Below are 114,711 nucleotides of genomic sequence, written 5' to 3'. Positions count from 1 at the left end.
CGGTCTTCGAGGTCACCAAGCAGGGCTTCGACTACTTCCAGGAGAAGTTCGACTACCCGTACCCGTTCCCGAAGTACGACCAGCTGTTCGTGCCGGAGTTCAACGCCGGCGCGATGGAGAACGCGGGCGCCGTCACCCTGCGCGACCAGTACGTGTTCCGCTCCAAGGTCACCGACGCCGCCTACGAGGCGCGCGCCGCGACGATCCTGCACGAGCTCGCCCACATGTGGTTCGGCGACCTCGTCACCATGGAGTGGTGGAACGACCTCTGGCTCAACGAGTCCTTCGCCACCTTCGCCGAGGCCGTCTGCCAGGCCGAGGCCCCCGGCTCCAAGTGGCCCCACTCCTGGACCACCTTCGCCAACCAGATGAAGACCTGGGCCTACCGGCAGGACCAACTGCCGTCCACCCACCCCATCATGGCCGACATCAACGACCTGGAGGACGTCCAGGTCAACTTCGACGGCATCACCTACGCCAAGGGCGCCTCGGTGCTCAAGCAGCTGGTGGCCTACGTCGGCCAGGACGCCTTCTTCCAGGGCGTGCAGGCCTACTTCAAGCGGCACGCCTGGGGCAACACCCGGCTCAGCGACCTGCTCGGCGCCCTGGAGGAGGCCAGCGGACGCGACCTCAAGGCCTGGTCCAAGTCCTGGCTGGAGACCGCCGGCATCAACGTGCTGCGGCCCGCCATCGTGCTCAACACGGACGGTGAGATCGAGTCCTTCACCGTCCTCCAGGAGGCGCCCGCGCTGCCGGCCGGTGCCAAGGGCGAGGCCGTGCTGCGGCCGCACCGGATCGCCATCGGCCTGTACGAGCTGGTCGACGGCGCGCTGGTGCGCACCGACCGGATCGAGCTCGACGTCGACGGGCCGCGCACCGAGGTGCCCGAGCTGGTCGGGCGGCACCGCCCGGCCGTCGTGCTGCTCAACGACGACGACCTCTCGTACGCCAAGATCCGGCTCGACGAGGACTCGCTGGCCGTCGTCACCGAGAACCTCGGCGGCTTCACCGACTCGCTGCCGCGCGCCCTGTGCTGGGCCTCCGCCTGGGACATGACCCGCGACGGCGAGCTCGCCGCCCGCGACTACCTCGCCCTCGCCCTGTCCGGCATCGGGCGGGAGAGCGACATCGGCGTCGTCCAGTCCGTACACCGCCAGGTCAAGCTCGCCCTCGACGCCTACACCGACCCGGCCTGGCGCGAGCAGGGCCTCGCCCGCTGGGCCGCCGCCGCCGAGGAGCACCTGCGCGCCGCCGAACCCGGCAGCGACCACCAGCTCGCCTGGGCCCGTGCGCTCGCCGCCGTCGCCCGCACCGAGGGGCAGCTCGACCTGCTCGCCGGCCTGCTCGACGGCACCGTGGAGGTCAAGGGCCTCGCCGTGGACACCGAGCTGCGGTGGACCCTGCTCACCCGCCTCGCCGCCACCGGCCGCGCCGACGAGGCCGCCGTCGCGGCCGAGCTGGAGCGCGACAACACCGCCGCCGGGCAGGAGCACGCCGCCACCTGCCGCGCGGCGCGGCCCACCGCCGAGGCCAAGGCCGAGGCCTGGGCGTCGGTGGTGGAGTCGGACACGCTGACCAACTACGTGCAGGAGGCCGTGATCGCGGGCTTCCAGCAGTCCGACCAGCGGGAACTGCTCGCCCCGTACGCGGCGAAGTACTTCGCGGCCGTCAAGGGCGTGTGGGAGAGCCGCAGCCACGAGATCTCGCAGCAGATCATCGTCGGGCTGTACCCGTCGCTGCTCGTCGAGCAGGCGACCCTGGACGCCACCGACGCCTGGCTGGCCTCCGCCGAGCCGGCGCCGGCGCTGCGGCGTCAGGTCGTCGAGGCGCGGGCCGGCGTGGAGCGGGCGCTCAAGGCGCAGGCCGTGGACACGGCGGCCGGGGCCTGAGGCCTGCTGAGCACGGCTGAGAACGACTGAAGGGGCGCTGGACGGATGTCCGGCGCCCCTTCGGGGTCTGTGCGGGTTCGGGCCCCGGGCTGCGGGTTACTTCTTCTTGGCCTTGCCCCACGGCATGCCCGCGAGGGCGGCGATGATGACGAAGGCCGCGATCGGGACCACCACGTACAGGCCGATGACCTGGCCGACGCTCAGGCCGGCACCCGGGTCGTCGCCGTCGTCCCGGGTGAGGGCCATGGCGGGCGACGACAGCAGCATCATCAGCGTGACCGTTGCGGAGACCGCGCCGGCTCGCAAAGCGTTCCTCTTGTCCACGTTTCCAACTTACCCGCCGCTTATGCGCCCCCGCGCGCCGGGGTCGGCCTTCCGGGGCGGGGGCGGGGGCGGAGGTTGGGGTGGTGGACGCGGGGGACGGGTGGGCAGGGGGCGGGACGGGGGCGGCCCCCGCGCGCCGGGGTCGGCCTTCCGGAGACGGGGGTCAGGTGGTGGGGTGAGGGGACGGCGGGGCGAGGAGGTGGGCGAGGAGGCGGGCCGACGGGGTGGTGGCCAGGCGGGAGAGGGTGACCGGCTCGCCGGCGCCGTCGGCGACCGGCAGGCGCCAGTTCGGGTACTGGTCCCAGGTGCCGGGCAGGTTCTGCGGACGCGGGTCGCCGACCAGGTCCGGCAGCCAGACCCCGACCAGCTCCGCCGGGGTCGACCGCAGGAAGCGGTACAGGATCGGCATCGACAGCGGCTCACCCGGTGTCAGCAGCCCCAGCCGGGTCAGCGCCGCCCGCCAGTCCGCCAGCTCCGCGGCCGCCTCGGCCTGCTCCTCCCCCAGCGGACGGGCCAGCAGGCCGAGCCGGTGCCGCAGCTCGACGTGCTCGCCGGAGAGCCGGGCCGCGGTGCTCGGCAGGTCGTGGGTGGTGAGGGTGGCCAGGCAGCCCGGGCGCCAGCGGTCCGGGTCCAGGACCTCCCCCGTCGCCTCCCAGTCCCGTTCGAACCAGAGCACCGACGTCCCGAGGATCCCGCGCGCCGCCAGCTCCTGACGGACGCCGGGCTCCACCGTGCCCAGGTCCTCGCCGATCACCGCCGTCCCGGCCCGGTGCGCCTCCAGCGCCAGCACGCCGAGCATCGCCTCGGCGTCGTAGCGCACGTAGGCGCCCTCGGTCGGCGCGTGCCCGTCCGGCACCCACCAGAGCCGGAACAGGCCCATCACGTGGTCGATCCGGATCGCCCCGGCGTACCGGGCGGCGGCCCGCAGCAGCTCCGCGTACGGGGCGTAGCCGGTGGCGGCGAGGGCGTCCGGGCGCCAGGGCGGCAGGCCCCAGTCCTGGCCGTGGGCGTTGAAGGCGTCCGGCGGCGCGCCGACCGAGATGCCGCCGGCCAGGACGTCCTGGAGGGCCCAGGCGTCGGCGCCGTCCGGGTGGGCGCCGACGGCCAGGTCGTGGATCAGGCCGACCGGCATGCCGGCGTCGCGGGCGGCCCGCTGGACGGCGGCGAGCTGCTCGTCGACCTGCCAGGCCAGCCAGCGGTGGAACTCGACCCGCTCGGCCAGCTCCTGTTCGGCGCGGGCGACCTGGGGACCGTCCGGGTGACGCAGGCCCTTCGGCCAGCCGTGCCAGTCGGCGCCGTGCTCCTCGGCCAGGGCGTTCCACAGGGCGTGTCGCCGCAGCCACTCGCCCTCGCGGCGCTGGAACGCCTCGTACGCGGCCTGGCTGCCGGGGCCGCGCGGCACCTCGTGCAGCAGTTCCAGGGCCTCGCGCTTGAGCGCCCAGACGGCGTCCCGGTCGATCAGGCCGTCGTGCACCAGCACCTCGTCGCGCAGCCGGGCGGCCCGACGGCCCAGTTCCTCGGCCTCGGCGCGCTGGTCGCCCGTCAGGTAGGCGAACTCGGGGACGGCCTCGACGCGCAGGTGCACCGGGTCGGCGAAACGGCGGGAGGACGGGCGGTAGGGGGACGGGTCGGCGGGCGCGGCGGGGGCGGTGGGGAGGGCCTGGTGCAGCGGATTGATCTGGACGAAGCCCGCGCCGAGGTCGGCGCCCGCCCAGCGGGCCAGCTCGGCGAGGTCGCCGAGGTCGCCCATGCCCCAGGAGCGGTCGGACAGGACCGAGTAGAGCTGGGCGAGGAACCCCCAGCTGCGGCCGGGGAGTTCGGGCAGCCGCTCGGGGGCGACGATCAGCGGCGCCTCGCTCTTGCCCCCGTTCGTCTCGGCCCGCAGGACGTGCCGGCCGAGCGGGAGGTCGGCCGGCAGCCAGTGCGAGTGGCCGCGCGGCAGCTCCCACACGCCACCGTCCTCCAGTGCCACGTGCAGGCGCGCGTCGGCCGGCACGTCCAGCGCGGTGCGCCGCCCGGAGCGCACCACGACGCAGGGCGGCAGCAACCGCGCCTGCTGGTCGGCCCGGTGACGGTCCAGCGACTGCTGGATCTCCTCCGGCCCCTCCGCCGCGACCCCCAGCGCGGCCAGCACCGCCACCAGCGTCCGCGCCCCGACGGTCGGGCCGCCCGGCCCCGGGTTGCGGGTGTCGACCCCGTACGCCTGCGCCAGCGCGACCAGTTCGGGCGGCGGGGGCGGCGCGTCCTGCGCCGGCACCTTCAGCCCGTCGGCTCCGTCACGGTCGAGATAAGCGGCCACTCGCGGCTCCTGCGATGTCTCGGCAACGCCTGGTCAGGACGACCACAGTCCTACCCGGGTAACCGCCCGGTGACCCGGCGCGACACGGGAGCGGGTGGGGATCGGCCGTGCGGGCGGCGGGGCATGACGGGTCGGTGAAACCCTTGTGAACCGTGAGACCGGAGTGCTCACCCGGTGGTCGCTTCACCTGCGGACGGACGGCCCCGGGGGTGGGGTGGGTGGATGATCAGACAGGTGATCAATGCGGACAAACCGGTCATAGCCGTCGGCGGCGTTGACACCGGGTTGGCCAGCTGGTGGGGTTGCGGCGATGTGGTCCAGGCCTGGCGAGGAGGCTCCTGTGCAAGCCCGAGTTTCCGTTGTGGCCGGGCGGCGGCTGCGGCAGCAGTTGGAGCAGAGTCCGGCGTTGCAGGGGGTGCTGTACCACCCGGCGGCGCTGGCGGCGCGGCGGGCCACCGCGCGGACCTGCCGTCAGCTGGCGCCCAGGACGGCGGACCGGCTGATCGCGGACCTCAAGGGCACCGAGCCGCTGCTGGCCTCGGTCCGGGCCGAGCGGGCCCGGCGGGTCGCGGGCCACCCGGGGCGGCGCACCATGCAGATCGCGGCCGGGGTCGCGGCGGCCGCCGTGGTCGGCGGGCTGCTGGCCGGGCCGGTGCCCTCCGCGGCGTACGCGGCGACGCCCGGGCCGGACGTGGTGAGCACCGCTCCGCAGACGCCGCTGGGCAGCATGACGAACCCCCAGGTCTTCCCCCGCCCGCAGGAGCAGACCGTGACCGGGAAGCCGGTCGCGGTGCCCGCCGCCGTCACCCTGGTGACCGCGCCGAAGGCCGACCACGGCGCCGTCGACGCCGTGCGCGAGGTGCTGGGTGTCGCCGGGGCCACCACCGTCACCCCGCAGGCCGACGCCGACGCGCCCGCCGCCGGGTCGCTGGTGGTGTACGTCGGCGGACCCGCCGAGGACGCCGACGGCGCGGTGGACCGCACGCTGCGCGACCTGGCCGTCGCGGCCGGCGGCAAGGACGCCGCCGCGCCCTCCACCGCCGGGATGCCGGCCGGCGGGTACGTGCTGTCGGCCGGTCAGCTGCCCGCCCAGGGCGGCGGGACGTACGGCGTGGTGGTGCTCGCCGGCGCCGACGCCACCGGCACCTTCTACGCCGCGCAGAGCCTGCGCCAGCTGCTCGCCGCCGTCCCCGTCGGAGCGGGCCAGGCGCCCGGCGCCGCCGGACTCGGCCTGCCCGGGATCACCCTGCGCGACTGGCCCACCGGCGCGGCCGTGCGCGGCACCGCGGAGGCCTTCTACGGCACCCCGTGGACCTCCCAGCAGCGGCTCGACCAGGTCGACTTCCTCGGCCGCACCAAGCAGAACTTCTACCTCTACGCCCCCGGTGACGACCCGTTCCGGCTCTCCCGCTGGCGCGACGCCTACCCCGCCGCCCAGGCCGAGGAGCTGCGCGCGCTCGGCTCCCGGGCCCGGCAGAACCACGTCACGCTCGGCTACGCGATCGACCCCGGCCAGTCGCTCTGCTTCAGCTCCGCCAAGGACGTGGACGCGCTCGTCGGCAAGCTGGACGGGCTGCGCAAGCTCGGCTTCACCGCCTTCCAGCTCCAGTTCCTGGACGTCAGCTACGACGAGTGGCACTGCGACGAGGACCGCTCGACCTACGGCACCGGGCCGGCCGCGGCCGCCAAGGCGCAGGCCGCGCTGGTCGCCAAGGTGCAGGACCGGCTGATCGCGCGGAACCCGGGGCTGGCGCCGTTGTCCGTCGTGCCCACCGAGTACCACAAGCAGGGCGCCACGCCGTACCGCAAGGCCCTGGCCGCCGCGCTGCCGGACGGCGTGCAGGTGGCCTGGAGCGGGGTTGGGGTGATCCCGGAGAAGATCACCGGCGCCCAGGCCTCCGACACCGGCGCGCTGTACGGGCACCCGCTCGTCACCATGGACAACTACCCGGTCAACGACGCCAACCCGGACCGGCTCTTCCTCGGCGCCTACACCGGGCGCGACCCCGAGCTGGCCACCCGCTCCGCGGTGCTGCTGACCGGCGCCATGCAGCAGCCCGTCGCCTCCCGGATAGCCCTCGCCACGGCCGGCGACTTCGCCTGGAACCCGGCCGGCTACAAGCCCGAGGAGTCCTGGCAGGCCGCGGTGCGCTCGCTGGCCGGCCCCACCGGCGGCGGCTCCACGCCCGCCGGCACCGCCCTGTCCGCCGTCACCGCGCTCGCCGGGAACAGCTCCTCCTCACCGCTGTCCAAGCAGGAGTCCGGCTACCTGACGCCGTTGCTCGACCGGTTCTGGGCCACCGCCGAACCCACCTCCGGCACCGCGCCCGACCTCGCCAAGCTGATAGAGGCCGCGGCACCACTGCGGGAGGCCTTCACCGCGATGGCCGGCGCCCAGCAGACCCTCTCCGGCACCCAGGCCACCGCCCAGCTCGCCGCCGAGGCCGCGCCCTGGCTCGCCCCGCTGCGCGACTACGGGCTGGCCGGACAGGCCGCCCTCGACATGCTGCTCGCCCAGCACGGCGGCGACGGCGCCGCCGCCTGGAAGGCCCGGGTCGAGCTCAACCGGCTGCGCGAACAGCTCGCCCAGAGCCCGGCGACCATCGGCGCGGGCGTGCTCACCCCCTTCCTGGAGCGGGCCGTGCGGGCCGCCGACAACTGGGCGGGCGTGGCCGGCGGCGGACTCACCCCGACCACCACCATGGGCACCGCGCACGACCACCTGCCCGCGCTGATGACCGACGGCGTGGCCGACACCTTCTACTGGAGCTCCGCCCCGCCGCAGCCCGGCGACGCGGTCGGCGTGGACCTCGGCGCCGGCCGCCCGGTCGGCGGCGTCACCGTGCTGATGGGCTCCTGGGGCAGCGGCCCGGACGGCCAGACCGCCCTCGACGACTACATCCGCGACGGCGTGCTGGAGTACACCACCGGCGAGGGCGGCTGGAAGCAGCTCGCGGTCGTGCACAACCAGAAGTCGGTCAGCGCCCAGCTGCCGGCCGGCTCCGTGGTCCGCAGCGTGCGGCTGCGCGCCACCGCCGCGCAGAAGACCGCCGTCGCCGTCCGCGAGTTCACCGTCACCGCACCCGACGACGCGCCCGCCAGCGTCACCGGCGGCCCCGACGCGCTGCCCGGCTCGTCGGCCGCCGCCGTCCTCGACGGCAACCCGGACACCGCCTACCGCGCCGCCAAGCCGCCGACCGCCCAGGACGAGCCGCTCACCGTCGAGCTGGGCGCCGCCCGGCCGCTGGACCGGCTCACCGTCCTCACCGACCCGAACGTGCGGGCCACCGCCACCGTCGCGCTGCGCCGCCCCGACGGGAGCTGGGTCGACATCGGCGTCATCCAGCCCGGCTACAACGAGCTGCCGGCCGGCGGGCAGGCCGCCGACGCGTTCCGGATCACCTGGAAGCCCGGCGGCGACCCGCCGGTCGTCAACCAGGTGATCCCCTGGTACGCGGACGTCCCGGCCGCCCGGCTCAGCCTCTCCGACCCGAGCGTGGACGTGGTGACCGGCGCGGGCTCGCCCGCCCAGACCCGGGCCACCGTCGAGGCCGGCCGCCCCGAGGGCACCACCGGCGAACTGCGCACCGAGGTCCCGGCCGCGGCGAAGGGGCTCACCGTGACCCCGGCCGGCGGCGTGACCGTGCCGCGCGGCGGCCGGGTCGGCGTGCCGCTGCTGGTCGTCGCCGCCCCGGGCACGCCGTCCGGGACGTACCAGGTGCCGGTGCAGTACGTCGCCGGCACGACCACCGTGAAGCAGGTGCTCCAGGTGCACGTGGTGCCGCCCACCAGCGGCTCCGACCTGGCGCTCGGCGCCAAGGCCACCTCCTCCGCCGACGAGACGCCGAGCTTCCCGGCCTCGGCGGTCGCCGACGGCGACCCGAAGAGCCGCTGGTCCTCGCCGGCCAAGGACGACGCCTGGGTGCAGCTGGAGCTGCCGCAGCCGACCCGGCTCGGCGCGGCGGTGCTGCACTGGCAGAGCGCGTACGCCTCCGCGTACAAGATCCAGACCTCGGCGGACGGGGTGACCTGGACCGACGCGGCGACCGTGGACAACGGCAAGGGCGGCGACGAGACCGTGCGGTTCGACGCGGCCGGCGCCAAGTTCGTGCGGATGCAGGGCGTGGCGCGGGCCAGCAAGTACGGGTACTCGCTCTACGGCATCGAGCTGTACGCGGTCACCGCGCCCGCGCAGCCGGCCCAGCCGCCGGTCGCGCCCCCGGCGCAGCAGCCCGGCGGCACCACGCCCACCACCGCGCCCACGGCCCCGCCGACCACGGCCCCGACCAGCCCGCCGGCCACTCCGGCGCCGGGCGGGACGGCGACGGCGAAGCCGTAGGCGGGGGAGGCGGCCGTTTGCGGCCGTCGGACCGGGGCGGGAGTCCCGGGGGCTGAACAACGGCGGGCCGCCGCGCTCCCCGGTGGGGTGCGTGGCGGCCCATGAGGCGTACCGATGGTGTGACGGGCAGGCCCTTGTGGAGCGGGGTCAGGCGGAGAGCGGTTCGGGCTGCTCGCCGCGGCGGACGGGGGCGGAGTGGGCGCCGTGCGCCCGGCCGAGCGGGACGGTGTGACCCGGCTCGGTATGGTCGTGGTGCTCGTACTCGCCCCACTGCGGGGCGCGCAACTGGTCGGATCCGCCGTACGGCTCCAGGTAGGGCCGCCAGCGCGGGTCCTTGATGCCGGTGCCGATGATGCGCCAGGCGAGGCCGCTGGGCGGGGCCGGTTGGCGCTTCATCCGCCAGCCGAGTTCGGTGAGGTGGCGGTCGGCCTTGGTGTGGTTGCAGCGGCGGCAGGCCGCCACCACGTTGTCCCACCGGTGCTGGCCGCCCCGGCTGCGCGGGATGACGTGGTCGACGCTGGTGGCGGCGGCCCCGCAGTAGACGCAACGGCCGTGGTCGCGGGCGAACAGCGCCCGGCGGGTGAGCGGGACGGGCCCGCAGAACGGGACCCGGACGAAGCGGGTCAGACGGACGACGGACGGCGCCGGAAGGGCGCTGGTGGCGCTGTGCAGAGTGACTCCGGAGTCCTCCAGGCTGACCGCCTTGTGGTTGAGGACCAGGATGAGTGCGCGGCGCATCGATACGACCCCGAGTGGCTCGTAGGACGCGTTGAGGACCAGGACATGCGGCACGGATGCCTCCTTGGACGCCTGCGGCGCGTGGCTCGCGCCGGGACGAGCGGTTGGATCACACAACGGGTGCGTGATCTCCCCCAGTGTCGCCTTACGCGTTCGTACGGCGCCACCACTCCTGTGTAACGGACCTGACCGGAACTCCGGGTGTGGCCTCGGTCATACCCGGTATGCCCTGGGGAGGGTCCGGTTGCACCCGGGGCCCGCCGGGCGGGCCCCGGGTGCCCTCCGGAGCGACGGATCGGCCGGTCGGAGCAGCGCCGGCCCTGCGCGTGAGCAGGAGCGCACCGGGGCGTTGACGGGGCGTCCGGGGTGATTCGTACGCCCTCCGGTGGAACCGTCCGCGCCACTGCGGCGTGTCAAGAGGCGGGTTCCGTGCCGGATAGGCTAAGCCGAACGGTCCGCGGGCCGCTTGCGGCGGCGCGGGCCAGGGGTGTCAGACACGCCCTCACACGCCCCCCTGCAAGGAAGGTCCCGCACGTGCTCCGCTCCGGCGCCACCGGTCTCGCCGACGCGTCCGCCTCGACGCCCACCACCCCGACGACGCCGTCGCCCAGCCCCACCGCGCAGGTGCCACAGCTCGACCTGAGGATCCCGACCAGCGCGCAGGAGGTCACCGACACCACCAAGCAGGCCGCGAGCTGGTTCGACACCCACTGGCAGGGCTGGCTGGCCGGCGGGGTGCGGATCGTCTTCATCGTGGTGCTGGCGTTCGTGCTGCGCGCGGTGGTGCGCAAGCTGATCACGCAGCTGATCACGCGGATGGCGCGCTCGCACGAGTCCCAGGAGGAGAGCCGGCTGGGCGGGCTGCTCGCCAACACCGGGGTGGTGAACCCGGAGCGGCGCCAGCAGCGCTCGGAGGCGATCGGCTCGGTGCTGCGCAGCGTGGCGTCGTTCACGATCATGGGCACGGCGGCGCTGATGGTGCTCTCCGCGCTGGGGGTGAACCTGGCGCCGCTGCTGGCGAGTGCCGGTGTCGCCGGTGTGGCGATCGGTTTCGGCGCCCGCAACCTGGTGACGGACTTCCTCTCCGGGGTCTTCATGATCATGGAGGACCAGTACGGCGTCGGCGACGAGATCGACACCGGGGTGGCCACCGGCACGGTGCTGGAGGTCGGCCTGCGGGTGACCAAGCTGCGCGGGACGAACGGCGAGATCTGGTACATCCGCAACGGCGAGGTGAAGCGGATCGCCAACATGAGCCAGGGCTGGTCGACCGCCTCGGTGGACGTCCAGATCGGTTACAAGGAGGACCTGCCGCGGGTCGAGGGGCTGATCCAGGAGGCGGCCGAGGCGCTGTCCAAGGAGGCGCCGTACGACGAGCTGCTGTGGGCGCCGGTGTCGGTGCTGGGCGTGGAGTCGGTCGCGGCGGACTCGGTGATGGTGCGGATCGAGGCCCGGACGGCGCCGGGAAAGTCGTCGGTGGTGGCGCGGGCGCTGCGGCAGCGCCTGAAGGCGGCGTTCGACCTGGCCGGGGTCAAGGTCAAGGAGGAGACCCCGACCGCGGCTGCCGCGGCGGCGGCCGCTGCGGCAGCCTCCGTGACGGCAACGGCGGCCCCCGCCGTCACCGACCAGGCGCCGCCGTCGGCCCTGGCCGACCCGGCCTCGCCCCGCTTCAAGGCCACCGAGCCGATCCCGCTGCCGAGGCCGGAGCAGACCCCGTAACGGAAGCCGCCCTGCGCGGAGGGGGCGTGGGTAGCCCCGCCCCCACCCCGCGGTTCCACCTTCCCTACCGAGGAACCTGCGGGAGGTTCGTGAGCGTGCGCAGAGCCCGATCATGCGCACGAAAGCCGAAGCTGATGAGGGTGACGCGCTCTCCGGCACCGAGCGGCGTCCGGCCGTGAGGCGTGAGCGCGCCGTCGAACACGACACAGTCACCCACGCCGAGATCGCATTCGAGATGGCCGTCGGCGTTGATGAAGACGGTGGTGCTGACCCTGGGCTCACCGGTCGGGCGAGCGTGCTCGAGGCAGAGGATCAGGTTGGCTTCACCGAAGCCGGACTCGTCCACGTGGAAGTCGAGGAACTGCCCTTCCTCGTAGCCGATGTACACGCCGGCGTGCGGCTGCTCGACTTCCAGGCCGGAGGACCGTGCCACGACTGCGGCGAGATCGATCTGTGCGGCGAACCGATTCGCGGCATCGCCGACGGGCGCGTTCCACTTGCCGTTGTGCAGGTATCCACCAGCAGCAAGGGCTCTCTCGGCCTCCAGCGCCATGGCGGCGACCAGCTCAGCGGGAAACGATTGATCACGTAGGTGGCGCGGCTGCACGCGCTGGTGTGCGGTGAGCCCACGTACAGCGTCCTGGACGTTGGGGAAGTCCTCCGCCCACCGGGCCGACGTCCGGACCGTGGTGCGGGACTGGAGCCATGAGGTCCACTGACCGCTCCACCGGCGCGGCACCGTGCTACCCGCCGCCGATGCGTCGGCCTGGCCGATCAGCATCTCCACCCGGGCGAGTGCCGCCTGCGTGGACTCGACCAGCCCGGCGTCCCCCTTGGCGATCCGCAGCCGCAGCGCTTCCTGGAGATGGGCCCGGGCATCCGCGAGGTCGCCGCACTCCATCAGGTGCTTGCCGGTGTGCTGAAGCGCGAAGTCGACAAGTTCCGGGTGCTGGCTTCGCGCGGTGTTCAGGGCACTGCGGTAGAGCGCGTCCGCAGTCCGTACGTCACCGGCATAGCGGTGCGCGTCGCCGAGGTTGAGCCCGGTGGCGACGACGGCCCGGGTGTTGCCGATCGCTGCGGCCAGGTCGAGCGACTGCCGGAGGAACGCGCGGGCCTCCTGGTGGTGGCCCAGGCACATCTGGCCGATGCCGATCCACCTGGTCAGTACCCGAGCCCGCGCGGGGTCGCTCTCTTCGGGCAAGGCCCGCAGTTCCTCGTGGAGTCGGCCGACCGCGGTGGTCAGCTCGTTCTGGTCGGTGGGGACCATACGCAGGCCCTCGTCCTGGTCGATGAGGTGCTGGAGCACTGGACCTTCCCTCGTTCGGTTCAGCGTGGCACTACAGATGGTCGGTCTGGTGGCGCAGGTCGGCCAGTAGCTCCAACCCGTGCGGGGAGAAGTGCTCACGCAGGAGCTCGAGTTCGCACATGAGGTAGCGGACGGCCGGCAGTCCCTCGTCGTAGGCGCTCCGGAAGCTCTCGCGCTCGTTGGGCGTCAGGTCGTCGCGGCGCATTTCGGACTGGCGGTACCGCAGCAGCTGGTTGTACACGCAGGTCGCGTGGAAGGCCCGGTCGATCTCCCAGTACTGGTTGCGGCCCTCTCCTTGCCCGGCCCGCCAATTGATCTCGATCTTGGGAGAGGTCTTGGACGAGTACCCGTCGGCGAAGACCCGGTGCTGGAGGACGTGGAAGCTGATCGACTGGTGCACGCCTTCGTGCAGCAGATTCTCCGCCAAGAAGAGGGGCGATGGCTGCTCGCTGACCGTGTTCGGCGGAATGTGGCGGCACGCCTTGTCGGAGAACGTGATGACGTACGGGAGCGCCGGGTCGCTGGAGCTGGTCAGCGAGGACATGTGAACGCCCGGCTTGAGGCCCACCCACAGCAGCCCCCGGACGAATTCGCGCACGCAGGCGAACCCCTCGGGGTGAACCAGCGACAGGCGGTCCAGGGCCTGGGTCAGCGCCGCGCGGCGCTCGTCTGTGTGCTGGACGATCTCGTAGTCCGTCAGGTTGATCTCGTCGGCGATCTCGCCGTGAAGCTCTGCGTCGAACCAGCCGAAGGTGGCCCCGGCCACGGTCACGGGTTCACTGCGAAGAGCACGCGCGTGCTCCGCGAAGGGGGTGCCCGACTTCACCAGGCGCTCCATCAGGACGAACGGCAAAGCCATCTCGGCACCCTCCTCGCGGAGCCGGGTCAGCACCGGGTCCGTCCGGTCGAGGTCGAAGAAGGAGCCGGCAGGAACGCGGGTGGCGATGGCGGTCTTCAATGCGGACTCTCCTTGGTTGGGGTGTGTGCAACGCGAACGGCGGGTCGGCCCGGATGATCACCCGCACCGACCCGCCCATGCCGTCAACCAACCGGCATCGGTTCGGAAGTGGGGTCAGACCTCGGTACCCGCCGGGACGAAGTCACCGTCGGGGACCGAGTGGTCCAGGCGGCGGGTCAGGAACTCGACGGACGTCTCCGGGGCGAAGTCACCGTCGGGGACCGAGTGGTCCAGGCGGCGGGTCAGGTTGATGACCTCCAGGTCACCGGGCGTGATGGTGGTGGCGCTCACATGCTTCTCCAATCGGGTTGGCTCTGCTCACCCGAGTGCAGGTGAGCAGCCTTGCGGGGTGGTGCGGCCCGGCCTGCCAGCCCTTTCCGACAGACCGGGGGCTTGTGAGGAACCCAGGGGCGCGAGTGTCGGCCAGCAGCGGCCGGAGGCAACGAGCGCCGTTGCCTTCACTCACTCTTCGGGTTGTCTCCGTTGTGGCCGCCGGACCCGTTGTGGTCGCCCGACCCGTTGCCGGTGCCGTTCTTGTCGTCCATTCCGTGCACTCCTTCCGATTCACCCGCTGAGAGGCGCGGGGGTGGTGGGCTGCCGAAGGCCCGCGTGCGCAGCCAGGAAACCCCCAAAGGGGCAGCCGACCCTTTGCGACATCGAGTAGTCGCGTCGTCACTCGGACAGGCAGGGACTAGTTGACCGCCGCCGCGAGATCAACGGCTGGGAACCGGCGGACTTTTCGACGGACTTTTCCGCACGCGGACCTATGCACGGTGAGCGGCCCGGCGGGTTACCGTCTGCGATGTGGAGACCCAATTCACCCGCCTGTGCACAGAGTTCGGCTGGAGTAGCCCAGCCAGGTTCAGACAGGTGTACGCCGCGACGGCGCGCAAGCTCGGAGCGGACGAAGACGTGAGCAGTCGCCAGTACCACCGCTGGCGGCAGCCGTTTCCCCCGTGCCCTCACCCGGCACGCCAACGGGTTCTCGAAGCAATGTTGGGTATCCCGTTGGAGCAGGCGGGTTTCACCGTGCCGCCGCACCGTCGATCAGGACCACCACCCGTTCCCCGAGAAGAGCCAGAAGACGTGAACCGTCGATCCTTCATCGCCCTGGCCGGCGGTGCCGCTGTGTCCGCCAAGTTAGGGCCGCCGCGAATCGGGGCCGAGACCGTCATGGACCTGCGGGCCGGACTCACTTCCCTGTACGGGCTGGACGACCGGTTTGGCGGTGCGACAGTCGGCCCTCTCGCGCAAGCTCACCTCGCTCGGGTCGAACGGCTGATCGCCACCAAGAGTTACCCGGGTACGATCGGCCGCCAACTCCGACTGATCGCGGGGGAGACCGCGGAACACGTGGCGTGGCTGGCCTTCGACGCCGGCGACAACGTCCGGGCCAAGAAGCATTGGAAGCACGCGCTTACCCGAGCCGAGGAGTTACAAGACAACTCGCTCGCCGTAGTGGTGATGGCGTCCATGGCACTGATGAGTCTTCGAGAGCGCGAGCCTGGTACCGCGCTCGATCTCGCCCGCGCCGCACGGTCCAAGGCCGCGTCGTGGGCGCCCCCCTCACTGATGTCCATCCTGATGACCCGGGAGGCCCGCGCTCACGCGATGATGGGCGACCCAGTCACGGCCCGATCGACTTTGGCGCAGGCGACTCGCACCTTCGAGCAAGAGCGCAACGAGCGACCGGTACCCGACTGGGCGGTGTTCCACGGGCCGGCGGAGCTGGCGCTGGCACAGGCATCCCTCTTCACGGAGGCGGGGCACCACAAGGCGGCCGTGGACTGGCTACGGCGCTCGCTCCAACACCAGGAGACGAACTACGCGCGGAACGAAGCACTGGTGCGGTTCAGCCTTGCCGGGGCGCTCGCGCAAGCAGGTGAGGCCGAGGAGTCGGCCCACGAACTCACCTCGGGAGCCGTCCTGCTGACCGAGGTGTCGTCCGGCCGGGCTCGCACATCGATGGAGGAGGCACACTCCCACCTGAAGCTCTTGAATCCCTCCCTGGCCGCTGCCAGCACCGCCCATCTGATCCCCTAAGAGGAGAATCGTGCAGACGCCTGTGTTCGAGACCTTCACCGATCCGGATGCGGCTGCCCGGATGCTGGACGAGATAGCTCCGCTGTACGAGCAGGTGTTCGCGGAGCCACCGTACTTCGAGGGGCCCCGCGACCTGGCCGGATTCCTGGAAGGCTACGAGGCGTTCCGGACCATGCCCGGCTTCCGACTGGTGCTGGCTCGCTCAGGTGCAGCCCTGGTCGGCTTCGCTTTTGGCGTCCTGCTCCAGTCGGACAGCCGTTGGTGGAATGGCCTCGGCCTGGACGAGGGCTTCACCCGCGAAGACGGACACCGGACGTTCGTGATCCGGGAAATCGCCGTGGCCCCGGATCAGCGCCGGCGGGGGCTGGGCCGGGAACTGCACGCGGCCGTACTCGAAGGAACCCGGGCGGAGCGTGTGACGCTAGCGGTCCGGCCCGAAGCACAGGCCGCGATGAAGATGTACGAAGCCCTCGGTTATCGGAACCTGGGCGACAAGCCCCCGGCCTGGGAAGGAGCCCCGGTGTACCGCTACATGGTCCGATAGCTCTCTCGGTACGCGCAGGCGGGCCGCCCAAGAGGAACTACCTTGTCAGGTGGTCGAACTCGCCTCGCTTGATGCCGTGAAGGAGGGCGCGGAGCTTGTCGGGCGTTGTGGTGATGACGACGTCGGGGTCATCGCTCTCGCGGAGCTTGATGCTGCGGTCGGCGGCTGCGGCGAGATAAACGCAGTTGACCGACTCGGAACTGTAGCTGGACTTCTGCCAGTTGAGCGCTGCCACAGCTCTTCCTCTCAGGTTTCCTTCTCGATACGGGCAATGAGATCACGCGACTTCGCGGGGCTGAGGGCGAAGGCTTCCATCAGGTCCAGAACCTTCTGATACTTCACCAGGTGCGCATGGGCGTCAAGGAACTCGGAGCCGTGATACGTGTCCAGCTGCACGGTGTCGAGTTGGGGCACGACTGCAGAGCAGTAGACGATGGACTGCCCTGAGCCGGGGAGCGTACCCGCACCGAAGGGAATCACGAGAACCGAGACGTTCTCGCGCATGCTCGCCTCGATGAGGTGCTTGAGCTGTGCGCGAGCTACAGCAGGACCACCGAACCCCATCCGCAGGGCTGCCTCATGGACAATCGCCGTGAGCGGGATCGCCCGCTCGCCGTAGAGCACGACCTGCCGTTTAATGCGATACGAGACCCGATGTTCCACCTCATGTGGAGCCAGAGGCGGTACAGCGCTGCTGCCGAGCGCACGCACCTGGTCGACAGTCTGGAGCAGGCCGGGGATGTGAATCACCGAGGCGATGCGCATCGCCGTGGCGTGGTGTTCCGTTTCGGCAAGATCGAGCATGTTCGGCGGCAGGATCTCGCGGTACTCCTCCCACCACCCCCGGGTCCGCCTGCCTGTCATGCCGGCCAGAGCATCGATGAGGTTCTCGTCCCCACACGTGTACGCGCGAGCGAACACACGGACCCGCTCTGCGCTCACCGCGTAGCGGCCCGCTTCAATTCGACTCATGTGAGCCTGACTCACTCCCACCCGAGCGGCAGCGGCAGTTGAGCTGAGCCCAGCGTTCTCGCGGAGTTTACGCAGTTCAAACCCGAGGCGCTGCTGCCGCAACGTCGGGGCGCCGCTCGATGACATCGCGATCCTCTCGTTCACTACCCAGAGTGAATTAGCAGGTCTTCAACGGACTGCATGGCAAGTATGCCATGCGGGCGCTACCGTATGACATGGATCAGTTACCGATGGTGCTGGCCGTTGGCTCAACCATGCCTTGAGGCAGGAGACTTCCATGACTGCTGAGCCCTCGCAAAACCCCCGCCCGGCCACGCTCGCGCCGACCGTTCCCGGCCCCTTCGACCGGGAGCTGTGCGAGCTCGTGCTCGACACCGCACCCCGCCTGTTCGCCGTCGTGCAGGTGTGCGGCAACAGCCCCGCGGACGCCGACGGGTGGGTCGTGGCCTGGGGGCTCGTCGACGATGACGGGCCGACGCACGTGATCAGCGTCGACGGGCAGGCGCGAATGACCCTCGCATCTCCCGAACGAGCCTTGCGCCACTTCGCCGGACGGCCGGGGATCACCTCGCGGCTGGTCTGGCTCGCGCAACCGGGTGCCGCCGGGTTGGACCGAGCCGAAGCTGCCTGACCTCCAGCCTGCTCACGCGCCTGTTGGAAGAGAGCAGGCGTGAGGGGATCGCGAAGGATTCGGCGTGCTCAAATCTCGGGCGCAGGCCCGCCGGTCTGCGCTGGTCAGTTGCTTTCTCCTGGTTTCGGGCGGCCCGGCCGTTGTCGGGCGGGCCGCGCACCGATCGCTGTGATTGCAGGTCGGGCCCGATGGGAGCGCTCCCCTGGCAGCGGGGTGGGTGGGGTGCCCAATGTCTGATGTTTCTTTGGCTATCGCTCCTCGGCACCGAGGAGCGATAGCCAGATTTCTACATATCACTTGTTCTTCACTCATAACGTTCACCCCTCCCGATCTGAAGACGATTAAGGCCATTACTTTCTTATGGCCATGATGCGCGGGGCTGTTGCCAACTGGCCTATCTGCTACTTTCTGGCGCCGGCCTCCGCGCTAGAGGAGGCCGGCGCCCTCCTCCTCTTTCTTTCGCCTCCTCTCGCGATCGCCCGCCTCGCCACCTAGGCGAGGCGGGCGATCGAGTTCCCAAGGCCTCCCCCTGTCGGCCTTGGGTTGTTAATCGGGCTTTGCTTGCGATTCCCCCTCGGCCTGCCGAGGGGGAATCGCAAGCACGTCAAGGGCGACCCTCGGCGATCCAGCAAGCACCCAAGACGCGGCTTGGCCTTATTTCTCTGCGCTGATTTCTTCTACTGATGTCGCCCCTCGGCGCACCGAGGGGCGACATCACAATTCCCATCTCTTTAATAATTTCGCCCATAAGTGTGCCGCCCCTCCTCGTTCAAGGAGGGGCGGCACACCTGTTTCATTTTTGAAGGCTGGGCGAGTCCAGCCCTGCTCCCACCGCGTGGAGGCAGGGCTTCGTGCTGCCCGGGGGTGGGGCCGATAACGCTTCGGCATCCTGCCGTGCGCGGGCCATTGACACTCCGTCGACGGGGACCGTACGGTCCTTCCCAAGCGACTGGAAAGTTTCCTAACAGTTCGCAGGGACGGGCCCCCGGTGCGCCCCCGTTGCGCCCACGACCAGCTGGAAGAGGAGGATTCTGCGCGTGACCAAGACCACCACCGCCAAGGTTCCCCTCGCCGGCACCCCCAGTCTGCTGCGCGCCATCAACGACCGCGCCGCGCTCGAACTGCTGTTGGCGAACGGCCCGCTCTCCCGTACCCAGATCGGCACCCTCACCGGGCTCTCCAAGCCGACCGCCTCCCAGCTGCTGGCCCGGCTGGAGGCGGCCGGGCTGGTGCTGCCGGTCGGCACCACCGCGGGCGGTCCCGGCCCCAACGCGCAGCTGTACCAGGTGAATCCGGCTGCCGGGTACGTCGCCGGGCTGGACGTCACCAACAGCGAGATCCGGGTCGCCGTCGCCGACATCACCGGCACCACGCTGGCCGAGCACGTCACCCCGACCAAGGGAGTACCGGCCGCCGAGACCGTCCCCCGGGTCGCCGCCGCGGTCGCCGAGACCGTCCGGGCCGCCGGGCTCGCCGAGGGCAGCCTGCACACCGTCGTGATCGGCGTCGGCGGCGCCCCCGATCCGGTCACCGGCAAGCTGCGCTACGCCTCCCACCTGCCGGGCTGGCACTCGCCGCGGCTGGTCGAGGAGTTGTCCGAGGCGATCGGCGCGCCGGTGTCGATCGAGAACGACGTCAACCTCGCCGCCGTCGCCGAGCAGGCCTCCGGCGCGGCGCGGGGCTTCGAGGACTTCGTGCTGCTCTGGGCGGGGGACGGCACCGGCGCCGCGATCGTGATCGCCGGCCGGCTGCACCGCGGCTTCACCGGCGGCGCCGGGGAGGTCGGGTACATGCCGGTGCCCGGCGCGCCCGTCCAGCGGGATGTGCGCCGCCGCAAGGCCGGCGGGTTCCAGGAACTGGTCGGCGCGCCCGCCGTCCGGGCCCTGGCCCGCGAACACGGGCTCGGCGCGGCCACCGCGGCGGAGGCCGTCGCCAAGGCCCTGGAGACCCCGGGCGCCGGCGACGAGTTCCTCACCGCCCTGGCCGCCCGGCTCGCCGTCGGCCTGGCCGTCATCGTCGCCGTCGTCGACCCCGAACTGGTGGTCGTCTCCGGTGACGTGCCGAGCGCGGGCGGCGAACGGCTGCGCGAGCTCGTCGCGGAGGAACTCGACCGGATCTCGCACGCCCGGCCGGAGGTCCGCAGCAGTGCCCTGCCCGGCTCGCCCGTCCTGCTCGGCGCCCTGCAACGCGCCCTCGCGGACGCCCGCGAGGCGGTCTTCTCCACCCACTGAACCGCCCCGCTGAACCGCTGAACCGCTGAACCGCCGACCGGCTGACCCGCTGAAACCGTCCTGATGGCCACCCACCCGTCGACGCTCCCCCGTCCGCACCCTGCACCCACCTCTCCCCAACCCCCGAACGCGGGACCAGAGGCGATGACGCCTGCCCGCGCACCCCCAGGAGGACCCCGCAGTGCACTCCACCACCGCCCGCAGAGGCCGCCGCACGATCGCCGCCGTCACCGGCAGCGCCGTCCTCGCCCTGCTCGCCACCGCCTGCACCGGCAGCAACGACGCCGGCGGCAACGACGACTCGGCCGCCGGCAAGGACGTCACCATCACCTTCTGGCACGGCTGGAGCCAGGACAGCGAGGTGAAGGCGATCAACGACAACATCGCCGCCTTCGAGAAGGCCCACCCCAACATCCACGTCAAGGCCGTGGGCAACATCGCGGACGACAAGGTCAACCAGGCGCTGCGGGCCGGCGGTGACGACGCCCCCGACGTGGTCTCCTCCTTCACCACCAACAACGTCGGCATGTTCTGCTCCACCAAGGCCTCCGTCGACCTCAAGCCGCTGCTCCAGAAGAGCGGCATCGACGCCGCCAAGACCTTCCCGGCGGCGATGCTCAACTACACGCAGTTCCAGGGCAACCAGTGCTCGCTGCCGCTGCTCGGCGACGCCTTCGGCCTCTACTACAACAAGAAGGCCTTCGCCGCGGCCGGCATCACCGCCCCGCCGAAGACCTTCAGCGAGTTCGCCGACGCCGCCGCCAAGCTCACCGTCGCCGACGGCGACGGCTTCAAGCAGCTCGGCTTCCTGCCGAACTACCACGGCTACGAGACCACCACCGAGCACTTCCTCGGCCAGTACGGCCCCTCCTACTTCGGCACCGACGGCAAGTCCTCCGTCGCCACCGACCCCAAGGTCGGCGCGATGCTCAAGTGGCAGAAGGACCTGATCGACAAGCTCGGCGGCTTCGACAAGCTGGAGAAGTACCGCGCCACCTTCGGCGAGGAGTTCAGCGCCAAGAACCCGTTCCACACCGGCCAGGTCGCGATGGCGCTGGACGGCGAGTGGCGCACCGCCTCGCTCGCCGAGAACAAGCCCGACTTCGACTGGGCCACCGCGCCGTTCCCGGTGCCGGACGACCAGGCCGCCAGCTACGGCCGCGGCTACCAGACCGGCACCATCATCGGCATCGCCCGCAGCAGCAAGAAGCAGGCCGCCGCCTGGGAGCTGGTCAAGTACCTGACCACCGACACCGACGCGGTCGTCAGCTTCGCCAACGCCATCCACAACGTGCCGAGCACCTTCGACGCGCTCAACTCGCCGAAGCTGATCAGCGACCCGAACTTCAAGACCTTCCTCGACATCGCCAAGAACCCCAGCTCGGGCACCACCCCGGCGAGCGTCAACGGCGGCGCGTACATCGTCTCGCTGCAGAACCTCGGCTACGCCTACGAGTCCGGCAAGCAGAGCGACCTCGCGGCCGGCCTGGCCGCCACCGCCAAGGAGATCGACGCCGCCGTCGCCCAGGCGAAGTAGGGCCGGACGGTTCTTCCCAGTACGGCACGGCACGGCATTCGGAGCTCCCATGTCACTCGCGTTCGGCACCCGCAAGGGGACCGGACCCACCCGCCCGGCGGCGCCCCCCACGCAGCACCTGCTGCGCCGGAAGCGCCGCCGGGAGGCGGCCCGCACCCTCGCGTTCCTCTCCCCCTGGTTGATCGGCTTCGGCGTCCTCTTCCTGTACCCGCTGATCTCCACCGTCTACTTCTCCTTCATGAAGTACGACGGGTTCACCGCCCCCACCTTCACCGGGCTGAAGAACTGGGACTACGTCTTCAACGACTACCCGTTCTTCTGGCAGGGCCTGCGCAACACCCTGTGGCTGGTGGTCGTCATGGTGTCGCTGCGGGTGGCCTTCGGCCTCGGCGTCGGGCTGCTCATCACCAAGGTCAAGAGCGGCGTCGGCTTCTTCCGCACCGCCTTCTACCTGCCCTACCTGGCCCCGCCGGTGGCCGCCACCGTCTCCTTCGCGTTCCTGCTCAACCCCGGCACCGGCCCGGTCAACCACTTCCTCGGCGAGCTCGGCCTCCCGCAGCCCGGCTGGTTCGCCGACCCGTCCTGGTCCAAGCCGGCGCTCACCATGCTCGCCATGTGGGGCATCGGCGACCTGATGGTCATCTTCATGGCCGCCCTGCTGGACGTGCCCAAGGAGCAGTACGAGGCCGCCGAACTCGACGGCGCCGGCCCGCTCCAGCGCTTCCGCTACGTCACGCTGCCGAACATCTCGCCGATCATCATGTTCGCCGTGGTCACCGGCGTGATCCAGACCATGCAGTACTACACGCAGGCGATCGTCGCCGGGAAGGTCGCCGGCGGCATCGCGGGCAACTCCGGGCAGCAGTTCGAGCCCGGATTCCCGCAGGGCTCCACCTGGACCCTGCCGCAGATGGTCTACAACCTCGGCTTCCAGCGCTTCGACACCGGCTCGGCCTGCGTCGTCGCCCTGGTCCTGTTCGCCATCGCGATGGCCGTCACCTCGATCCTGCTGCGCCGCCGCTCGGGCTTCATGGCGAGCGAGGACTAGCGGACCAGTGGACCAAGTGAGGACCCCTCGATGACTCTCAGCACCCCCACGCTCGCCAAGTCGGCCCGTACGTCCGGCAGTTCACCGTTCTCCGCGGGCGCCGCCCGGACCGCCCGCCGCCGCGCCGCCCTCAACTGGGTGGCCGTCCACGCGCTGGCCGTCGCGGCCGCGCTGTTCTTCCTGCTGCCGTTCGTCTTCGCCTTCCTGACCTCGGTCATGACGGACAGTCAGGCGCTCACCACCGACTACTGGCCCGGCTCCTGGCAGTGGGGCAACTACCTCAAGGTGTGGGAGACCCCCGGCTTCCTCACCTGGTGGCGCAACACCCTGCTCTACGCCGGCCTCGGCACCCTGCTCACCGTGGTCTCCAGCCTGCCCGTCGCGTACGCGCTCGCCAAGTTCCGCTTCCGCGGCCGGAACCTGGCACTGATGGCGGTCATCTCGATGATGATGCTGCCGCCGCAGGTCACCATCATCCCGATGTACCTGTTCTGGGCCAAGCAGCTGCACCTCACCGGCACCCTGTGGCCGCTGATCATCCCGATGGCCTTCGGCGACGCGTTCTCCATCTTCCTGCTGCGCCAGTTCCTGATGACCATTCCCAAGGAGTACATCGAGGCCGCCCGGGTGGACGGCTGCGGCGACCTGCGCACCCTGCTGCGGATCGTGCTGCCGATGGCCAAACCCGCCATCGCCGCCGTCGCCCTGTTCCAGTTCTTCTACTGCTGGAACGACTACTTCGGCCCGCAGATCTACGCCAGCGAGAACCACGACGCCTGGACCCTCTCCTTCGGACTGGAGTCCTTCAAGGGCGCGCACCACACCAACTGGAACCTCACCATGGCCGCCACCCTGCTGGTGATGGCGCCGGTGATCCTCCTCTTCTTCTTCGCACAGAAGGCCTTCATCGAAGGCGTGACACTGACAGGGGTCAAGGGCTGATGTCCGCACTCAAGTTGGCAATCGTCGGCGGCGGATCGACGTACACCCCGGAGCTCGTCGACGGCTTCGCCCGGCTGCGCGACACCCTGCCGATCGGCGAACTGGTGCTGATCGACCCGGCGGCGGAACGGCTGGAGCTCATCGGCGCGCTCGCCCGGCGGATCTTCGCCAAGCAGGGGCACGGCGCCGTCGTCACCACGTCGGTGGACGTGGCGGCGGGCGTCGCCGACGCCGACGCGGTGCTGCTGCAACTGCGCGTCGGCGGGCAGGCCGCCCGCAACCAGGACGAGACCTGGCCGCTGGAGTGCGGCTGCGTCGGCCAGGAGACCACCGGCGCCGGCGGGCTCGCCAAGGCGCTGCGCACCGTGCCGGTCGTCCTCGACATCGCCGAACAGGTCCGCCGGAGCAACCCGGACGCCTGGATCGTCGACTTCACCAACCCCGTCGGCATCGTCACCCGCGCCCTCCAGCAGGCCGGACACAAGGCCGTCGGCCTGTGCAACGTCGCCATCGGCTTCCAGCGCAAGTTCGCCGCCCACCTCGGCGTCGACCCGGAGCTGATCCGGCTCGACCACGTCGGACTCAACCACCTCACCTGGGAACGCGGCGTCACCCTGCTCGACGCGCCCGGAGCGGCGACCGGGCGGGAGGTGCTGCCGGAGCTGCTGAGCGGCTTCGGGAAGGAGATCGCCGAGGACCTGCACCTGCCGCAGGCCTTCGTCGAACGCCTCGGCGTCGTCCCGTCCTACTACCTGCGCTACTTCTACCAACACGACGTGGTGGTCGAGGAGTTGAAGGCACAGGGCTCGCGGGCCGCCCAGGTCGCCGAGATCGAACGGCAGCTGCTGGAGCTGTACGCCGACCCGGCCCTGGACACCAAGCCCGAACTGCTCGGCAAGCGCGGCGGGGCGTTCTACTCCGAGGCCGCCGTGCAGCTCATCGCCGCCCTGCTCGGGACCGGCGGCGGGACCTCCGTACAGGTCGTCAACACCCGCAACGACGGGGTGCTGCCGTTCCTGCCCGCGGACGCCGTCATCGAGGTCCCGGCCGAGGTCGACGCGGGCGGCGTCCGGCCGCTCCCGCAGCGGGCCGTCGAGCCGCTGTACGCCGGCCTCATCGCCGCCGTCACCTCGTACGAGCACCTGGCGCTGGAGGCCGCCCTGCACGGCGGCCGCGACCGCGTCTTCGACGCGCTGCTCGCCCACCCGCTCGTCGGGCAGCTGGAACTCGCCGACCGGCTCACCGACCGGCTGCTCGCCCACAACCGCGAACACCTGCCCTGGGCGTGAGCCGCCGCCCCCGGGCGTGAGCCGCCGGTTCCGAACCGGCGGCTCCGCACCGCCCGCCGACCGCCCGGCCCGCGATATGAGGGTGTCGCGGGCCGGGCCCGGCGCGGACGACCACCACCGCCCACCCTCCCGGCCGACAACGCGCGCGGTCGGGCACCCCGGCCGACGATGAACCCGGCCGGGCCACGTACGAGCCGCGGGGACCCGATGACCCACCAGCCCGAACCACACCTGCCCGGCGTCCTCGCCATCGACGCCGGCAACTCCAAGACCGACGTCGCCCTGATCGGCGCCGACGGCACCGTCCACGGCACCGCCCGCGGCGGCGGCTTCGCACCCCAGACGATCGGCGGCGCCGCCGCCATCGCCGGCCTCGCCCCGCTCGTCGCCGAGGCCGCCGCCGCGGCCGGACACCCCACCTGGACCGGCAGCCTCACCAGCCACGTCAGCGCCTGCCTCGCCAACGCCGACCTCCCGGTGGAGGTGGACGCGTTGCGCGCCGCCCTGGAATCCCACCCCTGGGGCGCCAGCAACACCGTCGTCAACGACACCTTCGGCCTGCTGCGGGCCGGCACCGACGGCCCGCGCGGCGTCGCCGTCGTCTGCGGTGCCGGCATCAACTGCGTCGGGCTGCTGCCCGACGGCCGCACCGCGCGCTTCCCCGCCCTCGGCGAACTCACCGGCGACTGGGGCGGCGGCTCCGGCCTCGCCGCCACCAGCATGTGGCACGCCGTCCGCGCCGAGGACGGCCGCGGCGGCCCCACCGCCCTCGCCCCCGCCATCGCCGCACACTACGGCCTGCCCAGCGCCGGGGCCGTCGCCGAAGCCGTCCACCTCGGACAGCTGCCCGGCAGCCGGCTGCACGAGATCGTCCGGGTGCTGTTCACCGTCGCCGAGGCCGGCGACGAGGTCGCGCTCGAACTGATCGACCGGCAGGCCGACGAGATCGTCCGGCTCGCCGTCGTCGCCCTGCGCCGGCTCGAACTGATGGACTCCCCCACCCCGGTCGTCCTCGGCGGCGGCGTCCTCGCCTCCCGGCAACCGCTGCTCCTCGACAACCTCACCGCCCGGCTCGCCGCCGCCGCCCCGCTCGCCCAACCCCGGGTCGTCGTCGCACCGCCGGTCCTGGGGGCCGCGCTGCTCGGCCTCGACCACCTCGGGGCGGGGGCGGCGGCCCAGGCGCGGCTGCGGCAGGCGTACGAGGGGCCGCGGTCGGTGGCGGCCTGACGGACCCTCCCTCCCTGAACCTCCGGACCTCCCGTTCCCGCCGGACCCGCACGTCCGGCGGGAACGGGAACGGGTGGGGGAACGCGACCGGGGACGGGAACCGGTGTGGTGGCGGCGGTCGTGGTACGTGGGTATCCAGTTCCGCCGCCGCCCGGGGAGACTTGTGCCATGGCCGCGCCCCGAATCCTGCTCGCCGCCCTGCTGTCCAGCACCGCAGCGGTCGGCCTCGCCGCCTGCACCCCCGCCGACTCCGGCCCCACCGTCGCCGCCGCCTCCTCCGCCGCGATCGCCGACGGCGTGGACCTCGACGACGACCCCGACGACGGCGGCGGCGACGACGCGGCCGACGCCCCGGAGTCCTTCCTCCAGGAGGCCCCCGCCCCCGCCCCGACCTGCACCGCACCCACGCTGCGGCCGGGCCACAGCGTCCTGGTCGTCATCTCCGCCGAGCCCGCCGAACTCACCGCCCGGACCGCCAGGTTCAGCTGCGACGACCACCGCTACGAGCCCGCCGGCACCCCCGTCCACTACGGCTTCGCCGCCGCCGGCGTCAGCGCCACCCTCGTTGACCGCCCCCACGGCAACCCGGCCAAGCCCGTCCCGCTGCCGGAGCTCGTCGCCCACCTCGACGACTGCCTGGCGGAGCGGGAGCCGGCGGAGCCGTACGGGTGCTACGGGAACGCGTACGACGTGGTGCTGGACTCACACGGGCGGATCATGCGGATCGGCGAGGCAGGTGCCGGTTAGTTCGAACATGCGCGCCAGGGAGCGGGTGAGTTCGTCCTCGGGGCCGAGCACCCGGACCGCGTCGGCGGCCAGGTCCCGGAAGGCATCGTGGCCGGCTTCGACTCCCTTGGTGCGCAGCAGGCCGGCGGCCACCGCGAAGCGGGCCTGAAGCCCTTCCCGACTGTCCGGGCCCACGGCGCGGCTCACTTCGTCCGCGAGTGCGACCAGCCTGGCGTGGGTGGCGTCCGACTCGTCCGTACTCAGCAGAAGGGCGGCCATCCGGCGCCGGATGTTCACCGCCATCAGTCGGCCCGGGCCGTTCGTCTCGTCAACGGCGGCGAGGAGTTCCTCGAGAAGGGCCAGTTCACGGGCGGGCTCCGCCACGCTCTCCAGCTGCGCGATCTGGCTCCGGGTGGCAAGGACGACGGGGGCCCTGCGGCCGAAGAGCCGGATCTGCTTCTTCAGGATTCGCCTGCTGACCTCCAGCTCGGCGGTCGCATCGCCGACGGTCTTCGCCAGCATCTGCCTGGTCTGGAGCGTCTCGATGTGCCGTTCTCCCAACAGCCGCCGTTGATCGGCCAGCAGGAGCTCCAGGTCCTGCGCCGCGTGGTCACCCTTGCGGGCGCACTCCCGCCGCACGACCAGCACGAAGGGGTGTTCCGGCCCGAGCCTCGCCACCGCCCGGTTCAGGAGCTCGTGGTAGAACTCCGTGGCGGCGGACGAGTCCTCCGTCATGCTGGTGGCCACTGCCTCGACGAGCGCCAGGCTCCGCCCGGCGTCGTCGCCGAGGAGGTCCGGATGATGGGGCCGCAGTGAGGCGCTGTTGGCCCTCAGGTAGCCGAGGAACCCGAGCCGCGCGCCCATGTCGGTCCAGGCCGACAGCAGCGCACCAACCGCGTGCCGGAGGAGCTTCGTGCGCCCGGCCTCGTCCGACACGGTCTCGAAGGCGGCCCGTTGGGTCAGCACGTGGACCCGGAGCAGCTCGGGGTGCCACTGGTCGGCGGCCGGGATCCGGTCGGCCAGGCTGAGGCGGTGGAGCGCGCGGATCACCGCGGGCGCGTCCGCCTCCCCGTTCTCGCGGAGGTAGCACCGGGCGCCATCGGCCGTGAGGACGTTGACCGGGATGCCGTTGGGGTCCAGGACCGACATCAACCGGAGCATCGGGGTGGCGAGGCCCTCCGTGACCGCGTCGGCGCGGGCCAGGGAGAGGGCGAGGACAGCGGCGAGGGTGGCTTCCTGGTCGTCGGGGAGGGCGGAGGGTGTGGGGGCGAGGGTGGCGAGGGGGCGGCGGTCGGCGAGGAGGGTGCGGTAGTGGGCGGCGGTGAGGCCGGTGTCGGTGAGGTCGATGAGGTAGGCGGCGGCCTGGGCGAGGGCGAGGGGGAGGTGGCCCAGGTCGGTGGCCAGGGCGGCGAGGTGGTCGTCGGGCTCGGTGAGGTCGTGGAGGGCGAGACGGTCGGTGAGGTAGGCCAGCGATTCGGCCGCGCTGAAGAGGTCGACGGGGAGGACCTGCCGGTCGGCGGTGCGCAGGGCGGGGTCGCGGCGGCGGGTGGTGGTGACGGTGCGGCCGATCGCGGTGACGGGGGGCCAGAGGCCGCGCAGGTCGGCCGGGTCCTGGAGGTCGTCGAGGACGACGAGCCAGCGGCGGGTGGTGGTGTTGAGCCAGGCGAGGAGGTCGGGGACGCCGAGTTCGGCGGCGGCCTGGGCGTAGGTCTGCTGGACGGCCTGGCGGCTGCCGGCGGTGACCCAGACGAGGAGGTCGACCTGTCCGCCCCGGAGTTGTTCGTGGGCGTGGTGGGCGGCGAGCTGGGTCTTGCCGATGCCGCCCATGCCGGAGAGGACGACGGCACGGCCGGCGGTGATCAGGTCGACGAGTCCGCGTGGCTGGAAGGCGTCGGCGACGGTGGGGATCACGCCGACCTGGTGGGGCCAGGCCGCCTCCGAGGTGACCAGGTTGACCTGGTTCGCCTGGACGAGCTGGCCGTTGACCGTTCCGCCGGTCATCCCGTTGCGCACTTCGAGCATGGGGGAAAGTGTCACAGTTCGCGGTCCACCAGGCAGACGCTTCTGCCGAATCCCGCGTTCATCTGATGAGCTGCGCCGCATGGGACACGAGCAGGACGAACAGGACGGCCGACGGCGTTGGCTGGTGCTGGCCGTCGGGATGGTCGCGATGATCGCCGGGTGCGCGTTCCAGTTCGGCCTGCCGTACCTCATCCCGGCTCTGCGGGACGAGGGCCTGTCGCTGTCGCAGGCCGGCCTGCTGGCCGCCTGTCCGACGATCGGCCTGGTGCTGACCCTCACCGCCTGGGGCGCGGCGGCGGACCGGTGGGGTGAGCGGTGGGTGCTGGCGTCGGGGCTGGGGCTGGGCGGGCTGGTGCTGCTGGGATCGACGGCGGTGCGCGGGACGGTCGGGCTGGGCGCCTGTTTCCTGCTGGCGGGGGCGGCCGGGGCGTCGGCGCACGCGTCGAGCGGGCGGCTGATCCTCGGCTGGTTCCCGGCCCGGCAGCGGGGTCTGGCGATGGGTCTGCGGCAGACCTCGCTCCCGCTCGGCGTCGCCCTGTCGGCGCTGCTGCTGCCGCCGCTGGCCGGGCGCGGGCGGTCGGCGGCACTGGCGGTGCTGGGGGCGTTGAGCGTGGCCGCGGCGCTGCTGGTGGTGGCGCTGGTCCGCGATCCGGCCCGGCCCGGGGCGGGTGCCGCCGGCCGGTCCGTCAACCCGTACCGGACGCCGGTGCTGTGGCGGCTGCACGGGGCGGCGACGCTGCTGGTGGTGCCGCAGTTCACGGTGTCGGTGTTCGCGCTGGTCTTCCTGGTGGACGAGCGCGGCTGGTCGCCGTCGACGGCGGGGCCGCTGCTGGCCTGCGTCCAGGTGGCGGGCGCGGGCGCCCGGTTGGCGGCGGGGCGCTGGTCGGACGTGGCGGGCAGCCGGACCGGCCCGATGCGGCGGCTGGCCCTGACCGCGTCGGTGGTGCTGGTGGCGCTGGCGGCCGGGGCGTTCGCGCACGCGGTGACGGCGACGGCGGCGCTGATGGCGGCGGGGGTGGTGACGGTGTCGACGAACGGCCTGTCGTTCACCGCCGTCGCCGAGTACGCGGGCGGCGCGTGGGCTGGCCGCGCCCTGGGGGTGCACACCACCGTGCAGAACGCCGTCGCGGCCGGGGTCGCCCCGGCGGCGGGCGCGTTGATCGGCGCGGCGGGCTACGGCTGGGCGTACGCGACGGCCGCGCTGTTCCCGCTGGTGGCGGTGGCGGTGGTGCCGGGGGACGGGAGGCCGACGAACCGTTGAGGTGCCGCTCATTCTGTGGATGCCCTCCCCTCAACAGTTGACACTCGCCTGAACTACGCGCATCAACCAACCGCCACCTGCGGCCTTTTGAAGTTCGCTACGTTCGCGCGGGTTTTCTTTACTCTCGCCCTCGTTGACCCGGTTTCTGCGGCTCTGCTTTGCTGCGGGCGGTCGACGGCACGCCGGCTCCCCAATCCCCACACAGCGACTGACGATCCGTCGGTTCGCGACTCGGTGCTGCCGCCTTCCTCCCTTCGTCCCCCCACGTTGCCGGCGCCCCCCACCAGGTGCGCGTCGGCACTTCGAGAGGAACCCTCACGATGGGCATGTCCCCCACCACCCGCCGGGCGAGAGTCAAGGCCCTGACCGGGCTGACCGCGCTGGTGCTCGCCGCCGCGGGCTTCGCGGCCGCGCCGGCCCAGGCGAACCAGCCGGTCGACGAGTTCGCCGGGCAGACCCACCCCTACCGCCACGGCGTCGCCCCCACCAAGGAGGCCGGCAACAGCGCCACCTCCGCGGCCGGCCGTCGCACGTCGAACCTCAAGTACGGCGGCGGCGTCGACGGCATCGGCGTCACCACGGGCGCGCCGAAGGTGTACCTGATCTTCTGGGGCTCCCAGTGGGGCACCCAGGGCACCGACGCCAACGGCTACACCACGCTCTCCGGCGACCCGATGGGCGAGGCCGTGCGGGCGCAGCAGCTGTTCAAGGGCCTGGGCACCAACGGCGAGACCTGGTCCGGCGTCATGACGCAGTACTGCGAGGGCGTCGCCACCGGCGCGACCACCTGCCCGTCGACGGCCGCGCACGTGGCCTACCCGACCGGCGGCGCGCTGGCGGGCGTCTGGGTCGACGGCTCGGCGGCGGCGCCGGGCCAGGCGACCGGCAACCAGCTGGCCACCGAGGCGGTCAAGGCGGCCGGGCACTTCGGCAACACCACCGCCGCGTCCAACCGCAACGTGCAGTACGTCGTGCTCTCCCCGACCGGCACCCACCCGGACGGCTTCAACACGGCGAGCGGCTCGTTCTGCGCCTGGCACGACTGGAACGGCGACACCACCCTGTCCGGTGGCGCGGCGCCGTCCCCGTACGGCGACGTGGCGTTCACCAACGACCCGTACGTCACCGACATGGGCAGCTCCTGCGGCCAGAACTACGTCAACAGCGGCAGTGCGGGCCTGCTGGACGGCGTGACCATCGTGTACGGCCACGAGTACTCGGAGACCATCACCGACCAGAACCCGGCGGGCGGTTGGACCGACTCGACCGGCTACGAGAACGCCGACAAGTGCGCCTGGAAGGGCACCGGCGGCGTCGGCGGGGCGCAGAACGTGAACTTCGCGACCGGCTCCTTCGCGATGCAGGGCACCTGGTCGAACGACTACAACGGCGGTGCGGGCGGCTGCCAGATCGCGCACCCGATCGTCCCCTGACGGCTCCGGTGAGGAGCCCGGGGGTCCCCGGGCGGTAGCGGGCGCCGGGGTGGGCCGAGTCGGCCCGCCCCGGCGTTCGCGCGTGGGCCGGGGGGTGGGGGTACGCGGGCAGGGGCACTCCCCTGTGTGAGGTGTGCGGCGTGGGTGTTAAGGGACGATCTGGGCGCCGATCAGGCCGTGTCCGGCCTCGGCGGCGGCCCGCCACACCGGGAGGACCCCGTCGAAGAGCTCGCCGAGCCGGTAGGCGTCGTTGAGTAGCACGTACGCCCGGTCCACCGCCGCCTCGTACGCCGTGGCGTCCAGCGCGAACGCCGCCTCGACGGCGGGGAGGGACGCCCGAACCTCGTCCGGGTCCAGCAGGAGGTCACCGAACCAGCCGGGCAGCGCGGCGAAACGTTCCGGTCCGAGGCCGTGCGCCAGCCCGGCCACCGGGTAGCGGTTGCGCGCGCTGACGGCGAGGCCCGCTCCGGCGTCCGCGCAGCCGTCCCACGCCTCGTACAGGACGTCGAGGTGCTCGCCGAGCGGGCCGCAGGCGACGTCCAGCAGGCCGTCCCCGTCCAGCAGCCCCTGCTCCCAGCGCGCCCACAGCTCCCGCGAGGACGGCAGCGCCGCCTCCGCCTCGACCAGCGGACGCAACCGCGGCCCGTACCGCTCCACCACGCCGGCGGGGGCGGGGACCAGAACCCACATGATGCTGTAGCCCATGGCCCGTCAGGGTAGGCGGTGGCACTGACAGACCCGGGGGCTATCGGGCTCGGGGGGCGGCGGGGGGGGACGGCGGGGACTCAGGTGGGGACGACCTGCGCGCCGATCAGGCCGTGTCCGGCCTCGGCGGCGGCCCGCCACATCCAGAGGATGCCGTCGAGCAGGGCGTCGGCGCCCTCGTTGAAGCCCTCCACCAGCACCTCTGAGGCCCGCGCGATGACCGCCGCGCGGGTCTCCCCGTCCAGGGTGAGGGCCGCTTCGACGGCGGGGAGGGTGGCCCGCACCTCGTCCGGGTCCAGCAGGAGGTCACCGAACCAGCCGGGCAGCGCGGCGAAACGTTCCGGTCCGAGGCCGTGCGCCAGCCCGGCCATCGGGTAGCTCTTGCGGCAGGAGGCGTGCAGGTACGGCCCGGTGTGGTGGCCCGCCTCCCATGCCTCGAAGACCACCTCGATGTGGTCGTCCAACGGGCAGGCCGCGGCGAGTTCGAAGAAGGCCTGCTCGTCGGTCAGTCCGGCCTCCCAGCGCCGTCGCAGCTCACGGATCCGCGGCTCGGCGGTGTGCTCCGCCAGCAGCGGTCGGATGCGCGGCGCGAAGCGGTCCACGTCGGCGGCGGTCATCCGCATCAGGGCCCAGTGGGCGGTGAAGCTCATGGCCCGTCAGGGTAGGCAACGGCACTGACAGGCTGGGGTCCGGCAGGAACGGCGGGGCTCAGGCGGGGATGGCCGCCTTGGCCCTGAAGGCGCCGAGGGTCTCGGCGCGGACGCCGCAGGTGGGCAGGAAGGCGGCGGCGCCGCCGTGGCGGGTCCGGACGCGGTCCAGGAAGACCGACATCGCCTCGGCCGGCGCCTGCAACAGCGGGGCGGGGATGGACAGTTCGCGCCCCTGGGAGTCGGTGACCCGGGTGCGGTCGTTCAGGGCGGTGCGGTGGCGCTCGGCGAGGCCGGCGAAGATCTGCGGCAGCGCCTCGGCGGTGCGGGCGTAGTCGGCGACGATCCGGTCGGCCGGGACGTCGAGCAGGTCGAGCAGCAGGGCGGTCAGCAGGCCGGTGCGGTCCTTGCCCGCCGCGCAGTGCAGCAGGACGGCGCCCGGGCGGGCGGCGGCCTCGACGGCGGCGGCGACGGCGGCGGGAGCGGATTCGGCGAGCAGCACGTAGTAGTCGCCGAGGTCGGCGGCGGTGACCATGGTGCGCAGACGTTCGGTGAGGCCGTCGGTGGCGGGGTTCACCGGGGCCGCGATGACGGCTATCCCGGCGGCCTCGGCGGCGGCCCAGTCGGCGGGGTCGGTCTCGCGGGTGTCGCGCAGGTCGACGACGGTGCGGATGTCGCAGGTGCGCAGCTGGGCGACGGTGGCCTCGTCGGCGGCCGGGAAGGGCTGGGCGGAGCGGTACAGCACGCCGGGGCGGATCCGTCGTCCTTCGGGGTCGGAGAGAACAGCGGGGTCGCGGAAGTTGACCAGGGACATGCGCGAGGCCTTTCGGGTGGAGCCGCACGGGGGCCGGGTGGAGCAGCAGGACATCTAGACGTCTAGATGTCTAGCCGGTCCCCGGGGTGCTGAGCAAGCCGGAGCCACCCGCACCACCCCTCCATCCCACCCCCGGACGCCTGCGGTGGCGACCGGAGGGAGGAAAGGGGGAGCAGGGGAGCAGGGACGGATCCGTCCGGGCGCCCGCCGCTCCGTAGGATCGGGCGTGTGGCGACGAACCGAAGCAGCACCCCGCTGTACCGGCGGCTGGCCCGGCAGCTCCAGGAACGGATCGACGCCGGCACCTACCCGGCGGGCTCCCGGCTGCCCAGCGAGCCCGAGCTGAGCGCCGAGTTCGCCGTGAACCGGCTCACCGTCCGGCAGGCGGTGGCCGAGCTGGAGCGGGCCGCCGCGGTGGAGATCCGGCGGGGCGTGGGCACCTTCGTCCGGCCCCCGGCGGTGCGGGTGTCGATCACCGTCGACCCGCGCAGTCAGCGCTTCGACCTCGGCAGCGTGCACAGCGCCCTGCCGGCCGGCCGGGGCGGGGCCACCGGAGCGAGTGTCGCCGAGGACAGCGGTCACCGCGACGGCGAATTCGTGGTGGCCGCCCCGCCGGTGGCCGGCTCCGCCGAGGACGAGGAGGCGGCGCGCCAGCTGGGCCGTACGCCTGGGGAACTGTCCCGGGTGGACACCGTGATCCGGCTCGGCGGGCGCCCCCGGGCCGCGTGCAGCTACTGGGTGCCGTTCGGCCCGCTGCCGGCGGAGCTGGTGCGACCGGGCCGCGCCGGCAACCTGGTGGTGGACCTCGGCCGGGCGGCCGGCACCGAGCTCGAGTACGACTGGCGGGCGTTCGGCGCGATCGGCGCGGACCTGGCCGACGCCGAACTGCTGGGCGTCCCGGCGGGCACCCCGCTGCTGGTCCGCGAGGGCGTCAGCTGCACCCCGGACGGCGCCCCGGCCCTGTACGTCCGGCGCCGGATCGACGGCAGCAGCGCCCGCTTCGTGCTGCACTTCCGCGAGCCGTCGTCCGGTCGGTGACGACACCGGACGCGGAACGGGCGCACCGGGTGGGCGCGGGTGGGCGGCACCGGCCGGGATGGGAAGCGAGCGGGAGCGGGTAGCAGCAGGTCAGGCCCCTCCCCCGCAAGGTTCGGGGGCGTAAGGGTCCTGCTAATGTTCCGCGCCGGATCATCAGGCGTCACGGGGGGCGAAGCACGACGATGTCCGAGGCGAGCGATCCGGAAGAACCGGAGATATCGGCCGCACTGACCGCCGACTGCCTGGCCCTACTGGCCGAGGTCTCCCGCACCGGGCGGCTGCTGCGCCGCGACGAGCTGGAGCGCCTGCGGGAGCTGGGCGCACGCAGCGCCGAGGCCGGATACGCGATGCGCGAGGTGGTGGCGCACTGCCTGTCGACCGCCCGCCGGGCCTGGCAGACGCTGCCCGGGATCACCGCCGCGAGCGGCGTCGGGGAGCTGCGTCGGATGGGCGACGCCGTCCTGGCCGCCACCGATGCCGCGCTGGCCGCGCTCGGCGAGGGCCACGAGCGGGCGCAGCGCATGGCCGTCCGTCAGGAGGAGGCGGCCCGGCGGGAGTTCTTCGACGACCTGCTGTTCGGCCGCAGCGATCTGGGCGTGCTCGCCGAGCGCGCCGAGCGGTTCGGGCTGCGGCTGGCGGGCGCGTACGCGGTGGCGGTGGCGGTCGGCGACGAGCCGTTCCTGGACGTCCAGCCGCTGGTGCACCGGGTGGAGCGGGAACTGGTCGGGCGCTTCGGCGACCGGGACGTCCTGCTCGCCGGCAAGGACGGCCGGCTGGTCTGCATCGCCCCGGACACCGAGCGCGCCGTGCTGGATGCCTTCGCCGCCCTGGTGCTGCGGCCCGGCCCCGGCTACCCGCCGGTGCGGCGGGTGGCGACCGGCCGCCGGCACTCGGGCGCGGGCGGCGCGCTGCTCAGCTACGAGGAGGCGCTGGGCGCGCTGGACTACGCGGAGCGGCTGGCCCTGCCGGCCACGCTGCTGAAGGCCGAGGAACTACTGGTCTTCCCGGTGCTGATGCGCGACCGGGCGGCGATGGCGGACCTGGTGCGCAGCGTGCTCGGCCCGCTGACCGAGGCCCGGGGCGGCGCCCGTCCGCTGCTGGACACCATCGCGGTGCAGGCCGAGGCGGCGTACGTGAACGCGGAGGCGGCCCGGCGGCTGGGGCTGAGCGTGCGGACGCTCGGCTACCGGCTGGAGCGGATCAAGGCGCTGACCGGGTACGACCCGTCGGACGCGTTGCAGCGGTTCACGCTGGAGACGGCGGCGATGGGGGCCCGGCTGCTGAACTGGCCGGAACAGCCACTGTAGGGGCCGCCGTGCCCCTCGTGCCCGCCGTGACCACGGGGTGGGGGGCAGGGTGCGTTCCAGGGTGAGTTCCAGGGTGTCAAAGGGCCGTCAAGATTGCCGGATCCTGGCAATGCGCGAACGGCCCCGACGCTGTCACGATCTCCGAGGCGCCGAGGTCCGGTGCCGTGAGAAGGGCGGGGGAGCGTGGCCGGGGTCGGGGGATTCGTCGCGGCCGCGCTGGCCTTTCCGACGGCGCTGTTCAGCTTCGCGCTGGTGGTGGTGGTCGGCTACTGGCTGCTGATGCTGCTCGGCGGCCTGGGCTTCCACGCCCTTCACGGGGGGCACGGGGGGCACGGTGTCGGGGGACACGGAGTCGGACACCACCTCGGCGGCGGGCACGCCGGGCATGTGGGTCAAGTGGGTCACGTCGGGCACGGTGCCGGGGGGCACGGTGTCGGGGGGCACGTGGCCCACGGGACGCCCGGCGGGCACCGCGTCGACGCGGGCCGCAGCACCGGCCACGGCGTCCACCATCACGGGGGTGTGTTGGGCGCGCTGGGGCTGGGCGGGGTGCCCGCGACGGTGGCGGTGTCGCTGCTGGTCGCGCTCGCCTGGTTCGTCAGCCTGGCCGGCACCGTGCTCACCTCGGGCCTGCCCGCGCGCGGCGGGGTGTTCGTGGTGGCCCTGGTGGCCGCCTGGGCGGGCACCCTCGCCCTGGTCCGGCCGCTGTCCCGGCTGTTCCCCGAGGACCGGCCGGTCACCCGGGGCGACTTCGTCGGCCGGGTCTGCGTGATCCGGACCGGCCGGGTGACGGCCGACTTCGGGCAGGCGGAGGTCGCCGCCGAGGACGGTTCCAGCGCGACCGTCCAGGTCCGCACGCTCATCGACGAGCCCGGGCTGACGGCCGGCCGCACCGCCCTGATCTTCGACTACGACGCCGACGGCGAGCACTTCCTGGTGGCGCCGTTCGACCCGGTGCACCCGGACACCTGATCCCTCCCCCCTTTCCTGACGCTCAGTCATCTCGCTTTCCGTCCACACAACTTCGCACCATCTCGTCAAAGGACTCCGTGATGGACACCATCGCCGTGGGTTTCGGCGTACTCGTCGCCGTCGTGCTGCTCATCGTGCTCGCCGTACTGCTGTTCGTGGGCCGCCTGTTCCAGAAGGTCGAACAGGGCAAGGCGCTGATCGTCTCCCGGACGAAGAAGGTCGACGTGACCTTCACCGGCACGATCGTCCTGCCGATCCTGCACAAGGCCGAGCTGATGGACATCACCGCGAAGACGGTGGAGATCCACCGGGCCGGCCGGGACGGCCTGATCTGCCGGGACAACATCCGCGCGGACATCCGGATCTCCTTCTTCGTCCGGGTGAACAAGACCGTCGAGGACGTCGTCAAGGTGGCCCAGTCGATCGGCACCGTCCGGGCCAGCGACCCGCAGGCGATCCAGGACTTCTTCGCCGCCAAGTTCGCCGAGGCGCTGAAGACCGTCGGCAAGCAGCTCGACTTCACCGACCTCTACACCCACCGGCACGAGTTCCGGGACCAGATCATCGCGGTGATCGGCACCGACCTCAACGGCTACACGCTGGAGGACGCGGCCATCGACCACCTCGAACAGACCCCGATGAGCCAGCTGGACTCCGACAACATCCTGGACGCCCAGGGCATCCGCAAGATCACCGAGCTCACCGCGATCGAGCACGTGCGCACCAACGAGTACCAGCGCACCGAGGAGAAGGAGATCACCCGACAGAACGTCGACGCCCGGGAGACCGTCCTGGAGCTGGAGCGCCGCCAGGCCGACGCCGAGATCCGCCAGCGCCGCGAGATCGAGACGCTGCGGGCCACGGAGGACGCGGTGATCGCCCGGGTGCAGGAGGAGGAGCGGCTGAACGCCCAGACCGCGTTCCTGCGCACCGAGGAACTGCTCGGCGTGCAGCGGGAGAACCAGGCCCGCGAGGTCGCGGTGGCGCAGAAGAACCGCGAGCGGGTCATCGCGGTGGAGAACGAGCGGATCGAGAAGGACCGCCTGCTGGAGGTGATCGGCCGCGACCGGGAAACCGAACTCGCCGTCATCGCCAAGGAGAAGGAGGTCGAGTCCCGCCGACGGGAGGTCGCCGACGTGGTCCGCGAGCGGGTCGCGGTCGAGCGGACCGTCGCCGAGCAGGAGGAGGCCGTCAAGACGCTGCGCGCCACCGAGGAGGCCGAGCGCGTCCGCAAGGCCGTCGTCATCCAGGCCGAGGCCGAGGCGCAGGAGCGGCTCGTCAAGGACATCAAGGCCGCCGAAGCCGCCGAGCAGGCCGCCGCCCACAAGGCCCGCGAGGCGCTGGTGCTGGCCGAGGCCCGGCAGCGGACCGCCGAACTGGACGCGGCCGCCAAGATCCGGCTGGCCGAGGGCGTCCGGGCGGAGGCCGCCGCCGCGGGGCTGGCCCAGGTGCAGGTGCGGGAGCAGGAGGCCGCGGCGGTGGAGAAGGTGGGCCGGGCCGAGGCCGCCGTCCAGACCGAGAAGGCGAAGGCGGCCGCGCTGGAGATCGGCGCCAAGCTGAAGGCGGAGGCCGAGGGCCTGACCGAGAAGGCCGCGGCGATGGCGAAGCTGGACGAGGCCTCGCGCGAGCACGAGGAGTACCGGCTGCGGCTGGCCGCCGAGAAGGACGTCCGGCTGGCCGGGCTGGACGCCCAGCGGCAGATCGCCGAGGCGCAGGCCGCGCTGGTCGCCACCGGGCTGGAGAAGGCGAACATCGACATCGTCGGCGGGGACGGGATGTTCTTCGACCGCCTGGTGCAGTCGGTGACCGCCGCCAAGAGCGTGGACGCCTTCGTCGGCCACTCGGCGACCGCCCGCACCCTGGCCGGGCCCTGGCTGAACGGCAGCGCCAGCTTCACCGAGGACCTGACCCGGGTGCTGTCCTCGGTCTCCACGGCGGACGTGCAGAACCTGACGGTGTCCGCGCTGCTGATGCGCATGATCGGCGCGGGGGGTGGCGAGCAGGCCGGGCAGTTGCGTCAACTGCTCGCCTCCGCCGAGAAGTTGGGGCTCGCCGAGACGCCGGTCGGCGCGCTGGCGGGAACCGGTGGCGCGCTGGCCGCCGTCAACGGCGCCAAGTAACCATCTGCCCAAGGCAATTCATCACCGAGTGAGACCGAGGAACTGACCCGTGGACGCCCTCGACGCCCGGCTCGACGCCGGCACCTACGAGGTCCTGCGCGACCGGCTCGCCCGGGCCGCCGCCGAACTCGCCGACCGGGCCCGGGCGTTGAACGACCGCCGGGTCGCGGAGTTCGGCGGCGGGGAGCTACGGCTGACCGGCACCGGGCGGCTCACCACCGACCGGGCCTGCCTGCCGCAGGACCTCGCCGCGGCGGGCGGGGTGCTGCTGCTCGGCGCCCGGCCCGCGGGGGGCCCGGACGGTGGGCCGGGCGGTGCCTCCGGGGATTCCTCGGGCGATCCGGACGGCCCGGACGGTGGGGACGCCCTGGGCGGCGTCCTCACCGTCCACCGCCCCGACGACCTCACCCCCGCCCCCGTCGACGGCACCCTGCTGGACGACCCGCGGCTGCGCCAGGACTTCGCCGACCTGCACCGCTACTATCGCGACGCCCGCCTGGAGCGGCTGCGCCCGGTCGGCGGCCGCCTGCTCGCCGTCTTCCGCACCGGCCCGGCCGCCGCCGACGTCCGGGTGCTGCGCTGGCGCCACGCCGACGACGAACACCCCGTCTACCAGGACGGGCGCGGCGAACGCGACCACACGCCCGCCGCCGGCGGACAGCCCGCCTGGACCACCCTCACCCGGGACGACCAGCTGCCCGCCGCCCCCGGCAGCCCGCCGCGCGCCGACCTCGGCGGCGAACTGCACCTCGGCGTCGACGGCGGCCGGCTCACCCTCAGCAGCCCCGACGGCCGCGAACTGCACCGCGAGCCGCTCGACGAACCCCTGCAAACCCTCGCCGACGCGCAGATCGCCCACGCCCGGCTCGGCACCCTGCTGCTGGTGCGCGTCCGCCCGTACCAGGAGGAGACCGTCCGGCACCTGGTCTGCCACCTGCCCACCGGCCGGGTCACCCGGATCGACGCACTCGGCCAGGCCTGCCTGCTGCTTCCCGCCGACCAGGGCGTCGCCTTCCCCGGCGGCTGCCACCTCGCCGACGGCACCGTACGGACCTTCGACCAGCCGGTGGCCGGGCTCGCCCACGAGCGCACCCTGGTCTCACCCAACGGCGAGGACGTGCTGTACGAATTCCGCTCCCCCACCGACGGCCGCACCCTGCTCCAGCCGTACAACAGCGTCCGCCAGGAGGCCGCCGCCCCGCTGCTCTGCCAGGGCTACGCGCTGCTCGCCGACGGCACCCTCTTCGCTCTGCGCCCCGCCACGGACGGACCCACCCGGCTGCACCCCGTCCAGCAGTGGCGGACCCCGTTCACCAGCGAACGGTACGCGGCCGAACAGCCGCCCGGCACCGGCCCGTTGGCCCGGATCGGCAACGCCGACCTGGTCCGCGGTATCGCCGACTGCCTCGCCCTCGCCCGACTCGCCGCCGCGGGTGCCGACACCCCGGCCGGCCACCAGGCCGTCCTCGCCGCCTGCGCCCGCACCGCCGACCGGCACCACTGGCTCGGCCGGGGCGGGCCTGGTGGGGCTAGTGACCCTAGTGGGGCCGACACGCCTGACGGCCCCGGGGGCTCCGACGGCCTCGGTGGCCTGGCCGCACCGCTCGCCGAGATCCGCGACACCGCCCAACAGATCATCGCCGAGTACCAGGCCGTCGCCCGACTCGCCGCGCACGCCGCCCAACAGACCGACCGGGCCGCCGACCACGTCGAGGGCCTGCTGCGCACCGCCCGCGGCGAAACCCTCGCCGACGCCGCCGAATGGGTCGACCGGCTCGCCGCGCTGCGCCGCGCCCAGGGCCGGGTCGAGGCGCTGCGCGACCTGCCGCGCACCGACCCCGCACGGATCGACGCGCTCGCCGCCCACCTCGCCGAGGGCCTGGCCGAGGCCGCCGACCGGGCCGTCGGACAGCTCGCCGAACCCGAGGCCTTCACCCCGCACCGGCACCGCGCCATCGAGCTCGCCGAACGCTGCGCCGCCCTCGCCACCGCCGCCGAAGCCGACCCGCTGGACGCCCAACTCACCGAGCAGAGCGAGGCGTTGCAGACCGTCGCCGAACTGGTCGGCACCCTCGACCTGGCCGACGCCACCACCCGCACCGCCATCCTCGACCGGCTCGCCGACGTCCTCGGCCTGCTCAACCGGGCCCGCGCCTCGTTGCACGTCCGGCGACGCGAGCTGCGCACCCGCGAGGCCGCCGCCGAGTTCACCGCCGAGACCGCGCTGCTCGCCCAGGCCGTCACCGCCGCCCTCGCCGCCGCCGACACCCCCGAGGCCTGCGACGACCAGCTCGGCCGACTCCAGCTGCGCGTCGAACAGTTGGAGACCCGGTTCGCCGACGCCGACCCGGCGATGGGCGAACAACTCGTCGACCGCCGCACCGCGATCCACGACGCCCTCACCGCCCGCCGCCAACAACTCCTCGACGAACGGGCCCGGCGCGCCGACCGGCTGGCCGACTCCGCCGAACGCGTCCTCGACACCCTGCACCGCCGCCTCGCCGCCCTCACCGCCGCCGAGGAGATCGACGCCGCCCTCGCCGCCGACCCGACCGCCGTCAAACTCCGCGACCTGGCCGCCCAGTTGACCGCGCTCGGCGACCGGGTCCGGGCCGAGGAACTGACCGCCCGGCTGCGCGCCGCCCGCTCCCGCGCCCACCGCACCCTGCGCGACCGCGCCGAGCTCACCGGCGACGGCCCCGGCACCCTGCGGCTGGGCCGCCACCTGTTCGCCGTCACCACCCGGCGCCCCGAACTCACCCTCGTCCCCTGGCGCGGCCGCCCCGCCTTCACCCTCACCGGGACCGACTACCGCTCCCCCGTCACCGACCCGGCCTTCGCCGCCACCGAGCCGTACTGGGACCGCTCACTGCCCTCGGAGACACCGGAGCTCTACCGCGCCGAGTACCTCGCCGCGAGCCTGCTGCTGGCCGCCGAGGCGGACGGGGCGGGGCTGCTGGCGCACTCCCCCGGTTCCGCGCGCTCTGTCCTCCCCGGCTCCGAGGACGGGCTGTTGGAGTTCGTCCGCCGCGCCGCCGAGCAGCGACCGGACGAGGGCTACCAGCGCGGCGTGCACGACCACGACGCGGCGCTACTGCTCCGCGCCCTGCGCCGGCTCCACGCCGAGGCCGGACTGTTGCGGCACCCGGCAGCCGCCCGGGCGGCCGCGCAGCTGTACTGGGCGCACGGCACCGACGAGCGGCAGCGGCTGGTCTGGCACACCCGGGCCCGTTCGCTGGCGCTGGCCCGGCAGTCCTTCGGCGGCGCCCTGCCCGCGCTGGACGCCCTCGCGGACGAACTCGGCTCCACCGTCGCCGAGTTCGCCCCCTCGGCGGCCGCGCCGGGGTCCGTCGGTCCGTACCTGGTGGCCGAACTCTCCGCCGCCGCGCCCAGCTTCGCGCTCTCCGCCGGCGCGTCCGCCCTGCTCGACAAGTTCCACGCCGCGCCCGAGTCCGCCGGGCTCACCGACGCCCTCGCCGCCCTGCCGGACGAGCCCGCGCTGCTGCCCGTCCGACAACAACTCGCCCACGCCTGGCTGGAATCGGCCGCAGCCGACGCCGCACCGGCCGACCTCGCCGAGGCCACCGCCGTGCTGCTCTGCCCCACCCTGCCGCGCCGCCCCGCCGAAGGCGCCGTCACCGCCCGGCTCACCGGGCTGCTCGGCGACCACCCGCGCGTCACCGGCGGCGCCCTCGACCTGCGCATCGACGAACTCCTGGCCCGGGTCCGCGCGTTCGACGCCGTCGAGGCACCCGGCTACCGGGCCTACCAGCGGCTGCGCGCCGAACTGCTGGCCGCCGAACACGCCCGGCTGCGGCTCGACCAGTACCGGCCCGCCCCGCTCAACGGCTTCGTCCGCAACCGGCTCATCGACCAGGTGTACCTGCCGCTGATCGGCGACAACCTCGCCAAGCAGCTCGGCACCGCCGACACCGCCGGACCGGTCGACCGCAGCGGCCTGCTGCTCCTCGTCTCCCCGCCCGGCTACGGCAAGACCACCCTCGTCGAGTACCTGGCCGAACGGCTCGGCCTGCTGCTGGTCAGCGTCAGCGGACCCGCCCTCGGCGACCGGGTCACCTCCCTCGACCCCGCCGAGGCCCCCGACGCCACCTCCCGGCGCGAGCTCGAAAAGCTCAACTTCGCCCTGCACGCGGGCGCCAACGTGCTGCTCTACCTCGACGACGTCCAGCACACCTCACCCGCGTTCCTCCAGCGCTTCATCCCGCTCTGCGACGCCCAGCGCCGCATCGACGGCGTCTGGGACGGCCGGGCCCGCGAATGGGACCTGCGCGGCAAGCGCTTCGCCGTCGTCATGGCCGCCAACCCGTACACCGAGTCCGGTCGGCTCTTCCGGCTGCCCGACATGCTCGCCAACCGCGCCGACGTCTGGAACCTCGGCGACGTCGTCGCCGGGCGCGAGGACCTCTTCGCGCTCAGCTTCGTCGAGAACGCGCTGCCCGCCAACCCGCACCTGGCCACGCTCGCCACCGCCGACCGCGCCGACCTCGACACCCTGCTGGCCCGCGCAGCCGGCTCCCCGGGCGGGGTGTCGGCCCCGGGCGGGGTGCCGGCGGCAGCCCTGAACGGGACCTGGTCCGGCGCCGAGGTCGACCGGATGACCGCCGTCCTCGCCGGCCTGCTCCACCTGCGCACCACCGTCCTCGCCGTCAACCGCGCCTACCTCGCCTCCGCCGCCCAGGACGACCGCACCCGCACCGAACCGCCCTTCCTCCTCCAGGGCTCCTACCGCAACATGGCCAAACTCGCCCAACGCCTCGACCCCGCCCTCACCCGCCCCGAACTCGACGCCCTCCTCACCGACCACTACCGCGCCGAAGCCCAACCCCTCGGCGCCGCCGCCGAAGCCCAACTCCTCAAACTCGCCACCCTCCGAGGCCCGTTGACCGACGACCAGACCACCCGCTGGGCCGAACTCCGAAGCGCCTGGCGGACCTGACCGGTCACCCCCGGCCGAGGACGACGTCCGACCAGAGCGCATCCAGGCCCTGCACGGTCTGCAACTGGTGGCTCAGCCGGGGGACCGGCTCGAGCGAGAGCGCCGCGAGCGACCGGAACACGTCCGCGGGCGAGAAGCCGACCGGGTGCGGTCCTGCCACGATGCCTCGCCGCGGGTCGAAGTAGCCCCCTCCCTCCGGAACTCGTCCTGCACAGCCAGCAGGTACCGGCAGCGCGAGAGATCGTCCTGCGGCACGGGAAGGTTCACCCGGTGCGCGGCCTCGTCGCACAACTCGCGGATCCGGTGCCGTTCGTCACCGGTGGCGACGACGATCCACAGCACCGCCTTGGCCAGCTCTGCCGGGGGCAGCTCCCGGGACACGTGGGCGATCGTGACCAACCGCTGGAACCCGTCGTAGCACTCCAGCCCGGCCAGCCCCAGCAGGCCGGCTCCGCCCAGCCGGCCCGGCTCCCAGTGCACGCTCTGCGCACCGAGGACGACGGGCCCCCCGACCAGCCCGAACTGGGCGAAGCACCGGTTGCCGAACGAGGCGACGTGCAGCGCCCTGAGGATGTGACGGTCGGGAGCCGCGGGAGTGTCCGCGGCCCGGGAAGGTCCTTGCCAAGCACCGAGCGGCGCAGCGTGGTCGTTCATGGCCGGATCAACGCCGAGCCGGCCGCCGCCCATGCACCCAGCGGATCCGCCAAAGGCTCGTGAAGGCCGGTGACGGGCGGTGAAAGCTGGTGAAAGCTGGTGATCGCCTCATCGCATGACCACATGACACCGCTCGATGAGGCAACCCCGGAGCCCGGCGCGTGGCGCGCCGGGCCGCTCCCGGGGTACCGGGCTAGCTTGTCGGCATGGGCGCTCAGGAACTCGATGCTCACCAACTCGATCTCACCGGGCTGCGCCGGGTCTACGGGCGGACCGGGAGCAGGCTGTTCTACACCCGGGTGGCCCGCAACGCCCGGCACTGGGGGTGGACCGAACCCGGGCAGTCGAAGTGGCGGCTGTGGCGGGCGCAGCGACAGCTGGAGGACGTCCTCGGGCGCAAGCTCGCGCTGCCGGTGGGCGCCCGGGTGATGGACGCCGGGTGCGGGGCCGGGGTGGTGGCGCGGGCGATGGCGGCCCGGTTCGGACTGGTGGTGACCGGGGTGGACGTCCTGGACTTCCACCTGCGCGAAGCCCGCCGGCTCAGCGCCCGCGCCGCACTGGACGACCGGACCACCTTCTCCTGGGGCGACTACCACCAACTCCCTTTCGAGAACGACGTGTTCGACGGCGCGTACTCGATGGAGACACTGGTCCACTCGTACGATCCGGCCCGCGCGCTGGCCGAGTTCCACCGGGTGCTGCGCCCGGGCGGACGGCTGGTGCTGCTCGGCCCGATGAGCACCGTCCCGCTCGCCGAACTCACGCCGCAGGCCCGGGCGGTGCTCGAACCGTACCTGGACGCGATGGTGTTCCCCGGCGCCAAGGTCTACCACGCCCGCAACCTGCCGCAGCTGCTCGCCGAGGCCGGGTTCGAGGTGGAGGAGGCACTCGACGCCACGGCGTACTACGAGCCCACCTCGGAGGCCGTGTACGCGTACTTCCGGCTGCCGTGGGAGGTGCTGCGACGGTTCGGCGATCCGGCGAGGTGGCTCAACCTCCGCTCCACGGTGGAGATGTACGCCGTCCGGGAGTACATCGCCTGGTACGTCCACACCGCCGTCAAGCCGACGCCCGAGCGGGCGGCCCCTTAACCGGGGTCCGCGCCCGTGCCCTACCCCAGCGGATGGTTCTGCGTCGGCCGCGCCCGCGACCTACCGCCCGGCCGGGTCCGGACGGTCCGGCTGATGGGCGAGGACGCGGTGCTGCACCGGACCCGCCGGGCACAGCACGCGCGGTCGGCCTGCACTGCCCACACCTGGGCGCGCACTTCGGCGCGGGTGGCACCGTGCGGGGCGAGAGCCTGGTCTGCCCGTTCCACGGCTTCGCCTTCGGCCCGGACGGCTCGTGCACGGGCTCGTGCACGGGCGCACCGGACGGTGCCCGGCTGCGCCCACCGCTCGCCATGCGCCTGGTGGAACGGCGAGCTGCGGTCGCACCCGCAGGAGGTGATGGAGAACGGCGTGGACTTCCGGCACACGGCCGTGCTGCACGGACTGGACCCCCGGGGGACCGCGCCGCCGGACGTCGACGGCCCGCTGCTCACCGTCCACCGGCGCACCACGACCCACTTCCCGGGGCTCGGCGCCGTCAGCCTGGCGCAGCCGGTGACGCCGGCCGGGCTCGGGCTGATGCACCTGGTCGCGGACCTGCCCGAACCGGGCAGCACGCTGCGGGTCTGGGTGCTGCCGACGCCCCTCGCGCCGTGGCGGACGCGGGTGCGGTTCGCGGCCACGGTCTCGGTCGGCGCGCCCCGGGGCGGCTCGCCGCTGCCTGAGTCGTGGCCTCCGAGCGGGTCATCGGGCGGGCCATCGAGCCGGCCCTCGGGGTGGGCGCGCGACGCGTTCACGGCGGCGGCCGCGCGGGCGGCGTCCTGGGTGGCACTGCGGGCGTCCGTACGGATCGTCAAGCAGGACCGGCCGGTGCTCGACCACAAGCGCTACCTGGCGCAACCCCGACTCGTCCCCGGCGAACGCACGATCGGGCTGTTCGGCCACTGGGCGCGTCAGTTCTACCCGGACGCGGACGGCCCGGAGGCGGGCTGAGCGCGCCGTCGCTCAGGTACCGCCCGGCGCGGCCAGCGTCTCCCACACCGGGTCGGGCACCCCGGGCACCGCCCGGCCGGCCGCCTGCCACACCCGCGCCAGCTCGGCGTAGATCGGCTCGGCGTAAATCGACACCTCGGCATCGGACACCGAAGAGCCCGCCACGGACTGAAGAATCGTTTCTTCTGCCAGCCCACATCGCGGAACCGGCATCACCCCAAAACCACTCACACCCGCCCAACGCACCCCACCCACCCCGGGACACGGCCCCGTCAACCCCAACGCCCCCACATCAACCCCCGACGGGCCAGCCTTTTCCCCTGGGGAGAATTATGTAGACCGGTCTAGAGATTACGCCTGGGGAGCGATACAGGCGGCTCCTCGGCCGTGACGTGAAGGCGGCCGTGTCATGCTGCTGTTCCTCCAGCACGCCACCCGGTGACAGACGCGGCCCGAAAACTCCCTGGACCGTCCGACCCGTCTCGGCCAAGATCCTCACGTGACCGCCTACCTCGAGTCCGAGCGCCTGACCCTCCGCCCCTTCGCCGCCGCCGACGCGGACCTGCTGATCGAGCTGGACAGCGACCCGGCGGTGATGCGCTACCTGACCGGCGGCGCTCCAACCCCGCCAGAGGAGGTCCGCGACCTCGCCATCCCCAGCATCCTCGCCGGCTACGAGCGCTGGAATCATGACCTCGGCCTGTTCGCCGCGCACGAGAGGGACGGCGGCGCGTTCGTCGGCTGGTTCTGCCTGCGTCCGCTGCGCAGCGGCCCGCGCGAGGAGGCCGAACTCGGCTATCGCCTGCGCCAGGCGGCCTGGGGCCGGGGCTACGCCACCGAAGTCTCGCAGGCGCTGCTGGCGAAGGGGTTCGCCGAGCTCGGCATCCGCATGGTCTGGGCCGAGACGATGACCGTGAACCGCCCTTCGCGCAACGTCATGGAGAAGCTCGGGATGACGCTCGCGGAGAACATCCCCACGCCGGACGACATGATGGCGGTCGAGGGTTCCGAGCACGGGGGTGTGCGGTACGAGATCACGAAGGAGCAGTGGGAGCGGCGGCAGGCGTAGGCGGCGCGAGGCGCGGCGCCCGTGGATGTGAAGTCATCGGCCCGCGCGGCCTTGTCTCATCACGCCCTATCGGGCATATCCCGGCAGCATCTTGCCGAACTCGTCGCTGAGCTCGTCCCTGCGTGGGAGGCGCAGCAGGAGTCTGCGCTGCGGGAGCGGCGCGGCGGGGACCGCCGCCGCGAGGCTGGTGCCGGCCCGAAGCATCGTCTGGTGTTCGTCGACCGGGTGCTGGCCACGCTCGCGCACCTGCGACACGATCTTCCGCACTCGGCCCTGGCTGCGCTGTTAGGAGTGGACCGCTCCACGGTGTCCGCCGCGATCCGGCAGGTCCGGCCGCTGCTGGCGGCGCGCGGGTTCGCCGTGCCCGACCAGCCCGGCATCCGGCTGCGCACCATCGAGGACGTGTTCGCCTACGCCGAGGCCGAGGACGTCGAGCTGCGTATCGACGGCACCGACGTGCAGGTGAGACGTTCCCGAAGGCCGGGCGTCCGGGCCGCAAGGCGTTCGTGTCGGGCAAGCGTAAGCAGAACACCATCAAGACCACCACGTTCAGTGACGGCCAGGGCCGCACCCTGTTCTCCGGGGTCGCGCGGCCAGGACGGATGCACGACCAGACCGCGGTGCGCACCGAGGGCATCGCCGAGCAGCTGCGCTGCCGCCCCGGCGTCAAGGTGCATGTCGACGAGGGCTACCGGGGCCTCGCCAACCGGTTCCCACACCAGGTCACCACCCCACCCCGCAAGCCGAAGAAGGACGCGACCCTCGGCGAGCAGCACGCCTGGCGGCACGAACGCCGAGCGCAGTCCTCCAACCGGATCTGCGTGGAGCACGCCAACGCCGAGTACAAGCAGTGGCGGCCCCTGTAGCGCTGCACCGGCCGCCGCGAATACTTCGCCGAGACCCAAGCCGCCATAGCCGGCCTGGTCTCCGACCGGTCAGCCCGCCGGGCCACCCGCCGCAAGACGAGCAAAGAACTCGTCCTCGCCGCCGAGCCCGCCCGACGTCCTGCTGATCAATCCCAGGCGGATTGCTCAGCCGAGCCTGCCCAGATTCTTTTCGCTCCCCAAGCCGTTAGTGGTGCTGCGCCACTCGCCCTTGCCGGCCCCTGCGCGAGAAGTCGGACAGGCCGACTTCCCATGCACAACCCCCTCCCGGCACCAGCCAATCAGTAGACCGGTCTACATATTCGCCTCGGAGCCGCCGAAGCCTTCTGCCGGCAGCTGCGCAGGAAGTCGGACGGGCCGACTTCCTGCGCACACATCCGCCAACGGGCAAGCGCACCCAGGAATCAGTAGACCGGTCGGTATATTCCTCCCGGAGTAGCGCTGCGCGCGCACCACGGACGCCCCCCGGCCCTCCCCTACGCGCGACGGGCTGCGGCGAGGAGAGCGGGGACGGTGGCGAGCTTCACGCGGGGGCGGCCTTCGGCTTCGCCGCGGGTGCGTTCGACCTGGTCGAGGGCGCGCAGTTCCTTCAGGCCGACGGCGTCCGGGCGGCGTCGGCGGACGAGGCGGTCGAAGTCCTTGCGGCCGGCCGTCGGGGCGGTCAGGGCGCGGGCGGCCGCGTCGTCGAGGAGGGCGTCCACGGTCTCCCGGGCGCAGGCACGGTTGGCCCCGATGCCGCCGGACGGTCCGCGTTTGGCCCACCCGACCACGTACGCCCCCGGCAGCGGCCGCCCGGTCGCCGGGTCGACCACCCGCCCACCGGCGTGCGCGACCGTCGCCGCCGCCTCGTCGAACGGCAGCCCCGGCACCGGGACGCCGCGGTGGCCGATGGAGCGCACGACCAGCCCGGCGCGCAGGGTGTCGGTCTCCCCGGTGGGCTCGACCCGGTCGCCCACCAGGGTGGTCCGGGCGACGGTCACGCCCGTCACCCGCCCGGACCCGGGGTCCCCGAGGCCCCCGGCGTCCTCGGTGTCCTCGCTGGTGAGCCCGGTCGGCGCGGAGAGGAAGCGCAGGACGATCCGCCGGCCCGGGCGTGGGGCGGCGTCCCCGTCGAAGGGTTCCAGCGGCAGGCCGGCCAGCAGGGCGGCCTGGGAGTCCGGCGCGGCCGCGCGGATCGCCGCCCGCACCTCCGGGTGGTCCTCGACCACCACCTCCACACCCGGCAGCCGGGTCAGCGCCAGGAACTCCGACCTGGTCCAGGCCGCCTGCTCGGGCCCGCGCCGGGCGAGCAGCACGACCTCCCGCACCCGGCTGCGGCGCAGTTCAGCGAGGGCGTGGTCGGCGATGTCGGTGGTGGCGAGCCGGTCCGGGTCGGTGAGCAGGATGCGCGCGATGTCGACGGCGACGTTGCCGTTGCCGACGATCACCGCGCGCTCCGCGAACGCCGAGAGCCGGGCCGACACCGACGGCCTGGACGCAGACAGCTGCACGGCGTCGGCGGGCACGGTCGGTTCGGCGTTGTACCACCCGACGAAGGTGGTGGCGGGCAGGCTGCCCGGCAGGTCCTCGCCGGGGATGCCGAGCCGTCGGTCGGCGGCCGCGCCGACCGCGTACACCACCGCGTGGTGGTGGGCGGCGAGTTCCTCGTGGGTGAGGTCGGTGCCGACCTCGACGTTGAGGTGCATCCGCAGCCGGGGGTCGTGGAAGACGCTCGCGAAGCTGTCCGCGATCCGCTTGGTGGACTGGTGGTCGGGCGCGACGCCGTGCCGCAACAGCCCGCCGGCGACCGGCAGCCGGTCGATCATGGTGATCTCGGCGCCGGTGCTGCGCAGGAGTTCCTGCGCGGTGTACCCGGCGGAGGGCCCGGTGCCGACGATGGCGACGCGCAGCGGGCCGCTCCCGTCGGTTCCGTCGGCCCCGGCGGGCAGGCTGCGCGGGAAGGACGGGGCGCCCCAGGCGTGGTCGCTCGGGTGGTCGCGGAACCAGTCGCGGTTGAGGTCGCCGAACACGGTGTCGGGCCCGCGTAGCCGGTCGACCGGGAACACCGCGTCGACCGGGCAGGCGTCCGCGCACGCGCCGCAGTCGATGCACGCCGCCGGGTCGATGTACAGCATGTCGGTGGTGCCGAACTCCGGTTCGTCCGGGGTCGGGTGGATGCAGTTGACCGGGCAGACGGAGACGCACGAGGCGTCGTTGCAGCAGTTCCGGGTGATCGCGTAGGCCATGGCCGGGGTGGGGTCCTCGCTGCGCGTGGTCGACGGTGGGTGGAGGGCGGCGCGGTGGGCCGACCGGGCCGAGCAGGCCTGACTTATCGTCAGAGCATGTGGATGCGCCGGTAGATGGCGGCCGAGCGGCTGGTGAGCAGCCCGGTCTCGGCGAGGAAGGCCATCAGGTGCCGGGAGCTGGTGCGCATCATGGCCTTGCGGTGTTCGTTGGCCCGCACCTCGGCGAGGGCGCGCCCGGTGTCGAGTCCGGCGGCCCGGTACACACCGGGGTGGACCATGCTGGTGACGATGACGTACGCGCCGAGGGCGATGCCGGTGGCCGAGGTGCGGCGGCGGGCGGGTCCGGCGTGGCGCGTCCGTTCGCGGATCTCCTGCCGGGCGAACTTCATGTGCCGCGACTCCTCGACCACGTGGATCCGGGAGGTGCCGCGGACGATCTCCAGGACGTTCTCGCCACGCATCCAGTCGCGCTGCATGACGTCGAGCACCTCTTCGGCCACCAGGATGCCGCCGTAGGCGAGTTCGCCCTTCGCGAGCGCCTTGTAGGCGCGCCCGGCCTGGGCGATCAGCTTGTTCGGCCGGTACGCGGGGACGCCCATCTTCTCGCAGGCGCGGGCGAACATGATCGAGTGGCGGCACTCGTCGGCGATCTCGGTGAGGGCGAAGCGGAACTCGGCGCTGGCGGGGTTCTTGAGGTACTGGTCGCGCAGCACCATCTGCTGGAGGATCATCTCGAACCAGATGCCGGTGTTCATGATCGAGCAGACCTCGTGCCGGGTGAGGGTGACGCGCTGCCGCTCGGTCATCTCGTCCCACAACCGGGTGCCGTAGAGGGTGCTCCACTCGGGGTTGAGGCCGTAGTGGTCGTCGGGGAGCGGCGCGTCCCAGTCGATCTCGATGGCGGGGTCGTAGGAGAGGGTGGCGGCCGACTCCAGCAGCCGTTTCGAGACGTCGTCGTCGGCCGCGGTGTGCTCGCGCGTGGGCGCCGATCCGTGGACGGCCTTCGCGCCGGTGCGTGCTCCGCCGGTCCGCGCCCCGCCGATTCGCGCGCTGCCAGTGAGAGCCATGGCTGCCTCCAGGTGCCTGGTGCCGCGGGTGCCCGCTCACCCGCTTATTAGACGGACAGTACAATAAGAGCCCGCCCCCGAGAACCCCCCGCGCAGCCCCGAACGGGCGCACAGCACAAGGGCCCGCGCCCCCGGCCACCGCCGGGAGACGCGGGCCCCACGCCCGACCTGCCCCTACGCCGCTTCCAGCGCCTTCCGCAGCGCCTCCGCCGCCTCCGCCGTCGCCTCGCGGAACCGGTGCCCGACGCCGAGGTAGTTGGCGTACCCGTGGATCAGGTCCGGGTGCCGACTCAGCCGCACCGCCACCCCCGCCGCCCGCAGCGCCTCCGCGTACGCCTCCCCCTCGTCCCGCAGCGGGTCGAACCCCGCCGTGCCGATGTACGCGGGCGGCAGCCCGGACAGGTCCCCGGCGAGCAGCGGTGACAGCCGCGGATCGGCCCGGTCCACCGGCGCGGGCGCGTACCGGTCGGCGAACCAGTCCATGCCCTCACTGGTCAGGAAGAACCCGTCGGCGAACAGCTCGCGCGAGCGCCGCCGGACCGAGGCGTCCGTCGCGGGGTACAGCAGCAACTGGAACACCGGCACCGGCCCGCCGCGCCGCACGGCCGCCTGCGCCGCGACGGCCGCCAGGTTCCCGCCCGCGCTGTCCCCGCCGACCGCGATCCGCTCCGGGTCCGCCCCCAGGTCCGCCGCCTTGGCGTGCGCGAAGTCGAACGCCGCCAGCGCGTCCTCGGCCGCCGCCGGGAAGACGTGCTCGGGCGCCAGCCGGTACTCCACCGACAGCACCCGCACCCGCGCCCGCTGCGCCAGGAACCGCGTGACGTGGTCGTGGCTGGCCCGGCTGCCCACCACCCAGCCGCCGCCGTGCAGGAACACCAGCAGCCCGGACGGCTCCCCCAGCCCGGCCGGCGTGTACAGCGTGGCCGCCAACTCCCCGTGCTCCTGCGGGATTCCGAGCTCCCGTACGGACACCGAGCCGATCGTCGGCCCGCCCACCAGGTACCGCGCGTACTCGATCGCGGCCCGCGACTGCCCGACCCCGCCCGGCATCACCAGGCCCGCCCTCGACAGCCGCTGCAGCCTGAGGATCAACTGCGCGTCCAGCGCGAGCGTCTGCCCGTCCCGCACCACCGGCGCGCCCGCGATCGCCCGCCGGACGCCCTGCGGCAGCGCGTACGCGGCCCGGACGGCGGCGGCCTGGATCCGTACCGGGAGTGGAACCGTCATCTGCTGCCTCCTGCTGCCTCTCCCGGCGCCCCTCGACCGAGGAGCCCGCGGGTTCGCGGGTTCGTGCGCCGGCGTCCGCCGAGCCCGGCGCCGGGAGCCCATGATGAGCCCGGCGGGCCGGTGGGGGAAGCCCGCCCGGCGCCCGCTCCCACTCGCCCCCCGGCCCTCTCCCGCCGTCCCGTCCGTCCGTGCCGTCCCGTCCGTCAGCGCCGTCAACACGGGCTCTTCATCCTCACGAGTGACGGCGGCCGGGCCCGCGACCCGCGCAGGCTGGGCGAGTCGCCCCCGCGAGGCCGCACGGGCCCTGAGCCCCGGTCGACCGTCCCCATAATCACGTGGTGATCACCTCCTATGACGAAGCGATCGACCGTCTGCGGACCACGTCCGGTCTCTCCGTCTGCCCCCGCCCGCTGTTCGTCCTGCCGCTGCTGCGGGCCGGCCTCCTCACGACGGTCCTCAGCCTCGAAGCCGCCGACGCGGGCTGGGCCGACGAGTTCGGCACCGACTTCCACGCCCTGGAGTCGCTCACCGGGGCCCGGGACCACACGGGCACCTCCGCGGGGATCCACCAGGTGCTGTGCCACGCCCCCGCACCCTCCCGCGGCCCGGCCTGGCGCGGACGCGAACTCACCCTCATGCCCTACCAGTCCCTGCAACCGCACTGGCGCGACGCCCTCGACGACCTCGGCACCCGGCTCGTGGAGCCACACCCGCAGACGACCGCGCCGATCCTGTCCAACAAGGTCGCCCAGCGCTCCTGGTTCCGCTCCATCGGCGCGGCCGCACCGCGCGACGCCGTCCTGGGGAGCCTGGAGAACCTGGAGCACCGGACGCTGCGGCACCTGTTCGGCGAGGTCTACGTGGTGCAGTCGCCCCAGGGGGCGGGCGGGCACGGCACCCACCTCGTCACCTGCGAGGACGACCTGCGCCCGCTCCGCTCCGCCGCCGGACCGTGGCTGGTCAGCGAGTACATCGACGGCACTCCGCTCAACGTGCACGGGCTGGTCTCGGCGGACGGCACGGTCAGCGTCCTGCGCACCTCCGTCCAGCTGACCCGGGTCGACGGCATCGGCGCACCCTTCGGCACCTACTCCGGCTGCGACTTCGGCGCCCCCGGCCAACTCCCGGGCCGCGCGCTCACCCGCGCCGGCGACACCGTGGCGCGGCTCGGCGCCGGCCTGGCCGAGCTCGGCTACCGCGGGCTGTTCGGCGCGGACTTCGTCCTGGACGGCGACCGGCCGCTGCTGCTGGAACTCAACTGCCGCATGCAGGGCTCGACCTGGCTCCTCGGGGAACTCGAACTCGCCGAGGACGCCCTGCCCGGCGCACTGCGCCACGTCCTCGAACGCCACGGCCACACCACCCGCGCCGAACCGCGCCTCGACCCCTCCGACGCCAGCCAGTTGGTGATCCGGCACACCGGCGGGGCGGTCCGCGTCACCGCCGCGCCCGTCGGCGGCCTGCACCGGCTCAAGGACGACGAGCTGCACCACTGCGGCCCGGGCCACGGCCTGTTGGAGTGCGGACCTGACGACTGCGTCCTGCTCCAACTCCCTTCCGTCGGTACGGTGTTGCAGCCGGACGTGCCGCTCGCCCGGCTCGTCGCCCGCTACTCGCTGACCACACCCGACGGGCGCACGCTCACCCCGCGCGGACGCCAACTCGTCGACGCCGTACGGGCCTGCTTCGCCTTCACCCCGTGCTGAGCGCACCGCCACCCGGCCCGGAACCCCGCCCGCTGTACCTCCGGACGGCGGTACCGGACGACCTGGACCACCTGGCCGCCCTCCGGGCCGGTGCCGCGACCTGGCTCGCGCACGCACACGGATCGCGGCAGTGGTCCGACCCGTACGACGCCGCGCGCGGCCTGCTCTGGATCCGGCACGGGGCCACGGTGGTGGCGCTGCTGGAACCGGACGGCGAGCCGGCGGCCACCGTGACGGACCGGCCCACCGGCGGCACCCGGCTGTGGACGGCGACCGAACGCGCCCGCCCGGCCCGCTACCTGAGTCGCTTCACCGTCGACCGCCGCCACGCCGGCCAGGGCATCGGCGCCCGCCTGACCGACTGGCTCGCCTGGCGCGCCGCCGAGGCCGGCACCGAACTGCTCCGGCTCAACGCCTGGACCGACAACACCGATCTGCACGCCTACTACCGCTCACGCGGATGGCGCCGAGTACGAACGGTCGAGGGCGTCCGCAGCGGAGCCCTCTTCGAACTCCCCGCCGGCGGCCCCCACCCACCCGAGATCCACGAACTGGGCCCCATCCCACTCCTCCGCTAACCACCCCCGCTGGCGGCCCCCACCCTCGTCGGCCCGCCAACCCCCTCAGCAAAATATGTAGACCGGTCTACATTTCCCGCAGCTGCGCACACAGGAAGTCGGCCTGGTCGACTTCCCGTGCGAGCCCCGCCCTGCCGGGAGAAAATCTATAGACCGGTCTAGATATTTACCTCTCGCAATGCCCTCTTGAGCCGGCGAGCCATCCAGCAGCAGCGCAGGAAGTCGGACCGGCCGACTTCCTGTGCGGCGGCGCGAGGCCCGGCACCCAGCAGAAGGCGAGGGCGCCCCCGCGGGCCCAGGCGGGCGAGGGAGCGGAGCGGGCACGACGCAGAAAGTCGGGGAGCCCGGATCACTTCTCCAGGGCTGCCGCGATGCAGTCGAGGTCAGCGAGCAGCGCGGCCATGCGCTGTGGCGGGATCGCCTCCACCGCGCGCTCTTCGATGGCGTAGACGGCGGCTTGGACCGCAGCCAGGCGCGCATGGCCTTCCTCGGTGAGGTGGGCGGGCCGGGCTCGGCCGTGGTCGGCGGTGGCGGGGCGCGTGATCAGTCCCGCTTCCTGCAAGCCCCGCAGGACGACGTTTCCGGACTGCCGGGTGACGAAGGTCGCGCGGGCGAGGTCGGCGTTGGACATGCCGGGGTGCTGGGCCAGGAGTTCGAGAGTGGCGTACTGCGGCACGGTCAGTCCGTGCTCGCGCAGGACCTTGTCCATGGCGTTGCGCAGGGCGGCCTGGGCGCGCTTGAGCAGGTAACCCACGTGTTGGGTGACGTCCTTGGCGGGGTGGCGCGGCTCAGCCGGCGGGCTCTCCATCATGTCAGCATTTTGACATGGGTTTCTCGGGATCCTAGTCTCCGCTATGTCAAAGTTCTGACATCGAGGATCGAGGAATACCCATGACTGCCACCATCGACGGCCCCGACTTCGTTGCCCTGCAAGTGCGCGACGTGCAAGCAGCAGCGACCTTCTGTGAGCAGCACCTGGGCCTGCGCCGGGCCGCCGTCTCGCCGCCCCACGCGGTCGTGTTCGACACCAAGCCGACCCCGTTCGCCGTCCGCGCGCTCCTCCCGGGCGTCAACCTCGCCGACACCGCACGGCCCGGTCTGGGCGTGGTGCTCTGGTTCCGGACCGCGGACGCCCACCAGCTCCGCGACCGGCTCACCACCGCGGGAGTCAGGATCCTGACCCCCCTGGCTGACAGCCCGTTCGGGCCGATGTTCTCCTTCGAGGGCCCCGAAGGCTACACACTCACCGCGCACGGAGGCTGACCGCAACCGCTCTCTCCCACCCACGCGGGCCCCGTGCAGCGGACAACCCGTCACGCCTCGGCGCGCAGCACCAGGAAGTCGGCTTCGTCCCTGCTTCCGGTCTGCGCGCCTCCGCGGAGCGCGGTACACGGTCGGGACATCGACCGAGGCCGGACCGGCCATGGCACTGCGGCACCGACGGGTCTGCGGTTCCCAAGGAGTTCGCTCCGGTCAGAGCCAGTGGCCAGGGCCAGTGGCCAAGTGGCGTGAAAACTCTGGCCATCTACGGCGCACAGTCGCACCGCGGGCCCCGCGCCCACCGGAAGGCGGGGCGCTGCGGTGAGCCCAGGCGAGCCCGAGCCACGCGGGCCCGAGCCACGCGGGCCCGCCAGGAAGTCGGGCGGGCCGACTTCCTGCGCGCCACCCCCGCGGGGCACCGCCCCCGCCACCCCCGCGGGCCCCGCGGTCAGCGGAAGGCGGGGGCGTTGCGGTGGGCCCAGGTGGTGAAGGGGTGGGCGGGGCGGCCGAGGATGCGGTCGATGTCCGGGGTGGGCTGCTGCTCCTCGGGGGTGGGGGTGCCGAGGATGGCCAGGGTGCCCTCGACGACGGCCGGGGGCATCACCTCGGACAGTTGTGCCCGGGCCTCCTCGGGGGTCTGCTCGTGGAATTCGACCGGCTCGCCGATGGCCTCGGCGATGGCGGCGGCCCGTTCGCGCGGGGTGGTGGCCGCCGGTCCGGTCAGGACGTAGGTGGCGCCGTGGTGGCCGTCCTCGCGGAGCACGGTGGCCGCGACGGCGGCGACGTCCGCGGGGTCGACGAACGGCAGCCCGACCTCCCCGAACGGTGCGGCGGCCACCCGGTGGGCGCGGATCGGTGCGATCCAGGCGAAGGCGTTGGAGGCCATGCCGCCGGAGCGCAGCACGGTCCACTCCAACCCGCTTGCGGCGACGGCGGCTTCGAAGCCCGCCGCGTGCAGATAGGTGTCCGGCCGGGTGCCGACGCCCTGGGAGGAGAGCAGGACGACCCGGCGGACGCCCGCGTCCTTCGCCTGCTTGAGCAGTCCGTGCGGGTCCTCGCCGGCCACGAGCAGGAACAGCGCGTCGGCGCCCTCCAGGGCGGGCCGTACGGCGTTCGGGTCGGCGAGGTCGGCGGCGACGTGACGGACGCCGGCCGGCAGGGCGGCGTCCGTGGCCTCCGGGGTGCGGCGCGACAGCGCGGTGACCTGCTCGCCCGCCTCGACGAGCAGCTGCACGAGCGTCCGGCCGACGTTTCCGGTGGCACCAGTGACGACGATCATGATGGTCCTCCCCGTTCATTTCTGAGTTAGTTGGCTGACTCACTTGAGCGGCCGGACATGACCGTAGCGCCCCGGAGGCTCGACTGTCTACACTTAGTTGGGTGACTGACTCAGAGACGGAACAGCCCGCGAAGGGCTCCACCCGGGCCGCCACCGCGGCCGCCAAGCGCCGCCGGCTGACCGCGGCGGCAGCGCAGGTCCTGCACGAGAAGGGCGTCGAACGCACCGCGATCGCCGACATCGCCCAGGCCGCCGGCGTGCCGGTCGGCAACGTGTACTACTACTTCAAGACCAAGGACGAGCTCGTCGAGGCCGCCCTCGCCGAGCACACCGCGCACCTCGCCGCGCTCACCGCCGAGCTCGAACGCGACCCCGACCCGCGCGCCCGCCTCAAGGGCCTGGTCGACGCGTGGGTCTCCCAGCGCGAGACCGCCGCCCGCTACGGCTGCCCCACCGGCACCCTCACCGTCGAGCTGGACAAGCGCGACCCCGGCGGGCTCGACGAGACCGCCGCCCAGGTGATCCGCGGCCTCCTCGACTGGGCGGCCCAGCAGTTCCGGGCGCTCGGCGTCCCCGACCCCGACGGCCACGCCGTCACCCTGGTCGCCGGCTACCAGGGCATGTCCCTGCTCGCCAACGCCCTGCGCGACCCCGAGGTGATGACCCGTGAGGGCGACCGCCTGCGCACCTGGCTCGACTCCCTCGCCTGAGCCACACCCCGCGGCACGACCTCCCACCGGCCCCGGACAGGCCTGGTCCAGCCACCCGGCGGATCCCTACACTCGGCCCGGGCCGGGCCCGAAACCAGAGCCCGGACCAGGGCCAGCAGGAGGGAAGCGCCGTGCGGGATCCACTGGAGTGGCGGGCCGGGGACGGTCCGATGGCCGACTGGCTGTCCTGGGTGGACGAGCAGCTGGTCGGCCCACAGCCGGCGGGCTACCGGCTGTGGGGGCCCGGCCCCGGGGACTACCCGGAGGTGATCGGCACGGGGCTCGACCCGGCGGGTCTGGCCGACCGGCTCGCGGCGGCGGGCGTCGGCGCCCTGCACATACGGACCTCCGGCGGCGAGACGATCGACCGACCCCACGTGGTGATCGCGAAGCCGCCGGAGCGGGAGTTCGACACCAGCATCCTGCGTGCCGAGCCGACCGGAGCCCCGGCCGGGCGGGCACGGATCGCCACGCGGGTCCGCACGCACGCCGATCTCGGCCGCTGGCTGGCAAGTTGGTCCCCACTGGTCCCCGGCGGGATACCGGGGTTCGTCTGGCCGGACGACACCCTCGCCACCCCACTCGCCCTCACCCACGAGCACTGGCGCGGGCCCGGTCGACTCGTCCTGCGGGACCTCGCGGCCGTCGAGGAGGGCCGTGGCCCCGCAGCCACCCGTCAACCGGAACAGCGACCGGGCCCGGCTGGCGACCGTGTACGACAGCGTGTTCCCCGGCTGACCGCAGCAGCTGACCGCAGCGAACGTGGGCCGGCGGGCCGGTAAGAGCCCACCAGCCAGCCCGCCCGCGCACGCGCTCAGCCGACGCCCGCCGGGAGCGCCGCCAGGAACCCGGTCACCAGCCCGAGCAGCACCTGCGGCCGTTCCAGGTGCAGGTCGTGCCCCGTCCCGCACACGCTCGTCGCGACCGTCTCCGGCCGGTCGGCCAGCATGCGGTCGACGTCGGCTGCCGGGATGATGCCGTTCTGGGCCAGCACGACCAGGGTCGGGCAGTCCAGGCCCGCCCACTCGCCCCAGTAGCCGCGCCCGGCGTCCACGGCCAGCGACGCCTCCAGCACGTCCGGGTCGAAACGCGGCCACCAGCCGTCCGGGCGGCGTTCCAGTCCGGCCGCCCAGCCCGCCCCGACCGGTCCGCCGCCGAGGTACTCGGCCGCCGCCTCCCGGGTGGGGAACGGCACCGGCCAGGCGCGCAGCCAGCCGCCGATCCGCGCCGGGGCGTCCGGGTCCGAGCCGCCCGCTCCGGCCTCGACCAGGACCAGGGCGCGGACCAGGTCGGGATGGGCGGCGGCGGTGAGCAGCGCGGTGTTGCCGCCCATGGACTGGCCGACCAGGACGGGCCGGACCAAGCCCAACTCCCGGACGACCGCCGCCACATCGGCCACGTACGCGGCCCGTGTGACGTCGTCCGGGTGGCGTTCACTCGCGCCGTGACCGCGCTGGTCGAGGGCGACGACGCGGCATCCGGACGCTCGCAACTCCCGTGCGACGACGTCCCATTCGCCGGCGTGTCCGGCCAGGCCGTGCAGCAGGACGACCGGTGTGCCCGGCCCGCCCCAGTCCCGGTAGGACACCCGCGCCCCGTCCGGGGCGGCCACCACCCGCTCGTTCCAGTCCGTCATCCGCATCCCCATCCCTATCCCCATCCCCCGCTCCTCCGACAACTTCTGCGCGCGGCCCGCCAGGTGCCGCCGTTCCGGTGCGCTGGCCGTACGGGCGGCGGCGGCCCGGTAGGTGGCCGCCGCCTCGTCCAACTCACCGTGCAGTTCCAGCAGATGGGCCCGGACGGCGAGCAGCCGGTGGTGCCGGGCGAGCCGCTTGTCGGCGGCGAGTTCCGCCACCAGGTCGAGTCCGGCGGCCGGGCCGTGGACCATGGCGGCGGCGACGGCGCGGTTGAGGGCGACCATCGGGTTGTCGTCGAAGCGCAGCAGCAGGTCGTAGAGGGCGAGGATCTGCGGCCAGTCGGTGGTGTCCGGGTGGTCGGCCTCGCCGTGGACGGCGGCGATCGCGGCCTGCACCTGGTACGGGCCGGGGCGCCCGAGCGGCAGGGTCCGGCTGATCAACTCCAGGCCCTCGTCGAGGAGTTCGCGGTGCCAACGGCTGCGGTCCTGGTCGGCGAGCGGGACGAGTTCGCCGTGCGACCCGGTGCGGGCGGGGCGGCGGGCGTCGGTCAGCAGCATCAGGGCGAGCAACCCGGCGGTCTCGGCGTCCGGGAGGCTCCTGGTGCCCGCCCCGTCGCCTCCGGCGGTCAGGCGCAGCAGCAGCCGGGTGAGCCGGATGGCCTCGGCCGACAGCTGCGGCGCGGTCAACTCCTCGCCCCCGCTGGCGGTGTAGCCCTCGTTGAAGATCAGGTAGAGCACGTGCCGCACCTCGGCCAGCCGCTGCGCGACGCTCGACCCCGGCTCCGGCAGCGCCAGCCCCTTGATCGTCTGCTTGGCGCGGCTGATCCGCTGCGCCATCGTCGCCTCGGGGACGAGGAACGCGGCGGCGATCTGGGCGGTGGTGAGCCCGCCGACGGCGCGCAGGGTGAGCGCGATCCGGCTGGGTGTGGACAGCGCGGGGTGACAGCAGAGGAAGAGCAACGTCAGGGAGTCGTCGTGCTCCGGTGCGCCCGCGCCCGCACCCAAGCCCCCACCCGCGAGCGCGACCGTGTCCGCAGCGGGCGCGAGCAGTGCGGACTGCGGGGTGGCGAGGGCGAGCGCCTCCTCGCGCCGCCGGCGCGCCGATTCGCTGCGCACCTGGTCGACGAGTCTGCGGGCGGCGACGGTGACCAGCCAGCCGCGCGGGTTCTCCGGCCCCCCGTCCGCGGGCCACTGGAGGGCGGCGGCGAGCAGAGCCTCCTGTACCGCGTCCTCGCACGCGTCGAAGGCGGTCGCGCCGTGGCGGCGCACGAGCGCGCCGAGGACCTGCGGCGCCAGTTCACGCAGCAGGTCCTCGACGCGGGTCGGCCCCTCGCTCACACGTCCGCCGGCGCCGGGGACGGCGACTCGTGCAGGATCGGCCACAGTTCGACCGGCTCGGCGTCGGCGAACGGCATGTCGGCGGCGATCTGCTGGGCGCGTTCCAGGCTCTCGCAGTCCAGCAGGTAGAAGCTGGCCAGGTACTCCTTGGTCTCCAGGTACGGCCCGTCGGTGACGACCGGCACGCCGCCCCCGGACCGGCGCACCAGCTGGGCGGCGGCCGCGTCGGCGAGCCCGTACGCGCCGAGCAGTTCGCCGGTCTCGCGGTACCTGGTGTTGAACGCCTCCTGCTTGGCGATCGCCTCGGGCCACGCCTCGGCGGGGAAGGAGTCCCACTTGGCCTGGTTGCCGTAGATCATCGCGACGTACTTCATTCCGGGTGTCCCCTCGGTCCCGCGCGCCCCTTTCGGCGCGCTGTCACCCTTCGGTCGGAGCGGGGAGCGGGTCCTCGACATCCGCCGACGAAGTTCTTCGAAGATCTTTTCTATCAACCCCGGAGGCCCGGAGGTACCCGCGCTTCCGGGGTTCCCGCGCGAGACGCGCGGCCCAGCGGTCCTCCAGGTCGAAGCCCGCGAGGGAGAGCGCCCCGCGCCCGAGGGCCTGCCGCAGCGCGTGCAGCACGTCGTCGTCCAGCCCGCCGACGGCCTCGGCGAGTTCGTCCGTCACGTCCTGGACGATCTCCTCCGCCACGGTGTCCGGGGAGGCCCCCGGTCCGAGCTTGCTCACGGCGGAAGCGGCGCGGGCGGGGGTCAGCAGGACGGTCGCCTGCCCGAGCAGCCAGGCGGGCACCCCGGCCGCGCCCTGCGGCGGCGGCAGGTACGGGCGGGCGCCCGCGTAGCGCGCGTCCTCCGCGAAGGCCGGCTGCTTCACCTTCACCACGGGACGCGGGCCGCGCTCGGTCTCGTTCCACTCCCCGGCCGGCTTGAGCACGTAGCCCTCGGCGAGGTTGTCGGCCCGCTCGGCCCGCTCGGGCAGCCCGGCCAGCCCGGCCAGCCCGGCCAGCTCGGGCAGCCCGAACAAGGCCGGTACGCGGCTGGGGAATTCGGCCGGCAGCTCCTGGAGCCTGACCAGCGGGCCGTAGCCGAGGACCGGGACGCACATGAGTCCGGCGGTGCCCGCGGCCTCGCGCAGCGCGCGGTCGGCGATCCACCACCGCCCCTCGGCCGTCTCGACCATCGCGTCGAACACCAGCCACTCCCGGCCCGGCGAGTACCAGACACTGGTCTGCACCGGATGCGCCCCGGCGACCGTCGGCACGTCCGGGTGCGGGTAGCACCCGCCGGCCAGCTCGCCGTAGACCGTCACCACGGCACCGGCGCCCCACGTACGGCGCAGGAGCGCGGCGAACCGCCCCGCCGCCACGGACAGCACCGGCCAGATCCGGCTGACGCCGAAGAAGCCGTCCAGCCCGTCGCCGTCGAGCAGTTCACGCCGCTTCGCCGGACGCACCGCCCCGGCCGCGTCGCACACCGCCGCGAAGTGCGCGCCGTGCACCTTCTCCGTCGCGACCCACTCCCCGCTCCCGTGCACGGCACGCCGCTCCCGCGCGGCGACCTTCGGGTAGGGCCTCAGTTCGGCTCTCCGGGGCACAGCGGCCTCGGCCTCGGGCGCGGCCCCGGGTGCAGTCTCGGACACGCCCACGATCCTTGCCGGGGCGCCCACCCGTCAGCAACGGGAATTCAGCCGGGACATCAAGGGACGACAAAAAGAATCGGGCCCTAACCAGTTGCCTGGGTAGGGCCCGATCCATCTGTGCGCGAGGGGGGAGTTGAACCCCCACGCCCTTTCGGGCACTGGAACCTGAATCCAGCGCGTCTGCCTATTCCGCCACCCGCGCATCTGGGTGATGAGGAATACTCTAGCGCATCCGCGGGGGTGCTCCGAACCAGGTGGGAGGCGTCAGTAGGCGATCTGCTCGACGATCCAGTCGATCAGCTTGCCGGAGACGTGGCTGTGCTCGGTGTTGGCGCTGTCGAACTCGACCGCGTCCAGGTGGAAGTCCTCCGGGGAGAGGGTGGAGATGTCGACGGTCGGGTCGATGTTCCACGCCACCGGGTCGAACATGAGCGCGGCAGCGCTGACCGCCGGGACGAAGGTGCCGCTGCGGTAGTCGTCCAGGATCTTCGCCTTCAGGACGTCGGCGACCCGGCCGAAGGAGTCCAGGGTGCCGCCGGGAACGCTGTCCAGGGCCGGGACCTCGGTGGTGGTGCTGCGGCGGATCTCGGTACCGGTCAGGGTCACGGCGTGCATGCCGCCGACCCGCTGCTGGTCGCCCTTGTCCGGCTGGATGCGGGCGGTGGCGCTGGCCACGATCGCCTGCCAGTCGAAGGCCACCTCGCCGGGCGTGAGCGGCAGGCCAACGCCGTCGCCCCGGCCGTTGGAGACGCCGAGCAGGCGGGGGATGCGCGGGAAGTTGCCGACCCGCTCCAGGTCCTCCAGGAACTCCTTGCGCAGCGGGCTGGAAGTGGCCACCTCGCCGGAGTACTTGGAGTCCGGCACCCACGCCCACAGGAGCTGCTGGGCGGCGGGGCTCTTGATCAGGTCGGCCTGGGAGGGCTTCTCCGTGGCCAGGGCGTCGAAGAAGTAGGCGAGCTGCTGGAGGATCAGCGGGATCCAGGCCCCGTTGTGCGGGGAGTCGTACGAGATGTACGTCTTGGTCTGGTGGTCCATGCGCTGGGTTTCCATCTTGGCCAGCGCGTAGCGGGTGACGATGCCGCCCATGCTGACGCCGCCGACGATCAGCCGCTCGTCGGTCACGCGCTCGGCGATGGCCTGCGTGATGGCCTGGATCGCCACCTCGGCGTTGTCCTGGATGCGGGTGTGCCGCTCGCGGAAGCCGAGGACGATGACGTCGATGCCGCGGGCGAGCAGCTGGTCGAAGAAGCCGGGCTTGCCCTCCTCGTACGGGGTGTTGAAGTACTCGAAGAGCGGGGCGATCTTGCTGGGTCCGTAGCTGAAGCCGTCCGCGAAGATGAACGGACGGCGCAGGCGCTTGTCGGGGTTGGCGTAGTAGACGCCGGCCTGCCCCTTGGCGCGGGAGCCGCTCAGGTCCCAGGTGACGTCGGGCTTCCGGCCGGGGCCCTCGGGGTCACCGAGGGGGGTGTTGAACCAGACGCCGGGGGCGATCGACTCGGCGAGCTCGGCGAGTTCGGCGCCGGTCGCCTGCGACTCCTTCAGGGAGAGGGAGACGTCGATACGGGGTTTCTGTGCCATGAGGTACCGCCTCGGTCGATGCGAGCAGGTCATGTGCGCACAGTGAGCGACCGTAACGGTTCGGTTACCTACAGCACGAGCGCCGCACCGGAAGCGATCGGAATTGTTCGGATACGGCGGAAGCTGATCGGTCAGGAAGGGAGCTCGCCGGAACGGACGGCGGCGAGGAAGGAGTCCCAGGAGGCGGCGGGGAAGAGGAGGGTCGGGCCGTCGGGGTCCTTGGAGTCACGCACTGGGACTGCGCCGGGGAGGAATCCGAGGGCTACCTCGATGCAGTTGCCCCCGTCGTTGCCGCTGTAGCTGCTCTTCCGCCAGATCAGGTTCATACCGGGAAGCCACCCTCCTGCACAGCGTCGATGAAGGCGCCCCATGCCGACGCGGAGAAGACAAGGGCCGGGCCGCACGGGTCCTTGGAGTCACGCACTGGGACTGCGCCGGGGAGGAATCCGAGGGCTACCTCGATGCAGTTGCCGCCGTTGGTGCCGCTGTAGCTGCTCTTCCGCCAGGCGGCTGCGGCGAGCTCGTTGCTCATCATCTCTGAAACCCTCCAACGCCTCGGCGATCAGCCGAAGCGAGTCGACCTCTGACAGGCATTCGCCACGGAGCCGATCATAGCGACGCTGATGCCTGGCCACGTTGGCGGAATCATCGCTCAGATGCCCTCGATCCAGGCTCTCCGAGTAGACCAAACGCTGCCCGTCCGGCAGCTCCAGCAACACCATATCCGTGTCGATGACAGTCCGCCGATTCGAAAACGGCGCCACGTGAAGGACGACGTTCCGAAGCTTGGCCACCTCCAGGAGATGCTCCATCTGACATCTCATCACGCCGGGTCCGCCCACGACCGTGCGGATGGCGCTCTCATCGAGAATGACCAGCAACAGCGGCCCATCGGGCACGAGAAAGCGGCTCTGCCGGCTGAGGCGAGCCCTGGTCAGCTCCTCGATCTCCTCCGCATTGCCGGCCGAATCACCAGCGGCGAACAGCGCACGCGCGTACTGCCAGCACTGCAACAACCCGTACATCACGCCGTCCTGGTACACCCGCATCCCGACGACGATGGCCTCCAGGTCCACATACTCCTGGAACCAGTCCGGGTGCTCGATCGAGGCGTTCCAGTCGACCCGGCCGTACAGCCGCTTCAGCAGGTCGCCCGTGTTCAACAGCCCTTCGATCTCCTCGACTTCCTCGATCGACGGCTTGCGCTTGCCGCCCTCGGTCCGCGAGATCACCGTTCGGTCGCGGTGCAGGAGCTTGCCCATCTCCTCCTGCGTGTAGCCCGCCGCCTCGCGGGCGTACCGCATCTCCTCGCCGAACATGATCGCGGAGCTCGCCGTGGTCCCACCCTTGGCCTTCCGCTGTGCCATCGCTGCCCCCAGATGTGCGCCGCACGTCCCACACGCCGATTTGGCGTCACCGTACCTCCGAAGCCTCGATGATTGACACCAGAACGCAATCATTTGCATGCGTAGCGTGATTGCGCGCGCCTTTCGCGCTCCCCCAACCGCCCCCCGAGGAACTTCGCCATGCTCGCTACCCACCGCCCCCGCCCCCGCACCTTCGCCGCCCGCCTCGACTCCCGTACGGACTCGACGCCCCTCGCCCGCCAGCTCCTCCGCGCATACCTCGCCGCCCTCCCCGCCGGCGACCGCTACTCCGACATCGCCGAGCTCCTCCTCGGCGAGCTCTTCGCCAACGCCGTCCAGCACTCCGACGCCCCCGCCGACCGCCTCATCGAAGTCCGCTTCGCCCTCGCCAACTCCCGCCTGCGCCTCGAAGTCCACGACGCGGGCAGCGGACGCCCCACCCTCCGCACCGCCTCCCCCGAGGACGAGCACGGGCGCGGCCTCTTCCTCGTCAACGAGCTTGCCGAACGCTGGGGTTGCTGCCCCCGAGCCGGCGGCATCGGCAAGTTCGTCTGGGCGCTGGTCGCCCCCGCCCACTCGCCCGCCCTGGCCGTTCTCGCCGCCGTCTGAAAGCGCTCCCCGATGCGACTCGCCCTCACCGCCCGGCACCTGGTCGACACCGGCGCCACCCCCGCCGAGGCCTACGCCACCCTCGCCCGCCGTTCCCACCCGCCCGTTGACGCCGCCCGCGCCGTCTGCCACGCCCTCGGCATCCCCTCCCCCGAGGCCGACCACCGTCTGGCGGACTGCTTCGACGCCCTCCTCGCCGACCCCCGCCCGGGCACCGAGGCCGACACCGGTGAACTCCTCGAAGCCCTAGGCGTGTTCGACGTCCCGAAGACCCTGGACGCGCGCGACCTCGTCATCGTCGACCACTTCCTCTCCGCCATCGACGCCCTGGGCGGCATCCGGGCCGGCCACCAGCACGGGCTGGCCCGCTGGTTCGTCACCGGCAACCTGACCGCCGCCTACCTCTCCCTCGCCGCCACCCACCCGCGCCCCGGCACCGGCGACCCGGACCACTACTGGGCGGCCCTGATCGCCGCCGGGGAACTCCTCTCCTCCTCCGCTCCCTCCGACACGCGCATCAGGTCCGCCCTCGCCCGCTGCCGCGACCACGCGACCGTGAACACCCGGAAATCCGCCGAGTCAACTTGACCCGGCCGCGAAGCGGCCAGGCGTGGAGGTAGGGCGCGGCTGGCTGCCGCGTGGCCTCCTCCGTCTGAGCCACCTGTGGGGTGGCTGGGACGCGTGACTCACGCCCCGCGGTCCACGCGGTCTCGCCCTTGCGGGCGATGTTGCGGGACGCGTTGACATCCGCGTGCAGCACGGTCCCACAGGACCGGCACGCGAACGTCGCTTGATCGACGCGGTTCTTCCGGTCGATGTGGTGGCACAGGGAGCACTGTTGGCTGGTGTACGCCGGGTCGACGTGCACCACGGGCACCCCGGCCCGCTTCGCCTTGTACTCCAGGAAGGTGACGAGCTGGTGGTAGCTCCACGAGTGCACAGTGGTCCGCTGGTCCTTGCGGTGCCGTACCCGGCTGCGGATCCCCGTGAGGTCTTCCAGGGCGATCCCGCAGCCGGTGCGTTCAGCGGTGGTGACGATCTGTTTGGCGACGATGTGGTTGACGTTGGCGGAGTGCCGTGCCTCCTTGCGGGAGCGCTTCTTGAGGAGGCGCTTGGCGGACTTGGTGCCCTTGGTCTGGAGTTTGCGGCGCAGGTCGAGCTGTCGTTTGCGGTGCCGGTTCAGGCCGCGTCCGGCGGCCCGGTAGCCGGTGCTGGTAGTGGCGATGTTGGCGATGCCGAGGTCCACGCCGATGAAGGCGGCCGGGTTCTCGTTGAGCGGTTTCTCGGGAACCTCGCAGGTGGCGAGCAGGTAGAAGGCGCCGTCACGCTCGACCAGGTCGGATTCGCCCTTGCGGTGCTCGCGCAGCATCGTGAGCGCGTCCGGTGAGCACGCGAAGCGCACGCCCTTGAGCCGCCCGGCCGTGGTCCAGATGCTGACGGTCCGCTGGTCCAACTGCCAGGACAGGCACCGGTCGTCATACGGCTGCGCGGCCTCGGGACGGAACCTGATCGGCTTGGACTCTGCCTTGACGCGCCGCTTGGACCCCGGCTTGCCGAGGTGCCCGGCGCGGATGTGGGCCTTCAGCGTGGTGTAGGCGTCACGGGTCTTCTTGATCACGTGCTGGGCGGCCTGCGCCCCCAGCCCCCGCGCCTTCAACTCCGTGTAGGTGTGCTTGCGCAGCTCGTACTCACGCGGCACCCCGCGCTCGAACGCCACCCCCGACACCCAACACGCCGCCTCGTTGACCGCAAGCAGCGTGGAGCGCAGCGCGGCGGCCTGCTCGGCCTCCGGCAGCAGCTTCACCTGCTCAACGAGCTTCACGGCAGGCACCGTAACAGCCGCTACCGACAACAGTCGTCCAGCCTTACGGAGTGACGCTGCGGCGCTCCGCGCTACAGGTCTCAGGATGCGATTCCTCCCGGCCGTGAACGGCCGGGGTTCTCGCAAGATCACGCTGAACCGGCCTCGCCGGTGGTCTACTGGGCGGGGCGTACCAACGCCCGGTAGCCGAGCACCCGTTGAGGGGACCGTCCGTGTTCCGTAGCTCCAGCCCGCGCGACTTCCACATCCCCACCGACCGCGAGACCGCCGAGGAGTTCGGCCGGGCGATCGCCGCCGCCCGGAACACCCCGCCGGACTGGTTCTTCCTGCTGGGCCGCCAGGGCACCGACGGCTTCCTCTCCCACCTGGACGTGCGCTACCACCAGGGGCGCGAGTTCGTCGCGTGCGTGCAGACCTCCCGCCCGCTCCCGGAGAGCTTCCGCGTCAGATCCTGCACCACGCCCGAGAGCGAGCTGCTGAACTTCCTCGGCAACTCGGACCGGATCGACCTGAGCAGCTTCGTCTTCACCGACCTCGCCACGACCCGGATCAGCCGGGACATCCGCCTGAACGGGCTGCGCATCCCGGTCACCGTCCACCACGCGCACGGCTGCGGCAGCGCGCTACTACCCCAACTCCCCGGCCAGGACGGCCAGGTGATCGTCACCGCACCGGACGAGCACTGGGGCGCCGTGGCCGACCTCGTGCTCCGTCCACCGGCGGCGTTCTGAGGTTCAGAGTTCAGAGGTTCACCCCAAGGTGGGGTTTGGCTCAATGAACGGCCGCGCCGGTGCCGAGAAGCCAACGGGGGTGGCGGAGCTGAGGGCCGCCACCCCCGCTCCCGCCGCACACGGCAGGTTGAGCACAACCGCGCGAGACGTCCGTCCCAGACGATCCCCCAAGACGAACGAACGCCCGAGGAAGGCCCCCGGCAGCCATGACGGCACACCCACCCCCCACCTGGACCGCCACCGAACAACGCCTCTGGCACGCCTACCGGCGCGGCGAACGCACCGACCTCCAGACTGGCGATCCGCAGACCGACAACCCGGCGCACGCCGCCACCTGGCCTGCCGAACGCACCGTCCGCGCCGAGGCGTTGACCCACCTCCTGCTGCACGGACCGGCCCCCGAACCCGGGCACGTCCCCCGTCTCGACCTGGTCGGCGCCCGCATCACCGGCCGGCTCGACCTCACCGGGGCGACCATCGGCGTGCCCGTCAAACTCCGCTCCTGCGGCTTCGCCGAACGAGTCCTGCTCGACTACGCCGAGATCACCTGGTGGAACCTGGACGGCTCCCACCTGCCCGGCCTCGACGGCGAAGGCCTGCGGGTCGGCCTCTGGCTGGGCATCCGCGACGCCACCCTCACCGACGATCTGTGGCTCCACGACGCCCGCATCTCCGGCGGCCTCGACCTCAGCCGCACCACCCTCCTCGGCGGCGCCGACGACTTCGCCCTGATGGGCAAGCAGATGACGATCGACGGCGGCCTGCGGGCCCACGGGCTCCAGGCCCACGGCGAACTCCTGCTCTCCCGCAGCCGAATAGGCGGCGCCCTCGACCTCACCGACGCACGTCTCGGCCAAACCCACGGCGGCGCCGCCGACTTCGAGGACGTGCACACCCGCCGCGTCGCCCTCCGCCTCGACCCCGCCTCCACCGGCGCGATCAACCTCGCCTCTGCCGAGATCGGCACCCTGGTCGCCGACCCCGCCCGCTGGCCCGAGCAGTGCACGCTCAACCTGACCGCCGCGACCTTCACCACCCTGGAACCCACCGCCGACCACCCCGCCGCCGACCGGCTCGCCTGGCTCGCCGCCCACGTGGTGAACCCCTCCCCCGCGCTCTACGCCCAGGTCGCCGCCGCCTACACCCGCTCCGGTCAGGAACAGGCCGCCCGCGAGGTCGTCATCCACAAGGAACGCCTGCGCTACCAGTCCCTCGGCCCGGCCGGCCGGATCTGGGGCCGCCTCCTGGGCATCACCGTCGGCTACGGCTACCGTCCCTCCCGCGCCCTGTACTGGCTCCTCCTGCTCCTCGCAGCCGGCACCGCCTACTTCCAGGTCACCGGCGCACCCCGCGCCGTCAACCCCGGCAGCGGCCCCTCCTGGGACCCCCTCCTCTACGTCATCGACCTCGTCGTCCCCTTCCTCAGCCTCGGCCAACGCACCGCCTGGGACCCGGCCCACACCGCCAAGGCCATCGCCCTCCTCCTCACCATCGCCGGCTGGATCCTCACCACCGCCATCGCCGGCGGCGCCGCCCGCCTCCTCAACCGCGACAAATGACGAACGGTAGTCCAGCAGCCCCAACCAGGAGCCCATGACCAGCCGACATCCGGTTGAGGGCGCTCACCTTCGGGTGAGCGCCCTCAGTCTTTCTCCGATGCGGCCCGCAGCGGGTGGTGTCAGTGGTGACAGGGAGGCGCGAGTGACGGCTTGGTCATAACCGGCAGCTTCCGCCGACCGCCAGTCGATCGCCAGTAGCACTCATACCATCTGAGTATCTGTACGGATGCGGAGCGCACAGGCCCCAGTTAGCTTTCTGCCGGAAGTGCGCGCGTCCGACTCCGGGGAGGGGAAGCAGCAGTGTCCGACAAAGGCGGGCCCGACAAGGTAGTTGTCCAACCAGGCGATCTGCGGGCATCCGCAGGCATCGCGAAGACCCTGGGCGAGGAGCTCTCCACCCCCGTCCAGAACGCCGTCGACACCAGCACCACCGCGTCCGGCCAGCTCACCGGCTGATCGATCGCCGGCGGGCTCGGACAGTTGGGGACCGGCTGGTCCAAGCCGCTCGGCGACCTGCGCCAGCGGCTCGCGGACACGGCGACCAATCTGAACGCCACCGCCACCGCCCACGAGCACAACGACCACACCCTCGCGGGCGGGTGGTCCGCTACTCCGCAGGGGGCCAAGCGACCAGCACCTACGAGCTGTTGGTGAAATTCGACCCGCACGGACTGCACGATGCCGCGAAGGCCTGGAAGGCGCTGGGCCACGCCGTGGAAAGCACCGGCGAGCGGCACCGCAACCAGGTCAACGGGCCGCTCTGCCAGGGCTGGGAGGGTGACGACGCCATAGCCGCGCTCCCGTTCATGGTGAAGACCGAGCAGCAACTGGACATCGTCCGGACGGAGTCGGAAGCCGCCGCCCTCGTGCTGAACACCGTCGCCGACCGGATGTACCAGGCGCAGACCAACCTCATCAACGCCGTGAACCGAGCCGTCGACGCGGGCCTGGTGGTGTCCGCCACGGGCGTCGTCGACCTTCCGCCCGACCACAACGACCCCGACGCACAGGAGGCGCGCCGCAAGCTCGCCGCGGAGCGGAAGGGCTTCCAGGACCGCATCGACACCGCCCTCAAGGACGCCGAGACCGCGAGCGAACAGGGGCACAACGCCCTGGTCCGGCTCAGCGCGAACACCCTGGATCCATCCCGCGCGAACGGCTCCCTGGCCGAGGCCAAGAGCGCCGCAGCGGGCGCGCTGAAGGACCTCGGGCTGGTCGACCCGTACATCCCCGACGGCAAGGACCCGGCCAAGAACGCCGCCTGGTGGAACGGCCTCACCCAGGACCAGCGGGAGACCTACCTCGCGCTCAACGCCGCGAAGATCGGCAACCTCGACGGACTGCCGGCCACCGTCCGCGACGAGGCGAACCGGCTCGTCCTGGACCAGAAGATCGACGCGATGATGGTCGGCTCACCGTCCACGTTCGGGCTGGATCAGGCGGCTTATGACAAACGCAAGGCCGCACTGACCGAGATCAAGAAGAAGCTGGAAGAGACAGCGGACACCAAGGACGAATCGAAGCAGATGTTCCTCCTCGCCATCGAGCCCGAGGCCCATGGAGGTGACGGGCGTGCGATCGTCGCCACCGGAAACCCCGACAAGGCAACCCACACCGCCGTTTTCGTTCCCGGAACGAACACTGACCTCAATGGCGTCCCCGGACAGATAGACCACGTCCGACGCCTTCAGGACGCCGCAAAAGGCAGCACCAAAGCGGGCGAGACCGTGTCAGTGATCTCTTATCTCGGCTACGACGCTCCCGAGAGCATCCCGGGTGCCGCGAGCCCCACACGGGGAATCGACGGTGCCGACGACATGCGCCGGTTCTCGAACGGCCTCAGGGTGTCGCACGGCGAACCGAAGACCCATCTCACCTATGTCGCCCACAGCTACGGAAGCTTCGCAGTGGGCGTAGCCGCCAGCGAGGGCGGGGGTCTGCACGCTGACGACATCATCGCCCTCGGCAGCCCGGGCATGGGCGTTGGTAATGCAGATCGTCTGAACATCGATCCCGACCACGTCTGGATCGGCGAGGCCAGCAACGACCTCACCCGTCTCGCCTTCTCGACCACCCTGGGTGTCAGCCCACATACGTGGGGATTCGGCGGGCACAACATCGTTATCGATACCCAGGATCACGGTGGCTACTGGAACCCGGGCAGCGAGAGCCTGCTCAACCAGGCGAAGATCATCGCGAACCAGCAGCCCACGACCACGGCCAAGGAACTCCCGCTGGCCGGAAATGTCCCCCGCTGAAATGGCCACGTCGCGATTGTCCCATCTCGTTCCCATCCGCCGACGGCATCGCCTCATGACTGTCGCACTCCTGCTATCAACCCTTGGAGCCTGCATGTCCGGCCCCTCAGCGAGCACCGGCAAGGACGATCCGCTGCCAGTCAAATCCCGCCAAGAGGCGCTGGATTGGGCTCGCCAGCTCACAGCGCACCTGGCCCAGGCCTCCGGCGTCGAGATCAACAGCGAGCCCGAGGAACCGGGATTCAGCTCGTGTACCGGAAAAAACGGCGAGAGCGCGCCGGATGCACGCTTCATCCTCATCTACAACGTGCACGGCAATGTTCCCAACACTCGGCACAACGACGTCGTCCGCAAGGTCCGGGACGTCCTGACAAAGGAGGGTCTTGCCATCACCGCGTACCGGGAGATGCCCGACCACTCGCCGCAGTCGCTGCTCCATGCCCGCCACCCGGCCAGCGAGTACGTCGTGGACGTGTCCAGCACCGCGGGCAACGACCGAATGGTCTTCGGCGTTGTCACCCCCTGCCTGATGCCGCCTTCCTCGCCGACAGCCGCCCCCTAACCCTCCTCGCGGCCGCGGAAGGAGCGGCGGTACTCCCTGGGGGCGATGCCGACGCGGGCGGTGAAGACCGGGCGCAGCGACACGGCGGAGGTGAAGCCGCAGTGGGTGGCGACGGTGTCCACCGGTAGGTCGGTCTCCTCCAGCAGGCGCTGGGCGGTGAGGACCCGTTGGTCGAGGAGCCAGCGGAGGGGGGTGGTGCCGGTGGTGGCGGTGAAGTGGCGGGCGAAGGTGCGTTCGGACATGTGGGCCTCGGCGGCCATCCGGCGGACGGTCCAGGGGGTGTCGAGGGCGGCGAGGACGGCGGCGCGGGCGTGGGAGAGGGGGTCGTCCGCCGGGGAGTCGGGGACGGGGGTGGGGATGAACTGGGCCTGGCCGCCGGCCCGGAAGGGGGCGGTGACCATGGCGCGGGCGATGGTGGCGGCGGTCTGCTGGCCGTGGGCGGCGCGGACGAGGTGCAGGCAGAGGTCGATGCCCGCGGCGACGCCGGCCGAGGTCCAGAGGCCGTCGCCGCCGGTGAACAGCACCTCGGGGCGGACGGTCACGGCCGGGAAGCGGCGGGCGAGTTCGGGAGCGAGGGCCCAGTGGGTGGTGGCCTCGCGGCCGTCGAGCAGGCCTGCCTCGGCGAGGACGAAGGCGCCCGCGCAGAGGGAGGCGATGGGCACGCCGCGGGCGGCGGCGGTGCGCAGGGCGGCGAGGAGGGCGGGGTCGCGCGGGGCGGCCGGGTCCTCCACGCCGGGGACGACGACCAGGTCGCAGTCGGCGAGCGCGGCCGGGCCGTGGTCGGGGACCCGTTCCAGCCCGCCGCCGAGCCGGACCCGGGCGCCGTCCGGTCCGCAGATCCGCAGGTCGAAGGCGGGCAGGCCGGGCCGGGACGTCCGGTTGGACCACACCTCGCCGATCACCGCGTAGTCGAAGGCCCGTACACCGTCGAAGATCAGGCAGCCCACTGTTCGCATGGCAGGAATCTATCGATGGGTGACGTTCCTGCCCATCACGGCCTCCCCAGCACGACAGCCACGATGGACGCATGACGAACACCGACGCCTTCGACGCCCCGCTCGCCCTCGACTCCGACGCCGTCCTGATCGTGATCGACGTCCAGCAGGGCTTCGAGGACCACGACTTCTGGGGCCCGCGCGACAACCCGCAGGCCGAGCAGCGGATCGCCGACCTGATCGCCGCCTGGCAGCGGACCGGCCGGCCGATCGTCACCGTGCAGCACGCCTCCCAGGCCGGCCCGCTCACCCCCGGCACGCCCGGCTACGAGCTGAAGGACTTCGTCGCCGCGATCACCCCCGACCTGCACATCACCAAGACGGTGAACAGCGCCTTCTACGGCACCCCCGACCTGCACGCCTGGCTCCAGGAGCGCGGCGCCCGGCAGCTGGTGATCACCGGGATCATCACCAACGTGTGCAACGAGACCACCGCCCGGATGGCCGGGAACCTCGGCTACGACGCGATCTTCCCGACCGACGCGATGCACGCCTTCGACCTGACCGGGCCGGACGGCACGACCGTCCCGGCGGCCGAACTCGCCCGCGCCACGGCCACGGTGCTGCACGCGATGCGGTTCGCCAAGGTGGTCACCACCGAGGACGTCCTCACCGCGGCGAAGTCCTGAACAGCGGCTGGTAGGCGCAGCCCTCCTCGGCGTTGAGCAGGACGTACGCCGGCCCGAGGCCGAGGGCCACCTCCCGCAGCCGGGCCAGCGCCTCGGCCGGGGACGGGACGTCGAGGCCGAGCGCCGCGGCGGCGGCGTCCCGTTCGGCGTAGAGGTCGGGCTCTTCCTCCAGGTAGTACTCGGCGGCCTCGGCGCTCTCCTCCTCGGTCAGCCGGTTGCAGTCCCGCCACCACGGGACGGCCAGCAGCAGCCGGACCAGCTCCGGCAGCCCGACGGCCAGCAGGGCCGCGCCGCCCTCGGAGTCGGCGAGCAGGATGGGGCGTTCCTCGCCGCCCTCGCCGCAGTAGAAGTAGGTGCCGCCGGCGGCGTCCTTGGCCAGGCGCTCCAGGGGCTCCCCGGAGGCGAGCACGACCTCCTCGACGTGTTCGTAGTGGTCGAGGTTGAGGTCGCCCGTGCAGAGCAGGTAGTCGAGGGCGTCGGGCTGGGCGCGGATGGCGTCGAGCAGCGGTGTGGTCGGTTCGGTCGACATGGCGGCCACCCTAGCCAAGGGCACCGACAGCAACTCCCCGTCCGGCAACCCCGACAACCCCGACGACCGGCGGCCCGACGACCGGCGGCTCCGGCGGCGGCTCAGGAGGCCAGCCGCTCGGCGAGGTAGTCCTCCCAGGTGCGGCGGCCGAACTCGGCCCCGATCAGGGTGAGGTTGTCCCCGGCCCGGTACGCGCGGCCGACCTTGCCGGGCACCCGGACGGGCAGCTGCGGGCGGGTGCGGCCGCGCGCCTTCAGGTAGCCGCGGGTCAGCTCGCCCATCGCGTACACCGTCGGGCCGGCCAGGTCGGGCACCTGCCCGGCCGGCTCGTCCAGTGCCAACTCGACGAGCCGGCCGGCGACTTCGCGGACGTCCACGGGCTGCCAGCGGATCCCGCCGGGGTTGGGGACGAGCGGCAGCCTGGCCATCTTCTCGATCACGGTGAACGCCAGGTCGTGGAACTGCGCCGCCCGCAGGATGGTGTACGGCAGGCCCGAGGCGACGACCGCCTCCTCGGCGGCGGCCTTGGCCCGGAAGTAGCCGATCGGGAGCTTGTCGGCGCCGATCACCGAGATGTACACCAGGTGCTTCACCCCGGCCCGCCGTGCGGCGGCGACCAGGGTGCGGGTGGCGACGTCGTCGCCCTTGTTGCTGCCCGCCAGGTGCAGCACGGTCTCGACGCCGGCCAGCGCCTCGTCCAGGCCGGCCCCGTCGCCGAGCAGGTCGCAGCGGACGTGGCTGACGCCGTCGGTGGCCTCGCGGTCGTGCCGGCTGAGGACGCGGACGGTCCGCCCGGCGGCGCGCAGCAGCGGCACGACCTGGCGGCCGAGGGTGCCGGTGCCGCCGGTCACGAGAACGGGGGTGTCGGTCGCGGGGGTCTTCGTCACGGTCGTCTCCGATTCGTCCCCGGCGGGGAGTTGATCTCTCCGCCGCAGCCGTTGTTTGGTGGCTTCTGCTGCTCTGACCCACGGCGACGAAGGAATGTGACACGGGTGGACGAGAATTTTTCCTCAGCCGGGCGGATCGCGTCGGCCGAGGTGTTCGAGGCGCACCGGGGCCGCCTGCGCGCCGTCGCGTACCGGATGCTCGGCTCGGTCAGCGAGGCCGAGGACGCCGTGCAGGACGCGTGGCTGCGGTACGACCGCACCGATACCACCGGGGTGGAGAACCTCGGCGGCTGGCTGACCACGGTGGTGTCCCGGGTCTGCCTGAACCTGCTGCGGGCCCGCGCCCAGCGCCGCGAGGAGCCGCTGGAGCCGGGTGGCGCGTTCGAACCGGGCGGACCGGGCGGACCGGGCGGACCGCTCGGCGAGCCGCGCATCCCGGATCCGCTGCTGCGCCGCGAGGGGGTGGTGGACCCGGAGCAGGAGGTGCTGCTGGCCGACGAGGTCGGGCTGGCGCTGATGGTGGTGATGGAGTCGCTGTCACCGGCCGAGCGGGTCGCCTTCGTGCTGCACGACCTGTTCGCGGTGCCGTTCGAGGAGATCGCGCCGCTGATCGAGAAGACGGCGGCGGCGACCCGCCAGCTGGCCAGCCGGGCCCGCCGCCGGGTGCGGGGGCAGGCGCCGACGCCCGACCCGGACCTGGGCCGCCAGCGGGTGGCTGTGGACGCCTTCTTCGCCGCGGCCCGCAACGGCGACCTGGACGCGCTGGTGGCCGTCCTCGACCCGGACGTGGTGCTGCGCTCGGACGGCGGCGCGGGCGTGCGGGCCCGGCACACGGTGGTGCTGTCGGGCGCGGCCACGGTGGCCGGCCAGGCCGTGCTGTGGGGTGGCCTGTCGCCGTTCGCCCGCCCGGCGCTGGTCAACGGCACGGCGGGTGCGGTGGTGATCGGCGACAACGGGCGGCCGCTGTCGATCATGGCGTTCACCGTGGTGGACGGCGCGATCGCGGCGATCGACGTGCTCACCGACCCGGAGCGGCTGAACGCCCTGGACCTCTCGGCGTTCCGCCCGTAGCAGCAGCACGGCGGCCGCGCCCCCACTCGGGAGCGCGGCCGCCGTTCAGCGGTGTCGCGAGGCCACCGCCCTCCGCCGGCTCAGCCCTTCTTGGTGATGAAGTCGTAGGCCCCGGCGGCCTCGTCGTCCAGGTAGGGACCGGCCTGGAACTTCGGCTCGCCGTCGTGCTTGCCGACCGACACGTTGCTGACCAGCACCTGCTTGCCGTCCTTGACGGCCAGCCAGCCGCCTCCGCTGGAACCGGCGGTCATGGCGCAGCCGATCACCAGCATCGGCGGGCGGGAGGCGTCGTAGGAGAGCCGCCCGGGCTTGCCGCTGTCGCAGTGGTTCAGCTCGCGGCCGTCGAACGGCGGGGCGGCCGGGTAGCCGTACTCGCTGACGTTCAGCTGGTCGCGCGGGGCGTTGAACCAGACCGGCAGCGCGCCGCCGACGGTCTCCTCCAGGGACTTGCCGTTCGGCGGCTGCACCCGCAGGATCGCGAAGTCGTAGTGGGTGGCGGCGTCGCCGGTCTTGCCGCCCTCGGCCTTCCACTGCGGCGAGGTGACCGCCTGGGTGGCGGGCCAGACGCCGAACGGCGCGTACTGCGACTCGTCGCCCTGCTTGCCGCCGCTGAGTGCGCCGGAGCTGTTGAAGGCGGGGATGAAGGTGATGTTGCTGTAGTACGAGCCGCCCTTGCCCTGGTGGACGCAGTGGCCGGCGGTCCACACCAGGTTGCTCTTGCCGGGGTGCGCCGGGTCGGCGACGACGGTGGCGGAGCACTGGGAGTGGTTGAGCCCGGCGGCGGCGTTGGGCGCGGAGCCCGGCTGGTCGGCGAAGAGCTTCCCGTGCACGCCGTACTTGGCGTACGGGTGCGGGACGGCCTGCGCGGGGACGGTCTTCGGCAGCGGGTCGTTGCCGCCGTCAGCCGGGGGCTGGGCGGGCGGCTGGCCGGGCTGGGTGGCCGGGGCCTGCGGCGCCTGCGTCGGCTGAGCGGGAGGCTGCGCGGGCTGGGCCGGAGCCTGCGTGGGCTGCGCCGGCGGCTGCGCGGGCGGCTGCGCGGGCGGCTGCGCCGGGGGCTGGCCGGGCGGCACCGGCGCCTGGGACTTCGGCGGGGCCGGGGCCTGCGAGGCCGGCTGCTGCGTGGTCGACGGCTTGGGCGCGGCCGGCGGCGCACTCGGGTGCCCCGGCTGGGTGGGCTGCCCGGCCGGCGGCTTGGCCGCACCGGACTGGCTCGCGGCCGGAGCGGACGGCGCGCCCGGCACGGACGGTGCCGCCGACGCCGGCGGCTGAGCGGGCTGCCCGGGCGGCGTGGGCTGCCCCGGCGCGGCGGGCGCGGCCGGGCCGGCCGGCGGCGCGATCGGCTCGTCCGGCTTGGCCTGGAGCAGCTTCTCCAGCGTCCAGAAGCCCTTGTTGGCGGCCGGGAGGGCGTAGTCCTTGGCCCACTTCTCCCAGTCCTCGAACTTCCACTTCTTCAGGTCGTCGAGGTTGGCCGGCAGGCCGAGGTCGGAGGTGCCGGCCGTGGCGGCGGCGTCGGCGGAGCTGTTGTCCGGCCCGCAGGCCGTGGTGGTGCCGAGCAGGGTCAGTGCGAGCACGGAGGCCCCGAGGACGGCGCGGGTGGTGTGCCCGCGCCGGGGCAGGCTTCTCCCTGACGATGACATGATCGTTTCTTCCCCCTGTGAGTGAACCCGCGACGCCGTGCGGACGGCGTGGTCGGTGCCGGGGGAGTATTCCACTGTCCGTCAGGAGGGCCGCCACCACCCCCTCCCCGGGGCCTACGGGTCCGGCAGACCCGGCCTGTCCGACGCACCCGGCGCCCCCCGGCGCATACGACAGGCCCGCCGCTCAGCGGCCGACCGCACCGTCCAGCTGCTCGCGGATGATGTCCGCGTGTCCGGCGTGCCGCCCGGTCTCCTCGATCATGTGCACCAGCACCCAGCGCAGCGACGGCGCGTCCCCGTCCGGCCGCAGCGTGCGCGCGCCGGGCCGGTCCAGGTCGCCCTGGGCGGCGGCGGTCACCTCGTTGGCCCGGGCGATCGCGGCCCGGTAGGCGGCGATCTCCTCGGCGACGGTCGCCGTGCCGAGCGGGACGTCGTCGGAGGAGGACGGCTCCTCCCCCTCGCCCTGGTAGGCCCAGACGAACCAGTTGAGTTCGACGACGGTGAGGTGGCGGACCAGCCAGAGCAGGCTGGTGCCGGAGGCGACGCCCGGGCGGCGGGCGTCCTCGTCGGAGACCCCGTCGAGCTTGCCGATCACGGCCTGCCGCAGGTAGTCGAGGAAGGCGACCAGCATGGTCGGCTCGTCGGCGTTGATGCCGGGCGGACGGGTGTCGACGGTCTTGGAGGGCACGGACGGCGCGGACGGCGCGGTGTTGTTCTGAGTCACCGCGCCACCCTAGCGATCACCTGCCGGGCTGAATACCCGTCACCAGCCCTGCGCGGCCACCCAGTCGGCCAGGTGCCGCGCGCAGTCGTCGACCGTCTCGCGCCAGGTGTGGCTCGCGCCCTCACCGGCCTCGTCGCTGACGTGCTTGACCAGCCGGACCGGCACTCCGGCCCGGTGGGCGACGGTGGCGACGGCGTAGCCCTCCATGTCGACCAGGTCGGCGTGTTCGGCGAGCCGGTCGCGGGCGGCCGGGTCGGAGACGAAGAGGTCGCCGGTGGCCAGCACCGGGCCGTCGCCCTTGCCGATCACCAGCGGCGCGCCGTAGCTGCGGCCGGTGAGTTCCAGCAGTGCGGGGGTGTCGATGTCGTGCTGGATCACCTGGACGACGTGGTGGGTGCCCTCCCAGCCGGGGCGCAGCGCGCCCGCCGTGCCGAGGTTGATCACCTCGGAGGGCTTCTCGCCCTGGGCGAGGACGGTGGCCAGCGAGGCGGCGGCGTTGACCTTCCCTATCCCGGTGAGCAGGACGGGCAGCCGGTCGTCGAGGTGGGCGGCCTCCTCGCGGACGGCGACGACGAGCAGCGGGCGGTCGGGGGAGATCGTTCCAAGCAGACGCATGGCCCCATCGTACGAAGCTCCCCTCCCCCGGCGGGTTCCGCCGCGTACGGAGGGCACACAACCGGACCCCTCCGCTCCGCCGGGTTCGGGGAACCGCATAGGGTGCATCGCGCGTCGGACGGATCGCCGCCCGTCCCGGACCGGGATCACCGTCGGGGCGGCGGGCCTCAACTGTGCGGAGCGATACACAAGATCGGCGCAAGTCGGGTGTGGCCGGGGGGAGTCACGGCCATACTGCTGGCATCGGCCGGGCCCGGGTGACGGGCCGGCCCCAGGGGAGGATGAGGCGGGTGGCGACACCAACAGGTAGCGGCGCGCGGGGCGTCGCGGTCCCGGCGCGGCCGGGCGCCCCGACAACCGGACCGGCCGTCGGGCCGGCCGTCGGAGCAGCTGCCGGACCAGCTGCCGGGCCGGCGGCGCGGCGGTCCCCGGGGGCGCTGTCGCCGCGCGGTCTGCGGGCCCGGCTGGCGCGGGCCTCCCGGACGGCACCGGGGCGGCTGCGGCTGGCCGGCGCGCTGTTGACGGTGCTGACGGTGGCGTTCGGGGGGCTGACCACCTGGCAGCTGGAGAGCCGGGCGCAGGCCGCCGAGCGGGTGGTCTCGTACAGCCAGCCGCTGAGCCAGGCCGCGGCGGACATCAACCGTTCGCTGGCGGACGCGGACACCACGGCGGCGAGCGGCTTCCTGCTGGCGGGTACCGAGCCGAAGGCCGTCCGGGACCGCTACGAGCAGGACCTCTCGACGGCCGCCAAGCTGATCGCCGACGCGGCGGCCCGGACCACCTCCTCCTCCCCCGCGCAGGTCTGGCTGGCCAAGCTGAACCAGCAACTGCCGGTCTACGCCGGGCTGGTGGAGACCGCGCGGGCGGACAACCGGCTGGGCATCCCGCTCGGCGGCGCCTACCTGCGGTACGCCTCGGAGCAGATGCGCACGGTGCTGCTGCCGGCCGCCGCCCAGCTGGCGGCCATCGAGAACGACGAGCTGGCCGGCGACTACGCCGAGGCGAAGGCCGCGCCGTGGGGGGCCTACGTCCTGGCGGTGATCACGCTGGCGGCGCTGGCCTGGGTCCAGGTGCTGCTGTTCCGCCGGACCAACCGGGTGTTCAACCCGGGGCTGCTCGGCGCCACCGCCGCCGTCCTGGCCGGCGCGCTCTGGCTGGCCGTCACCGGGCTGACCACGAACGCCGCACTGAAGGACAGCGACCGCGACGGCGCGACCCCGCTGCGGGCGCTCAACGCGGCCCGGGTGGATGTGCTGACGGCCCGGCTGGCGGAGAACCTGCACTACGTCGCCCGTGGCTCCACCGCCAAGTACGCGGACCAGTGGTCGAAGACCACCGACCACCTGTCCAAGGACGTACCCAAGGACACCCCGGAGGACCGGCGCACCGGCACCCTGCCGGACGCCTTCCGGCTGGCGCCCGGGGACGCGCAGGGGGTGATCGGCAAGGCCGCGCAGCAGTACGACGAATGGCGCACCCGGCACGACGCGGCGAAGAAGCTGGAGACCGAGAACGCCGACTACCAGGGCGCCCTGGACGCGACGGTGACGGCGAAGCCGGAGGACGCGCCGAAGACCGCGGACGCCGCGTTCAACACCACCGACCAGTTGCTGGCGCAGGCCGCCGGCATCGAGCAGGACCGGTTCCGGGCGGCCGCGAAGGGCGCCGACGGGGATCTGCGGGCCGCGGCCGTGGCGGTCGCGGTGCTGGGCCTGGTGGCCGCCGCCGCGGCGCTGCGGGGCCTGGGCCGTCGACTGGCCGAGTACCGGTAGAGGGGGGAGCGGACAGATGCGCGAGGGAACCGTACGGACCAGGTCGGCGACGGCGCTGGCGCTGCTGGCGGCCTGTGCGGCCGTGCTCGGCGGCGGGGGCGCCTCCGGCGCCACCCCGCCGGCCGGGGCCGGGGCGCCGCAGGCGGTCCAGCTGGGCCAGCAGGAGCAGCAGGACCAGGCCGACTGCGACGTCTACAAGAGCGTGCCGCCGAGCGGCGAGGACGGCCCGGCGGTGCGGGGCATCAAGGGCAAGCACAGCCTGGTGATCGGCGTGGACCAGAACAGCTACCGCTGGGGTGCGCGCAACCCGAACACCGGTCAGATCGAGGGCTTCGACATCGACCTGGCCCGGGCGATCGGCGCGGCCATCATGGGCGACCCGGAGAAGGTGGTGCTCAAGCCGGTGGCGACCGCGGACCGGATCGACGCCGTCCAGAAGGGCCGGGTCGACCTGATCGTGCGCACCATGACGATCAGCTGCAAGCGGATGGAGGACGTGGCGTTCTCCAAGCCGTACTTCAACATCACCCAGCGGGTCCTGGTGCCCAAGTCCTCGCCGGCGAAGAGCATCGACGAGGCGATCAACGGCAAGACGGTGTGCGCCGCGAAGGGCTCGACGGCCTTCACCTACCTGGACGGCAAGAAGACCGCCAAGCAGGTCGTGCAGGTGGACAACCACCTCGACTGCCTGGTCCTGATGCAGCTGGGCAGGATCGACGCCACCATGACCGACGACGGTCTGGCGGCCGGCCACGCCGCCCAGGACCAGACGGTGCGGGTGGTGGACGGCGAGGTGCAGCCGGAGGTGATCGGCGTCGCGATGTCGAAGTCCAGCCCGGATCTGACGGCCCGGGTCAACCAGGTGCTCGCGGACTACTACGCGAGCGGCGCCTGGCGGAGCTCGTACGACCGCTGGCTCAAGCCGTACATGCTCAACGAGGCCGACCACTACTGGCCGGCGCAGCACTGAGCCCGAGGGGGCGCCGGAACCGATCGGGGCACCGGGGCGTTGACGCGGTCTTGACGCCCCGCGCCCGCTCCGCCCCGCGGGCCACCGGCTAGGGTTCGGGACGATCACCGTGGGGAGACCCGTGGTGGGCACGGGGGTTGTCGTGGGGCGGCCCGTCGGATCACCGGCGGGCGGCGTCCCGCGCGAGGAAGGAAGGACACGGCGTTGGCGGCTTCTGCTGGCCCGGTACTGAGCCGGGAGGAGGTGGACCGCGCGCTGGCGCGCCTCGGCGCGGAGCGCGACGCGGTCGAGGCGGCGCTGCTCGCCCTACAGGACCACCCGGGCCTGCGGCTGCTCGACGGCGCCGAGCTGACCGGGCGCACCCAGGAGCGCTGGTCCGTCGCCGGGCAGGGCCTGCCGCTGCTGTGGGCGCTGTTCGACCGCTACGCGGAGGCGCTGGCCTCGGCGCGCGCGGTCCGGGCCCGCAAGGCGAAGCCGGGCGCGCCGGAACTGGCCGAGCTGAGCGAGCTGTTGACGGGCGACGCGGTGACCGTTCCGGGCGGCTCGCTGCCGGACGGCCCGCAGCTGCTGGGCGCGCCCGCCAAGCTGGTCGAGCGGATCAGCCTGGACGCGCTGATGGCGCGGATGAACTCCTGGTACGCGACCGTGCTGGAGGTGGTCAGCGCCGCCGACGCGGTCTGGTCGGCGCTGCCGGCCCGGATCGACCTGCTGCTGGCCGAGCTGGTCCGGGTGCGGACCCTGGCGGCCTCGCTGGGCGTGCGGGAGGGCGGCCACCCGCTGGGCGACGACCTGGCCGGGCTGGACGCCGATCTGACGGCGCTGCGCACCGAGGTGCGCGGCGACCCGCTGGCGCTGTGGCGCCCGGCCCGGGTGCCCGCCCAGCGCGGCACGGTGCCGGACGGCACGGCCTTCGCGACGCCGTCCGGGGTGGTGGACACCGAGCGCTTCGACCGGGCCGGGCGGGCGCTGGACGGCGTCCGGCTGGAGCTGGAGGACCTGCTGCGGCTGCGCGACGACGCCGAGGAGCGCCTCCAGGGCGTCGGCGACCTGTTGCAGCGCGCCGACGCGACGCTGGCGGAGGCCCGCCGGGCGCGCGGCGAGGTGCTGGCGAAGATAGCCGCGAGCGACGTGCCGGCCGTCCCGGGCCCGGCCTCGGCGCTGCGCGAACGGATCGTGCTGGCCCTGGAGTTGCGCCAGAGCGGGCAGTGGGGCCGGCTGGCGCCGCTGCTGGACGCGCTGGAGGACGCGGCGGCCAAGGAGCTGGCCCGGGCCCGGCAGTCGCTGACCGAGGTGACCCAGCCGCTGGCGGTGCGGGCCGAGCTGCGCGGGCGGCTGGACGCCTACAAGGCGATGGCGGCCCGGCTGCGGGTCGCCGAGGACCCGGAAGTGATCGAGCGGTACGAGAAGGCGCGCTGGCTGCTGTGGAGCGCGCCGTGCGACCTGCGGGCGGCGGCCGCCGCGGTGGCCCGCTTCCAGCAGTCGCTGCGTCCGGCGCCGGACGCGGCGGTACAGGAGGCGGCCGGCCAGACGCCGGTCGACGGACAGGTTCAGGGGGGCTGAGGTTGATGGGCGAGACGTGCGTACGGCCGGAGTGCTCCGGCGCGGGGACGATCGACGCGGACGGCTACTGCGACGAGTGCGGGCTGGCCCCGGCGGGCGGTGGCGGTACGGCGGCGGCGTCGGCCGGCGGCGGCAGCGGCCGGACACCCACCCTGGTGGGGGCGTTGCCGGTGGTCGCGGGCCCCGGCTCGCCCTGCCCGCGGGACTGCTCCGGCACCATCGACGCGGACGGGTACTGCGACGAGTGCGGGCTGACCGCGCCCGGCGCCGACACCGGTCTCACCCAGCCGCACGTGCCCTCGGCCCGGGTCTCCCCGGACTCGGCGCGCAGCGGCTCGGTCCGCTCGGTGTCCTCTCGCACCGGTTCGGCCCGTTCGATGTCGGGCCGCTCCCGTTCGCACCGGTCGACCCGGACCAACTCCAGCCGGTCGGTCTCGGTGCGCAGCACCCGGGGCACCGGTACGGCGGGCGTGCGCAACCGGCTGGGCGCCGGCCTGGTGACGGTGCCGACGGTGGAGACCGCGGACCCGGCGCAGGCGGTGCTGGAGAATCCGGAGGTGCCGGAGCGCAAGCGGTTCTGCTCCAAGTGCGAGGCCCCGGTGGGCCGGGAGAAGAACGGCCGGCCGGGCCGGCCGGAGGGCTTCTGCACCAAGTGCGGCACGCCGTACTCGTTCACGCCCAAGCTGCGCCGGGGAGACCTGGTCGGCGGGCAGTACGAGGTGGTGGGCTGCCTGGCGCACGGCGGGCTCGGCTGGATCTACCTGGCGGTGGACCGGCGGGTCAACGACAAGTGGGTGGTGCTGAAGGGCCTGCTGGACACCGGGGACGAGGACGCGCTGGCCGCGGCCGTCGCCGAGCGGCGCTTCCTGGCCGAGGTGGACCACCCGAACATCGTCCGGATCATCAACTTCGCCGAGCACCCGGACCTGCGCACCGGCGCCACCGACGGCTACATCGTGATGGAGTACGTCGGCGGCAAGTCGCTGAAGGACATCGCCAACGACCGCCGGCGCACGGACGGCCGGCGCGAGCCGCTGCCGGTGGAGCAGGCGATCGCGTACGCGCTGGAGGCGCTGCCGGCGCTCGGGTACCTGCACGCCCGGGGCCTGATCTACTGCGACTTCAAGATCGACAACGTGATCCAGAGCGGCGACGCGCTCAAGATCATCGACATGGGCGCCGTCCGCCGCTTCGACGACGACGGCCCGATCTACGGCACCATCGGCTACCAGGCGCCCGAGATCGCCGCCGACGGCCCCTCCCCCGCCTCCGACCTCTACACCGTGGCCCGCACCCTCGCGGTGCTCACCTTCGACTTCCAGGGCTACAGCACCACCTACCGGGACACCCTGCCCGGCCCGGAGGACGTCGAGGTCTTCGCCCGGTACGAGTCCTTCTACCGCTTCCTGGTCCGCGCCACCGACGAGGACCCGGCCCGCCGGTTCGGCTCCGCCGAGGAGATGGCCGACCAGCTCACCGGCGTGCTGCGGGAGATCCTCTCGCTCCAGGACGACCGGCCCCGGCCCGCGCTGTCCACCCTGTTCGGCCCCGAACTGCGCGTCGTCGACACCGAGTTGGTGCTGCCCAGCCGGCAGCCCGGGCTGCTCCGGGTGGCCGCGCTGGACCCGGCCGCCGCCGCCCTCGCGCTGCCCGTCCCGCGCGTCGACCCGGACGACCCCAACGCCGGCTTCCTCGCCACCCTGCTCGCCACCGACCCCGAGGACGCGCTGGCCGCGCTGGCCGGCGCGCCCGCCGTCTCCCTCGAGAGCCGGCTGCGCGAACTGCGCGCCCGGCTAGAACTCGGCCGCCACCAGGAGGCGGTGGCCGCGTTGGAGGCCCTGAACCAGGATCACAAGGACGACTGGCGGATCGTCTGGTACCGGGGCCTGGCCGCCCTGGTCGCCGCCGCGGCCGGCCCGGACGGGCCCGCCGAGGCCGAACTGCGGGCCGCCGCCGAGGCCTTCGACGCCGTCTACGACGCCTTCCCCGGCGAGGCCGCGCCCAAGCTGGCCCTGGCCATCTGCGCCGAGCTGCTCGGCGACCACGGCGACGCCGCCGAGTTCTACCGCCTGGTGTGGACCACCGACCAGTCGTACCTGAGCGCCGCCTTCGGGCTGGCCCGGGTCCGGCTCGCCGAGGGCGACCGGCCCGGCGCGGTCAAGGTCCTGGAGTCCGTCCCGGCCACCTCCAGCCAGTACACCGCCGCCCGGATCGCCACCGTCCGCGCCCGGCTGCGCGAGCGGCCCGCCACCGACCCGCTCGGCACCGACCTCGGTGCCAGCTCCGAGCAGCTCACCGCGCTGCGGCTGGACGACCGCCGCCGCGAGGAGCTCTCCGTCGAGGTGCTCGGCGCGGCCCTCGGCTGGGTCACCGCGGGCTCGGCCGGCGCCCAGCAGGCCGGCCTGACGACGGTGCTGGGACGACCCGCTGTGGAGCGGGAACTGCGCTTCGCCCTGGAACAGTCATACCGGGTACTCGCCCGGTTGACAGACCGGGCCGAGACCAGGATCGAGATGGTGGAACGGGCCAACCGCGCCCGCCCCAGGACGTGGGTGTAGCCGATGCCGCAGCAGACCGTGTGCCCGAGCTGTTCCGAGCCGATGGAGCCGGAGGACGCCTTCTGCGGCTCCTGCGGCACCGGCCGGGACGGCCGGCCCGCCCCGGGCGCCATGCCCGTCGGCTGGGCCGCCGCCCGGGCCGAGACCGTCCCGTCGCAGAACGGGCCGGTCTGCGTGAACTGCGGTCTGCCGCAGGTCACCCCGGACGGCTACTGCGAGGCCTGCGGCTGGGCCCAGCCGCGCCCGCGCGACCACATGGAGAAGGCCCTCGGGGGCGTCGCCGGGGTCAGCGACCGCGGCGTGCGCCACCACCGCAACGAGGACTCCTTCACCGTCGCCGCCAGCTCGCTGCCCGGCGGGGAGCCGGTCGTGGTCGCCGTCGTGTGCGACGGCGTCTCCTCCTCCGACCGGCCCGACCAGGCCTCCGAGACCGCCGTCGACGCCGCCTCCGAGTCGCTGCTCAGCGCCCTGGAGGCCGGCCGGGAGCCGGGCGCCGCGATGCGCCAGGCCGTCGCCGACGCCGCCAAGGCGGTCGCCGACCTCGCCCAGCACGGCGCCGGGCCCGCCCGGCCCGACCTCAACGCGCCCGCCTGCACCTACGTCAGCGCGATAGCCTCCGGCGGCCGGGTCACCATCGGCTGGGTCGGCGACACCCGGGCCTACTGGATCCCGGACGACCGGGCCGCCGCCGAGCCGTTCCGGCTCACCCAGGACGACTCCTGGGCGGCCCGGATGGTCGAGGCCGGGCTGATGGGCGAGGCCGAGGCGTACGCCGACCCGCGCGCCCACGCGATCACCGGCTGGCTCGGCGCCGACGCCGAGGAGGTCGTCCCGCACATCCTCGACTTCACCCCGCACGTCCCCGGCGTGCTGCTGATCTGCTCCGACGGGCTGTGGAACTACGCCGAGGCCGCCACCGACCTGGCCCAGGTCGTCCGGCCGGACGCCCGGACCGAACCGCTCGCGGCCGCGCAGACCCTGGTGAAGTTCGCGATCAACGCCGGCGGGCACGACAACATCACCGTCGCCGTGCTGCCGATCGACCCGCCGGCGATCGCCGTCGAGGAGGCCGAACCGACCCCGACCGCGCTGGACCTGCCGGTCGTGCCCGCCGCACTGCTGGTGGGCGCCGGACCGGTGCCGCCCGCCGCGGCGGCGGAGCCGGACGAGGACTACGAGCCGACCCTGCCGGACCTCCCGGTGATCGGCTCCCCCGCCGCCCCGCTCCCCCCGGCACCCCCGGCGCCCCCGGCCGTCCCGCCGGCACCGCCCGCCGTCCCGCCCCAGCCGACGCACCCGCCGACGGCCTGACGGCCCGACCGGACGGCGCGCCGCGCCACCCCCGGACGGCCCCGGCGCACCGCCGGGCCCGTCCCCACCGACCGACCGACCCACCCGACCACGCACCCGACGGGAGCCACCGGCCCATGGCAACACTGGCGAAGCCGAACCTGCCCAGGTTCGACGTGGAGATCTTCCAGAACGAGTACCTTGCCGACGGCGCCCGCGAGGTCAACGCCATCGTCACCGTCACCGCGACCGGCGGCGGCACCTCCGGCGGCCGCCCGCTCGGCATCACCGACGCCGCCCGGCCGGGCGCCGACACCGCCGCCGCCGTGGTGCTCCTGGTGGACTGCTCGGGGTCGATGGACTACCCCAAGAGCAAGATCAACGGCGCCCGGGAGGCCACCGCCGCCGCCATCGACACGCTGCGCGACGGCACCGCCTTCGCCGTGGTCGCCGGCACCCACGAGGCCAAGGACATCTACCCCGGCGACGGCACCCTGGCGATCGCCTCCGCGAGCACCCGGGCCACCGCCAAGGAGTCGCTGCGCCGGCTCACCGCGGCCGGCGGCACCGCCATGGGCACCTGGCTGACCAAGGCCGACCAGCTCTTCCTGACCCGCCACGACATCGCCATCCGGCACGCCATCCTGCTCACCGACGGCAACAACGAGCACGAGTCGGCGGCGGACCTGGCGCGCGCCATCGACCGGGTCACCGGCCACTTCACCGCCGACTGCCGCGGCGTCGGCACCGACTGGAAGGTCGACGAGCTGCGCAAGATCTCCTCCGCGCTGCTCGGCACCGTCGACATGGTCCCCGAACCCTCCGGTCTGGCCGACGACTTCCGCTCGATGATCTCCGGCGCGATGGGCAAGCAGGTCGCCGACGTCGCGCTGCGGATCTGGACCCCGGCCAACGCCCAGGTCCGGTTCGTCAAGCAGGTCGCCCCCGCGGTCGAGGACCTGACCGCCCGGCGCAGCGAGGCCGGCCCCCGGGCCGGCGACTACCCCACCGGCTCCTGGGGCGACGAGAGCCGCGACTACCACGTCTGCGTCGAGGTACCGGCCGCCGTGGTCGGCAGCGAGATGCTCGCCGCCCGGATCAGCCTGGTGCTGCCCCCGCAGGTCGGCGGCGGCACCCCCGAGGTGCTCTCGCAGGGCCTGGTCAAGGCGGTCTGGACCGACGACCTGGCCTCCTCCACCCGGATCAGCCCGCAGGTCGCCCACTACACCGGGCAGGCCGAGCTCGCCTCCTCCATCCAGGAGGGCCTGGAGGCGCACCGCGCCGGGGACGTCGACACCGCCACCGCCAAGCTCGGCGCCGCCGTCAAGATCGCCCACGAGACCGGGAACGACGGGACGTACAAGCTGCTGCAGAAGGTGGTCGACGTGGTCGACCCGAAGGAGGGTACGGTTCGGTTCCGTAAGAACGTGGACGAGGCCGCCGAGAAGATGCTCGAAACCCGGTCGACCAAGACCGTCCGCGTGAAGAAGAAATGACCGCTGAAGAAGTGGCCGGGCCGGCGGCCCGGCGCGACGCCGCCCCAAGCCGGTGCGAAGTGAGGGGGACCTGATGCCGATCTGCCCGAGGGGCCATGAGTCGCAGGCCGAGGACTGGTGCGACTTCTGCGGCTTTCCGATGACTCCGCCGGCCCCGACGCCGCCCGGCGCCCACCCGGGGACGCCGGGCGCGCCGGGGATGCCGGGGGCACCCGTCGGCCACCCGGAGCACGGCGGTGCGCCCTACGGCGCGCCGCTGCCGCCCCCGCCGATGCCGCCGGGCGCCGTCCCGCCGCCGCCGGGTGCGGTGCCGCCGCCCCCGGCGCAGGCCTACCCGGACCTCACCGAGGGCCTGGTGCTCTGCCCGATCTGCCGCAGCCCGCAGACCGGCCGGTTCTGCGAGGAGTGCGGCTACGACTACGAGCTGTCCACGCCGTCGCGCCGCCAGCCCCCGGCCGTCGGCATCCCGGCGCCCGGGCCCGCGCAGCCCCCGGCGCCGCTGAACATCCCGGCGGCGTACGGCGGCACCGCGCAGCCGCCGCAGCCCGCCCAGCCGCAGCCGCAGCCGCCGGCGCTCCCGCACACCTACGGCTACCCGCCGCCGGAGGGGCTCTTCCCGGACCCCTCGGTCCGCGAGGACTCCGGCCCGGTCTACGCCCACCCGGCCGCTCCGGCCGCCCCCGTCGGCCCCGCCGGTCGGGGCAACGACTACGGCACCTCGTTCCACCTGGCCCCGCCGATGCCGCCGCAGCCCCAGCCGGAGGCCGTCCCGCCGCAGGCCGTTCCGCCGCAGGCCGTCCAGCCGCAGCCGGTCCAGCCGGAGCCGGTACGGGCCAACTGGATCGCGGTGGTCGCCGCCGACCGCGAGTACTTCACCGAGATGATGGCCCGCAGCGGCCCGGAGGCGGCCGGCCTGTTCTTCCCGCCGTACTGCCCCGAGCGGCGCGTCCCGCTGACCGGCCGCGGCCAGCTGCGGATCGGCCGGCGCAGCCAGCACCGCGGCACGGTGCCGGAGATCGACCTGTCGGTGCCGCCGGAGGACCCGGGCGCCTCGCACCAGCACGCGCTGCTGGCCGAGCAGGCCGACGGCAGCTGGGTGCTGGTGGACCAGGACTCGACCAACGGGACCACGGTGAACGGCGGCGCGGAGCCGATCGCCCCGCACACCGCGATCCCGCTGAACGACGGCGACCGGATCCACATCGGCGCCTGGACCACCATCACGGTGCACCGCGCCTGAGCACCCGTCAGCAGGCAGAACCGGCCGGGCCGGGCGGAGTTCAACCTCCGCCCGGCCCGGCTTTGTTCCCGATTCCTCAGAGAATCCACAAATCAGCACCCCCGGATGTGCACAGGATTGTCGGAAAGCCCTAGGCTCAGGGCACATGACTGCTGCTATATCCGCTGACGGCATCCGCCAGCGGTACGGGGATGTGCAGGCCGTCGACGGGGTGTCGATCACCGTCGAGGCCGGCGAGTTCTACGGGATCCTCGGCCCGAACGGGGCCGGGAAGACCACCACCATGGAGATCCTGGAAGGGATCCGCAAACCGGACGAGGGCCGGGTCGAACTGCTGGGGATGGCCCCCTGGCCGCGCAACCCGAAGCTGCTGCCGCGCATCGGCGTGCAGTTCCAGGCCACCGCGTTCTTCCGGAAGTTGACGGCCCGGGAGACCATCCACACCTTCGCGTCGTTCTACGGGGTCGGCCCCAAGCGGGCCGATGCGATGCTGGAGCGGGTCGGCCTGGCCGACTCCGCCGGGGTGATGACCGAGCAGATGTCGGGCGGTCAGGCGCAGCGCCTGTCGATCGCCTGCGCGCTGGCCCACGACCCCGAGCTCGTCTTCCTCGACGAGCCCACCACCGGCCTCGACCCGCAGTCCCGCCGCAACCTGTGGGACCTGCTGCGGGACATCAACCGCGAGGGCCGGACCGTCATCCTGACCACCCACTACCTGGACGAGGCCGAGGTGCTCTGCGACCGGGTCTCGATCATGGACCACGGGAAGATCCTGCACACCGGCGCCCCGGCGGCGCTGATCCGCGAGATCGACGACACCGTCCGGATCAGTGTCGAGTCGGGTCTGCTCACCGTCGACCGGGCGCGCGAGCTGCTGACCGCGGCCGGCGCCGAGATCGTCTCCGTCGAGGACGACGGCGTGTCGCTGTCCGTCGCCACCCGCCTGCCGGCCCCGGTCCTGAGCGTCCTGGCCGAGCAGAACGCGCTGCGCGGCCTCGAAGTGCGCGGCGCCACCCTGGAGGACGTCTTCCTCCAGCTGACCGGACGGGAGTTCCGCGCATGACGAACACCACGTCCACCGAGCCGAAGGTCCCCGCCCAGCGCGGCGGTCCGGCCGGCGGCGGAGCCGCCGCCGAGGGGCGGGTCAGCGCGTTCGGGAGCCTCTCCCGGGTGATGCTGCGGTCCTTCCTGCGCGACCGCAGCGCCGTCTTCTTCATCATGCTGTTCCCGCTGATGTTCCTGCTGCTGTTCGGCACCCTGCTCAAGGGCGCCACCAGCCCGCACGCCAAGGTCGCCCAGGTCGGCGCGGTGCAGGTGCTGGACTCGGTGCAGGGCGGCGGCCGGGCCGAGCTGGAGAAGGTCCTCCAGATCAGCAAGGGCGACGACGAGGCGGCCGCGCTGGAGAAGGTCCGCAAGGGCGACCTGGACGCGATGATCAAGCAGGGCCCGGACGGCAAGGTCGAGCTGCGCTTCAGCGCCGCCGACCAGGTCCGGGCCGGCGCGGTCCAGGGCATCCTCAACTCGGTCGTCACCCAGGCCAACCAGGCCGTCTACGAGAAGGCCACCGGCAAGTCGCCGGCCTTCGTGCTGGATCCGGCCCAGGTCGAGGACCAGTCGCTGAAGCCGATCCAGTTCCTCACCCCGGGTCTGCTCGGCTGGGCCGTCGCCACCGGCGCGGTGTTCGGCGCCGCGCTCACCCTGGTCGGCTGGCGGCAGAAGAAGGTGCTCCGCCGGCTGCGGCTGGCGCCGGTCAGCGCGCTGTCCGTGATCGCCTCCCGGGTCGTGGTGTCGGTGGTCACCGCACTCGCCCAGACCGCGATCTTCCTGGTGGTCGCGACCACGCCGTTCTTCGGGCTGAAGCTCACCGGCAACTGGTGGCTGATCATCCCGCTGGTGCTCTGCGCGACCGTCGCCTTCATGTCGATCGGTCTGCTGGCCGGTTCGATCGCCAAGACCGAGGAGGCGGCCAACGGCATCGCGCAGATCATCGTGTTGCCGATGTCCTTCCTGTCCGGCTCGTTCTTCAAGATGGACGACGCGCCGGCGTGGCTGAAGACCGTCTCCGAGGTGCTGCCGCTGCGGCACCTGGTGACGGCCTCCGAGTCGGTGCTGAGCCGCGGCGGCGGCGTGATGGACGCGGTGCCCACCATGGGCGGGCTGCTGCTCTTCGCGGCCGTGCTGACCCTGATCTCCTGGAAGCTGTTCAAGTGGGACGACGTGTGAGTCCCACGCGCTGAGCACTGACGGTCGACCGCCCGGTCGGCCGCCGGACCCTGCGGGGTCGTACGCCTTCGGTCCTGGTGTACGACCCCGTCGGCGTCTGCGACCATGGTCGGGTGACAGAGATCCGACGGGGCACGTTCAGCGAGGAGACCTTCTTCGACCAGGTCGGCGGGGAGCCGACCTTCCGGCGGCTGGTCCACCGCTTCTACCAGGGCGTGGCCGAGGACGAGTTGCTGCGGCCGATGTACCCCGAGGAGGACCTCGGGCCGGCCGAGGAGCGGCTGGCGCTGTTCCTGATGCAGTACTGGGGCGGCCCGCGCACCTACAGCGAGCACCGTGGCCACCCGCGGCTGCGGATGCGGCACGTCCCGTTCAAGGTCGACCGCGCGGCGCACGACGCCTGGCTCAAGCACATGCGGGCGGCGGTGGACGAACTCGCCCTGCCCGCCGACGCCGAGCGGCAGCTCTGGGACTACCTCACCTACGCCGCCGCCTCGATGGTCAACACCCCGGGCTGAGGGCTGCAGAGGCCTGAGGGCGGTGCGGTTACCGCAGGCTCAGCCCGAGGCCCGAGCCCGGCGCGGCCACCGTGCGCACGGCCACCGAGCCGGCCGGGGCGCTGAGCCGCAGCCAGCCGCCCGCCCGGTGCACGGTCAGCGGGGCGCCGGGCTTGAGGAAGCCGATCACGTAGGCCGCGTGCACCGCCCGCAGCGGCAGTTCGGGCAGCGCGGTGACCGGGCGGGACCAGATCTCGTCGGCCAGCGCGTCCAGCACCGCGCGGGTGCGGTGGTGCGCCGGGACGGCCTCGCTGCGCTCGCGGAACTCCTGGACCCCGGCCATCAGTTCGGGGTACACCTCGGTCGCCGGCGGCGCCCCGACCGGCCGCCAGCCGGTGCGCGGCGGCAGCAGCCCGGCCCAGGCCGGTCCGGTCACCGGGGCGGGCAGCGCGACGCTGCCCCGCTCGGCGTCCACGCCCTCCAGCAACTGGCCCGCGGAGACGGTCAGATCGACCGGTTCGGCCAGCCCGCCCAGCCGCGCGGTCCGGATCGCCAGCGCGCCCGAGCCGCCCAGCGGCAGCCGTCCGAAGACCGCCAGCACGCCGTCCCCGGCTGCGTCCCCGGCTGCGTCCCCGGCTGCGTCCCCGGCGCTCGGCGCCACCGCCTGCAACCGCACCGCCGCCGCCTTGTCGAAGCGCAGCAGACGCAGCAGGAAGGCGGAGAGGTCGGCGGCCTCCCCGGCGTCGGCGAGGGCGAGACGGACGGTGACGGTCAACGCTGGTCAGCTCGAATCGGTAGGGGCCGTGGGGCCGTCGGGGCTGCGGGGTCGTCGATGGCGTCGGGGCCGCTCGGCTCAGGCGGCGACGACGGCGGGCTCGTCGTCCATGAACCGGGAGAGGAACTCCCGCTCCACGGGCGAGATCCGGCGCGGCCGGCCCGCGGCCAGGTCGTAGGGGACGACGACGGTGGAGGCCCGGACGTACACCGTCTCGGTGCCGTCCTCGTCGACGTCCTTGATCTCGTAGGAGACGGTCAGCGAGGCGCCGCCGATGTGGGTCACCCGGGTCTCGATGGTGACCGGCTCGGGCCGGTGCACCAGCGGGCGCTTGTAGTCGATCTCGTGGCGGGCCACCACGGAGCCGCCCGCGAACTCCCCGGCACCGGCCTCGGCGGCCTGGGTGAACATGAAGTCGATCCGGGCCTCCTCCAGGTAGCGCAGGAAGACCACGTTGTTGACGTGCCCGAAGGCGTCCATGTCGGACCAGCGCAGCGGGCAGGCGTAGATGTGGCGGGCCACGGGTGTTCTCCTCGACGTCAGGTCGCCCGCCGCCGTGCGGTGGCGGCGGGCCGCGGCCCGGCAGGCCGCCCCGGAGGGCAGTCTGCCGGGCCGTGGTGACAGCTGGGTGTCAGCCTCGGGTCAGCTTCTTGTAGGTGGCTCGGTGCGGACGGGCCGCGTCGGCGCCCAGCCGCTCGACCTTGTTCTTCTCGTACGACTCGAAGTTGCCCTCGAACCAGAACCACTTGCTCTCGCCCTCGTAGGCGAGGATGTGGGTGGCCACCCGGTCCAGGAACCAGCGGTCGTGGGAGATGACCACGGCGCAGCCGGGGAACTCCAGCAGGGCGTTCTCCAGCGAGGACAGCGTCTCGACGTCGAGGTCGTTGGTCGGCTCGTCGAGGAGCAGCAGGTTGCCGCCCTGCTTGAGGGTGAGCGCCAGGTTCAGGCGGTTGCGCTCACCGCCGGAGAGCACGCCGGCCGGCTTCTGCTGGTCCGGACCCTTGAAGCCGAAGGCCGACACGTAGGCGCGGGACGGCATCTCGACCTGGCCGACGTTGATCCAGTCCAGACCGTCGGAGACGACCTCCCAGAGGGTCTTCTTCGGGTCGATGTTGGCGCGGCTCTGGTCGACGTAGCTGATCTTGACCGTCTCGCCGACCTTGACCTTGCCGGCGTCCGGGGTCTCCAGGTCCTGGAGCATCTTGAACAGCGTGGTCTTGCCGGCGCCGTTGGGGCCGATCACGCCGACGATGCCGTTGCGCGGCAGGGTGAAGCTGAGGTCGTCGATCAGGATCTTCTCGCCGAAGGCCTTGGAGAGGTTCTCGACCTCGATGACGACGCTGCCCAGGCGCGGGCCCGGCGGGATCTGGATCTCCTCGAAGTCCAGCTTCCGCATCTTGTCGGCCTCGGCCGCCATCTCCTCGTAGCGGGCCAGACGGGCCTTGGACTTCGCCTGGCGGCCCTTGGCGTTGGAGCGGACCCACTCCAGCTCTTCCTTGAGGCGCTTGGCGCGCTTGGCGTCCTTCTGGCCCTCGACCTTGAGACGGGACTGCTTGGTCTCCAGGTAGGTGGAGTAGTTGCCCTCGTACGGGTAGGCGCGGCCGCGGTCGAGCTCCAGGATCCACTCGGCGACGTTGTCCAGGAAGTACCGGTCGTGGGTGACGGCGACGACGGTGCCCTTGTACTTCTCCAGGTGCTGCTCCAGCCAGTTCACCGACTCGGCGTCCAGGTGGTTGGTGGGCTCGTCGAGCAGCAGCAGGTCGGGGGCCTCCAGCAGCAGCTTGCAGAGCGCGACACGGCGCTTCTCGCCACCGGAGAGCTTGGTGACCGGCCAGTCACCGGGCGGGCAGCCCAGGGCGTCCATGGCCTGCTCCAGCTGGGCGTCCAGGTCCCAGGCCTCGGCGTGGTCCAGCTCCTCCTGGAGCTTGCCCATCTCGTCGAGCAGCGCGTCCGAGTAGTCGGTGGCCATCAGCTCGGCGATCTCGTTGAAGCGGTCGAGCTTCCCCTTGATCTCCTTGACGCCGTCCTGGACGTTCTCCAGAACGCTCTTGGACTCGTCGAGCGGCGGCTCCTGGAGCAGCATGCCGACGGTGAAGCCGGGCGAGAGGAAGGCGTCGCCGTTGGAGGGCTGCTCCAGGCCGGCCATCATCTTCAGCACGGTCGACTTGCCCGCGCCGTTGGGGCCCACGACGCCGATCTTCGCCCCGGGGAGGAAGCTGAGCGTCACGTCGTCAAGGATGACCTTGTCTCCGTGCGCCTTGCGCACCTTGCGCATCGTGTAGATGTATTCCGCCACGTGAGATCGCTCCGGCGTCGTCGGGAGTATTCGGCTTGCAGCCTTCCATTGTGCCGCACCCGGCCGGGAGCCCCGAACCGCCGGGGTGACCCCCCACCGGGGTATCGGGCCCCGCCCGTCGCGGGTCGGCCGGGGCTGCGGAAACGCGCAGGCCCGGCCCCCCGCAACGGGTGCGGGGGGCCGGGCCGGGGCCAACAGGTACTGCTACTCAGTGCCGATCTTCAGCGCTGGTCTTCAGCACTGTCGGATCAGGCGGCGTTGCCACCGTGGCGGCCGCGACGGCGCAGGACGAAGACCGCGGCGGCACCGGCCACGACCAGGCCACCGGCGACGGCGGCGAGGATCGGGGTCGAGTCATTGGCACCGGTCTGGGCCAGACCGCCGGTGCCCGGGGCCGTGCTGGTGGAGACCGGGGCCGGGGCGGCGGAGGTGCTGGCGCTGCTCGACGGGGTGCTGGACGGCGTCACCGAGGTGGTCGGGGTGGTGCCGGTGGCCGGGACGGTCGGGGTGCCGGTCGGGGTCACGCCGGTCTGGCAGTCGAGGACACCGGTGAACTTCTTGGTGTAGCCGTTCGGGCCGGTCACGGTGATGTCGTAGGCGGTCTTCTCGGCGACCTTGACGACCACGCTCTCGGTCTTGCCCGGCTGCACGACGACCTGCTGCTTGCCGACCGTCGCGGTGCCGGCCTCGTCACCGGTGTTGGTGACGGACACCCGCACGCCGCCGCTGGCGCACTCGACCTTGGCGCTGCTGTCGATCAGCGCGCCCTTGCCCTGCTTCCAGTTGGCCTTGGCCTGGGCCGCGACGCTCACCTTGGTGGAGCCGGCCAGGATCATGGTCTGGCTGTGGCGGCCGTTGTCGTCCACGCCGCTCATGAAGACGCGGCCGCTGAGCACGTTGGCGTCGGCGGTGGCGGCGATCGAGGCCTTGCCGTCCGGGGTGCCGGCCGGCACGTCCAGGAACAGCTGGGTGTCCTTGGCGATCGGACCGGCCAGGGTGCCGTTGACCGGCTTGCCGTCCTTGTCCACCAGCTTGGCCTTGTCGGCGGCGTCGCCGGAGACGGCCAGCTTCACCTCGTTGGCGCTGGAGTTCAGGACGAACGGGCCGAGCTTGCTGCCCGACTTGCCGGAGGCGGAGTCCGGGGTGAGCGTCAGCGAGGGCTTCGGCTCGGCCGCGACGCCCTTGTTGACGTCGCTGACCAGGTAGTCGCGCAGCTTCTTGGCGTTGTCGTTCTGCGGGACGGCGTTCTTGTCGTCCGAGAACTTCCAGATCGCGGCCTGGGTGCCGGCGGCGGCGTCCGCGTCGGTCAGGTCGTCGACGTGGATCGCCGCGGCCAGGGACTTCAGGTTCGCCTGCGGGTACGAGTTGTCCAGGATCCAGCGGATCTTGGGGGCGTTCGCGTTGCTGTTGAGGGAGCTCGACGACCAGTCCGACTCGTGGTACTTGGCGCCGCTGTCCAGGTAGACCGGGTTGTCGAAGTCGATGCAGTACGTCCGGAGCTCCTCGCCCGCGGCCGTCTTCAGGGTGAAGAGACCACCGTCGACGGTCCGCTTGCCGTCAACGTCGATCTTCTCGCCGAGCATCTTGTTCTGGACCACGGCGGTGACACCCGACGCCGGGGTGTCGGCCGCCGCCGCACCGGCCGCGAACAGGCCGCCACCGAGCGCAAGGCTGGTCGTGAGCATGACAGTGGTTATGCGGGGGAGACTCCGCCCCTGCCTCTGGAACATCTGGGATCCCTCCGGGCCGGGCCGTGCCGATGGGCAGCCCTCGCCGACTTGCTCTGCCGCGGGCGCCCCCTGTGGCGCCTCTGCGGGGTATGAACCAATCGAATCCTATTGAGCCCCAGGGGCCCCGAAACCTCCATGCGAAATCAGGACGATACCGTATCTGTATCGTTATCAACCCTCCCACTTTCCACACAAGCTGACGATCGAACAGAATCCCTCGGCCACTTTCTGTTATCCGGAAGTGATTGGGCGTGCGGGCGCAACAACCGTCTCGATCAACATATTTGTCGACAGTTAAGGTCGCCGAACGGTCAGATCAGCACCCCCTGGCCGTCACTTCCACGCCCCCCACCGGACACCCCGCCACTCTCCCCCACCGCCACCGCCGAGGCCTTGCGCGCCTCCAGTGCGTCCGCGATCCACCCCGGCACCACCTCGCCCGCGGCCTGTCCTCCGGCCGCTGCGGGGCCGCCCGGCGCACCGCCCAGCGCACCGCCCGCCGAGCCGCCCGACACTCCGCCCACCGGGTGCCCGCGCGCCCCCGACGCCCAACGGAACGCCGAGGTACCGCGGGTGAGGTCGTGTCCGACCGATCGCGCGTCGATCTCCACCCTGGTCCGCCGCTGCTCCCCCTCGCCCCACTCCCGCACCCGCAGCCGGCCGCTCACCAGAACCGGATCCCCCTTCGCGAGCGAGCCGATCAGGTTCACCGCCAGCGCCCTCCAGGCCGTCACCGTCAGCCACTGCGTCTCGCCGTCGATCCAGCACTCGCGCTGCCGGTCGTACCGCCGCTCGGTGCAGCCCAGCCGGAAGTTCGCCATCGGCACCCCGCTGCCGGTTTCCCCGTAGCTCACCTCGCTCGCGACATTGCCCATCACCGTCACCTGAGTCTCGTTCACAGCGCACCCTCCGCTCTCGCCGATGCACCGTACGGAATCGACCGGTGCGCGTTGAGAGTGCACTTCCCGAAAAATCCCCGCGCGGAAGTTCCGAAATCCTGTGGACAACTCGGGCCTGTGGAAAACTACTGTCACTCGCGGGGGTGAATTCCAGTCTTCCGGGCAGCCCTTCGCCCTCGACTCTTCGCGGTCATGACAAGAATCCGACCGTACACCATCACCACCAGCACGCCCCCGAACGGCTGTCCGCGCACATCTGCGCACGTCATCCGACCGAAGGATCCCGAATACGCCCCCCACCCCCACCGGCGGCGGCAGTTTCTCCGTGTCGAATCCATAACGGGTGAGGCGGCAGCCCCGTAACGACTGCACAACGTCCGGCCCGGAACTGTCCCAGACCGCTGCACTCACAGCCTTCACCTGCGATTATCGGACCGCTCCACCGAACCGACACACCAACGACGGTGTTGTCGCACCCGGCCGAGGATCTGGGCACCCTTATCCTGTCCCCGACAGGGCGAGGGCCCACCAACCCCCACCCCCACCCTCCGGTACGGGGCCGGACACGCGCGCCCCCAAGCGCTCGTCACCCGATCCCGGCCACGGTCACGCCCACCCGGGCACCGCCGTCCCGCCCCCATAGCTCAGCGGATAGAGCACCCGCCTTCTAAGCGGTAGGTCGCAGGTTCGAATCCTGCTGGGGGCGCCACCTGGCAATTCCCGCCGGCCGCCCGGTCGGCGCCCGTTCCGCCCGGCCGCGGCCGGTCTCCCGATAATCACGCACACCCACCGCGCATAACCCGTGACAATGCGTGTCATGTTCTCCGCAGAAACTCCGCCCCACCCTTCGGCACCAGTTCGGGACCAACCGCGCGACGAGCCCCGAACAACCGAAATCCCGGGCGAATCACCCACCCCCGAGCATTTCCCCGAACCCGCCCGGCTGCTCGCCCGTACCGCCTCGGCCGACCGCGAACTGCGCCTGCGCGCCGCCGTCGGCCTGCCCGGCGGCCTGTGGCAGGCCGGAGCGGAACGGTGATCCGGGCCGGGGGCCTGCTCCGGGGCGGTCAGGCCCCGGCGGCGAGACCGGTCAGGTAGGCGTCCAGCAGGGCCGTCTGCCGCTCGGCCGGGAACTCCTCCGGGGCGAACAGCGCCTGCACGACCAGGCCGAGCACGAAGGCCTGCGCCCCCGCCGCGAGCGCGGCCGGATCGGCCCCGGCGGGGAGTTCACCGAGCCGCTGGGCGTCCGCGACGTGGTCCGTCAGGGCCGCCCGCGCGCGGCGGTAGCGGGCCGCGTGGGCACCCGCGAGCTCGGGGTCGGCGAGCGCGACGTCCCACGAGCCGACCCAGATCCGGTTGTCCGCGACGTCCGCCTCGCCCAGCGGCAGCACGTCCAGCAGTGCCGCCCGCAGCTGGGCCAGTCCGGCGGGCGGCGGGGTGCCGCCGGGCGGGTCGGTGCGCCGGGGCCGGGAGCCGGAGCGCCGGTCGAGCTCCTCCAGGGCATGGCTCAGCAGGGCCCGCTTGTTCGGGAAGTAGTGCGTCAACAGCCCGGTGGAGGCCCCCAGTTCGGCGGCCACGGCGCGCAGCGTCAGCCCCTCGAAGCCCCGGGTGGAGAGCACCCGCCACACCCCTTCGGAGACTTCCAGGCGGCGGGCGTCGTGGTCTCCTCGGGCCGGTGTCATGGCGCTCATCGTACATACCAAACGTTTGTTATGTATGGTCGGACGGAGCACCCCGCACCACCCCGCACCGCTGTGAGAGGCCCGCCCATGTTTGCCGTCCCGCTCGCCGAGAACGCCGAGCTGCGCCCGCTGGAGCCGTGGCAGGCGGCCGAGTTCCTGGCGCACATCGACCGCGCCCGCGCCCACACCGACCCGTGGATCCCGTGGGCCACCCGCTCCACCGACCTCGACTCGGCCCGGGCCACCCTGCAGCGCTACGCCGACCAGCAGGCCGCCGACACCGGCCGGCTCTACGGGATCTGGCTGGACGGCACGCTGGTCGGCGGGGTGATGTTCGTGAAGTTCGACGCGGCCGGCGGCAACTGCGAGATCGGCGTCTGGACCGAGCCGGCCAGCGAGGGCCGCGGGCTGATCACCGCCGCCGTCCGGCACCTGCTCGACTACGCCTTCGTCACCCGGGGCCTGCACCGCGCCGAGTGGTGGACCAGCACGGCCAACACCCGCAGCCAGGCCGCCGCCCGGCGGGCCGGGATGCGGCAGGAGGGCCTGCTGCGCGAGTACGTGCTGCACAACGGCGTCCGCGAGGACTACCAGATCTGGGCCGTGCTGGCCCCGGAGTGGCGCGCCGAGCCGTAACCGCCGGGGAGGCCCGGCCGTAACGGCCGGGGAAGCCCGGCCGTGCCGCCCGACGAACGCGCGGGGCCCGGTGGACACCCCCGTCGTCCACCGGGCCCCGCATCTCCGCCGGTACCGGCGGTCAGGCCGCCAGTACCGGCCGGTCCTCCTCCCCGACCCCCGCCGCGGCCTCGGTGGCCCGCAGCCGCACCGCGAGCAGCAGCACCAGCCCGAGCACCCCGCCCGCCGACAGGAACACCACGTCGACGGCGTCCGTGAAGCTGCCCAGCGCGTGCTCGCGGGCCGCGCCGGCCAGCGAGCGGACGGCACCGAGCGGTTCGCCGGGCTCACCCGCCTCGAACACCCGGGCCAGTAGCGTCCCGAACAGGGCGGCGCCGAGCGCGCTGCCGAGGGTCTGGAAGAAGCGGATCCCGGTGGTCGCGACGCCGAGCTGGTGGGCCGGCGCGGCCTCCTGGACCAGCGTGATCAGCTGGCCGATCAGCTGGCCCAGTCCGCAGCCCAGCAGGGCGAGTTCGGCGCACACCGCCCACAGCCCGGTGGTCGGCCCGCTGAGACCGAGCAGGACCAGGGCGAGCGTCGCGCAGGCCGCGCCGGCCACCAGGAAGGTGCGCGGCGAGTGGCCGCGGGAGGTCAGCCGGCCGACCAGCAGGCCGATCGCGGTCATCCCGGCGGCCATCGGGATCAGGTAGAGGCTGGCCGTGGTCGGGGCGACGTCCCGGGCGATCTGCAGGTAGAGCATCACGTACATGATCGAACCGGTCATGCCCATCCCGACCAGGCCCTGGACGGCGAAGCCGAGGCGCACCACGCGGATCCGGAAGAGCGACAGCGGCAGCACCGGCTCGGCGGCGGTGGCCTGGCGCCACAGGAACAGCACGAGCGTGACCACGGCGACGGCGGCGAGGCCGAGGATCTCCGGCGAGGTCCAGGCGTAGTCCTTGCCGCCCCACTCGGTGACCAGCAGCAGGGTGGTGGCGAAGGCGGCGGCGAGGGCCGCGCCGAGGAAGTCGAGGCTGCGCCGGCCGGCCGTCGCGGGCAGCTTGAGCACGAGGGCGGCGCCGACCAGGACGAGCAGGCCGAGCGGCAGGTTGACGTAGAAGATCCAGCGCCAGCTGAGGTGGTCGGTGAACAGCGCGCCGACCAGCGGGCCGATCGCCATGCCGAGGCCGGCCACGATGCCGCCCATCGCGCCGCCCCTGCCGGCGCCGCGGTCCTCCGGGTCCTTGAGGTGGGCGACGACCACCATGGTGACGCTCATCAACCCGCCGCCGCCGATGCCCTGGAGGGCGCGGAAGGCGATCAGCTGGTCCATCGACTGCGCGGCGCCGCACAGGCCCGAGCCGAGCAGGAAGGTGCCGACCGCGCCGAGCAGGACGCGCTTGGCGCCGTAGAGGTCGCAGAGCTTGCCGTAGAGCGGCAGCAGCGCGGTGGCGGCGAGGGCGAAGGCGCTGACCAGCCAGGGCAGTCGGTCGACGCCGTGGACGGGGTCGAGGTCCCGGACGATCGGCACGGTGGCCGCGGACACGATGTTCATGTCGAGCACGGCCAGCACGATCGTGACCAGGCAGAGCACCATGCCCAGTTTGCGCTGGGCCGGTGTCATCAGGGGCGGTGTCAGGGCAGTGGGCGTCATCGGGAAGTCCCCCCAGGGGCTGCGGAGTCGGGAGCCGGTCCGGTGCGGCCGGCGGCACGGCACCACCATGACAGAATTTTTGTACCGGGTCAATTGTTCAGCCCGGTCGATTCTTCAGCCTGGTCCATCGTTCATCCGGGCACACAATTCAGCCCGGTCAATCTTTGATCCTGGTACGGTCACCCCATGGCTGCGCACCCCGTCTTCGACCTCGGCCCCGACCGCGACCTCGACCTCGACGCGCTCCCGCTGCGCGAGCGCAAGAAGATCCAGACCGGCATCCGGATCTGGCGCACCGCCATCGGCCTCTTCGCGGCCCGGGACTTCGACCAGGTCTCGGTCGCCGAGATCGCGGCCGCCGCCGAGGTGTCCAAGATGACCGTCTTCAACTACTTCCCGACCAAGGAAGACCTGGTCATGAGCCCGATGGAGCAGCACCTCGACGAGCCCGCCCGGGTGGTGCGCGAGCGCGCGCCGGGCACCTCCGCGGTGACGGCGCTGCGCGAGCAGTTCATCGCCGCGCTCCAGCAGCTCGACCCGGCCAGCGGCCTGAGCGACGACCCGGTCGTGCTCGACGTGGTCCGGCTCATCCACCGCACCCCGGCGCTGGCGACCCGCGCCACCGCCGGCTTCGGCCGGGTGGCGCAGGAGCACCTGGCCGCCGAACTCCTCGTCCAGGACCCGACGCACGACGAGCTCACCGCCCAGGTCGCCGCCGCCCAACTGCTGGGCGCCCGGCTGACCCTGACGTCCGACAACCAGCGCCGGATGCTGGCCGGCGAACGCGCCGCGGACGCCCTGCCCGGGGCCCTCGACCGGGCCCGGCGCGCCTTCGACCTGGTCGAGCGGGGGCTCGGCGACTACTGCGCCGCCCCGGCCTGAGGAAGGCCGCCCCGGCCTGAGAAGGTGGGCGCACCACGATCATCCGGAGGTGCGCATGGACCAGCCGCTGCTCACGCGGGACCGCTCCCCGCTGCCCACCCACGTCGACGGGCTGCGCGCCCATGTCGGCGAGGACGGCGTGGCCGTCCTGGAGTTCGACCGGCCGCACCGGCGCAACGCGATCACCCTGGAGATGTGGCAGGCGCTGCCCGAGGTGCTGCTGCGGATCGCCGAACAGCCGGGCGTGCGGGTCCTGCTGGTCACCGGCGCGGGCGGCACCTTCAGCGCGGGCGCGGACATCGCCGAACTCGCCGAGGTCTACGGCGATCCGGACCGGGCGGACGCCTACCACCGGGTGAACGTGGCCGCCGAGGAGGCGCTGGCGGCGTTCCCGCACCCGACCGTCGCCGTGGTGCACGGCGCCTGCGTCGGCGGCGGCTGCCAGCTGGCCGTCGCCTGCGACCTGCGGTTCGCCGCGGATGACGCCAGGCTGGGGATCACCCCGGCCAAGCTCGGGGTGGTCTACCCGGCGGTGCCGACCCTGCGGCTGGCCCGGCTGGTGGGGCCGTCCCGGGCCAAGTTGCTGCTGTTCTCCGGTGAGTTGACGGTCGGCCCGCACAACAGCGCGATCGGCCTGGTCGACCGGGTGGTGCCCAGGGACGAGCTGGACCGGGACGCGCTGGAGTTCGCCCGGCTGCTGACCCGGCGCTCGCCGCAGACCATCGGCGCGGTCAAGGCCGCGCTGGCCGTGCCGCCGGAGCAGGCGGCGGAGGCGCTCGCCCCCTGGGAGCGCCGCTCCCGCGAGGCCCCGGACGTCCGGGAGGGCCTGGCGGCCTTTCTGGAGGGCCGCGAGCCCCGCTTCTGAGCCCCTCGGAGCAGGGAAATACGATCATCCGGCCAACCCGTACCGGATCCCGCCTGGAGCACTCCCCCGATGACCGAGCCCACCACCACCACGATCTGGGCCCGGCGGGTCACCGACGGCGTCGAGCCGAAGAACGTGATCATCGCGATGCTCCCCCTGCTGGGCGGCATCCGGTACGGCTGGGCCGGCCTCGGCTGGGCGGCCTTCGCGGCGCTGTTCGCGGCCGTGATCCCGACCCTGTTCATCCAGCGCGGGATCCGCAAGGGCACCCTGGAGGACCGGCACGTCGGCCACCGGCAGCGCCGGCTGACCGTCATCCCGTTCATCATGGGCTCGGTGCTGACCAGCTTCGCGGTGATGCTCTGGCTGGACGCCCCGGCCGACCTGACCGCGATGGTGGCGGCGATGTTCGCCTCGCTGATCCCGATCCTGGTGATCACGGTCTGGTGGAAGGTCTCCGTGCACACGGCCGTCGCCAGTGGCGCGGTGGTCTGCCTCGGCATCGGCCTGGGCCCGCTGTGGCTGCTGCTCTACCCGCTGGTCGCGGTGATCGGTTGGTCCCGGGTGGTGCTGCGGGACCACACCACCGCGCAGACGATCGTCGGCGCGGTGGTGGGCGCGCTCACCGCCGGGCTCACCTTCTGGGCGGCCCGGTAACGGCAGGCCGAGCGGTCAGCGGATCGGCATCCCCGAGATCGCCCGGGCGATGACCAGCCGCTGGATCTCGCTGGTCCCCTCGAAGATCGAGTAGATCGCGCTGTCCCGGTGCATCCGCTCCACCGGGTACTCGCGGGTGAAGCCGTTGCCGCCGAGGATCTGCATCGCCTGCGCGGTGACCCACTTGGCCGTCTCGCCCGCGTACAGCTTGGACATCGAGCCCTCGGCCGCCGTGAACGGCTGGTTGTTGGCGGCCATCCAGGACGCCCGCCAGACCAGCAGCCGGGCGGCGTCGATCCGGGTCTTCATGTCCGCGAGCTGGAAGGCCACACCCTGGTTGTCGATGATCGGGCGGCCGAACTGCTCCCGGGTCCTCGCGTAGTCCAGCGCGACCTCGTACGCGGCCCGGGCGATGCCGATCGCCTGCGCGCCGACGGCCGGCCGGGAGGCCTCGAAGGTGGCCATCGCGGCGTTGCCCTTGCCGCTCTTCCGGACGCCCTCGCGGGCCCGGGCCAGCCGCTCGTCCAGCTTCTCCTTGCCGCCGAGCAGGCAGCTGCCGGGCACCCGGACGTCGTCCAGGACCACCTCGGCGGTGTGCGAGGCGCGGATGCCGTGCTTCTTGAACTTCTGGCCCTGGCTCAGCCCGGGGGTGCCCGGCGGGACGACGAAGGAGGCGTGGCCACGCGCGCCGAGCTCCGCGTCGACGGTGGCGACCACGACGTGGACGGCGGCGATCCCGCCGTTGGTGGCCCAGGTCTTGGTGCCGTTGAGCACCCACTCGTCCTTGGCCTGGTCGTAGACCGCCCGGGTGCGCAGCGCGGAGACGTCGGAGCCGGCGTCCGGCTCGGAGGAGCAGAACGCGGCGACCTTGACGTCGTCCGGGGTGCCGAACATCTGCGGGGTCCAGGTGCCGATCTGCTCGTCGGTGCCGTTGGCGAGCACCGCGACGGCGGCGAGGGTGGTGCCGACGATGGACAGGCCGATGCCCGCGTCGCCCCAGAACAGCTCCTCCATGGCGATCGGGATGCCGACGCCGGAGGGGTCGAAGTACTGCTGGGCGTAGAAGTCCAGCGAGTAGATGCCGAGCTTGGCGGCCTCCTGGATGACCGGCCAGGGGGTCTCCTCGCGCTCGTCCCACTCGGCCGCGGCGGGGCGGATCACGTCGGCGGCGAAGCCGTGCAGCCAGTCGCGTACGGCGAGCTGGTCCGCGCCCGGGTCCAGCGAGAACGTGCTGCTCATGGTGCTTTCCTCCGCAGAAGGGGTACGGCCGACCGGGGTGTTACCTCGGGTAACATCGTCGGAGTCTGCTACTGATTGGTAACCGGTGTCAACGCCCCGGCCGAGCCGAGCACCCGAGGAGTCGCGCATGTCCCGAGAGCCCCGCCGCGAGCAGCTGCTCAACGCCGCCGACCGGGTCATCCAGCGCGACGGTCCGCGCGCCAGCATGAACGCCATCGCCGCCGAGGCCGGCATCACCAAGCCGATCCTGTACCGGCACTTCGGCGACCGGAACGGCCTGATCACCGCCCTCACCGAACGCCACACGGCCGCCCTGCTGGCCGCCGTCCGGGCCGCCCTCGCCGAACCGCTGGAGCGCCGCGACCGGGTCGAGCACGTCCTGGACACCTACCTGGCCGGCATCGAGGCCCGCCCGCAGGTCTACCGGCTGCTCACCCACCCCGAACCGGGCGACCCGAGCGGCCCGGGCCAGGCGCTCGCCCCCGCACTGCGGCAGATCGCCGAGGAGATCACCCGGGCCGTGCAGAGCCAGGTCGACCTCGGCGCCGACCGCGAACTGCTCGCCGAGGCCTGGGGCCGGGGCATCACCGGCATGGTGCTGGCCGCCGGCGACTGGTGGCTGGAGAGCAGGCCCTGCTCCCGCACCCGCATGGTCCAGGCGCTCGCCGACCTGCTCTGGGGCCGGCTCGCCGCCGCCGCCGACCTGCCGACCGCCGTCCTGCCGACCGGCCCGGTCGAACCCCCGGCCGTCGAACCGGCCGTCGACTGAACCGCCGGAGCCTGCCGGGCCTCGCGCCCGCCAACTCCCGGGCCGTGCACGACCCTTGTGCGGCCCACGGCGGTACGGGCATCATCGGGCCCCGCGAACGCCCGCCCCCCATCGCCGTGCGAGGTCCCGATGCGCCTGCGCCGCACCGCCGTTGCCCTCCTGCTCGCCGTCACCGCCACGCTGGGCGCCGGCCCGGCCCGGGCCGCGGACGCGCCTCCCGCGCGCTTCCCCACCGGCACCGTCACCGGGCCGGACGGCCGCACCGCCCTCACCGACGCCCAGGGCCGCCGGCTCCAGCTGCGCGGCTTCAACCTCGACAAGTACGCCGAGGCCACCGAGGCGGACGTCAAGTCCATTGCCGCACAAGGGTTCACGCTGATCCGGGTGGCGGTCTCCTGGAACCGGCTGGAGCCCGAACGCGGCCGCCTCGACCCGGCCGAGCTGCACCGCCTGCACCAACTCCTCGGCTGGGCCGACCGGTACGGCGTGCTCGCCCTGGTCGACCTCCACCAGGACGTCTACGGGCCGCAGTTCGGCGGCGGCGACCGCGGCATCCCGCGCTGGGCCACCCGCGACGACGGCCTGCCGTTCACCCCCGACCCGGACGACTGGTTCGCCGGCTACTTCCAGCCCGCCGTCCAGGCCGCCTTCCGCCACCTCTACGACGACCCCGACCTGCGCGCCTGGCAGGCCGACTTCTACACCCGGCTCGCCCGCGAACTGCGCGGCCACCGCTCGCTGCTGGGCTACGACCTGTTCAACGAGCCGTTCGGCCCGGTGGACGGCGACCCGACCGACCCGGCCGTGCTCGCCGCCGCCGCCTCCGCGCTGGAGCAGGGCCGGCTCGCCGACATGTACCGCCGCCTGATCGCCGCCGTGCGCCGGGCCGACGCCCGGGCCTGGCTGTTCGTCGAACCGACCGTGCTGGTCGGCCAGGGCGTCCCGACCCGGCTGCCCGGCTTCACCGACCCGCGCCCCGGCGCGCCCCGGCTCGGCTACGCGCCGCACTTCTACGACACCGCCGTCGAGTCCGGCGCCGACTGGGACCCGTCCGGCGGCTTCGTCGAGCGCTACACCGCCGCGATCACCGACTACCCGGCCGCCCAGCGCCTGCCCGTCCTGGTCGGCGAGTGGGGCCCGCCCGACTCCCGGCGGCCGGGCAACACCCAGCTGGTGCGCCGGCAGGTCGCGGCGATGGACGGCTTCGCCGAGGGCTGGACCATGTGGTACTGGTGCCGGGGCACCGGCGGCTACTGCGCGCTCGACCCGGCCGGGCGGCCCGCCCCCGGCGACGAGCCCGCCTTCGGGCCGTACCCGGCGGCGGTCGCGGGCAGCGCGGCGACCACCACCGGCGACGCCACCGGGCGGACCGTGCGGTGGCGCGCCGACGGCACCGGGCACGCCACCGAACTCGTGCTGCCCCCGGCCGCGTTCCCGCACGGCGCCCGGGTCGCCGTCACCCCCGCCGGGGCCCGGACCGAGGTCGACCAGCCGACCGGCGACCGGGCCGGCGGCGTCCGGATCCGCCTGCCGCACGCACGCCCGGGCACCCCGGTGACGGTCACGCTGACCGCGCGCTGACCGTCCCGGGGCGTCGGCGGCGGGGGCGGTTACCCCAGGCCCCGGCGGGCCAGCAGCGGGCCGGTCTCCGGCGCCCGGCCGACCACCGCGCGGAAGGAGTCCAGCGGCTCCCGGCTGTGCCCGCGCGCCAGCAGCTCGCGCCGGAACAGCTCCCCGCTCTCCCGCACCGACCGCCCGTTGCCCTCGAACCACTGCACGGTGTCGGCGTCCAGCACCTCCGACCAGATGTACGCGTAGTACCCGGCGCTGTAGCCGCTGGAGAAGATGTGCTGGAAGTACGCCGTCCGGTAGCGCGGCGGGATCGCGGCCACCGCGATCCCGGCCCCGGCCAGCACCCGCGCCTCGAACTCCTCGGCGTCCGCGATCTCCTGGCCCTGCGGCACGGTGTGCCAGGCCCAGTCCAGCAGCGTCGCCGCCAGGTACTCCACCGTCCGGAAGCCCTGCCCGAAGCCCTCGGCCGCCGCCATCCGCTCGACCAGCCCGGCCGGCAGCGGCTCCCCGGTCACGTGGTGGCGGGCGTAGTTGGCCAGCACCTCCGGGCGGACCATCCACATCTCGTTGACCTGCGAGGGGAACTCGACGAAGTCCCGGGGCACCGCGGTGCCGGCGAACAGCGGGTAGCGCACGTCCGAGAACAGCCCGTGCAGCGCGTGCCCGAACTCGTGGAAGAGCGTGCGCACCTCGTCCCAGGTCAGCAGCACCGGCTCGCCCGGGGCCGGGCGCGGAACGTTCAGGTTGTTCAGCACCACCGGCCGCCGCCCGGTCAGCCCGGACTGGCCGACCAGCTCGTCCATCCAGGCGCCGCCGCGCTTGGACTCGCGGGCGTGGAAGTCCGCGACGAACAGGCCCAGCGGGCCGCCGTCCTGCTCGAACACCTCGAAGACCCGGGCGTCCGGGTGGTGGGCCGTCAGCTCCGGCCGCTCGGTGAAGGTCAGCCCGTACGCCAGGTTGGCGGCGAAGAACGCGCCGTCGTGCAGCACCCGCTCCAGCTCGAAGTACGGGCGCAGCGCCGCCGCGTCCACCTGGTACGAGCTCTGCCGGACCTTCTCCGCGTAGTACGCCCAGTCGTGCGCGGCGAGCTCCTCGATCCCGTCGGCCGCCGCCGCCTTGGCCAGCTCGGCGGCCTCCCGGCGGGCGTTGGCCACCGCCGGCTCCACCAGCCGGGCCAGCAGCCCGGACACCGCCTCCACGGTGCCGGCCGTCTCGTCCTCCACCACGTACGCGGCGTGGCTCGGGTGCCCCAGCAGCGCGGCCCGCTCGGCGCGCAGCCCGGCCATCCGGATCGCCAGCGGGCCGTTGGCCTCCGCCGCCCGGCCGAGCGAGGCCGTCAGCAGCCGCTCGCGCACCGACCGGTCGGTGAGCAGGGCCAGTTCGGGCTGGCCGGAGGTGTTCTTCAGGCTCAGCACGTACTTGCCCTCGTGCCCGAGCACCCGGGCGTTCTCCGCGGCGGCGGCGACCGCGTCCGGGGAGAGCCCGTCCAGTTCCCCGGCCGAGTCGAGGACCAGCGCGGCGGCCCGGTCGGCGGCGTTCACGTTCTGCTGGAACGTCGTGCCGAGGGCCGCGAGTTCGGTGTTCAGCTCGCGCAGCCGGGTCTGCTCGGCCTCGCCCAGCCGGGCGCCGGAGCGGACGAAGGCCGTGTGCCGGCGTTCCAGCAGCCGCAGCGACTCCGGGTCCAGGCCCAGCTCGGCGCGACGCCCGTACAGCTCCTCGATCCGGGCGAACAGCCCGCGGTCCAGGTGGATCGCGTCGTGGTGGGCGGCCAGCAGCGGGCTCACCTCGGCGTCCACCGCGTCGACCGGCCCGCTGGTGTCGGAGGCGGCCTGGTTGCGGAACACCGCGTCCACCCTGCGCAGCAGCTCCCCGGAACGCTCCAGGGCCACCAGCGTGTTGTCGAAGGTCGGCGGCTGCGGATCCGCCGCGATCGCGGCCACCTCGGCCAGCTGCTCGGCCATCCCGCGCCGGTACGCCGGCAGGTAGTGCTCATCCCGGATCTCGGCGAAGGGCGGCAGTTCGTAGACCAGGGTGCTGGGCTTGAAGAACGGGTTGTCGGTCATTTCGCCGACCATACGCGCTGTCACCCACCCTGCCTATGCGCCCCTGGCCGACTTGTCGTACCCACCGGCTACCGTCGAGGCCGGACCACCCGGCCCGCCCGGACCCGCACCCGCCGGACCGCACCCGACCCCACGCAGGCCCGCCCGCGCGCCCGAGAGGAGAAGCCCCCGTGGCACCCAGGACCGCCCTCGTCCCCGACCCGCACGGCCCCGGCGGCCGGATCCAGCCCCTCGACGACGCCGGCACCCCGCTCGGCCCGCCCGAGACCGTCCCCGACCTCGCCGCCGCGGTCGCCGCCCGGGAGGCCGCCGACCACCCGCGCTGGGTCTGGGCCGCCGCCGACAGCGCCTACGCCCCGCTGCTGCCCCGGCTGCCCGACCGGCTCGCCCGCTGCCACGACCTGCGGCTCGTCGAGGCCCTGCTGCTCGCGCACGAGGGCCGGTTCGGCGCGCCGCGCTCGCTCGGTGCCGCCTGGGCCCGGCTGCGCGGCCGGCCCGTCCCCGACGACCTGCCCGAGCCCGGCGCCACCGACGCGGACGGCGGGCAGGACACCCTGTTCGCCCCCGACCGCCTCCAACTGCCGCCCGGCGCCGACGCGCTGACCGCCGTCGTCGCCGTGCACGCCGAGCAGCAGCGCCGGATCGCCGCGATCGCCGATCCGGCCGCCCGCCACCGGTTCCGGCTGCTGGCCGCCGCCGAGTCGGCCGGCGCACTGGTCGCCGCCGAGCTGGCGCACGACGGGCTGCCCTGGCGCGGCGACGTCCACGACCGGCTGCTCACCGAGCTGCTCGGCCCGCGCCCGACCGTCCCCGGCACCCAGCCGAGACGCCTCGCCGAGCTCGCCGTCGAACTCCAACAGGCCCTCGGCGGGCGCCCGTTCAACCCCGACTCGCACACCCAGGTGCTGCGCGCCTTCGCCGAGCAGGGCATCCAGCTCGGTTCCACCCGCTCCTGGGAGCTCAAGGGCGTCGACCACCCCGCCGCCGCCCTGCTGATCCGCTACAAGGAGCTCGCCCGGATCCACGCCGCGCACGGCTGGGCCTGGCAGGACGCCTGGGCGCGCGGCGGCCGGTTCCGCCCCGAGTACGTGGTCGGCGGCGTGGTCTCCGGCCGCTGGGCCAGCCGGGGCGGCGGCGCCCTGCAGATCCCGCGCATCCTGCGCCGCGCCGTCGTCGCCGACCCGGGCTGGCTGCTGGTCGTCGCCGACGCCGCCCAGCTGGAGCCGCGGGTGCTCGCCGCGCTCTCCCAGGACGCCGGGCTGGCCCGCACCGCCGCCGGCGGCGACCTCTACCAGGCGCTGGCCGCCAGCGCCTTCCAGGGCGACCGGGACAAGGCCAAACTCGGTCTGCTCGGCGCCATGTACGGGCAGACCAGCGGCGACATCGGCCCGCTGCTCGCCACCCTGCGCCGCCGCTACCCCGCCGCGATGAACTACGTCGAGGCCGCCGCCCGCACCGGCGAGGACGGCGGCGTGGTCGCCTCCCGGCTGGGCCGGGTCTGCCCGCCCGCCTCCGCCGCCTTCCTCGACCTCACCGAGGCCGACACGGCCGGCGAGGCCGGCGGCCGGACGGCCCGCGCCCGGGGCCGCTTCACCCGCAACTTCGTCATCCAGGCCAGCGCCGCCGACTGGGCGCTCGCCCTGCTCGCGGCGCTGCGCCGGCGGCTGAACGCGCTGCCGACGGCCGGCCCGGCGGACCGCCCGCACCTGGTGTTCTTCCAGCACGACGAGGTGATCGTGCACACCCCGGCCAACCTCGCCGACCAGGTCGCCGCCGCCGTGGCGGAGGCGGGCGAGGAGGCCCGGCAGCTGGTGTTCGGGGACACCCCGGTCCGCTTCCCGCTGACCACCGCGGTGGTGGACTGCTACGCCGACGCCAAGTAGCCGTCCACAGCCTGTGGAGACGCCGGGTGGCCGCTCACAGCTTGCGGAAGGCCCGGGCCTCCTCGGCCGCCGCGACCACCTCGGCCAGCGCCGCCCCGGCCGAGGCGGTGACGGCGGCCGCCACCGCGCCCTCCACGAACGGCGCGTCCACCAGCCGCACGCCCGGGCGCGGCTCGTCCTCCAGCACGGTGACGGCGGTCAGCACCGAGCTCCCGAGGTCCGGCAGCACCACCACGCCCGCCCCGCCGTCCGCGGCGGCGACGGCCCGGGCGATCAGCTCGTAGCTGGTGCCGAGCCCGCCGTCCTCGGTGCCGGCCGCGACCACCACCCGCACGCCGTCCGGGGCGAGTTCGGCGAGCAGCTCGCGCAGCCCGTCCGCGAGCCGCGCGCTGTGCGAGACCAGGACAATCCCCACGTGTTCGCTCATGGCTCCGACCCTACGGGCGGCGGCGCTGCTCCGGGAGGGTGAGCGGGATCCGCGTGTCGCGGACAGGCCCAGGGCCTGTCCGACAATTCGCGCCGGATCAGCGCGCGGCGTTGGGCGCCCGGCTGGGCGTGCCGGCGAAGCGACCTCGTACTGGGTCGTACTCGGGCGTTTCGCCG

At 73.1% G+C, this 114,711-nt stretch carries 97 protein-coding genes, 2 tRNA genes and 4 pseudogenes (1 of these 103 only partly in view); 58 read left to right on the top strand and 45 right to left on the bottom strand.

The window, feature by feature from the left end; translation table 11 throughout:
- On the top strand, window positions 1–1,889 hold the 3' portion of the coding sequence (pepN, locus tag ABTY15_RS14420; RefSeq protein ID WP_350582073.1) for an aminopeptidase N. The gene continues 688 nt to the left of window position 1, outside the view; only the last 1,889 of its 2,577 coding nucleotides appear in the window; its start codon lies beyond the left edge, outside the window; the stop codon is at window positions 1,887–1,889.
- A 96-nt stretch (window positions 1,890–1,985) separates the two neighbouring features.
- On the opposite strand, the gene ABTY15_RS14415 is transcribed toward pepN, so the two are convergent.
- Complete coding sequence (locus tag ABTY15_RS14415) at window positions 1,986–2,213, bottom strand: hypothetical protein (RefSeq protein ID WP_350582069.1); 228 nt, start codon at window positions 2,211–2,213, stop codon at window positions 1,986–1,988.
- A 163-nt stretch (window positions 2,214–2,376) separates the two neighbouring features.
- Window positions 2,377–4,470, bottom strand: a complete 2,094-nt coding sequence (gene malQ / locus ABTY15_RS14410) for a 4-alpha-glucanotransferase (RefSeq protein WP_350582114.1) — start codon at window positions 4,468–4,470, stop codon at window positions 2,377–2,379.
- Between the two features lie 382 nt (window positions 4,471–4,852).
- Between malQ and ABTY15_RS14405 the strand changes: the two genes are divergently transcribed.
- A complete protein-coding gene (locus ABTY15_RS14405) occupies window positions 4,853–8,851 on the top strand; it encodes a glycoside hydrolase family 84 protein (protein ID WP_350582066.1) in 3,999 nt (1,332 codons plus the stop codon).
- Window positions 8,852–8,998: 147 nt separating this feature from the next.
- On the opposite strand, the gene ABTY15_RS14400 is transcribed toward ABTY15_RS14405, so the two are convergent.
- A complete protein-coding gene (locus tag ABTY15_RS14400; protein WP_350582062.1) occupies window positions 8,999–9,643 on the bottom strand; it encodes an HNH endonuclease in 645 nt (214 codons plus the stop codon).
- A gap of 480 nt (window positions 9,644–10,123) precedes the next feature.
- On the opposite strand from ABTY15_RS14400, the gene ABTY15_RS14395 reads away from it, so the two are divergent.
- The gene (locus tag ABTY15_RS14395; protein WP_502893498.1) at window positions 10,124–11,308 is read left to right on the top strand and encodes a mechanosensitive ion channel family protein; all 1,185 of its coding nucleotides are present in this window, start codon (window positions 10,124–10,126) and stop codon (window positions 11,306–11,308) included.
- Between the two features lie 64 nt (window positions 11,309–11,372).
- Here the strand turns inward: ABTY15_RS14395 and ABTY15_RS14390 are convergent, their stop codons facing one another.
- The 3 genes from ABTY15_RS14390 to ABTY15_RS14380 all read right to left on the bottom strand — a co-directional run bounded on the left by ABTY15_RS14390 (window position 11,373) and on the right by ABTY15_RS14380 (window position 13,863).
- Window positions 11,373–12,614, bottom strand: a complete 1,242-nt coding sequence (locus ABTY15_RS14390; RefSeq protein ID WP_350582060.1) for a tetratricopeptide repeat protein — start codon at window positions 12,612–12,614, stop codon at window positions 11,373–11,375.
- A 31-nt stretch (window positions 12,615–12,645) separates the two neighbouring features.
- A complete protein-coding gene (locus ABTY15_RS14385; RefSeq protein ID WP_350582055.1) occupies window positions 12,646–13,572 on the bottom strand; it encodes a hypothetical protein in 927 nt (308 codons plus the stop codon).
- A 114-nt stretch (window positions 13,573–13,686) separates the two neighbouring features.
- Window positions 13,687–13,863, bottom strand: a complete 177-nt coding sequence (locus ABTY15_RS14380; protein WP_350582051.1) for a hypothetical protein — start codon at window positions 13,861–13,863, stop codon at window positions 13,687–13,689.
- 513 nt (window positions 13,864–14,376) lie between these two features.
- Here ABTY15_RS14380 and ABTY15_RS14375 point away from each other — a divergent pair.
- On the top strand, window positions 14,377–15,615 hold the full coding sequence (locus tag ABTY15_RS14375) for an NsdA family TPR-like regulatory protein (protein ID WP_502893497.1): 1,239 nt from the start codon (window positions 14,377–14,379) through the stop codon (window positions 15,613–15,615).
- A gap of 10 nt (window positions 15,616–15,625) precedes the next feature.
- Window positions 15,626–16,159 (top strand): GNAT family N-acetyltransferase, encoded by a 534-nt coding sequence (locus tag ABTY15_RS14370; RefSeq protein ID WP_350582036.1) that lies wholly within the window; start codon window positions 15,626–15,628, stop codon window positions 16,157–16,159.
- A gap of 37 nt (window positions 16,160–16,196) precedes the next feature.
- Here ABTY15_RS14370 and ABTY15_RS14365 read toward each other — a convergent pair whose 3' ends face one another.
- Both ABTY15_RS14365 and ABTY15_RS14360 read right to left on the bottom strand, forming a co-directional pair.
- On the bottom strand, window positions 16,197–16,394 hold the full coding sequence (locus tag ABTY15_RS14365; RefSeq protein WP_350582032.1) for a DUF397 domain-containing protein: 198 nt from the start codon (window positions 16,392–16,394) through the stop codon (window positions 16,197–16,199).
- 11 nt (window positions 16,395–16,405) lie between these two features.
- Window positions 16,406–17,257: a helix-turn-helix domain-containing protein gene (locus ABTY15_RS14360; protein WP_350582106.1), complete on the bottom strand. Its 852-nt coding sequence runs from the start codon at window positions 17,255–17,257 to the stop codon at window positions 16,406–16,408.
- A gap of 151 nt (window positions 17,258–17,408) precedes the next feature.
- Here ABTY15_RS14360 and ABTY15_RS14355 point away from each other — a divergent pair, with 151 nt between their 5' ends.
- The 8 genes from ABTY15_RS14355 to ABTY15_RS14320 all read left to right on the top strand — a co-directional run bounded on the left by ABTY15_RS14355 (window position 17,409) and on the right by ABTY15_RS14320 (window position 26,783).
- Window positions 17,409–17,762 (top strand): hypothetical protein, encoded by a 354-nt coding sequence (locus ABTY15_RS14355; RefSeq protein ID WP_350582029.1) that lies wholly within the window; start codon window positions 17,409–17,411, stop codon window positions 17,760–17,762.
- Between the two features lie 1,037 nt (window positions 17,763–18,799).
- Window positions 18,800–19,993, top strand: a complete 1,194-nt coding sequence (locus tag ABTY15_RS14350; protein WP_350582026.1) for an ROK family transcriptional regulator — start codon at window positions 18,800–18,802, stop codon at window positions 19,991–19,993.
- Window positions 19,994–20,174: 181 nt separating this feature from the next.
- Window positions 20,175–21,530: an ABC transporter substrate-binding protein gene (locus ABTY15_RS14345; RefSeq protein ID WP_350582023.1), complete on the top strand. Its 1,356-nt coding sequence runs from the start codon at window positions 20,175–20,177 to the stop codon at window positions 21,528–21,530.
- A gap of 49 nt (window positions 21,531–21,579) precedes the next feature.
- The gene (locus ABTY15_RS14340) at window positions 21,580–22,578 is read left to right on the top strand and encodes a carbohydrate ABC transporter permease (RefSeq protein ID WP_350582019.1); all 999 of its coding nucleotides are present in this window, start codon (window positions 21,580–21,582) and stop codon (window positions 22,576–22,578) included.
- A 30-nt stretch (window positions 22,579–22,608) separates the two neighbouring features.
- On the top strand, window positions 22,609–23,520 hold the full coding sequence (locus ABTY15_RS14335; protein WP_350582016.1) for a carbohydrate ABC transporter permease: 912 nt from the start codon (window positions 22,609–22,611) through the stop codon (window positions 23,518–23,520).
- Complete coding sequence (locus tag ABTY15_RS14330) at window positions 23,520–24,809, top strand: 6-phospho-beta-glucosidase (RefSeq protein ID WP_350582010.1); 1,290 nt, start codon at window positions 23,520–23,522, stop codon at window positions 24,807–24,809. The genes ABTY15_RS14335 and ABTY15_RS14330 overlap by 1 nt, the downstream gene beginning before the upstream one ends.
- Before the next feature lie 207 nt (window positions 24,810–25,016).
- Window positions 25,017–26,036: an N-acetylglucosamine kinase gene (locus ABTY15_RS14325; protein WP_350582006.1), complete on the top strand. Its 1,020-nt coding sequence runs from the start codon at window positions 25,017–25,019 to the stop codon at window positions 26,034–26,036.
- 168 nt (window positions 26,037–26,204) lie between these two features.
- Window positions 26,205–26,783: a hypothetical protein gene (locus ABTY15_RS14320; protein ID WP_350582003.1), complete on the top strand. Its 579-nt coding sequence runs from the start codon at window positions 26,205–26,207 to the stop codon at window positions 26,781–26,783.
- Here the strand turns inward: ABTY15_RS14320 and ABTY15_RS14315 are convergent.
- Window positions 26,739–28,784, bottom strand: coding sequence for an NB-ARC domain-containing protein (locus ABTY15_RS14315; protein WP_350581999.1), 2,046 nt, complete (start codon window positions 28,782–28,784; stop codon window positions 26,739–26,741). The two genes, ABTY15_RS14320 and ABTY15_RS14315, sit on opposite strands and share 45 nt — an antisense overlap.
- 79 nt (window positions 28,785–28,863) lie before the next feature.
- Here ABTY15_RS14315 and ABTY15_RS14310 point away from each other — a divergent pair, with 79 nt between their 5' ends.
- Window positions 28,864–30,045 carry an MFS transporter gene (locus ABTY15_RS14310; protein WP_350581996.1) on the top strand — a complete coding sequence of 394 codons (1,182 nt, stop codon included), beginning with the start codon at window positions 28,864–28,866 and terminating at the stop codon, window positions 30,043–30,045.
- Window positions 30,046–30,365: 320 nt separating this feature from the next.
- Window positions 30,366–31,478 (top strand): hypothetical protein, encoded by a 1,113-nt coding sequence (locus ABTY15_RS14305; protein ID WP_350581992.1) that lies wholly within the window; start codon window positions 30,366–30,368, stop codon window positions 31,476–31,478.
- Between the two features lie 147 nt (window positions 31,479–31,625).
- Here the strand turns inward: ABTY15_RS14305 and ABTY15_RS14300 are convergent, their stop codons facing one another.
- The 3 genes from ABTY15_RS14300 to ABTY15_RS14290 all read right to left on the bottom strand — a co-directional run bounded on the left by ABTY15_RS14300 (window position 31,626) and on the right by ABTY15_RS14290 (window position 33,644).
- A complete protein-coding gene (locus tag ABTY15_RS14300) occupies window positions 31,626–32,183 on the bottom strand; it encodes a hypothetical protein (RefSeq protein ID WP_350581989.1) in 558 nt (185 codons plus the stop codon).
- Window positions 32,184–32,263: 80 nt separating this feature from the next.
- A complete protein-coding gene (locus ABTY15_RS14295) occupies window positions 32,264–32,833 on the bottom strand; it encodes a hypothetical protein (protein WP_350581986.1) in 570 nt (189 codons plus the stop codon).
- A gap of 58 nt (window positions 32,834–32,891) precedes the next feature.
- Window positions 32,892–33,644 (bottom strand): tyrosine-protein phosphatase, encoded by a 753-nt coding sequence (locus tag ABTY15_RS14290; protein WP_350581981.1) that lies wholly within the window; start codon window positions 33,642–33,644, stop codon window positions 32,892–32,894.
- A gap of 228 nt (window positions 33,645–33,872) precedes the next feature.
- On the opposite strand from ABTY15_RS14290, the gene ABTY15_RS14285 reads away from it, so the two are divergent.
- The 5 genes from ABTY15_RS14285 to ABTY15_RS14265 all read left to right on the top strand — a co-directional run bounded on the left by ABTY15_RS14285 (window position 33,873) and on the right by ABTY15_RS14265 (window position 44,038).
- Window positions 33,873–34,682, top strand: coding sequence for a GntR family transcriptional regulator (locus ABTY15_RS14285; RefSeq protein WP_350581977.1), 810 nt, complete (start codon window positions 33,873–33,875; stop codon window positions 34,680–34,682).
- 182 nt (window positions 34,683–34,864) lie between these two features.
- Window positions 34,865–35,989 (top strand): PucR family transcriptional regulator, encoded by a 1,125-nt coding sequence (locus ABTY15_RS14280; RefSeq protein WP_350581969.1) that lies wholly within the window; start codon window positions 34,865–34,867, stop codon window positions 35,987–35,989.
- A gap of 183 nt (window positions 35,990–36,172) precedes the next feature.
- Window positions 36,173–36,961 carry a hypothetical protein gene (locus ABTY15_RS14275; protein ID WP_350581965.1) on the top strand — a complete coding sequence of 263 codons (789 nt, stop codon included), beginning with the start codon at window positions 36,173–36,175 and terminating at the stop codon, window positions 36,959–36,961.
- Between the two features lie 80 nt (window positions 36,962–37,041).
- Window positions 37,042–39,081, top strand: a complete 2,040-nt coding sequence (locus tag ABTY15_RS14270) for a flotillin family protein (protein ID WP_350581962.1) — start codon at window positions 37,042–37,044, stop codon at window positions 39,079–39,081.
- A 49-nt stretch (window positions 39,082–39,130) separates the two neighbouring features.
- Window positions 39,131–44,038 carry a DNA repair ATPase gene (locus ABTY15_RS14265; protein WP_350581958.1) on the top strand — a complete coding sequence of 1,636 codons (4,908 nt, stop codon included), beginning with the start codon at window positions 39,131–39,133 and terminating at the stop codon, window positions 44,036–44,038.
- 72 nt (window positions 44,039–44,110) lie between these two features.
- On the opposite strand, the gene ABTY15_RS14260 is transcribed toward ABTY15_RS14265, so the two are convergent.
- On the bottom strand, window positions 44,111–44,725 hold the full coding sequence (locus ABTY15_RS14260; protein ID WP_350581955.1) for a hypothetical protein: 615 nt from the start codon (window positions 44,723–44,725) through the stop codon (window positions 44,111–44,113).
- Between the two features lie 173 nt (window positions 44,726–44,898).
- Here ABTY15_RS14260 and ABTY15_RS14255 point away from each other — a divergent pair, with 173 nt between their 5' ends.
- The 3 genes and pseudogenes from ABTY15_RS14255 (at window position 44,899) to ABTY15_RS14245 (ending at window position 46,734) form a co-directional block, all read left to right on the top strand.
- A complete protein-coding gene (locus tag ABTY15_RS14255; protein WP_350581951.1) occupies window positions 44,899–45,783 on the top strand; it encodes a class I SAM-dependent methyltransferase in 885 nt (294 codons plus the stop codon).
- Between the two features lie 32 nt (window positions 45,784–45,815).
- Window positions 45,816–46,034: pseudogene (locus ABTY15_RS14250) on the top strand (Rieske 2Fe-2S domain-containing protein); the annotation flags it as partial.
- Window positions 46,035–46,140: 106 nt separating this feature from the next.
- Complete coding sequence (locus tag ABTY15_RS14245) at window positions 46,141–46,734, top strand: hypothetical protein (RefSeq protein ID WP_350582117.1); 594 nt, start codon at window positions 46,141–46,143, stop codon at window positions 46,732–46,734.
- 12 nt (window positions 46,735–46,746) lie between these two features.
- Here ABTY15_RS14245 and ABTY15_RS14240 read toward each other — a convergent pair whose 3' ends face one another.
- A complete protein-coding gene (locus ABTY15_RS14240; RefSeq protein WP_350581948.1) occupies window positions 46,747–46,869 on the bottom strand; it encodes a hypothetical protein in 123 nt (40 codons plus the stop codon).
- Between the two features lie 364 nt (window positions 46,870–47,233).
- Here ABTY15_RS14240 and ABTY15_RS14235 point away from each other — a divergent pair, with 364 nt between their 5' ends.
- Together ABTY15_RS14235 and ABTY15_RS14230 are read left to right on the top strand one after the other, a co-directional pair.
- Complete coding sequence (locus tag ABTY15_RS14235) at window positions 47,234–47,803, top strand: GNAT family N-acetyltransferase (RefSeq protein ID WP_350581944.1); 570 nt, start codon at window positions 47,234–47,236, stop codon at window positions 47,801–47,803.
- A gap of 27 nt (window positions 47,804–47,830) precedes the next feature.
- Window positions 47,831–48,741, top strand: a pseudogene (locus ABTY15_RS14230) (transposase); the annotation flags it as partial.
- Window positions 48,742–49,163: 422 nt separating this feature from the next.
- On the opposite strand, the gene ABTY15_RS14225 reads toward ABTY15_RS14230, so the two are convergent.
- The 3 genes from ABTY15_RS14225 to ABTY15_RS14215 form a co-directional block, all read right to left on the bottom strand.
- The gene (locus ABTY15_RS14225; protein WP_350581940.1) at window positions 49,164–50,912 is read right to left on the bottom strand and encodes an FAD-dependent oxidoreductase; all 1,749 of its coding nucleotides are present in this window, start codon (window positions 50,910–50,912) and stop codon (window positions 49,164–49,166) included.
- Between the two features lie 89 nt (window positions 50,913–51,001).
- Window positions 51,002–51,979, bottom strand: coding sequence for an AurF N-oxygenase family protein (locus ABTY15_RS14220; RefSeq protein WP_350581936.1), 978 nt, complete (start codon window positions 51,977–51,979; stop codon window positions 51,002–51,004).
- A gap of 174 nt (window positions 51,980–52,153) precedes the next feature.
- A complete protein-coding gene (locus tag ABTY15_RS14215) occupies window positions 52,154–53,206 on the bottom strand; it encodes an alpha/beta hydrolase (RefSeq protein WP_350581933.1) in 1,053 nt (350 codons plus the stop codon).
- A gap of 338 nt (window positions 53,207–53,544) precedes the next feature.
- Here ABTY15_RS14215 and ABTY15_RS14210 point away from each other — a divergent pair, with 338 nt between their 5' ends.
- Window positions 53,545–54,912, top strand: coding sequence for an ATP-grasp domain-containing protein (locus ABTY15_RS14210; protein WP_350581928.1), 1,368 nt, complete (start codon window positions 53,545–53,547; stop codon window positions 54,910–54,912).
- Window positions 54,906–55,490: a GNAT family N-acetyltransferase gene (locus ABTY15_RS14205; protein ID WP_350581924.1), complete on the top strand. Its 585-nt coding sequence runs from the start codon at window positions 54,906–54,908 to the stop codon at window positions 55,488–55,490. The genes ABTY15_RS14210 and ABTY15_RS14205 overlap by 7 nt, the downstream gene beginning before the upstream one ends.
- 349 nt (window positions 55,491–55,839) lie before the next feature.
- Here ABTY15_RS14205 and ABTY15_RS14200 read toward each other — a convergent pair whose 3' ends face one another.
- Window positions 55,840–56,301, bottom strand: coding sequence for a MarR family winged helix-turn-helix transcriptional regulator (locus ABTY15_RS14200; protein ID WP_350581922.1), 462 nt, complete (start codon window positions 56,299–56,301; stop codon window positions 55,840–55,842).
- 80 nt (window positions 56,302–56,381) lie between these two features.
- Between ABTY15_RS14200 and ABTY15_RS14195 the strand changes: the two genes are divergently transcribed.
- On the top strand, window positions 56,382–56,753 hold the full coding sequence (locus tag ABTY15_RS14195) for a VOC family protein (protein WP_350581903.1): 372 nt from the start codon (window positions 56,382–56,384) through the stop codon (window positions 56,751–56,753).
- Between the two features lie 445 nt (window positions 56,754–57,198).
- Here ABTY15_RS14195 and ABTY15_RS14190 read toward each other — a convergent pair whose 3' ends face one another.
- Window positions 57,199–58,029: an SDR family oxidoreductase gene (locus ABTY15_RS14190; protein WP_350581901.1), complete on the bottom strand. Its 831-nt coding sequence runs from the start codon at window positions 58,027–58,029 to the stop codon at window positions 57,199–57,201.
- 101 nt (window positions 58,030–58,130) lie between these two features.
- Here ABTY15_RS14190 and ABTY15_RS14185 point away from each other — a divergent pair, with 101 nt between their 5' ends.
- A complete protein-coding gene (locus ABTY15_RS14185; protein WP_350581895.1) occupies window positions 58,131–58,739 on the top strand; it encodes a TetR/AcrR family transcriptional regulator in 609 nt (202 codons plus the stop codon).
- Window positions 58,740–58,870: 131 nt separating this feature from the next.
- Entirely contained in the window at window positions 58,871–59,521 is a 651-nt protein-coding gene (locus ABTY15_RS14180; protein WP_350581891.1) for a hypothetical protein, read from the top strand.
- Window positions 59,522–59,553: 32 nt separating this feature from the next.
- Here ABTY15_RS14180 and ABTY15_RS14175 read toward each other — a convergent pair.
- From ABTY15_RS14175 to ABTY15_RS14135, 9 genes and pseudogenes are all read right to left on the bottom strand, one after another.
- Window positions 59,554–60,234, bottom strand: a pseudogene (locus tag ABTY15_RS14175) (alpha/beta fold hydrolase); the annotation flags it as partial.
- 180 nt (window positions 60,235–60,414) lie between these two features.
- Window positions 60,415–61,713, bottom strand: a pseudogene (locus ABTY15_RS14170) (RNA polymerase sigma factor); the annotation flags it as partial.
- Entirely contained in the window at window positions 61,710–62,087 is a 378-nt protein-coding gene (locus tag ABTY15_RS14165) for a YciI family protein (RefSeq protein WP_350581888.1), read from the bottom strand. The pseudogene ABTY15_RS14170 and the gene ABTY15_RS14165, both read right to left, overlap by 4 nt.
- A gap of 43 nt (window positions 62,088–62,130) precedes the next feature.
- Complete coding sequence (locus ABTY15_RS14160; protein ID WP_350581884.1) at window positions 62,131–63,348, bottom strand: RNA ligase family protein; 1,218 nt, start codon at window positions 63,346–63,348, stop codon at window positions 62,131–62,133.
- Between the two features lie 118 nt (window positions 63,349–63,466).
- Window positions 63,467–63,550 (bottom strand) — tRNA-Leu (locus tag ABTY15_RS14155).
- A 62-nt stretch (window positions 63,551–63,612) separates the two neighbouring features.
- Complete coding sequence (locus ABTY15_RS14150; protein ID WP_350581883.1) at window positions 63,613–64,926, bottom strand: lipase family protein; 1,314 nt, start codon at window positions 64,924–64,926, stop codon at window positions 63,613–63,615.
- A gap of 131 nt (window positions 64,927–65,057) precedes the next feature.
- The gene (locus ABTY15_RS14145; protein WP_350581881.1) at window positions 65,058–65,252 is read right to left on the bottom strand and encodes a DUF397 domain-containing protein; all 195 of its coding nucleotides are present in this window, start codon (window positions 65,250–65,252) and stop codon (window positions 65,058–65,060) included.
- Window positions 65,249–65,389, bottom strand: coding sequence for a DUF397 domain-containing protein (locus tag ABTY15_RS14140; protein ID WP_350582103.1), 141 nt, complete (start codon window positions 65,387–65,389; stop codon window positions 65,249–65,251). Before ABTY15_RS14140 ends, ABTY15_RS14145 begins: the two co-directional genes overlap by 4 nt.
- Window positions 65,343–66,293, bottom strand: a complete 951-nt coding sequence (locus tag ABTY15_RS14135; protein ID WP_350581878.1) for a helix-turn-helix domain-containing protein — start codon at window positions 66,291–66,293, stop codon at window positions 65,343–65,345. The genes ABTY15_RS14140 and ABTY15_RS14135 overlap by 47 nt, the downstream gene beginning before the upstream one ends.
- Window positions 66,294–66,452: 159 nt before the next feature.
- On the opposite strand from ABTY15_RS14135, the gene ABTY15_RS14130 reads away from it, so the two are divergent.
- Both ABTY15_RS14130 and ABTY15_RS14125 read left to right on the top strand, forming a co-directional pair.
- Window positions 66,453–66,902: an ATP-binding protein gene (locus ABTY15_RS14130; RefSeq protein WP_350581864.1), complete on the top strand. Its 450-nt coding sequence runs from the start codon at window positions 66,453–66,455 to the stop codon at window positions 66,900–66,902.
- A 12-nt stretch (window positions 66,903–66,914) separates the two neighbouring features.
- A complete protein-coding gene (locus tag ABTY15_RS14125; protein WP_350581851.1) occupies window positions 66,915–67,490 on the top strand; it encodes a hypothetical protein in 576 nt (191 codons plus the stop codon).
- Here the strand turns inward: ABTY15_RS14125 and ABTY15_RS14120 are convergent.
- Window positions 67,420–68,724 carry an RNA-guided endonuclease InsQ/TnpB family protein gene (locus ABTY15_RS14120; RefSeq protein ID WP_350581845.1) on the bottom strand — a complete coding sequence of 435 codons (1,305 nt, stop codon included), beginning with the start codon at window positions 68,722–68,724 and terminating at the stop codon, window positions 67,420–67,422. The two genes, ABTY15_RS14125 and ABTY15_RS14120, sit on opposite strands and share 71 nt — an antisense overlap.
- Before the next feature lie 212 nt (window positions 68,725–68,936).
- Here ABTY15_RS14120 and ABTY15_RS14115 point away from each other — a divergent pair, with 212 nt between their 5' ends.
- The 5 genes from ABTY15_RS14115 to ABTY15_RS14095 all read left to right on the top strand — a co-directional run bounded on the left by ABTY15_RS14115 (window position 68,937) and on the right by ABTY15_RS14095 (window position 73,834).
- Entirely contained in the window at window positions 68,937–69,455 is a 519-nt protein-coding gene (locus ABTY15_RS14115) for a hypothetical protein (RefSeq protein WP_350581842.1), read from the top strand.
- 206 nt (window positions 69,456–69,661) lie between these two features.
- Complete coding sequence (locus tag ABTY15_RS14110) at window positions 69,662–71,014, top strand: hypothetical protein (protein ID WP_350581839.1); 1,353 nt, start codon at window positions 69,662–69,664, stop codon at window positions 71,012–71,014.
- Window positions 71,015–71,314: 300 nt separating this feature from the next.
- The gene (locus tag ABTY15_RS14105; RefSeq protein WP_350581831.1) at window positions 71,315–71,470 is read left to right on the top strand and encodes a hypothetical protein; all 156 of its coding nucleotides are present in this window, start codon (window positions 71,315–71,317) and stop codon (window positions 71,468–71,470) included.
- A 143-nt stretch (window positions 71,471–71,613) separates the two neighbouring features.
- Window positions 71,614–73,272: an alpha/beta hydrolase gene (locus ABTY15_RS14100; protein ID WP_350581827.1), complete on the top strand. Its 1,659-nt coding sequence runs from the start codon at window positions 71,614–71,616 to the stop codon at window positions 73,270–73,272.
- 94 nt (window positions 73,273–73,366) lie between these two features.
- Window positions 73,367–73,834, top strand: a complete 468-nt coding sequence (locus tag ABTY15_RS14095; RefSeq protein WP_350581825.1) for a hypothetical protein — start codon at window positions 73,367–73,369, stop codon at window positions 73,832–73,834.
- Here the strand turns inward: ABTY15_RS14095 and ABTY15_RS14090 are convergent.
- Entirely contained in the window at window positions 73,831–74,790 is a 960-nt protein-coding gene (locus ABTY15_RS14090) for a GlxA family transcriptional regulator (protein ID WP_350581821.1), read from the bottom strand. The genes ABTY15_RS14095 and ABTY15_RS14090 overlap by 4 nt on opposite strands.
- Before the next feature lie 71 nt (window positions 74,791–74,861).
- Here ABTY15_RS14090 and ABTY15_RS14085 point away from each other — a divergent pair, with 71 nt between their 5' ends.
- Window positions 74,862–75,458, top strand: a complete 597-nt coding sequence (locus ABTY15_RS14085) for a cysteine hydrolase family protein (RefSeq protein ID WP_350581818.1) — start codon at window positions 74,862–74,864, stop codon at window positions 75,456–75,458.
- Here the strand turns inward: ABTY15_RS14085 and ABTY15_RS14080 are convergent.
- Both ABTY15_RS14080 and ABTY15_RS14075 read right to left on the bottom strand, forming a co-directional pair.
- Window positions 75,439–75,987 carry a hypothetical protein gene (locus tag ABTY15_RS14080; RefSeq protein ID WP_350581815.1) on the bottom strand — a complete coding sequence of 183 codons (549 nt, stop codon included), beginning with the start codon at window positions 75,985–75,987 and terminating at the stop codon, window positions 75,439–75,441. The genes ABTY15_RS14085 and ABTY15_RS14080 overlap by 20 nt on opposite strands.
- A gap of 101 nt (window positions 75,988–76,088) precedes the next feature.
- Window positions 76,089–76,874 carry an SDR family oxidoreductase gene (locus tag ABTY15_RS14075; protein WP_350581812.1) on the bottom strand — a complete coding sequence of 262 codons (786 nt, stop codon included), beginning with the start codon at window positions 76,872–76,874 and terminating at the stop codon, window positions 76,089–76,091.
- A 105-nt stretch (window positions 76,875–76,979) separates the two neighbouring features.
- Here ABTY15_RS14075 and ABTY15_RS14070 point away from each other — a divergent pair, with 105 nt between their 5' ends.
- Window positions 76,980–77,945, top strand: coding sequence for a sigma-70 family RNA polymerase sigma factor (locus ABTY15_RS14070; protein ID WP_350581809.1), 966 nt, complete (start codon window positions 76,980–76,982; stop codon window positions 77,943–77,945).
- Between the two features lie 80 nt (window positions 77,946–78,025).
- On the opposite strand, the gene ABTY15_RS14065 is transcribed toward ABTY15_RS14070, so the two are convergent.
- From ABTY15_RS14065 to ABTY15_RS14055, 3 genes are all read right to left on the bottom strand, one after another.
- Entirely contained in the window at window positions 78,026–79,582 is a 1,557-nt protein-coding gene (locus tag ABTY15_RS14065) for a trypsin-like serine peptidase (protein WP_350581806.1), read from the bottom strand.
- A 184-nt stretch (window positions 79,583–79,766) separates the two neighbouring features.
- A complete protein-coding gene (locus ABTY15_RS14060; RefSeq protein ID WP_350581804.1) occupies window positions 79,767–80,306 on the bottom strand; it encodes a DinB family protein in 540 nt (179 codons plus the stop codon).
- 39 nt (window positions 80,307–80,345) lie between these two features.
- Complete coding sequence (locus ABTY15_RS14055; RefSeq protein WP_350581801.1) at window positions 80,346–80,921, bottom strand: nucleosidase; 576 nt, start codon at window positions 80,919–80,921, stop codon at window positions 80,346–80,348.
- 290 nt (window positions 80,922–81,211) lie between these two features.
- On the opposite strand from ABTY15_RS14055, the gene ABTY15_RS14050 reads away from it, so the two are divergent.
- From ABTY15_RS14050 to ABTY15_RS14005, 10 genes are all read left to right on the top strand, one after another.
- The gene (locus ABTY15_RS14050; RefSeq protein ID WP_350581799.1) at window positions 81,212–82,693 is read left to right on the top strand and encodes a GlnX family signal transduction membrane protein; all 1,482 of its coding nucleotides are present in this window, start codon (window positions 81,212–81,214) and stop codon (window positions 82,691–82,693) included.
- Window positions 82,694–82,709: 16 nt separating this feature from the next.
- Window positions 82,710–83,663: a glutamate ABC transporter substrate-binding protein gene (locus ABTY15_RS14045; protein ID WP_350581796.1), complete on the top strand. Its 954-nt coding sequence runs from the start codon at window positions 82,710–82,712 to the stop codon at window positions 83,661–83,663.
- A 204-nt stretch (window positions 83,664–83,867) separates the two neighbouring features.
- Window positions 83,868–85,223, top strand: a complete 1,356-nt coding sequence (locus ABTY15_RS14040) for a hypothetical protein (RefSeq protein WP_350581791.1) — start codon at window positions 83,868–83,870, stop codon at window positions 85,221–85,223.
- Window positions 85,224–85,228: 5 nt separating this feature from the next.
- Complete coding sequence (locus ABTY15_RS14035) at window positions 85,229–87,781, top strand: serine/threonine-protein kinase (protein ID WP_350581789.1); 2,553 nt, start codon at window positions 85,229–85,231, stop codon at window positions 87,779–87,781.
- 3 nt (window positions 87,782–87,784) lie between these two features.
- Entirely contained in the window at window positions 87,785–89,092 is a 1,308-nt protein-coding gene (locus tag ABTY15_RS14030) for a PP2C family protein-serine/threonine phosphatase (protein ID WP_350581788.1), read from the top strand.
- A 116-nt stretch (window positions 89,093–89,208) separates the two neighbouring features.
- Window positions 89,209–90,567, top strand: coding sequence for a vWA domain-containing protein (locus ABTY15_RS14025; RefSeq protein WP_350581785.1), 1,359 nt, complete (start codon window positions 89,209–89,211; stop codon window positions 90,565–90,567).
- A gap of 199 nt (window positions 90,568–90,766) precedes the next feature.
- Window positions 90,767–91,807, top strand: a complete 1,041-nt coding sequence (locus ABTY15_RS14020) for an FHA domain-containing protein (RefSeq protein WP_350581783.1) — start codon at window positions 90,767–90,769, stop codon at window positions 91,805–91,807.
- Window positions 91,808–91,952: 145 nt separating this feature from the next.
- A complete protein-coding gene (locus ABTY15_RS14015; RefSeq protein ID WP_350581781.1) occupies window positions 91,953–92,870 on the top strand; it encodes an ABC transporter ATP-binding protein in 918 nt (305 codons plus the stop codon).
- Window positions 92,867–94,030, top strand: coding sequence for an ABC transporter permease (locus tag ABTY15_RS14010; protein ID WP_350581779.1), 1,164 nt, complete (start codon window positions 92,867–92,869; stop codon window positions 94,028–94,030). The genes ABTY15_RS14015 and ABTY15_RS14010 overlap by 4 nt, the downstream gene beginning before the upstream one ends.
- A 113-nt stretch (window positions 94,031–94,143) precedes the next feature.
- The gene (locus ABTY15_RS14005; RefSeq protein WP_350581777.1) at window positions 94,144–94,548 is read left to right on the top strand and encodes a globin; all 405 of its coding nucleotides are present in this window, start codon (window positions 94,144–94,146) and stop codon (window positions 94,546–94,548) included.
- A 28-nt stretch (window positions 94,549–94,576) separates the two neighbouring features.
- Here the strand turns inward: ABTY15_RS14005 and ABTY15_RS14000 are convergent, their stop codons facing one another.
- The 5 genes from ABTY15_RS14000 to ABTY15_RS13980 all read right to left on the bottom strand — a co-directional run bounded on the left by ABTY15_RS14000 (window position 94,577) and on the right by ABTY15_RS13980 (window position 100,227).
- Window positions 94,577–95,302, bottom strand: a complete 726-nt coding sequence (locus ABTY15_RS14000) for a DUF8185 domain-containing protein (RefSeq protein ID WP_350581774.1) — start codon at window positions 95,300–95,302, stop codon at window positions 94,577–94,579.
- 78 nt (window positions 95,303–95,380) lie between these two features.
- Window positions 95,381–95,824, bottom strand: coding sequence for an acyl-CoA thioesterase (locus ABTY15_RS13995; protein WP_350581772.1), 444 nt, complete (start codon window positions 95,822–95,824; stop codon window positions 95,381–95,383).
- 109 nt (window positions 95,825–95,933) lie between these two features.
- Entirely contained in the window at window positions 95,934–97,598 is a 1,665-nt protein-coding gene (gene ettA / locus ABTY15_RS13990) for an energy-dependent translational throttle protein EttA (RefSeq protein ID WP_350581769.1), read from the bottom strand.
- Between the two features lie 248 nt (window positions 97,599–97,846).
- Window positions 97,847–99,283 (bottom strand): Cys-Gln thioester bond-forming surface protein, encoded by a 1,437-nt coding sequence (locus ABTY15_RS13985; protein ID WP_350581767.1) that lies wholly within the window; start codon window positions 99,281–99,283, stop codon window positions 97,847–97,849.
- Between the two features lie 356 nt (window positions 99,284–99,639).
- Window positions 99,640–100,227 (bottom strand): single-stranded DNA-binding protein, encoded by a 588-nt coding sequence (locus ABTY15_RS13980; RefSeq protein ID WP_350581764.1) that lies wholly within the window; start codon window positions 100,225–100,227, stop codon window positions 99,640–99,642.
- Between the two features lie 633 nt (window positions 100,228–100,860).
- On the opposite strand from ABTY15_RS13980, the gene ABTY15_RS13975 reads away from it, so the two are divergent.
- Window positions 100,861–100,936: transfer RNA gene (locus ABTY15_RS13975), tRNA-Arg, on the top strand.
- Between the two features lie 108 nt (window positions 100,937–101,044).
- Window positions 101,045–101,266 (top strand): hypothetical protein, encoded by a 222-nt coding sequence (locus ABTY15_RS13970; protein WP_350581761.1) that lies wholly within the window; start codon window positions 101,045–101,047, stop codon window positions 101,264–101,266.
- 28 nt (window positions 101,267–101,294) lie between these two features.
- Here the strand turns inward: ABTY15_RS13970 and ABTY15_RS13965 are convergent, their stop codons facing one another.
- Window positions 101,295–101,909 carry a TetR/AcrR family transcriptional regulator gene (locus ABTY15_RS13965; RefSeq protein ID WP_350581758.1) on the bottom strand — a complete coding sequence of 205 codons (615 nt, stop codon included), beginning with the start codon at window positions 101,907–101,909 and terminating at the stop codon, window positions 101,295–101,297.
- 87 nt (window positions 101,910–101,996) lie between these two features.
- On the opposite strand from ABTY15_RS13965, the gene ABTY15_RS13960 reads away from it, so the two are divergent.
- Window positions 101,997–102,545: a GNAT family N-acetyltransferase gene (locus ABTY15_RS13960; protein ID WP_350581755.1), complete on the top strand. Its 549-nt coding sequence runs from the start codon at window positions 101,997–101,999 to the stop codon at window positions 102,543–102,545.
- A gap of 121 nt (window positions 102,546–102,666) precedes the next feature.
- Here the strand turns inward: ABTY15_RS13960 and ABTY15_RS13955 are convergent, their stop codons facing one another.
- Window positions 102,667–104,178, bottom strand: coding sequence for an MFS transporter (locus tag ABTY15_RS13955; RefSeq protein ID WP_350581752.1), 1,512 nt, complete (start codon window positions 104,176–104,178; stop codon window positions 102,667–102,669).
- Window positions 104,179–104,364: 186 nt separating this feature from the next.
- Between ABTY15_RS13955 and ABTY15_RS13950 the strand changes: the two genes are divergently transcribed.
- The 3 genes from ABTY15_RS13950 (at window position 104,365) to ABTY15_RS13940 (ending at window position 106,582) form a co-directional block, all read left to right on the top strand.
- On the top strand, window positions 104,365–105,060 hold the full coding sequence (locus tag ABTY15_RS13950; protein WP_350581747.1) for a TetR/AcrR family transcriptional regulator: 696 nt from the start codon (window positions 104,365–104,367) through the stop codon (window positions 105,058–105,060).
- A 55-nt stretch (window positions 105,061–105,115) separates the two neighbouring features.
- On the top strand, window positions 105,116–105,925 hold the full coding sequence (locus ABTY15_RS13945; RefSeq protein WP_350581745.1) for an enoyl-CoA hydratase/isomerase family protein: 810 nt from the start codon (window positions 105,116–105,118) through the stop codon (window positions 105,923–105,925).
- A gap of 69 nt (window positions 105,926–105,994) precedes the next feature.
- Window positions 105,995–106,582, top strand: coding sequence for a phosphatase PAP2 family protein (locus tag ABTY15_RS13940; RefSeq protein WP_350581743.1), 588 nt, complete (start codon window positions 105,995–105,997; stop codon window positions 106,580–106,582).
- A 15-nt stretch (window positions 106,583–106,597) separates the two neighbouring features.
- Here ABTY15_RS13940 and ABTY15_RS13935 read toward each other — a convergent pair whose 3' ends face one another.
- Window positions 106,598–107,821, bottom strand: coding sequence for an acyl-CoA dehydrogenase family protein (locus ABTY15_RS13935; RefSeq protein WP_350581740.1), 1,224 nt, complete (start codon window positions 107,819–107,821; stop codon window positions 106,598–106,600).
- Window positions 107,822–107,948: 127 nt separating this feature from the next.
- On the opposite strand from ABTY15_RS13935, the gene ABTY15_RS13930 reads away from it, so the two are divergent.
- Window positions 107,949–108,590 carry a TetR/AcrR family transcriptional regulator gene (locus ABTY15_RS13930; protein ID WP_350581738.1) on the top strand — a complete coding sequence of 214 codons (642 nt, stop codon included), beginning with the start codon at window positions 107,949–107,951 and terminating at the stop codon, window positions 108,588–108,590.
- A gap of 129 nt (window positions 108,591–108,719) precedes the next feature.
- Window positions 108,720–110,171 carry a cellulase family glycosylhydrolase gene (locus ABTY15_RS13925; RefSeq protein ID WP_350581735.1) on the top strand — a complete coding sequence of 484 codons (1,452 nt, stop codon included), beginning with the start codon at window positions 108,720–108,722 and terminating at the stop codon, window positions 110,169–110,171.
- 29 nt (window positions 110,172–110,200) lie between these two features.
- On the opposite strand, the gene ABTY15_RS13920 is transcribed toward ABTY15_RS13925, so the two are convergent.
- Window positions 110,201–112,225, bottom strand: coding sequence for a M3 family metallopeptidase (locus ABTY15_RS13920; protein ID WP_350581732.1), 2,025 nt, complete (start codon window positions 112,223–112,225; stop codon window positions 110,201–110,203).
- Window positions 112,226–112,395: 170 nt separating this feature from the next.
- Between ABTY15_RS13920 and ABTY15_RS13915 the strand changes: the two genes are divergently transcribed.
- Window positions 112,396–114,108 carry a bifunctional 3'-5' exonuclease/DNA polymerase gene (locus ABTY15_RS13915; RefSeq protein WP_350581730.1) on the top strand — a complete coding sequence of 571 codons (1,713 nt, stop codon included), beginning with the start codon at window positions 112,396–112,398 and terminating at the stop codon, window positions 114,106–114,108.
- Window positions 114,109–114,142: 34 nt separating this feature from the next.
- Here the strand turns inward: ABTY15_RS13915 and dhaM are convergent, their stop codons facing one another.
- A complete protein-coding gene (gene dhaM / locus ABTY15_RS13910; RefSeq protein WP_350581724.1) occupies window positions 114,143–114,535 on the bottom strand; it encodes a dihydroxyacetone kinase phosphoryl donor subunit DhaM in 393 nt (130 codons plus the stop codon).
- Between the last annotated feature and the right edge of the window lie 176 nt (window positions 114,536–114,711).

It is taken from the genome of Kitasatospora sp. NPDC097643, from assembly GCF_040302625.1.
Classification (GTDB): domain Bacteria; phylum Actinomycetota; class Actinomycetes; order Streptomycetales; family Streptomycetaceae; genus Kitasatospora.
The sequence above is the reverse complement of the archived record's forward strand: the minus strand, read 5'-3'. Positions and strand labels throughout refer to the sequence as shown.

Bases quoted from the DNA above. Each gene is read 5' to 3' on its own strand.
- dhaM (WP_350581724.1), bottom strand. From the start codon at position 114,535: ATGAGCGAACACGTGGGGATTGTCCTGGTCTCGCACAGCGCGCGGCTC.
- ABTY15_RS14305 (WP_350581992.1), top strand. From the start codon at position 30,366: ATGGGCATGTCCCCCACCACCCGCCGGGCGAGAGTCAAGGCCCTGACC.
- ABTY15_RS14360 (WP_350582106.1), bottom strand. From the start codon at position 17,257: ATGTCATCGAGCGGCGCCCCGACGTTGCGGCAGCAGCGCCTCGGGTTT.
- ABTY15_RS13985 (WP_350581767.1), bottom strand. From the start codon at position 99,283: ATGCTCACGACCAGCCTTGCGCTCGGTGGCGGCCTGTTCGCGGCCGGT.
- ABTY15_RS14190 (WP_350581901.1), bottom strand. From the start codon at position 58,029: ATGATCGTCGTCACTGGTGCCACCGGAAACGTCGGCCGGACGCTCGTG.
- ABTY15_RS14015 (WP_350581781.1), top strand. From the start codon at position 91,953: ATGACTGCTGCTATATCCGCTGACGGCATCCGCCAGCGGTACGGGGAT.
- ABTY15_RS13930 (WP_350581738.1), top strand. From the start codon at position 107,949: ATGTCCCGAGAGCCCCGCCGCGAGCAGCTGCTCAACGCCGCCGACCGG.
- ABTY15_RS13925 (WP_350581735.1), top strand. From the start codon at position 108,720: ATGCGCCTGCGCCGCACCGCCGTTGCCCTCCTGCTCGCCGTCACCGCC.
- ABTY15_RS14150 (WP_350581883.1), bottom strand. From the start codon at position 64,926: ATGGCACAGAAACCCCGTATCGACGTCTCCCTCTCCCTGAAGGAGTCG.
- ABTY15_RS14135 (WP_350581878.1), bottom strand. From the start codon at position 66,293: ATGGCACAGCGGAAGGCCAAGGGTGGGACCACGGCGAGCTCCGCGATC.
- ABTY15_RS13965 (WP_350581758.1), bottom strand. From the start codon at position 101,909: ATGACACCGGCCCGAGGAGACCACGACGCCCGCCGCCTGGAAGTCTCC.
- ABTY15_RS14260 (WP_350581955.1), bottom strand. From the start codon at position 44,725: ATGGGCGGCGGCCGGCTCGGCGTTGATCCGGCCATGAACGACCACGCT.
- ABTY15_RS14110 (WP_350581839.1), top strand. From the start codon at position 69,662: ATGACGGCACACCCACCCCCCACCTGGACCGCCACCGAACAACGCCTC.
- ABTY15_RS14010 (WP_350581779.1), top strand. From the start codon at position 92,867: ATGACGAACACCACGTCCACCGAGCCGAAGGTCCCCGCCCAGCGCGGC.
- ABTY15_RS13935 (WP_350581740.1), bottom strand. From the start codon at position 107,821: ATGAGCAGCACGTTCTCGCTGGACCCGGGCGCGGACCAGCTCGCCGTA.
- ABTY15_RS13945 (WP_350581745.1), top strand. From the start codon at position 105,116: ATGGACCAGCCGCTGCTCACGCGGGACCGCTCCCCGCTGCCCACCCAC.
- ABTY15_RS14335 (WP_350582016.1), top strand. From the start codon at position 22,609: ATGACTCTCAGCACCCCCACGCTCGCCAAGTCGGCCCGTACGTCCGGC.
- ABTY15_RS14270 (WP_350581962.1), top strand. From the start codon at position 37,042: ATGGACACCATCGCCGTGGGTTTCGGCGTACTCGTCGCCGTCGTGCTG.
- ABTY15_RS14065 (WP_350581806.1), bottom strand. From the start codon at position 79,582: ATGTCATCGTCAGGGAGAAGCCTGCCCCGGCGCGGGCACACCACCCGC.
- ABTY15_RS14220 (WP_350581936.1), bottom strand. From the start codon at position 51,979: ATGGCTCTCACTGGCAGCGCGCGAATCGGCGGGGCGCGGACCGGCGGA.
- ABTY15_RS13950 (WP_350581747.1), top strand. From the start codon at position 104,365: ATGGCTGCGCACCCCGTCTTCGACCTCGGCCCCGACCGCGACCTCGAC.
- ABTY15_RS14310 (WP_350581996.1), top strand. From the start codon at position 28,864: ATGGGACACGAGCAGGACGAACAGGACGGCCGACGGCGTTGGCTGGTG.
- ABTY15_RS14330 (WP_350582010.1), top strand. From the start codon at position 23,520: ATGTCCGCACTCAAGTTGGCAATCGTCGGCGGCGGATCGACGTACACC.
- ABTY15_RS13955 (WP_350581752.1), bottom strand. From the start codon at position 104,178: ATGACGCCCACTGCCCTGACACCGCCCCTGATGACACCGGCCCAGCGC.
- ABTY15_RS13960 (WP_350581755.1), top strand. From the start codon at position 101,997: ATGTTTGCCGTCCCGCTCGCCGAGAACGCCGAGCTGCGCCCGCTGGAG.
- ABTY15_RS14195 (WP_350581903.1), top strand. From the start codon at position 56,382: ATGACTGCCACCATCGACGGCCCCGACTTCGTTGCCCTGCAAGTGCGC.
- ABTY15_RS14245 (WP_350582117.1), top strand. From the start codon at position 46,141: ATGGAGAACGGCGTGGACTTCCGGCACACGGCCGTGCTGCACGGACTG.
- ABTY15_RS14295 (WP_350581986.1), bottom strand. From the start codon at position 32,833: ATGAGCTTCACCGCCCACTGGGCCCTGATGCGGATGACCGCCGCCGAC.
- ABTY15_RS14225 (WP_350581940.1), bottom strand. From the start codon at position 50,912: ATGGCCTACGCGATCACCCGGAACTGCTGCAACGACGCCTCGTGCGTC.
- ABTY15_RS13940 (WP_350581743.1), top strand. From the start codon at position 105,995: ATGACCGAGCCCACCACCACCACGATCTGGGCCCGGCGGGTCACCGAC.
- ABTY15_RS14045 (WP_350581796.1), top strand. From the start codon at position 82,710: ATGCGCGAGGGAACCGTACGGACCAGGTCGGCGACGGCGCTGGCGCTG.
- ABTY15_RS14145 (WP_350581881.1), bottom strand. From the start codon at position 65,252: ATGAACCTGATCTGGCGGAAGAGCAGCTACAGCGGCAACGACGGGGGC.
- ABTY15_RS14325 (WP_350582006.1), top strand. From the start codon at position 25,017: ATGACCCACCAGCCCGAACCACACCTGCCCGGCGTCCTCGCCATCGAC.
- ABTY15_RS14165 (WP_350581888.1), bottom strand. From the start codon at position 62,087: ATGAAGTACGTCGCGATGATCTACGGCAACCAGGCCAAGTGGGACTCC.
- ABTY15_RS13970 (WP_350581761.1), top strand. From the start codon at position 101,045: ATGTTCTCCGCAGAAACTCCGCCCCACCCTTCGGCACCAGTTCGGGAC.
- ABTY15_RS14055 (WP_350581801.1), bottom strand. From the start codon at position 80,921: ATGCGTCTGCTTGGAACGATCTCCCCCGACCGCCCGCTGCTCGTCGTC.
- ABTY15_RS14290 (WP_350581981.1), bottom strand. From the start codon at position 33,644: ATGTCCCTGGTCAACTTCCGCGACCCCGCTGTTCTCTCCGACCCCGAA.
- ABTY15_RS14085 (WP_350581818.1), top strand. From the start codon at position 74,862: ATGACGAACACCGACGCCTTCGACGCCCCGCTCGCCCTCGACTCCGAC.
- ABTY15_RS14025 (WP_350581785.1), top strand. From the start codon at position 89,209: ATGGCAACACTGGCGAAGCCGAACCTGCCCAGGTTCGACGTGGAGATC.
- ABTY15_RS14080 (WP_350581815.1), bottom strand. From the start codon at position 75,987: ATGTCGACCGAACCGACCACACCGCTGCTCGACGCCATCCGCGCCCAG.
- ABTY15_RS14215 (WP_350581933.1), bottom strand. From the start codon at position 53,206: ATGACGGTTCCACTCCCGGTACGGATCCAGGCCGCCGCCGTCCGGGCC.
- ABTY15_RS14255 (WP_350581951.1), top strand. From the start codon at position 44,899: ATGGGCGCTCAGGAACTCGATGCTCACCAACTCGATCTCACCGGGCTG.
- ABTY15_RS14280 (WP_350581969.1), top strand. From the start codon at position 34,865: ATGTCCGAGGCGAGCGATCCGGAAGAACCGGAGATATCGGCCGCACTG.
- ABTY15_RS14035 (WP_350581789.1), top strand. From the start codon at position 85,229: ATGGGCGAGACGTGCGTACGGCCGGAGTGCTCCGGCGCGGGGACGATC.
- ABTY15_RS14340 (WP_350582019.1), top strand. From the start codon at position 21,580: ATGTCACTCGCGTTCGGCACCCGCAAGGGGACCGGACCCACCCGCCCG.
- ABTY15_RS13920 (WP_350581732.1), bottom strand. From the start codon at position 112,225: ATGACCGACAACCCGTTCTTCAAGCCCAGCACCCTGGTCTACGAACTG.
- ABTY15_RS14130 (WP_350581864.1), top strand. From the start codon at position 66,453: ATGCTCGCTACCCACCGCCCCCGCCCCCGCACCTTCGCCGCCCGCCTC.
- ABTY15_RS14095 (WP_350581825.1), top strand. From the start codon at position 73,367: ATGTCCGGCCCCTCAGCGAGCACCGGCAAGGACGATCCGCTGCCAGTC.
- ABTY15_RS14355 (WP_350582029.1), top strand. From the start codon at position 17,409: ATGACTGCTGAGCCCTCGCAAAACCCCCGCCCGGCCACGCTCGCGCCG.
- ABTY15_RS14090 (WP_350581821.1), bottom strand. From the start codon at position 74,790: ATGCGAACAGTGGGCTGCCTGATCTTCGACGGTGTACGGGCCTTCGAC.
- ABTY15_RS14020 (WP_350581783.1), top strand. From the start codon at position 90,767: ATGCCGGGGGCACCCGTCGGCCACCCGGAGCACGGCGGTGCGCCCTAC.
- ABTY15_RS14300 (WP_350581989.1), bottom strand. From the start codon at position 32,183: ATGGGCTACAGCATCATGTGGGTTCTGGTCCCCGCCCCCGCCGGCGTG.
- ABTY15_RS14315 (WP_350581999.1), bottom strand. From the start codon at position 28,784: ATGCTCGAAGTGCGCAACGGGATGACCGGCGGAACGGTCAACGGCCAG.
- ABTY15_RS14200 (WP_350581922.1), bottom strand. From the start codon at position 56,301: ATGATGGAGAGCCCGCCGGCTGAGCCGCGCCACCCCGCCAAGGACGTC.
- ABTY15_RS14030 (WP_350581788.1), top strand. From the start codon at position 87,785: ATGCCGCAGCAGACCGTGTGCCCGAGCTGTTCCGAGCCGATGGAGCCG.
- ABTY15_RS14125 (WP_350581851.1), top strand. From the start codon at position 66,915: ATGCGACTCGCCCTCACCGCCCGGCACCTGGTCGACACCGGCGCCACC.
- ABTY15_RS14320 (WP_350582003.1), top strand. From the start codon at position 26,205: ATGGCCGCGCCCCGAATCCTGCTCGCCGCCCTGCTGTCCAGCACCGCA.